We start from the raw sequence: 105,628 nt of genomic DNA on the forward strand, positions 1-105,628 counted from the left end.
CCACCGCGAACAGCACGTCCGCGACGGCGTTTGCCAGGACCACGAAGAAACCGGTGACCAGGACCATGCCGACGACCACCGGCAGGTCGACGACGTTCACCGCGTGGACGAGTTCGCGCCCGATGCCGGGCAGTCCGAACATCGTCTCGGTGAGCACGGCGCCGCCGATCGCCGACCCGAAGTCGTTGGCGGTCAGCGCGATGACCGGCGCGACGGCGCCTCTCAGGGCGTGCCGCCCGATGATCGAGCGCTCCCGCACGCCGTACGCGCGGAAGGTGCGCACATGGTCCTCGGCGAGCGTCTCGAGCATCGACGCCCGGGTCAGGCGGGCGTACTTGGCGGCCTCGATCAGTGCGAGGGCCAGCCAGGGCAGCAGCAGGTTCCACGCCCACTGCTCGGGGTCCTCGGTGAAGGGCACGTACTGCGGGAAGGGCAGCCACTGCAACTGCCCGCAGACCACGATCATCAGCACCAGCCCGATGACGAAGACGGGCGTGGCGGTGCCGGCGAGCGTGACGCCGGTCAGCACACGCTCGGTGATCCGGCCGCGCCGCCAGGCGGACAGCACGCCGGTGCCGACGCCGAGGATCAGCCACATCGCCGACGCGCCGATCACCAGCGAGAAGGTGACGGGCAGCTTCGCCCAGATCAGCTGGGTGACCTGCTGGTCGCTCTGGTACGAGAGCCCGAGGCAGGGCGCGTCGCAGTGCTCCACCGACGTACCCGTCGAGTAGTCATGGCCGACGACGATGCCCTGAAGGAAGTGCCAGTAGCGCAGGTAGAGGGGGTCGTCGAGCTTCAACTGCTCGGCGACCTGCCGCACCTGGGCGGGCGAACAGCGCGGACCGCAGGTGATCTGCGCGACGTTGCCCGGGGCGGCGTAGAAGACGAGGTAGATGATCACGGAGATCGCGAGCAGGGTGACGACGGCACCGACCAGCCGCCGCAGGGTGAAGCCGGCGAAGCCACTCAGCCCCACCAGACCGCCCAGCCCCTTGAAGCCCCGCAGCCGCGAACCCTCGCCACCACTCAGGCCCTTGAGCCCCCGCGACCGCGAACCCTCGCCACCACTCGGACCCTTGAGCCCTCGCGGCCGCGATTCCTCGCCACCACTCAGCCCAGAGCCGCCCTCGATCAGTCCAGAGCCGGCCTCGAGCTGACTCGATTCGGCCTTGAGCCGACTCGATTCGGACAGGTCGCTCATGCCTTGGCCTCCCGCCTGCGGCCCGTGCCCACCCGCAGCCGTGAGGCCGCGCGCGGGTCGAGGGCGGTGCGCACGCCGTCGCCGAGGACGGTCAGCGCGAGCACGGTGACGAACAGGGAGCCCGCGGGAAGCAGTAGGTACTGCGGCGCCGCCTGGTACCAGACGTCGGCCGCGGTCAGCATCTGTCCCCAGGACGGGGTCGGCGGCTTCACGCCGACGCCGAGGAAGCTGAGCGCCGCCTCGACGGTGATGTTGATGGGGACGAGCAGAGCCGCGTACGTGATGACGGGCGCGGCCAGCGCGGGCAGCAGCTCACGGCGGGCGACGTGCCAGGAGCCCCAGCCGCTGAGCCGGGCGGCCGCCACGTAGTCGAGCTCCTTGAGCGTCAACGTGTGCGCACGCACGATCTTCGCGGTCGAGCCCCAGGCGATCAGGCCGATGACGAGCGCGACCAGCAGGGGCCGCGGGAAGCTGCTGGGCACGATCGCGAGGAGCGCGAGGGACACGATCATCAGCGGCATCGCGATGATGATGTCCGTGACGCGGCTCAACAGTTGATCAACCCATTGACTGCCGAGGCCTGCCGCGACACCGACGACGACACCGATGAAGACCTGCACCACGGTCGCCGCGAACGCGACGCCGAGGGAGACGCGGGCGCCGTAGACAAGCCGTGCGAAGAGGTCGCGGCCGGTCTGCGGTTCGACGCCGAGCCAGTGGTCCGCGCTGATGCCACCGAGCGATCCGACGGGCACGCCGCCGCGGGCGGAGTCCACCAGACCCGGGTGATAGGTGGTCGGGTCCTGGCCCTCGATCGCCGTGAGCAGCGGTGCGGCGAGCGCGATCAGGACGAGCAGCGCGACGACGCCCGCCGCGACAAGGGCGGCCCGCTGCGTACGCAGCCGCCGCCAGAACTGACGAGCCCCCGAAACCCCCGGGACGGATGTGTCCGTCCCGGGGACCTTGGAGGCGACAAGTACGCCACTCACGGCGCTACTTCACCGCGACCTGGGAGATGTCCAGCACACCGGTCCAGTCGCTGATCACGACGTTCTTGATGTCCTTGCCGTACAGCCGCTTGTAGACGGGGTGGAACAGCGGCACGGTGAGCGCCTGTTCGCCGATCTTCTTGTCGAGTGCACCCCAGCGCTTGGCGGCCTCGTCAAGATCGGTCAACTTGTTGATCGCGTCAATCTCGGCATTGACCGACTTGTCGTTGAGGAAGCCGGTGTTGAAGTTGGCGCCGTCCTCGACGATCTGCCGACCGTCGAAGATCGGAGCGAGGAAGGGGCCGCCGGAGGGCCAGTCGGCACCCCAGTGGGCGAGGAAGAAGCCGGGCTCGGTCTTGGCGCCGTGGATCTTGTCGCTGTAGTCGTTGTCCTCGAGACCCTCGAGCTTGACGGTGATCCCGGCCTTCTTCAGGGCGTCCTGGATGGCGGTCGCGATCTCCGGGCTGGTCTCGAAGTCCTGGGCGTTGGAGTGCGTGAGCGTCACCGTGAGCCCGTTCGCGTAACCGGCCTCCTTCAACAGCTCCTTGGCCTTCTCCGGGTTGCCCGAGGCACCCGCCGGGAAGTGGTCGTACGCCGTGTAGCCGAAGGACTCCTGGTCCGGCAGGTACGTGGTCGCGGCCTCCGCCAGCGAGGAACCGCCCGCCGCGTTGATCACCGACGTACGGTCGACGGCGTACGAGATCGCCTCCCGCACCTTCGGATCGTCGAACGGCTTCACCTTCGGGTTGAAGGCGATGTAGTTGGTGTAACCGAAGTGTCCGGTGCCGACGCGTGCGGCGAGTTCCTTGTCGCCGGTGACCTTGGCGAGTTCGGCCGGGCCGAGGTTGGTGTCCGTGGTGACGGCGGCGGCGTCCGCACCCTGGGACGAGGACAGCCGCTGGTTGATGACCGAGGAGTCGGTCCCCGACTTCACGTCGATCCTGTCCGGGTAGGCCTTGCGCTCGGCGTCGGTCGAGGCGGACCAGTACGTGTTCCGCTCCAGGACCAGCCGCTCGCCGTCGTTCTCGTTCGAGACGACCTTGTACGGGCCCGAGGAGACCGGGTGCTCCTCGTACTTCGTGCCCTTGTCCTTGGCCGCCGGGACGGGCGAGAACTGGGTCTGCGTGGCGAGGTAGGGGAACTCGCCCTCGGGCTTGTTGAGGCGGAAGACGATGGTCAGGTCGTCCGGCGTCTCGATCGAGTCGAGGCCCTTCTTGTCCTTGTACGGGCCCTCGTAGTCGGCGCCGCCGATCAGCCAGTCCCTCAAGTAGGGCGCGCCGCCGGACAGTTCGGCGGCGAAGGAGCGCTCGATGCCGTACTTGATGTCGGCGGACGTGATCGGGGTCCCGTCCTCGTACTTGAGGCCCTTCTTCAGGGTGTACGTCCACACGGTCGCGTTCTCGCTCGGGCGGCCCGTGTCCGTGGCGAGGTCGGGGACGACCTCGGCGCCGGCGGCGCCGTCCTCGCGGTTGCGCGTGGTGAGCGTACGGAAGACGAGGGAGGGGACGTTGCCGCCGCCGGAGGTGTAGAGCCGCGCGGGGTCGAAGTCGCTCTGCGGGTTCGAGTTCAGGACGGTCAGCGTGCCGCCCTTCTGCGGCTTGGCGTCGCCGCCGCCCGCGTTGGCATCGTTGTCCTCAGGCCCGCAGGCGGCGGCACCCGCTGCCACGGCGAGGCTGACGGATACGGCGGCCACTCGGCGCGCTATGACGGACGGTTGACGCATGGGAAGAGACCCCTCAGGTAATTCGGAGAATGCCGCGCGACGACGTCGCGGCGGGCAGGAACAGCCGCGGAAATCGCCCCTGCGGCACGCCGAATTCCGGAAACGCCTGTTCACCGGTGTTTCATCGATGATTCACCGGACCGAATCCGGGGAGAACCCGGACAGGACCTCCGGGAGCCCGGAGGGGGAAAAAGCACCGACGCGCGCGACAGAGGCGGGCGTCAGCGACAGAGAATGTCGGCCACGCAGAGCGCGGTCACGCCGATCAGCGCCAGCTCAATGGCGGCGCGAGCGGAGACGTGACGAGGCGACATGCGGAAAAATATGAACGAACTTTCGCCGCATGTCAATGTGACCCCTGAGACGTCGATCAACTCCCGGGATACGCCCATGGGTTGGCCTTGCAGTGGATCCCGTCATGGTCGAGGAATTTGGTCTGCTGCTGCATCACGGGGGCGAGTTCGCCGTCCTTGTCGCAGGTGACGTGGCCGTATCCGAGCCGGTGACCCACCTCATGATTGATCAGCATCTGCCGGTATGCCAGCATTTTGTCACCATAGGTCTCGGACCCCTGCGCCCAGCGGTACGCGTTGATCATGACGCGTTCCGTCGACGCCGAGTCGCACGACACATTGTCCTCGGTCGTGTCGAGTCCGGACCTGGCACACCATTCCGCGGTCGTTCCCGGGCTCGCCAGCGTAATCACGAAGTCGGGCTTCCCGGAGGAAATCCGCTCAAAGGTACGGCCTCCGTCGTGGGCCCAGCTCCGGTCGTCGTTCAGGGTTTTCTGCACGGCCTGTGCGAAGAGCGGGGCATCGAGACCGAGCCCCTGTTCCACGTCGACGCGATAGGTGTACTTCTGCCCCTTGCCCGGCGCCTTGGCGAGCCCGCGGACCGCGTCGAACTCCCCCGATCCACTGAGCTTCGCACCGAGCGGGTACTTCTTGTCCATCTTCTCGGCGTACGTCAGCGCCGCCGCACTCGGTGTCGTCGACGGGGCCGGTGCCCCCGAGGCGTCCAGGGCGGCGCGCTCTCCTCCGCCGTTGGCCTGCGCGCGTACGCCGGTGTCCTCGCGCCCGCTGTCCTCCCGCCCGCTCGCCACCTGTCCGGCCACCACGACGGCGAGCACGGTGGTGACGGCTGCCGCCGCGATCCCGGTGAACGTCCGTCCCTTGCCGCCCTTGCCCTTGTCCGGCTCCTCGACCTCGGGCAGCGGCTTCTCGTCGGCCTCCGTGTCCCAGTCGGTCACGGAGGCGTAGGGGTCCTCTCGGTGCGGGGCGCCGGTGCGGGGCGCGAAGAGGTCGTCGTCCTCGTCGGGTTCACCCCCGAAGGCGTCGAGGTAGGCCTGCCGGGCCCCCGGCGCGGACATGTAACGCTGTGGCGGTATCCGGGGCCCGTGATACCCGGGCTGACCGCCCTGCGGAGCACCTGCCGCCACGCCCGAGGAAGCGCCGGACATCAACTGCCCCCAGGCACCGCCCGGTTCGCGCGTCTCGGGATGACCGCCACGCACCTGGGGGACGCCATGCGCGGGCGTCCCGTCGGGGAGGCGGGGCACACCACGGGTCGGGGTCCCGTCCGGAAGGCGGGGCACACCGTGCGCCGGAGTCCCGTCCGGGAGCCGCGGGTTCCCGCGGGCCGGCGTCCTGCCGGTCGGCGGCGTCGGACCGAGGGCGCCAGGACCGGCCACCGGCGCCGCGGCATCCCTGCCTGAGGTGCCCGAAGCTCCCGAAGCTCCCGAAGTGCCGGGGGCACCGGAAACGGCGGAAGCCCTGCCGACACCGTCGACCTGCCCGGGCTTCCCAGACTTCCCGGGCTTGTCGACCCTCTCGTCGGCGTGCCCCCGACGACTATGACGTCCCACGCCGCGCCTCAGCTTCCCGCACTGCCGGTGGTCGCCGACGAAGGCGCCAACTCGCCGGAGTCCACGAGGAGTTCACGGAAAGCCGTGGCCACGGTCTCCGGGTACTCCATCATCGCGACATGCCCCGCGTCCGGCAATGTCAGGAGCCGGGAGTCCCGGAAGGCGCGGGCCGCGCGCTGGGCCATGCGGAAGCTGACGAGCTGGTCACGGCCGCCGTAGATGAGAAGTGCCGGGGCGAGAACCCGCTCGGCCTGGCGCCAGAGCCCGTGCTGGCCGCCCAGCGTGTACGCGTTCACGATGCCGCGCGCCGACCGTGCCATGGCGTCCCAGAAGTACGGGAGGGCGAGCCGCCGCTCCATCTCCTCGACCGCCTCGTTGAAACCGTCGGGCGTGACCATGCCAGGGTCCCCGTAACAGAGCGCGAGGACCCCGCGTACGCGCTGCTCGGCGCTCCAGTCCTTGGTGAGTTTGGTGAACAGCCCCGCCACCCCGGGCAGCGCGATCAGCACGGTCGGCCACGCGGTGCGCTGCGCGCGGAGCTCCGGCAGCGCGGGCGCGACCAGGGTGAGCGTGCGGACGAGATCGGGCCGTACGGCCGCCACGCGCGTGGTGACGGCGCCGCCGAGCGAGTTGCCGAAGAGGTGCACGGGGCCGCGCCCGGACGCGTCCAGGTAACGGATGACCGCGCGCGCGTGCCCGGTGACCGAGTAGTCCCCGTCGTCCGGTGGCGGCGAGTCCCCGAAGCCCGGCAAGTCGATGGCCTCGCTGTCCACGAGCTCGTCGAGGAGCGGCATCAGCGCCGACCAGTTCTGCGAGGAACCGCCCAGGCCGTGCACGTACAACGCGGGCGGCAGTCCGTCGCGCGCCGGCGGCCTCGACCGCACCGTCAGCGTGATCCCGGGCAGGCCGACCGATCTCAGGCGCTCCCCCTCCGCGACCCTGACAGCGCCGACCTTCGGTGTGACAGTGGTGGCCAGCACGGAGGGCAGCTCGGTCGAAGACATGCGGCAATGTTACGAGACGATCACGCAGTGGTTCGTGTGTTCGCCGTCACAGATCCGTTCGATGTCACGGATTGCGAGCAATTGACGCCATGGATCGCGAGCCATTCGGCACCCTCGTGTCTTCGGTGTCACAGATCGCTCGCGCACGGCGAACGGCGAACGGATCGCATCGCGCCCCGATCGGGTGTCTCCTAGGCTCAGACGAGGGCACTCGTATCCCGTACAGGAGCGAATCTCGTAACAGAGCGCACGCGCACCACTCGGGAAGAGGAATCATGACAGTCGACCCCACGGACCCCGAGACCTTCGCGAACGAGGACGAGCCCGAGGAACTCGCGCCGGAGGCCCCCGAGGCCGACGCGGCCGAACAGCGCACGGGCCTGGAAACAGGGAAGGACGACCCCACGACGGTCGGCGACCCCGCCAACGCGGACGAGGGAGACCTGGCCGAGCAGGCGAGAGTCGTGGAACTCGACGAGGACGACTACCGGTGACGGCCTTCGGGTGACGCGCCCACCTCACCCCCGTACGGCACTGTCTGTGCCGTTATCGCTCCGCGTCCGGTACGTGAAATTGTGCGCTCGCACCGCGCACACCACGGTTACCGAAAAGTACGATGGCGGGGCGGCGCTCACCGCATGTGGACAATTTTGGGAGGCGGCGTGACAGCCATCGAGCAGACAGAGGCAGCACGCCCGCGGGGCACTCGCCTGCCGCGCCGTGCCCGACGCAACCAGCTCCTCGGCGCCGCCCAGGAAGTGTTCGTTGCGCAGGGGTACCACTCGGCCGCCATGGACGACATCGCCGAGCGCGCGGGCGTCAGCAAGCCGGTTCTCTACCAGCACTTCCCGGGCAAGCTCGACCTGTACCTCGCACTGCTGGACCAGCACTGCGAGTCGCTGCTCCAGTCCGTACGGACGGCACTCGCGTCCACCACGGACAACAAGCTGCGGGTACGCGCGACGATGGACGCCTACTTCGCGTACGTCGAGGACGACGGCGGCGCCTTCCGGCTGGTCTTCGAGTCCGACCTGACGAACGAGCCCGCGGTCCGCGAGCGCGTCGACAAGGTGACGCACGAGTGCGCCGAGGCGATCTGCGACGTCATCGCGGAGGACACCGGCCTTTCGCGGGCCGAGTCGATGCTCCTCGCCTCCGGCCTCGGCGGCCTGGCCCAGGTGGTGGCCAGGTCCTGGCTGCACAGCGACCGCAGCGTCCCGCGCGACCAGGCGGTCCAGTTGCTGACCTCGCTGGCCTGGCGGGGCATCGCGGGATTCCCGCTGCACGGCACCGATCACCACTGACAGGGCGCCGCTCACCACTTGAGACGGCGGCGATCACCACTGACACGGAGCAGGCGGCCGGGGGGCGTACCCCTCGGCCGCTTCTTTGTTCCCGTCGGCTGTTCGCTCCTGGCGTTCTCGGGCGGAGCGTGCGCGTCCCCTCACCGGGCTAATGTGTCCTGCGTACAGCGCGGACACACGCGCACATCACTGACCGTCGGAGGGACAAAGCCGTGGAGGTCAAGATCGGCGTGCAGCACGCGCCCCGCGAGATCGTTCTGGAGAGCGGTCAGACCCCGGAAGAGGTCGAGCGCGCGGTGTCCGAGGCGCTTGCGGGCAAGTCGCAGCTGCTGAGCCTCGTGGACGACCACGGCCGCAAGGTCCTGGTTCCGGCCGACCGCCTCGCGTACGTGGAGCTCGGCGAGCCCACGCAGCGCAAGGTGGGATTCAGCGCGCTGTAGTTCGGGCGAGCAGACGGGAAGGGGCCCGGTGGCAGTTGCCACCGGGCCCCTTCCCGTTGGCCGGCCGATGGCCGAATACCACTGTTCAGCTCAGGTGTTGAGCACAGATGGAGCACAGATCCACCACAGAGGAGGATTGTATTCCGCACGTCAGGGGTAGGACGGGCTACGACCGAATTGCACCGGCCGTGCGGGAGGGACCCCCACCATGCTCTTGGAAACGCTCGGCTCCGCGATGCTCGGTCTGGCACTGGCGTGGGCGGCCCTGTACCGCCTGCCGCACCGCCTCCCGAGCCGCCGGATGGTTCTGCCGACAGGCGTCGCCGGAGCCCTGTTCGGCGCCTTCCTGACGCACACCGCGCTGGGCGCCGCCAACCTGCTGGTGATCCTGGTCGGCGCCGTCGCGGTCTGCACCGCGTCGCTCTCCCTGCTGCTGCGCCCGGCGGAGGGATTTCGCCGCCGCTCGGCGACGGCGTGACCCGCCGCGCGACCCACTTGGCAGGGCGCCGCGCGACCCACCGCACAGGGCGGGCCGGGCCGAACGGCGCCGCGCGAGGCGGCGTTAGGCCGCCAGCCCCAGCGCCGCCATCCGCTTGGTGTGCGCCTCGGTGATCCGGGAGAACATCCGGCCGACCTCCGCGAGGTCGAACCCGTCCGCGACGCCGCCCACGAGCATGGTCGACAGAGCGTCGCGCTCGGCGACCACCCGCTGCGACTGGGACAGGGCCTCGCCCATCAGCCGTCGCGCCCACAGCGCGAGCCGGCCGCCGACCCGCGGCTCCGCGTCGATCGCGGCGCGCACCTTCTCGATGGCGAAGCTCGCGTGCCCGGTGTCGTCGAGGACGCCGAGCACGAGGCCGCGGGTGTCCGAGTCGAGACGGGCCGCGACCTCGCGGTAGAAGTCACTGGCGATCGAGTCGCCGACGTAGGCCTTGACGAGTCCCTCCAGCCAGTCCGAGGGCGCGGTCTGCCGGTGGAAGCCGTCGAGCGCGGCGACGAACGGCTCCATCGCCTGCGTCGCGTCCACGCCGACCGCGGAGAGCCGGTCCCGCAACCGCTCGAAGTGGTGGAACTCGGCCGACGCCATCTTCGCCAGCTCGGCCTTGTCGCCCAGCGTGGGCGCCAGCTTGGCGTCCTCCGCGAGCCGCTCGAACGCCGCCAGCTCGCCGTACGCGAGAGCTCCGAGCAGGTCCACGACCGCGGCCCGGTACTGCGGGTCCACGGAGGCGGTCTCCCAGGTCTGGGCGGCGATTCCGGTCGCCGCGGGAGTGGTGTCGTCCGTGACTGCGGAAGCGGTGTCCGCCACGGCCTCGGCGGGGGTGTCAGCGGAGTTGTCGGGCGTCGTCATGAAGCGCACAATAGCCCGCTCGCCGCAACACGGAAGTCCCTGGTCAATCAGTGTGACGACCACTACGTGACCAAATCGGCCAACGCATATGCGCGATTCCGAGGTATGGTGGTAATGCGCCCGGCGACTATTCGACGGGCCGCATGAATGAGGATGCCCGGTCGGAGGCCCGATCGGCTCCGACCCGACAGCCCTCCACGTCGGTACGGCGCATTGCGTACGACACCCGGAGGGAACCCTCAGTGGTACGAGAGCTCGAGCGTCGGCAGTAGTCCCATGCCACTCGGCCCGCCCGTAAGAGCGGCCGACGTCCCCGGCACGGTCCCGACTCGGCCCCCCGCGCTCGCCTCGTACTGCGTACACAGAACAGGCAGCACCCTGACTACCACTTTTCGAGACCTCGGAATCCTTGCCGAGACAGCTGAGGCCCTTGAGGCCGTCGGCATCATCACCCCCTTCCCCATCCAGGAGATGACGCTCCCCGTCGCCCTTTCCGGCAGCGACGTCATCGGCCAGGCCAAGACCGGCACCGGCAAGACGCTGGGCTTCGGCCTCCCGCTGCTCGAGCGCGTCACCGTCCCCGCGGACGTCGAGGCGGGCCGGGCACAGCCGGAGCAGCTCACCGACGCCCCGCAGGCCCTCGTCGTCGTCCCGACGCGCGAGCTGTGCCAGCAGGTGACGAACGACCTGCTGACCGCGGGCAAGGTCCGCAACGTACGCGTTCTCGCGATCTACGGCGGCCGGGCGTACGAGCCGCAGGTCGAGGCCCTCAAGAAGGGCGTCGACGTGATCGTCGGCACCCCCGGACGCCTCCTGGACCTCGCGGGCCAGAAGAAGCTCAACCTCAAGCACATCAGGGCGCTCGTCCTGGACGAGGCCGACGAGATGCTCGACCTGGGCTTCCTGCCCGACGTCGAGAAGATCATGAACATGCTGCCGGCCCGCCGTCAGACGATGCTGTTCTCGGCGACGATGCCGGGCGCGGTCATCGGCCTCGCGCGTCGCTACATGTCGCAGCCCACGCACATCCGCGCCACCTCGCCCGACGGCGAGGGCGCGACGGTCGCGAACACCGCGCAGTACATCTACCGCGCGCACAACATGGACAAGCCGGAGCTCGTCGCCCGCATACTGCAGGCCGACGGCCGCGGCCTCGCGATGGTCTTCTGCCGCACCAAGCGGACGGCGGCGGACCTCGCCGACCAGCTCCAGCAGCGCGGCTTCGCCTCCGGCGCGGTCCACGGCGACCTCGGCCAGGGCGCCCGTGAGCAGGCGCTGCGCGCCTTCCGCAACGGCAAGGTCGACGTCCTCGTCTGCACCGACGTCGCCGCCCGCGGCATCGACGTCGAGGGTGTCACCCACGTCATCAACTACCAGTCCCCCGAGGACGAGAAGACGTACCTGCACCGCATCGGCCGCACCGGCCGCGCGGGTGCCAAGGGCATCGCCGTCACGCTCGTCGACTGGGACGACATCCCGCGCTGGCAGCTCATCAACAAGGCGCTGGAACTCGGCTTCCCGGACCCGCCGGAGACGTATTCCACGTCCCCGCACCTCTTCGAGGAGCTGAAGATCCCGGCCGGTACCAAGGGTGTCCTGCCACGCGCCGAGCGCACCCGCGCCGGCCTCTCGGCCGAGCAGGTCGAGGACCTCGGCGAGACCGGCGGCCGTGGCGGTCCGCGCGGCCGAGGCGGCCGTTCCGCCGCCCCGGCTCCGGCCGCCGAGCGTGACCGGGAGCGCCCGGCCCGTACGCCGCGCAACCGCCGTCGTACGCGCAACGGCGCCCCGATGGACGAGACGTCCACCTCTCCCGAGGTGACGACCGAGTCCGCCGAGGCACCCACGACGAGCGAGCCGCGCACCCCGCGCCGCCGTCGCCGTACACGCGGCGCGTCGGACCCGGTCGCCGTGACCGAGACCGTCACCGAGCTGTCGCCCGAGCCCGCGGAGACCGCCGTGGCCACGGCCGAGGGCGTCACGGACGAGCCGGCCAAGCCGCGCCGCCGCCGCACCCGCAAGCACGCGGACACGGTGGAGGCCACGGCCGAGTCCGTAGTGGCCGAGGCGGTCGCCATCACGGAGACCGCCGCCGAGACCCCCGCCCCGCGCCGCCGCACCCGCAAGACCACCGCGGCGACCGTCGAGGCCGACATCCCGGCAGAGGCCACCACCGAGGCCCCGACCAAGCCGCGTCGCACCCGCAAGGCCGCGGCCCCCAAGGCCGAGGCCACCCCGGACGCGACCGCCGAGGCCGCCCTGGACACCGCCGAAGCCACAGAGGCCAAGCCGCGCCGCCGCACCCGCAAGGCCGCAGCCACCGCACCCGTCGAAGCCGACATCCCGGCCCAGACGGCGGAGGAGCCCGCGGCCCCGCGCCGCCGCACCCGCAAGACCACCGCGGCGACCGTCGAGGCCGACATCCCGGCAGAGGCCACCACCGAGGCCCCGACCAAGCCGCGTCGCACCCGCACCCCCAAGGCGAAGGCCACCCCGGCCACCGAAGCCGACATCCCGGCCCAGTCGGCCGAGACCCCCGAGCCGAAGCCCCGCCGCCGCACCCGCAAGGCCGCCACCACGGCCACCGCGGAGCCCACCGAGGGCTGATCACCAGCCAGATCCGATGGCCCGACCCCTCCACAGGGGCCGGGCCATCGGCATTCGCGGCAGAGCTGGGCCATGGACACGCGCGACGAGTGGTGCCCACGACACCCGCAGCCGAAAGACGACGGAAGGGGCCGGGGGCCGGTACATCAAATGCCCGTCGCGTACGTGGTCACACCGCCCCCCGCCATACGACACACCAAAGTGCCCATCAGGCGACGGGCGGATGTACCGGCCCCCGGCCCCGACCCACCGACGGCCACCGACGACCAGCGACGGCCCCCGACGACCAACGCGCGGCGACCACCGACACACAGCGCCCCACCGGGGCCACCCCACCCACCCCAACCCCCGCCGGATAACCTCACCCCATGAGCAGGCCCGCCACCTTCACCCCACCCCCCGGCGTAAAGGCCCACCGCCTCCACACCGCCCGCGGCGACTTCGCCGCGCTGGAAGCCACCCCGCGGGGCACGCGAAAGGGAACCGTCCTCCTGCTCCCGGGTTTCACCGGCAGCAAGGAGGATTTCATCTCCCTGCACGAGCCCCTCGCAGCGGACGGCTACCGCACGGTGGCGGTGGACGGCCGAGGCCAGCACGAGTCCCCCGGCCCACGGGACAACGAATCGGCTTACGCACAGGGCGAGTTGGCGAGAGACGTACTCGCACAGGCGGACGCCATCGGCACCCCCGTACACCTCGTCGGCCACTCCCTCGGCGGCCAGATCGCCCGCGCGGCCGTCCTCCTGAACCCGACGCCGTTCGTCTCTCTCACGCTCATCTCCTCGGGCCCGGCCGAGATCTCCCCCTCCCAGCAGCAGCGCGCCAAACTGCTCCGCGACGCCCTCGCGGTCATGGACCTGGCCCAGGTCTGGGAAGCCATCCAGGCGATGGAACCCCCCGAGGACACCGACACCGGCGACCTGGACACGGGGCTCGACGACCGCGCCGACCTACGGCGCCGCTGGCTCGGCAACAGCCCGGCCCAGCTCATCGCGACCGGCCGCCAGTTGTGCACCGAACCCGACCGGGTCGCCGAACTCGCCGCGCTCCCCCTGCCGAAGCACGTCCTGTCCGGCGACGAGGACAACACCTGGCCGCTCCCGCTCCTCGACGACATGGCCGTACGCCTGGACGCGCGCCGCACGGTCGTACACGGATCGGAGCACTCCCCGAACACGGACCGGCCCCGCGAAACGGCCCGCGCCCTGGCGGACTTCTGGAACACCATCCACCCCTTGGACTAGGCCCCCACCAGCCCAGCCCAGTCCAGCCACGGCCAATACCTGGGCAGCCCGCAGCCCTAGTACTGCGCCCGAAGATGCTCCCAGAACCCGTCCCGCAACGCCCGCCGCAGATCCGCCTGCCCCCGCAGGGAGTACTGCAACAGCCCCTCGGCCTCGACCAGCAGATCCTGGTCGACCGAGCCGGGCAGATACGGATGCCCGGGCAACAGCTCCACCAGCGCCTCCCGCCCCCGCGCCGCCAGCCACTTCGCGGCGACCTGCGCGCCCACGAACCGCACGTCCTCGCGCGTGGGCCGGACCGCCGCCGCCGGGTCGTACGTCGCGGCGGTCCGCCGGGCCACGTACGGCTTGAAGAAGTCGAGGTCGAAGGTGCGCTGGCTGTCGACCTCCCAGAGCAGCGGCTCGGCCTGGTTGCGGCCCTCCGGCGCCTCGATGCCCCACAGGTGGACCCGCGCGCCGTATCCCTGCGCGGCCTCGACCGCCGACACCAGGTCCTCGTCGCCGCCGAGCAGCGCGGCGTCACTGATGGCGCGGTGCCGGGCGAGGGACTCCAGGTCGGACCTGATGAGCGAGTCGACGCCCTTCTGCTGGTTGTTGGCGTTTAGATTGCCCAACCGCACCTTCACGTCCGGCAGTTCGGCGATCGACTGCTGTTCCGCGGTGTGGATGCGGCGCCGGGCGCCGTCGTACCAGTACACGCGCAGCAGCCTGCTGTCGGCGAAGATCGTGCGGGCCCGGTCGATGAGCGCCTCGATGAGACCTTCGGTGTCCAGGTCGAAGGAGCGACGGTCCTCGGTCCCGGCGACCAGCCGTCCGGCGGCCGCGTAGAGATACCCGGCGTCGACGAAGATCGCGTGGGTCGAGGGCGTCTTCGCCACCTCGGCGAGCATGCGCTGAAGCAGCTCGTTCGTGCGGTCGATGCGGGCGCCGAGCGCCTCGAGGTCTTCGTTCATCGCCTCCATTGTCCCGGCGGTCACGCTTCGAACACAACCGGTCCCGATCAGTCCACTACCCGCAAGTAGTTAGCTTCTCGAAGAATTTCCTTAGCGTAGGGAATGTTTGTAACACGCACCCCGTTGAATCCGTAGAGAGCGAGGGACGCAGACGCCCCTCGTGCCACTCACAAGTAGTTCTCCTCAGGAGGATGACCAGACGAAGGGAGAAGCCCTTGCGCTTCGAAATCATGCGACTCGACGACGTCGACGGAACAGCCGTGGACAGCACCGTTGTAGACGCCGCCTCCGTCAACCGGATCGTTCAGCAGGCCGCAGCCACAGGACAGCGCCTCTGGATCCGCCCGGCCGACTCGTCCGCTTCATAACGCGCGGACACCAACTCACACTTCAGAGCCCCGTACGGCACACATGCCGTACGGGGCTCTGTGTATACCAACGGCTCCCCCAGGGGCCCGTCAGCTCCCGCTCCCCTGGATCACCTGCGTGACCCCGTTGATGATCTGCTGCACCGCGATCGCCGACAGCATCATGCCCGCGAGCCGCGTCACCAGCACCACGCCGCCGTCCTTAATGACACGGATGATCACCAGCGAGTAGCGCATCACGATCCACAGCACGACGTGGATGGCGAGGATGGCGGCCCACACGGACACCTGCGTGGCGACGCTGTCGGCCTTCTGTACGGCGAGGATCACCGACACGATCGCGCCGGGACCCGCGAGCAGCGGCATGCCCAGCGGTACGAGGGCGACGTTGACGTCCTTGGTCTGCTTGGGCTCGTCGGTCTTGCCGGTCAGCAGGTCGAGGGCGATCAGCAGGAGCAGCAGGCCGCCCGCGATCATCAGCGCGGGCACGGACACGTGCAGGTAGTCCAGGATCTGGTGCCCGAGCAGCCCGAAGACGGTGATCACTCCGCCGGCCACGCAGACGGCCTGAAAGGCCATGCGTTTCTGCACCTTGGCGGGGCGGCCCGCGGTGAGCGCGAGGAAGATCGGGGTGATCCCGGGGGGATCCATGATCACGAAGAGGGTGAGGAAAAGGGAGCCGAAGACGGCGACGTCGAACATGGGTGAGGCCTTGCGGTATCGGAGAGGCAGGGGAGAAAGCACGCCTTGGAGGCGCGACTCGGAGGAGAGGACGACGCGCTCGGAGGCACGACCGGGCAGGAGAGGCGCGCGCCCACGGGGCACGACCAGGAAGTTCAGGTACCGCGCCCACGGAGGCGCGACCAGGCAGAAGAGGCGACGTACCCACGGGGGCACGACCAGGAAGTTCAGGTACCGCGCCCACGGAGGCGCGGCCGGGAAGTTCAGGCGACGCGGCGCGGAGGCGCGACCGCGCAGAGGCGGTTACGCGCCCCGCGTTCCGCCCACTCCGCCCATTCCGCTTGCTCCGCCCGCGCCAGGCACCGGGAACGCCCCGGTGGCCCGCCGGACGATCTCCCCGTACACCTCGGGATCGGTGGTGAAGTCCCCGAGCCCGCACGTCTTGCGGCTGCCGTGGTAGTCGCTGGACCCGGTGGTCAGCAGCCCCAACTCGGCGGCCAGTCCGCGCAACCGCGCCCGGGTGGCCGGTTCGTGGTCCATGTGGTCGACCTCGATGCCGTCGAGCCCCACGGCGGCGAGCTCCGCGATGGCGGAGTCCGGCACGGTCCGGCCCCGCTTGGCGGCGGCCGGATGCGCGAAGACGGTGACGCCGCCCGCGCCCTTGACCAGCCGGATCGCCTCGAAGGGGTCGGTCTCGTGCTTCTCGACGAAGGCCCGGCCGCCGTCGGAGAGCCACTGCTCGGTGAAGGCGTCGTTCACGGTCGCCACGACTCCGGTCTCGACCAGGGCGGAGGCGATGTGCGGCCGTCCCACCGAGCCGGCGCCGGCGATGCGCGCCACCTGCGTCCAGGTGATCGGCACGCCGAGCTCCTGGAGCCGGGCGACCATGCTCCGGGCACGCGGCACCCGGTCGTCCCGTACGAGCTCGCGCTCGGCGAGCAGGGCGGGCTCCTCGGGGTCGAAGAGGTAGGCCAGCATGTGCATGCTGATGCCGTCCAGGCGGCAGGAGAGCTCGGCCCCGGTGACCAGCGTCAGCCCGGCGGGCAGCGCGTCGATCGCCTCGGCGTACCCGCGGGTCGTGTCGTGGTCGGTCAGCGCGACGACGTCCAGACCTGCGGCGCCCGCGTTGCGGACCAGCTCGGCCGGGGTGTCCGTACCGTCGGACGCGGTGGAGTGGGCGTGCAGGTCGATGCGCACTACGCGGACTCCAGACAGCGAGAGAACGGAACAGGACACCCAAGGGTAACGGGAATCCGACCCTCCCCTGTCACACCCGCACCTGCGCGGCACCCCCTACGAAGCGGCTGTGAGGCACAGGGCCTGCCCGGCGGTTCCCGTCCACCCCGTGGGCGATGACGGGTGCCGGACAGCCCTACGGCTCCAGGATCCGCGGCGACAGCGCCCCGCACGGCAGCAGGTCCACCTCGGCGCCCGCGTCCCGCAGGTCCGTCAGGACCAGTTCGTCGTACATCAGCAGTCCCGACTGTTCGGGCCACACGACCGCCCACAGCCACAGCCCGCGCGCCTCACCGGCGAAGACGGCGCGGTCGCCGGGGGCGCCCGCCACATGCCAGAGGGGGGTGGGGCGGCCGGCCGCGAGGACCTTCGTCTGGGGCGGCTTCTCGACGCTCAGGTAGGGGCCGGGGTCGGGCCCGTCCACTCCCCCGTACCGCGCGCCGAGGCCGACGCCGAGCTCCTCGGCGATCAGGATCAGCTCCCCCGTGCCGCCGAGCGGTCCGGGGCCCGAGCAGGCGACGGCGGTCGCGCGCCCGCCGCTGCGGTCGTCACCGGCGAAGGCTGCGCCGGTGAACAGCCAGCCGACGGGCAGCGGCCAGGGCATCCACACCGGCACCCGGGCGCGGTGCACCACCACGCCGAGGGCCTCGACGCTGGGCGGGATCACGGGCTGAAGCGGATGCACCGTGCCGTGCGCGTCGCACTGCCAGGAGTCGGCAAAGAGGCCGGGAGCCCTGACCCGGCCACCACACTTCGGGCAACTGGGTTCGCCCCTCATAGAGACCAACGGTCCTCCCCGTCCTTCGCCGCGTCAAGGACGATCACCCGTCCGGCACGCACGTCTCACGCGGGGTCATCGCGAGGTCATCCCGGAGCCGTCCGGGAAAAGTAGATGTAGCTTGCATTATTTAGCTGACCTAACTTATTATGTGTATACGTCAACGATCTGGTCGAGGACTGCGAGGACCACGTATGCGCACCACCACAGGAGAACCCACCGGAGAACTCCCGGGAGAAGCCGCCGGAGCGGACCCGGCCGGCGACCCCTTCGACACCGGAGCCGGCGGCATCCTGCGTCAGCCGAAGGCCGTCTGGGCGACCGCCGGGGCGTCCGTCGTCGCCTTCATGGGCATCGGGCTCGTCGACCCGATCCTGCCGTCCATCGCCAAGGGCCTGGACGCCACCACCAGCCAGGTCTCGCTTCTCTTCACCTCGTACTTCCTGATCACCGCGGTCGCGATGCTGGTGACCGGGTTCGTCTCCAGCCGCATCGGCGGCAAGAAGACCCTGCTGCTGGGCCTCGCGCTCGTGGTCGTCTTCGCGGGCCTCGCCGGCACGTCGGGGTCGGTCGGCGAACTCGTCGGATTCCGGGCCGGCTGGGGCCTCGGCAACGCGCTGTTCGTGTCCACGGCCCTGGCCGTCATCGTCGGCGCGGCGGCCGGCGGCAGTTCCGCGGCGATCCTGCTGTACGAGTCGGCCCTGGGCCTCGGCATGGCCTGCGGACCCCTGCTGGGCGCGCTGCTCGGCAACGCCAGCTGGCGCTACCCGTTCTTCGGCACCGCGTTCCTGATGGCGATCGGCTTCCTGTGCGTCACGGTGTTCCTCAAGGAGCAGCCGAAGCCCGCGCGCAAGACCTCACTGCTCGACCCGATCCGGGCGCTCGGCCACGGCGGCCTCGCCTCGGCGGCGGCGTCGGCGTTCTTCTACAACTACACGTTCTTCACCGTGCTGGCCTTCACGCCGTTCGTGCTCGACATGACCCCGTACAAGTCGGGCGCCGTGTTCTTCTGCTGGGGCCTGCTGCTCGCCCTCTTCTCGGTGATCGTGGCCCCGCGCGCGCAGGCCCGCTTCGGCTCGCTGAAGGTGCTCGGCGGCTCGCTGGTCCTGCTCGCCGCCGACGTGCTCGTGCTCGGGTACGGCAGCCACACCACCGCCGTCGTCTGCACGATCCTGTCCGGCGCGTTCATCGGCGTGAACAACACCGTCTACACGGAACTGGCGCTGGGCGTCTCGGACGCGCCACGCCCGGTGGCGAGCGCCGGGTACAACTTCGTGCGGTGGTTCGCGGCCGCGGCGGCGCCGTACTTCGCGCCGAAGATCGAGGAGTGGAGCGACATCCACATCCCGTTCGTGGTCGCGGCCCTCACCGCGGTGATCGGCGCCGTGGTGGTCTTCGTACGACGGGACGCGCTCATGCACGAGGCCGAGGAGCTGGAGCCGCGGCACGCGACGGAGGACAGTGTCGGCGTGTTCGCCAACTGACTGATTCCGGCCAGGGTCTGATCTCGTATCAGCCAGAACGGATGGAACCCGTCAGTCCAGCGGGACGGACCTGCGCAGCGGATCGCGCAGGTCCGTCCCGCGGTTCAGCCAGCGTTCCTGGAGGGCGCCCGCGCCGTGCACGCGTTTCCACGCGGCCTCGTTCGGCGTCATGGGGAGGAGCGGCAGGAAACGGACCGGGTCGGCGGGCTCGTCCAGGTCGAGGTCCTCCACCAGGCCGCCCGGCTCGGCGACCAGCACGGAGGTGAAGGACGCGCCGGGCCAGAGGGGTTCCCCCACGTCCAGCGAGGCGCCGGGAGCCACGATCAGGCCCTCGACCTGCGGAGACGCGGCCAGTACGGCGAGCGGGCGGAGCACCTTGTCGGTGTCGGCGGCGCCGGCCCGCACGGAGAGGACCAGCTCGGCGCGCGGGCCTTTCACGGGGTCGGCGATCACCGACGTGGGGTCCCCCATCGGCTGGGCGGACATGCCCAGCGTCGCGTAGCGGACGATGTCGCCCTCTGTGAAGCGCAGCACTTCGACGCGGTCGGTACCGAGGAAGGTGACCGCGGCCCGGGCGTCGGGTTCGCCCAGCGCGGAACGCAACCGGGCCTCGACCAGAGGAAGAACATCAGCCATGAGCCGAGCATAGATCTCGTTAGGGGCGGGCAAAGCGGCACCTTGACGCTTCGGTGCGCTGCTAGTCTTGGCCGCTGGCCGGGGCAGCACGCAGAAGCGTCGCTCTCAAGTCCCGGCCCACTGAGGCTGACTCCCCCTCACGGGGGAACTGTCCGACTCCCCATGTGGAGGGAGCCGGGTCCCCTACGGGGGGTGGATCGTCCCTCACGGGGGACCGACCGGAGGAGGTGGGGCTGCAATGGACCGAAGTCATCCGTGCAGTACTACCCGCTCTTCCCGTCGCTGAGTTCGTTAGCTGGCTCTCCGGTCCTGCTGGCTGTCGCCTCCTGCGAACGTGTGCATATGTGTCAGCGTTGCCCGGTGCACCACGGAAGAGCGCTTCGTTCCCTCCTGATCCGTCTGATCCGCACGTGATCCGTCCGGTTGATCCGAACATGATCTGTCCGGTCGAGACGTGCTCTGCCTGATCCGAATCAGTAGCGAAGCTGCCACCGCGACGGTGCGGTGCTCCCCGCTTTGTGGACGTGCCAAACATCCGCAGTCAGGACGTCCCCATTCCGGGTAGTTCCAACCGTCGCCGGCCGCCTCCGTTGCGAAGGAGCCTGCCATGTCGATGATTCGTGACCTCCGTGCCGCGGTCCGCCCCCGTCCCTCGCTGCGCAAGGACAGCGGCTCGTACGACACCACCCGCGACCCCGGTACGCCCTCGGCCGTGGTCGACTGCGCCGTCTACCGCGACGGCGCCCGCGTGGTGACCCCAGAGCCCCTCACGCCGCATCAGGCGATGCGTCAGGTGCACCGCGACGGCGGCTTCGTGTGGATCGGCCTGCACGAGCCGACCGAGGCCGAATTCTCGGGTATCGCCGGAGAGTTCGGGCTGCACCCGCTCGCCGTCGAGGACGCGGTGCAGGCCCACCAGCGGCCCAAGCTGGAGCGGTACGACGACTCCCTCTTCACCGTCTTCAAGACCATCCACTACGTCGAGCACGACCAGCTCACCGCCACCAGCGAGATCGTGGAGACCGGCGAGGTCATGTGCTTCACCGGGCGGGACTTCTTCATCACGGTCCGGCACGGCGGGCAGGGGTCGCTGCGGGCGCTGCGGCACCGGCTCCAGGACGACCCCGAGCTGCTCGCCAAGGGCCCCTCGGCCGTCCTGCACGCCATCGCCGACCATGTCGTCGACGGGTACATCGCGGTCGCGGACGCCGTGCAGGACGACATCGACGAGGTCGAGACCCAGGTCTTCTCGCCCGGCCGCAAGGGCAGCCCGCGCGGCACGGACGCCGGGCAGATCTACCAGCTCAAGCGTGAGGTGCTGGAGTTCAAGCGGGCGGTGTCGCCGCTGCTGCGCCCCATGCAGCTGCTGAGCGAGCGGCCGATGCGGCTGGTCGACCCCGACATCCAGAAGTACTTCCGCGATGTCGCCGACCACCTCGCCCGGGTCCAGGAGCAGGTCATCGGCTTCGACGAGCTGCTCAACTCCATCCTTCAGGCCAACCTCGCGCAGGCGTCCGTCGCGCAGAACGAGGACATGCGCAAGATCACGTCCTGGGCGGCGATCATCGCCGTACCGACGATGGTGTGCGGTGTGTACGGCATGAACTTCGAGCACATGCCGGAACTGCACTGGCGGTACGGCTATCCGGTGATCCTGGGCGTCACGGTCGTCATCTGCCTGGGGATCCACCGCACGTTGAAGCGCAACGGCTGGCTCTGACGGCGCGCTGGATAGTCTTGGCACCATGACGGATGAGCTGCTCGACAAGGCCCTCGTCGAGGAGGCCACCAAGAAGTCCGGGCTGATCTGGGTCCGGAGCGACGCTGTACCGGTGCTCCAGGCCCAGGGCCCGGCCGCCTCCTCCCGCGCCCTGTGGCACGTGTGGCACGACGGCGCGGCCTGTCTGCTCGGCGACGGGCCCGGCGAGCAGCCGCTGCCGGGTCTGGTGGACGGGGGCGGCGCGGTCGTCACCGTACGCAGCAAGGACAAGGGCGGGCGTCTGGTGGCCTGGTCCGCGAAGGTCGTGGAACTGACGCCGTCGTCCCCGGAGTGGGAGGCGGCGGTCGCCGAGCTCAAGGGCAAGCGTCTGAACGCTCCCGACGGCGAGGCCATGACCGGGCGCTGGGCCCAGGAGTGCCGGGTGCTCCGGCTGGAGCCGACGGGCACGACCGGTGAGCTGCCCGCGGGCTCGCTCTCGGCTCCGCCCCTCCCGACCCCGGCGACCACCCGGCAGCCGGCCCCGGCTGGTCTTCCCCGCCTTCTCTTCAAGAAGCGCAGGCGGCCCTGACTCGGCCTACGAGGACGGCAGTTCCTGCCCGTAGTCGACCGTCTCCTTCTTGGTGGGCTCCTCCAGGGCGAAGTCCTTGCCCCAGTCCGTGAGGCGGAGGGTGCCGGCGTTGCCCGCGCGGACCAGGAGGAGGGGGTACGCCGTTCCCTCCAGGGAGACGTCAAGGGAGCCGCCCGAGCCGTCGCCGCCGGTGATGCGGAAGGTGCGGACGCCGGACTGCTCGTGGTACCCGTCGGTGGCCAGGTCGCCCTGGAGGGTCAGCAGCCCGTCGAGGAGGACGTCCTTGTCGGTGAAGCCGCTGAAGCGCTTGTAGGCGGGGTCGTCGGTCGGGACCTTCACGTACATGTTGCTGAGCTTGTCGGCGACGTCGGTGTCCGTCGAGGTGCCGCCCGAGCCGGCCGGGTCGCTCCAGAAGTCCGCGTCGGCCTTCAGATAGAGGTGCTCGCCGACCCGCAGCAGCCGGAAGGTCGACTTCTTCGAGGTGACCGACCCGGTGCCACCGTCTCCCTTGAGGCGCATGTCGAGGGTGTAGGTGGTCCCGTTGGTCACCACGGTGCCGGCGAGCCGTACCGCCTTCGCGGCCCCGGCCGCCTGCTTCGTCTTCGTCTGGATCTGGGCGGCGGTCAGCTTGCCCACTCCGTTGGTGCCCGCGTCCGGGTCCTCGCCGCCGCACCCCGTCAGCCCTGTCCCCGTCACGACCAGTGCGCACATCGCGCTCACCAGCGTGGCCCTGCGAATACGGCCCTGGGGAATTGCAGTCACAGGTGGGGCGCCTTTCGTGCGCGGGTCCGGGCGGCGGCGTACGGCAGCGTACCGGTGCTTCCCAGGCCCGGCGGAAGGGGTCCGTCCGGACCCCCCACCAGGGCGTATCCGATCGGGACGGGCTAGCCTGAAGCCCACCCGAGCGGACATAACGGCAGGAACAGGAGGCGTACGCATGGCCGCAGGCGCCCCCCGGATCTTCGTCTCGCACCTCGCCGGCGTCGCCGTCTTCGACCCGAACGGCGATCAGGTGGGCCGTGTACGGGACCTGGTCGCCATGCTGCGCGTGGGACGGCGGCCGCCCCGGATCCTCGGTCTGGTCGTCGAGCTGTCCACGCGCCGCCGGATCTTCCTGCCGATGACCCGGGTGACCGGCATCGAGAGCGGCCAGGTCATCACCACCGGGGTCCTCAACGTGCGCCGCTTCGAGCAACGGCCCACCGAGCGGCTCGTGTTCGGCGAGATCCTCGACCGGCGCCTGACCCTCGTCGAGAGCGACGAGGAGGTGACGGTGCTCGACGTGTCCGTCCAGCGGCTCCCCGCGCGGCGCGAGTGGGAGATCGACCGCGTCTTCGTCCGCAAGGGCCGCAGCGGGGCGTTCAGGCGCACCAAGGGCGAAGCCCTGACCGTCGAGTGGTCCGCCGTCACCGGATTCTCGCTGGACGAGCAGGGCCAGGGCGCGGAGAGCCTCCTCGCCACCTTCGAGCAGTTGCGCCCGGCCGACCTCGCCAACGTCCTGCACCACCTGTCGCCGAAGCGGCGCGGCGAGGTGGCCGTCGCGCTGGACGACGACCGCCTCGCCGACGTACTCGAACAGCTCCCCGAGGACGACCAGATCGAGATCCTCAGCAAGCTCAAGGAGGAGCGCGCGGCCGACGTCCTGGAGGCGATGGCCCCGGACGACGCGGCCGACCTGCTCGCCGAACTGCCCGAGGACGACGTGGAACGGCTGCTGATGCTGATGCGCCCCGGCGACGCCGCCGACGTACGGCGGCTGATGGCGTACGAGGAGCGGACCGCAGGCGGGCTCATGACGACCGAGCCCATCGTGCTGCGGCCCGACGCGACGATCGCCGACGCGCTCGCCCGGGTCCGCAACCCCGACCTCTCCCCCTCACTCGCCGCCCAGGTCTACGTGTGCCGCGCGCCGGACGAGACGCCGACCGGCAAGTACCTGGGCACCGTGCACTTCCAGCGGCTGCTTCGCGACCCCCCGTACACCCTGGTCAGCTCGATCGTCGACGACGACCTGCCGCCGCTGGCCCCGGACGCCGCGCTGCCCGTCGTCGCCGGGTTCTTCGCGACGTACGACATGGTCGCGGCCCCCGTCGTCGACGAGAGCGGCTCGCTGCTCGGCGCGGTGACCGTGGACGACGTACTGGACCACATGCTGCCGGAGGACTGGCGCGAGACGGAGTTCCACCTCTCCGAGGAGGCGGCCGATGGCGGCTGAGCGCGAGACGCGCGAGCGCGCCGCCGCCGGTGCGACGGCGACCAACCGGGGGCGTACCCGGCTCGACCAGCCGAAGGCGCCGCGCCGCAGACTGCTGCCGGAGTGGGACCCGGAGGCCTTCGGACGGCTCTCGGAGCGGATCGCGCGATTCCTGGGCACCGGACGGTTCATCGTCTGGATGACGGTCGTCATCATCGCGTGGGTGCTGTGGAACATCTTCGCGCCCGGCGACCTGCGCTTCGACAACTACCCGTTCATCTTCCTGACCCTGATGCTGTCGCTCCAGGCCTCCTACGCCGCGCCGCTGATCCTGCTCGCGCAGAACCGCCAGGACGACCGCGACAAGGTCAACCTCGAACAGGACCGCAAGCAGAACGAGCGGTCGATCGCGGACACCGAATACCTCACCCGGGAGATCGCCGCGCTGCGCATGGGCCTCGGCGAGGTGGCCACCCGCGACTGGATCCGCTCCGAGCTCCAGGACCTGATCAGGGAAATGGAGGAGCGGCGTCCGGACGGCCGCGTCGCATTCCCGTCGGAGCGGCCCCGGGGACGTGACACGGACGACCGGTGACGGGGCTTTCCGGAGCCCGTGGTGAGCCCCGTACCATCGACCTCATGGTGGCTACGGAAGACGCGGTGCGCGAAGCACTGGCGACGGTGAACGACCCCGAGATCCAGCGACCCATCACCGAACTGGGGATGGTCAAATCGGTGGAGATCGGCGCGGACGGTGCCGTCGCGGTCACCGTCTATCTGACCGTCTCCGGCTGCCCGATGCGCCAGACCATCACGGACACCGTGACAGCGGCGGTCGAGGCGGTCGAGGGCGTCACGCGCGTCGAGGTGACCCTCGACGTGATGGGCGACGAACAGCGACGCGAGCTCGCGTCCGCGCTGCGCGGCGGGACGGCCGAGCGCGAGGTGCCCTTCGCCCAGCCGGGGTCCCTCACGCGGGTGTACGCGGTCGCCTCCGGCAAGGGCGGCGTCGGCAAGTCCTCGGTGACGGTGAACCTGGCGGCCGCGATGGCGGCCGACGGCCTCAAGGTGGGCGTCGTCGACGCGGACATCTACGGCCACTCGGTGCCGCGCATGCTCGGCGCCGACGGCAAGCCGACCCAGGTCGAGAACATGATCATGCCGCCGTCGGCGCACGGCGTGAAGGTGATCTCGATCGGGATGTTCACGCCGGGCAACACGCCCGTCGTGTGGCGCGGCCCGATGCTGCACCGCGCCCTCCAGCAGTTCCTGGCGGACGTCTTCTGGGGCGACCTGGACGTGCTGCTCCTGGACCTTCCGCCGGGCACGGGTGACATCGCGATCTCGGTCGCCCAGCTCGTCCCGAACGCCGAGATCCTCGTCGTGACGACACCCCAGCAGGCCGCCGCCGAGGTCGCCGAGCGCGCGGGCTCCATCGCCGTGCAGACCCACCAGAAGATCGTCGGCGTCGTCGAGAACATGTCCGGCCTGCCCTGTCCGCACTGCGGCGAGATGGTCGACATCTTCGGCACGGGCGGCGGCCAGTCCGTCGCCGAGGGACTGACCCGCACCACGGGCGCCAACGTCCCGGTCCTGGGCAGCATCCCCATCGACGTCCGCCTCCGCGAGGGCGGCGACGAGGGCAAGCCGGTCGTCCTGACCGACCCCGACTCCCCGGCGGGCGCCGCCCTGCGAGCGATCGCGGGCAAGCTGGGCGGCCGGGCGAGGGGCCTCTCGGGCATGTCGCTGGGCATCACCCCGAGAAACAAGTTCTAGGAACGCCGGGGAGAGCGCCCCGTCGGGGCGCGGGGCTGTGACATTGTGCGGCTCCGCCGCGTGGGCGCGAGCGACCACGACGAACCCGCGGGTTCGAACGCTCCGGTGCACCGCGAAGCTCGTACGGGAATGGGGGCGCCGTCACTCAGGACGGCGCCCCCATTCCCCCTACGCCCGCCGCCTAGGCGTACGCGCCGATGTCCTTGATCATCGAGAAGCCCAGCCCGTACGCGCTCATGCCGCGCCCGTACGCGCCCACGTGGACGCCCTCCTGGGTGGATCCCGCGAGGACCCAGCCGAACTCGGACTCGCGGTAGTGGAAGGGCGTGGGGACACCGTCCACGGGGAGCGACAGGGTGGACCACTCGTCGCCCGTCAGGTCGTCGGCCAGGACCCAGGCCGTCTCCGTCTGCTGTTCGAGCCAGTCGTCCCGGAGGGTGTGGTCCATCTGGCCGGGCCAGGTGAAGGACAGCAGCCCCACCCCGGCGAGCCAGGCCGCGGAGGAGACCGAGGTGGCCTCCAGCAGGCCCGTACCGTCCGCGCTGCGGCGTGAGGGGCTGGCCGCGACGGTCACCACGACCGCGAATCGTTCCTTGTCCTCGGTCGTCTCGGCACGCACGGTGGGTTCTTCGCCGTGCCCGATCGAACCGTGCTCGACGGCACCGTCCGCCGAGGTACCGACCTGCATCAGCCAGCGCGGCCCCGTGAAGGCCTCGTCGAGGCCGTACCACGGGAAGGGCGCCAGCAGGTAGCCGTCGACCGTGCGCCGGGCGGAGGGGACCTGTTGTCCGCCCTCCGCGGCCGGCGCCTGCGCGCCTACCCGACTTGTCGTCTCCATCTGCCGGACGCCTCCTAGCTCTCGTCGGACCGCCGGGCCCACCCCCCTCGGGCGTCCTTCTCGGTCCGCACAACAACTGGGCAGCATAGCCACACGACTGGTAACAGCCGGGAAAGCGCCCGGCGCGTGGGTGGGTTTTCGGGCCGCGTGAGACTCATATCACCTGCGGCGGAGCCGTTCGGGGCTCCGACCATGCCTGCGGCTCAGGCGGTGCCTGGGGCCTGGTACCCACGGCCTGGTACCTACAGCTTGGTGTCTACGGCTCAGGTGGCGTCCGCGTCGAAGGGCGGGCGCTCGTCCTTGGCGAGGTCGAGCTTCTCGCGCTTCTTCGTCATGTCGACGGAACCGCCGGACCCGGAGCCGGACGCCGCTTCGGAGTCACGGCCGTGCACCGCGTCCGTGACGTCGGCCATCTCCTTCTTCAGGTCGAAGCCGTTGCGGATTTCCTTGAGCCCCAGCTCGTCGTTGTCCAACTGCTTGCGGATGAACGTCTTGGGGTTGAGGTCCTCGAACTCGAAGTCCTTGAACTCCGGGCCGAGTTCCTCGCGGATGTCCGCCTTGGCGCTCTCCGAGAACTCGCGGATCTTGCGGATGGTGCGCGTGACGTCCTGGATCATCTTCGGGAGCTTGTCCGGACCGAAGACGAGCACGGCGAGGACGACGAGCGCCACCAGCTCTAGCGGTCCTATGTCATTGAACACCTGAAGCTCCTTGCGATGTCCTCGGGCCCTCGGCGGTTCTTCCGTGGTCCAGGCCGGGTCCACGGTACCCGGCCATCCCGTCCGTCCGGAACTGTCCCGGGGCTTCCGAGTTCATGTACACGGCGGGTTTTCCGTGATGTTTGCCCTCCGGAGCAGGCCTCGGACGTCTTTCTGTGAGGTTCCTGTCAATTACTGTCGGCCGAGCCGAGGACCAGGGTGATCAGCTTTTCCGAGCCGCCGCGCAGGAGGGTCAGCCGCAGCGTGTCGCCCGGACGGTGGGCGCGGGTCTTCACGATGAGCTCCTCGCCGGAGTGCACGGGCCGGCCGTCGACCTCGGTGATGATGTCGCCCGGCTCGATGCCCGCCCTGGCACCGGGGCCGCCCGCGGTGACCGCGGGACCGCCGTCGCCGCTCTGGGTCCCGACCTTGGCACCGTCGCCCGTGTAGTCCATGTCGAGCGTGACACCGATCACGGGGTGGGTCGCCCTGCCGGTGTTGATCAGCTCCTCCGCGACGCGCTTGCCCTGGTTGATGGGGATGGCGAAACCGAGTCCGATCGAACCGGACTGACCGCCATCGAGGCCGGAGCCGCTGTCCGCGGAGCGGATGGCGCTGTTGATGCCGATGGCACGGGCCCGGGAGTCGAGGAGGGGGCCGCCGGAGTTGCCGGGGTTGATCGGCGCGTCGGTCTGCAACGCGTCCACGTACGAGACGTCGCTGCCGTCGCCGCTCTCCCCGCCGGCCGTGATGGGCCGCTCCTTGGCGCTGATGATGCCGGAGGTGACGGTGTTCGCGAGGTCGAAGGGCGCGCCGATGGCGACGACCGGGTCGCCCACCTGGACGCTGTCGGAGTTGCCGAGCGGCATGGGTTCCAGGCCGCGGACGCCGGACACCTGGACGACGGCGAGGTCGTATCCGCTGTCGCGGCCGACGACCTCGGCCTTGGCGGTGTCGCCGCCGCTGAACGTCACCGTTATCTCGCCGCTGCCGACGGCAGGTTCGACCACGTGGTTGTTGGTGAGGATGTGTCCCTGGCCGTCCAGCACGAACCCGGTGCCGGTGGCTTCCTCCTCGGAGCCGCTCACATGCAGGGTGACGACGCTGGGCAGCGCCTGCGCGGCGATCCCGGCCACGCTGTCCGGAGCCCGCCCCGGCGCCTCTTTCCCGGCCTGCGGCAGCTCGACGTCACTCTCCCCGGCGTTCCGCTCCAGATGTACCCCTACGGCGCCTCCGACGCCTCCGGACACGAGAGCGATCAGTACGGCCCCGAGGACCAGGGCCTTGTTCGTCCGCCTGTGCCGCTGGGCCGTGGTCGCCACGGCCGCACCATTCTGCTGGAGGGGGCCCGGGGCGGCCCAGGGGTCGTAGTTCTGCCACGGGGTGGACACGGGGCCCTCGGCGGGCGCCGCGTAGGTGTCGTGAGCCGCCGCCTCCGGGTGCGCGGCCGGAACATGGGTCCCCCGCGCGGGCGTGGCCGCGGGGTACTGCACGGGCGGTGCCGACGCCCAGGGCCCCGGCTCACCGTAGGGCGGGGTGCCGTAGGGGTCGGGGGCGTGGAGGGGCTGGGGGTGGTCTGTGAGGGCCTGGGCGGCGGTGAACTCGGAGGGGTGGGCGGCGGAGGGGACCGGGGCCCGGTGGTCGGGGAACTCCGGCGGACCGCCGACGGAGGGCGCGGAGTCACGGTGCGTGGAGAACTCCGGCGGACGGTCGGCCGCGGGATCGGAGGCGGGGGCGGCGGAGACAGGGGTGCCGGAGGACTCCGACGGAAGGTCAGCCCCAGGATCGGAGACAGGACCCGTGGAGAACTCCGGCGGACGGTCGGCCGAGATGCCGTCCGGCTCGCCGCCGGGGTGGGCCGGAGCAGGACCGGCCAACTCGAAATCACCATCGGCACCGGCATCGGGGCCCGGCCCCGCCGAGCCCCCGTCGCTACCGGCGCCGGCCCCACCGTGTACCGCGCTCTCCTGGCCCCGCGGCGCGGGCGCGTCCAACTCGAAGTCGCCGGCGGCGTCGCCCACGGCGTCCGACCCTGGCGGCGCCGGCAGGTCACCGCCCTCGAGAGGACGCGCGAGCTCGAAGTCGCCGCCGTCGGATATCCGTTCGCCCTCGGGCGAACCCCCCTCATCCCCGGGAGCGACCGGCGGCCGGGGTCGGCTCCACCACTTCGCCTTCGTGGGCTTCCCCTCGCTCATGCTCTCCCCACACCTGGCCCCCGTGCTCAACTCGCCGACGGTTGCCGCAGATTGCCGACTCCGCGTCCGGGACACCTCCGCGGACGCGGCCCACCCCGGATTCAACCAGGTTCACGGGCCGCCGCGCAGAGGGCGAGGTCAGCGGAGGTAGCTGGAGGTGACGGACGGGGAGGGAGAGGAGGAAGAGAGCGAACCGGGGGCCGCGAGCAGGCCCGGGGTCGTGACGTCCGGGGCGGTGGACCAGGAGGTCAGCGCGACCGGATCGACGTCGGTGAACGGACGTATGAGCGGGGACATCACAGCGGCGCCGGCGACCACGGGTGCCGTCAGCGTGTGCATGACTTCCTGCGCATGGGCAGGCGGAGCGGGGACTCCGGGCAGCAGCGGCGCGGACACCTCGGTGGGCGCCACCGTGCTCTCGCCCAGCGTCCGCTCGCCCAGCGCGAGCAGCGGCCCGACGGACCGGCGTCGCTGCGCGTCAGGAGCCGTCGAGGCCCCCACGCCCTGCGAACGCGCCGGAGTCACATTGCTGCCGGACCCTGATCCGCCCCGCGCGTCCGCGGTGTCGGAGCCGGTGCCGGTCGACACCCCGCCGAGCGCGACCGCGGCCAGCGACACCGCTCCCGCCGCGACGAAGGCGAACCGCAGCCCGCGCGAAGCCGACCGCTCGGCCTCGTGACGGCTGACGTCATGGATACGGAAGCCGCGTCCCGAGGAAGGGGGCAGCACGTCGGCGTGCGGTTCGGAGGGGACGTAGCCGAAGGACTCACCCCGCACTCCGAAGATGCCGGTGCCGGCGGAGCCGCCGGGAATTCTTCCACCGAAGGCACCCCCGCCCAGCGGCGAGCCCATGCCCGCGTCGGAGTCGCCTCCGCCAGGAAGCCCTTGGAGACGGGCCAGGAAGCTCTCGGAGGGGGGCGGCGGGGCCATCTCCGCGAACACGTTCTTCAGTCGGCGCTGCGCTGCCGCCTCGGCCTTGCACTTCGCACAGGTGGCGAGGTGGGCCAGGACGCGCTCGCGCGACTCATGACCGAGCTCTCCGTCCACGAGGGCGGACAGGCGGTCTCCCAGATGCTGCTCAGCAGGTGTAGGAAGGGTTCCACTCACGCGGACGCACCCCCTCCTCCCAGCGCGGGCACACCGGTCACCGCGAAGCCGCGGCGCTCGGCACGGGCCTCGGGAGACCGGTGCGCGAGGGCCTTGCGCAGCTGCGAACGGCCACGGTGGATCCGGCTGCGGACCGTGCCGAGCTTGACGCCCAGGGTCGCGGCGATCTCCTCGTACGACAGTCCCTCGATGTCACAGAGGACGACCGCGGCGCGGAACTCGGGCGCGAGGGTGTCCAGCGCCTGCTGGACGTCGGCGTCGAAGTGCGCGTCGTTGAAGACCTGCTGCGGTGACGGCTCACGGCTGGGCAGCCGCTCGGCCGCGTCGTCGCCGAGGGCGTCGAAACGGATTCGCTGCTTGCGGCGCACCATGTCCAGGAAAAGATTCGTGGTGATGCGGTGCAGCCAGCCCTCGAAGGTGCCGGGCGTGTAGGTGGACAGGGAGCGGAAGACACGGACGAAGACCTCTTGGGTCAGGTCCTCGGCGTCGTGCTGGTTGCCCGTCAGGCGGTAGGCGAGCCGGTAGACCCGGGCGCTGTGCGTGCTGACGATCTCCTCCCAGGTGGGCGGAGTCCACGCTTGCGACTCCGCGTCGCTGGTGAACGTCGCAGTCTGCGCGGAGTCGGCGCTGTGGAAACGGTCAGCGGTGTTGGTCACGGATTTCGGCTCACCCGCCGACCTGAGAAAGCGCCGCAGCACTCCTCCCCGATCCACAGGCTCAGCCGCACCTCCCCTGTCGGCTCTGGTGGTGTCCAGCGGAGCCCCTACCATAGCCACCTCGCCCGTTAGCTCCGGATAAGCGGTTTTACGAGAAATTGATACACGCTGATTTCGCTGCGTGAGCACTTCCCCGGTGTCCTGATCCATGCGCTTCCCCCAGTGCGTTTTCCCCACCCCTCTAAACGCCTGGTCCCATCTGCGGGTTCCCGGCGCCAACGGATACAGTCACGGCCAGGCAACTACGGGGACAGGAGAGGGTCATCACCGGCAACCGGCAGCCAAGCTGGGCGGCGTTCGCCGACGCCTTTGTCGCCGAGGACGAAGCACTGCTCTGGGCCCGGGACCGGGCCCAGGACGCAGGGCTGCGCTCGGTGTCGCCCGGTACAGGCGCCGCGCTGCGGTTGCTCGCCGCCACCGTGGACGCGAAATCGGTGGCGGAGATCGGGACCGGGACCGGAGTCTCCGGGATTCATCTGCTCAACGGCATGCGGCCGGACGGGGTACTGACCACGGTGGATCAGGAGCCGGAGCGTCAGCAGTTCGCCCGTCAGGCCTTCCGCGCCGCCGGCTTCGCGAGCAATCGCGCCCGTTTCATCCCCGGCCGCGCCCTCGACGTCCTGCCCCGGCTCGCGGACTCCGGGTACGACCTCGTCTTCTGCGACGGCGACCGTCTGGAATGCCTGGACTACTTCGCTGAATCGTTGCGCCTGCTGCGTCCGGGCGGGCTCGTCGTCTTCGAGGGCGTCTTCGCGGACGGCCGCACGGTGGACTCCGGACCGCAGCCCGCGGAGGTCGGGCGGCTGCGGGAACTGCTGCGCGCGGTGCGCGAGAGCCAGGATCTGGTGCCCTCGCTGCTGCCGGTGGGCGACGGCCTGCTGTGCGCGGTCAAGCGCTGACCGGCAGCCCCAAACATCCCCTGACCAGCGGTTACGCTGATTTCTTACCCTCCAGATGCTGCTGCCCCGGCACCGCGTACGATGCCAGGGCAGCTGAAAAGGGTATGGTCGCGTCCCGCGTCAGCCGACGACCTTCTTGAGGGCGTCGCCGAGCGCGTCAGCCTCGTCGGGGGTCAGCTCGACGACGAGCCGACCGCCGCCTTCGAGCGGAACGCGCATGACGATGCCCCGCCCCTCCTTGGTCACCTCGAGCGGGCCATCGCCCGTTCGCGGCTTCATGGCCGCCATGCTCGTTCCCCTTCCTGAAACCAGCTCATCGTCGCCGACGGCCCCCTGAAGGGCACGCCCGTCCCCTCATAGGACAGACGTCACCGGCATCGAACACATTGCTTCCAGGCCATTATCCCGCATCTCAGGACCCGATGACCAACATCAGTCGGCATCGCTTGCGCAACGCGCTTGAGCAAAACCACTCAATTCGGCGATGTGACTGCGATACTGCGCCGCCGCATGACCTTCCAAGGTCACGAATTCTTTGACGCAGGTCACATGTCCGGGCGGCTCCGCTGTCAGTGATCTCCGTCATGCTGTCCTCGGAAGCGTACGTACCGGCGGGTAGGCCGGTGCGACGGAGCCGCGACATCGGAGGGGACCCACCATGGCCGACACCGTGCTCTACGAGGTGAACGACGGACTCGCGACGATCACGCTGAACCGCCCCGAGGCGATGAACGCGATGAACACGGAGGCCAAGGTCGCCCTCCGGGACGCGGCCCAGGCCGCCGCGTCCGACGACTCCGTACGGACCGTGCTGCTGACCGCTGCCGGTGACCGGGCGTTCTGCGTGGGCCAGGACCTCAAGGAGCACGTCGGCGGCCTGCACGCGGCGCGTGAGTCGGGCGCGGGCGAGGGCGTCATGAGCACCGTGCGGGAGCACTACAACCCGATCGTGCGCGCCCTGACCGGGGCGGCGAAGCCGGTGGTGGCCGCGGTGAACGGCGTGGCGGCGGGGGCCGGTTTCGGCTTCGCGCTCGCCGCGGACTACCGCGTCGTGGCCGATACGGCCGCCTTCAACACCTCCTTCGCCGGAGTCGCCCTGACCGCCGACTCCGGCATCTCCTGGACGCTGCCCCGGGTCATCGGCCCCGGCCGCGCCGCCGACCTCCTGCTCTTCCCGCGCAGCATCACCGCTCAGGAAGCCTTCGAGCTGGGGATCGCGAACCGGCTGGTGCCGTCGGGAGAACTGCGCGCCGAGGCCGAGAAGGTGGCCCGCACGCTGGCCGAGGGGCCGACGCTGGCGTACGCGGCGCTGAAGGAGTCCCTGGCGTTCGGGCTCTCCCACTCGCTCGACGAGACTCTGGAGAAAGAGGACGAACTCCAGTCCCGGGCGGGCGCGTCGGAGGACCACCTGATCGCGGTGCAGGCGTTCGTGAACAAGGAGAAGCCGAAGTACCTGGGGCGCTAGCTCCGCGGGCCTGGAGGCCTGGGGCGCCGGCCCCCGCGGGACGAGAGGGCAGGGGGGGTCAGCGGCCCCGGGCCACGCAGTCCGCCAGGTGGTCGTCGACCAGGCCGCAGGCCTGCATGAGGGCGTACGCCGTCGTCGGCCCGACGAAGCGGATGCCGCGCTTCTTGAGGGTCTTGGAGAGGGCGGTCGACTCGTCGGTGACGGCCTGGACGTCGGCCAGCCCCTTCGGGGCCGGGCGGGCGGCCGGGTCGGGGGCGAAGGACCAGATCAGCTCGTCCAGCTCGCCCGGTGCCCAGCCGGTCAGCACGCGCGCGTTGGCGACCGTCGCCTCGATCTTGGCGCGGTTGCGGATGATGCCGGGATCGAGGAGCAGCCGCTCCTTGTCCGCGTCGGTGAAGGTCGCCACCTTGGCGATCTCGAAGCCGGCGAAGGCGGTACGGAACCCCTCGCGGCGCCGCAGGATCGTGATCCAGGACAGCCCCGACTGGAACGCCTCCAGGCACAGCCGCTCGTACAGCGCGTCGTCGCCGTGGACCGGGCGGCCCCACTCCTCGTCGTGGTACGCGACGTAGTCCTCGGTCGACAGCGCCCAGGGGCAGCGCAGTGCGCCGTCCGCGCCGGCGAGGGCGTCGGTCACTGGTGATCCTCTTCAACGGGCTTGCGCAGCGAGGTGGAGGCGACCGAGGCCGACCTGGCGCCGTGGAGCGCCGCCTCCAGGTCGGCGATCCGGGCGTCCCGCTCACCGATCTCGGCGCCGAGGCGGCCGAGGGCGTCGTCGACGTCCGCCATGCGGTAGCCGCGGACGGCCAGGGGGAAGCGCAGCGTCTCGACGTCTCCCCTGTTCACCGGGCGGTCCAGGGGAAGCGGATCCGCCAGCCGGTCCGGCGCGGCCTCGGGGAGGGGCGCGCTCTCGCCGCCGCCCACCACGGCCACGGTCACCGCGGCGACCACCACGACGAGCGCGGCGACCAGGAACAAGAACATGAACATCGCTGAGGTCCCCACGCTCTGGTGCCGACGCAAGGGCGCGTCGGCGTGGATGGCGCTCCGGCGGCCTGCGCTGAAGCGGTTGGTGCTGATGCTGACAGTGTCGGGTCCGATCGTGCCATGCGAGTCTGACAGTTAAGGTCGCAGGCGGCTTATCAGCGGGACTTACTGGGAGAGGTCACAGGGGATGCTCAGGCTGGGCAAGCACGAATTCGACCCGCACGAGCCGGTGATCATGGCCATCGTGAACCGGACCCCCGACTCCTTCTACGACCAGGGATCCACGTTCCGCGACGAGCCCGCGCTCGCCCGGGTGGAACAGGCGGTGTCCGAGGGTGCCGCCATCATCGACATCGGCGGGGTCAAGGCGGGACCGGGGGACGAGGTGACCGCCGACGAGGAGGCTCGCCGCACGGTCGGTTTCGTCGCCGAGGTCCGCCGGCGTTTCCCCGACGTCATCATCAGCGTCGACACGTGGCGGCACGAGGTCGGCGAGGCGGTCTGCGAGGTGGGGGCGGATCTGCTCAACGACGCGTGGGGCGGCGTCGATCCGCGGCTGGCCGAGGTGGCCGCGCGGTTCGGGGCGGGCCTTGTGTGCACCCACGCCGGGGGCTCCGAGCCGCGTACGCGTCCGCATCGGATCACGTACGACGATGTCATGGCCGACATCCTCGGGGTGACCCTCGGGCTGGCCGAGCGGGCGGTGTCGCTGGGCGTGCCCCGGGAGTCCGTGATGATCGACCCCGGGCACGACTTCGGGAAGAACACGCGGCACAGTCTGGAGGCGACGCGGCGGCTGGGCGAGATGGTGTCGACCGGGTGGCCCGTGCTGGTCTCGCTCTCCAACAAGGACTTCGTGGGCGAGACGCTGGACAAGCCGGTGAAGGAGCGGGTGGTGGGGACGCTGGCGACGACTGCCGTGTCGGCGTGGCTGGGGGCGCAGGTGTACCGCGTCCACGAGGTCGCGGAGACCCGGCAGGTGCTGGACATGGTGGCCGCCATCGCCGGGCACCGCCCGCCCGCCGTGGCCCGGAGGGGGCTGGCGTAGGTTTTTTCGCCCCCTCCGCCCCTTCCCGTCCCGTATCCGGGGGCTGCGCCCCCAGACCCCCCTTTCGCGCTTCGCGCTCGTCCTCAAACGCCGGACGGGCTGAGAAGCAGCCCCTCCGGCGTTCTGCGTGCTACCGCCCGGCCTCCTTGGACACCAAGGACACCGCCTCGTCCACGTCGTCCGTCAGGTGGAAGAGCAGCAGGTCCTTCTCCGAGGCCTTGCCCTGGGCGATGAGGGTGTTCTTGAGCCAGTCGACCAGGCCGCCCCAGTACTCCGTGCCGAAGAGCACGATGGGGAAGCGGGTGACCTTCTGGGTCTGCACCAGGGTCAGCGCCTCGAAGAGCTCGTCCAGCGTGCCGAGCCCGCCGGGGAGGACCACGAAGCCCTGCGCGTACTTGACGAACATCATCTTGCGGACGAAGAAGTACCGGAAGTTGAGGCCGATGTCGACGTACTGGTTGAGGCCCTGCTCGAAGGGCAGCTCGATACCGAGGCCGACGGAGATGCCCTTGGCCTCGCAGGCGCCCTTGTTGGCGGCTTCCATGGCGCCGGGGCCACCGCCGGTGATCACGGCGAACCCGGCCTCGACGAGACCGCGGCCGAGCGCCACGCCCGCCTCGTACTCGGGCGAGTCCGCCTTCGTCCGGGCGGACCCGAACACGCTGATCGCGGGCGGGAGTTCGGCCAGCGTGCCGAAGCCCTCGATGAACTCGGACTGGATGCGGAGCACCCGCCAGGGGTCGGTGTGCACCCAGTCGGAGGGCCCTCCCGCGTCCAGGAGGCGCTGGTCGGTGGTGCTCGCCTGCACCTGACCGCGCCTGCGCAGCACCGGTCCCAGCCGCTGCTCCTCCGGTGGCCGCTTCTTGCCCTCGGGGTTGCCAGTAGCCATGTGTGCTCCCTCCGCTTGCGGGTCGTTCCACCCCAGCGTAGATCTCCGCCGGTTACGGAGGGGGGAAGCCGGCATGTCCGCCGGGCACCAGCACGGCGCAGCCGTGGTTCGGGCCCCTCTCAGGACGTCAGCCAGGCCCGCAGCCGCTCCTCGGCCTCCGGGATCGCGGAGGCCCTGACCCGCTCGTCGACCTTGTGGGCCAGGAGCTGGGCGCCGGGGCCGTAGTTCACCGCGGGCACTCCGAGCGCGCTGAAGCGGGCGACGTCGGTCCAGCCGAACTTGGGGCGGGCCTCGCCGCCGACGGCCGCCATGAAGGCCGCCGCGGCGGGGTGGGTCAGGCCGGGACGGGCTCCGCCGGTGTGGTCGTCGACGACGAACTCGTCCACGCCGCAGTCCGCGAAGTAGTCGCGCACGAAGGCCTCCGCCTCGGCCTCACTGCGGTCGGGCGCGTAGCGGAAGTTGACGACCAGGGTGCAGGCGTCGGGGATGACGTTGGTGGCCACGCCGCCTTCGATACGGACGGCGTTGAGGCCCTCGTGGAACCGGAGGCCGTCCACGACCGGCGTGCGCGGCTCGTACGCGGCGAGCCTGGCCAGGGCCGGGGCCGCGGCGTGGATCGCGTTGGAGCCCATCCACGCGCGCGCCGAGTGCGCCCGCTCCCCGGTGAACTTCAGGAACACCCTCAGTGTGCCCTGGCAGCCGCCCTCGACCTGACCGTCCGTCGGTTCGAGGAGGATCGCGAAGTCGCCGGCCAGCCAGTCGGGGTGGGCCTCGGACACGTGCTTCAGGCCGTTCAGGTGGGCGGCGACCTCTTCGTTGTCGTAGAAGACGAAGGTGAGGTCGCGGTTGGGGGCGGGCACGGTGGCAGCGATGCGGAGCTGGACCGCCACTCCCGACTTCATGTCGCAGGTGCCGCAGCCCCACAGCACGCCGTCCTCGTCGAGGCGGGAGGGCACGTTGTCGGCGATGGGGACCGTGTCGATGTGGCCGGCGAGGACGACGCGCTCGGCGCGGCCCAGGTTCGTCCGCGCGACGACGTTGTTGCCGTACCGGTCGACCGTGAGGTGCGGCAGGGCGCGCAGCGCGGTCTCGACGGCGTCCGCGAGCGGCTTCTCGCTGCCGCTCTCCGAAGGGAAGTCGACGAGCCGCGCGGTCAGCTCGGCGGCGTCCAGCGTGAGGTCAAGGGAGGTGTCGGCCATGCGGTCGACCCTAACGTTCACGGCTCCGCCCGCTCGACTCCGTTATCCACAGCCCACACGTACGTGACAGTAACCTCCAGTACCTTGTACGACGTGTCAGAGCCGTCCCCCACTCCTGCCAGGCGCGGCCGCTTCCTCCGCTTCGGAGGGGCCGTCGTGGTCCTGCTCGCGCTCGCGGGCTACCTCACGGTGCAGTACCTCACCGGAGGGCCGGGCATCCCCCGGTGCACGGTCGTCTCGGGCAAGAGCGACGACAGATCATACGATTTCACGCCGGAGCAGGCGGTGAACGCGGCGACGATCTCGGCGGTCGGCACCGACCGCGGCATGCCCGAGCGTGCCGTGGCCATCGCGCTCGCCACCGCGCTCCAGGAGTCCGGGCTGCGCAACATCAAGCACGGCGACCGGGATTCGCTCGGCCTCTTCCAGCAGCGGCCCTCGCAGGGCTGGGGGACGACGGCGGAGATCATGGACCCGACGTACGCGGCGGACATCTTCTACGAGCACCTGGCCAAGGTCGACGACTACGAGCGACTGCCGCTCACCGTCGCCGCCCAGCGGGTGCAGCGCAGCGCCTTTCCGGATGCGTACGCGAAGCACGAGCCGGACGCCACGATGCTGGCCGCGGCCCTGACCGGCCGCTCGGCGGCCGCACTGACCTGCCAGGGCCCCGCCGAGACGACCCCGGCCGGCGGCACGGACTCGGTGCGGGCCGCGCTCGTACGGGACTTCGGGCGTGGCGTCCTCACGGAGGCGGGAGCGGACGTGGGCGACGCGGGCGCCTCGGCCACACCGACGGCCGGTGCCTCCGACTCCCCCACCGCTTCCGCTTCCGCCTCGCCGACGACCGCGAGCCGGACGATGGTTCTTCCCGTGTCCGCGGACTCCGCCGCCGAGGGCACCGGCGGGACCACCGCCGTCGAGCGCGGCTGGGAGCTGGCGCACTGGGCCGTGGCCAACTCCGCGTCGCTGCACATCGAGCGGGTCTCGTACGCGGGGCTCGAGTGGACGGCCGAAAGCGCCGACAGCAAGTGGAGTTCGTCCGGCGCGAGCGCGGGTTCTGACGCGAAGGCGTCCACCGACGAGGTCCGAATCTTCACCGGGCAGTAGTACGGGTCCTCACTCGTTGGGGGGACGCGGTGCGAGTGGCGGCGGCGATGCGGGCGGGTTTCCGCACGGTCACTCTCGTTTCCGCCGAATCCCTTGAGAGCAAAGAGCCGTAAGGATTCGTCAGACTTTCCTCCCGGGTGTTCTTTGCCCGATTTTATCCGTAGCTGATAATGCGACGCATTGCCAACTCTTTACGTCCGGCCACCGCAACTTTCGACGGCTTCGAGCGGTAGTCACAGCGTCCGAGCCCGGAACGATCACCTTCGGTCGACAGCCAGTCGACAGTCCGCTCGTTCAACCGGTCGTTCGACCGGTCATTAGACCGATCCTTCAACCGGTCGTTCAACTTACGGGCCTGGATGGACACTTCACCGTTCTCTTCCGTCTAAGGAGCATCATGTCCCTCCCCCTGACCCGCCGGATCGCCCGTGCCGCGCTGCTCGTCGCAGCGGGAGCGGCAGCCGGGGTCGGTGCGGCCGGCTCCGCCAGCGCGGCCCCCGAACTGCCGGCCACCCCCAACCTCGGCGGCCTGACCGCCCTGGACGGCGCGAGCGTCGGCAACACGGTCGACGGTGCGGCTCAGAACGTGACCGGGGTCGCGGGCAAGTCCGGCGGCGAAGCGGTCAAGAAGTCGGTGCCGGCCGCGGGCAAGACCGGCGGAAAGGTCGCCAAGACGGCGACGCCGGCCGCGCAGCAGGTGGCCGGGGACACCGCGGGGCAGGCCGGGAGTCTGCTCGGTGAGACCGCCAAGACGGCGGGTGGTGGCCTTCCCACCGACGCGGTCACCAAGGGCGGACTGCCGACCGACGCCGCCAAGGGCGGACTGCCCACGGAGCAGCTCCCGCTGAAGGGTCTGCCGCTCGGCTGACACCCGCTCCGAACGGTTACGGGGGTCCGGGGAAGCGCTCTTCCCCGGACCCCCGTTTCGCTTGCCCTCAGGAGCGGCCGACTACCGAGCCAGTCGTGCCACCGCTGCCGCCACCCGCTCGTCCGTCGCCGTCAGTGCCACGCGTACGAAGTTCTCGCCCGCCGGGCCGTAGAAGTCGCCCGGGGCGACGAGGATGCCCAGGTCGGCGAGGTGCGCGACGGTGGCCCAGCAGGACTCGTCGCGGGTCGCCCAGAGGTAGAGGCTGGCCTCACTGTGTTCGATGCGGAAGCCGTGCGCCCGCAGCGCCTCCCGCAGGGCCGTGCGGCGGGCGGTGTAGCGCTCGCGCTGTTCGCGGACGTGGTTGTCGTCGGCCAGGGCGGCGACCACGGCTGCCTGGGTCGGCGCGGAGGTCATCATGCCGCCGTGCTTGCGGATCTGGAGCAGGTCGCCGAGCACCGCCGGGTCGCCCGCGAGGAACGCGGCGCGGTATCCCGCCAGGTTCGACCGCTTCGAGAGCGAGTGGACCGAGACGATCCCCTCGTACGAGCCACCGCACACCTCGGGGTGGAGCACCGAGACCGGGTCGGCCTCCCAGCCCAGTTCGAGGTAGCACTCGTCGGAGAAGACGAGGATGCCGTGCTCCCGGGCCCAGGCGACGATCCGGGCGAGTTCGGCCACCGAGAGGACTCGACCCGTCGGGTTCGAAGGGGAGTTCAGCCAGAGCAGCTTCAGATCCGTCGGGTCCAGGTCCGTCGGGTCGTCGTACGCGACGTGGTCCGCCCGGGCGAGGCGGGCGCCGACCTCGTACGTCGGGTAGGCCAGCCGGGGGTACGCGACCTTGTCTCCGGGGCCCAGGCCCAGCTGGGTCGGGAGCCAGGCGACCAGTTCCTTGGAGCCGACGATCGGGAGCACATGGCGGTGGGTGATCTCCCGTGCGCCGAGCCGTCGTTCCACCCAGCCGGTGAGCGCGTCGCGCAGTTCGGGCGTGCCCCACACCGTGGGATAGCCCGGCGAGTCCGCGGCCGCCACCAGAGCCTTCTGGATCAGCTCGGGCACCGGGTCGACCGGGGTGCCGACGGACAGGTCGACGATGCCGTCCGGGTGGGCGGCGGCCGTCGCCTTGTAGGGCTCCAGCTTGTCCCAGGGGAAGGCGGGAAGCCGGTCGGTGACTGCGGACACGGGTGGGCTCTCTTTCTGAGGCGCACGGCGGTCTGGGAGCCGTACACACCGCTGGTACTCGATGGCACTCGCTGTGCTCACAGCCCCGGCAAACGCCTCGGTCCCGTACAGCGACCAGGGCAAGCAGGCCGTACGGGACCGAGGCGGCGCGTGTTCGGGCCGCTTACTGGTTCTGCGGCGGAAGCCCTGCGACGAAGGGGTGGTCGCGCTCGATCAGGCCGAGCTTGCTGGCGCCGCCGGGCGAGCCGAGCTCGTCGAAGAACTCGACGTTCGCCTTGTAGTAGTCCTTCCACTCCTCGGGAGTGTCGTCCTCGTAGAAGATCGCCTCGACCGGGCAGACCGGCTCGCAGGCTCCGCAGTCGACGCATTCGTCCGGGTGGATGTACAAGGACCGGGAGCCCTCGTAGATGCAGTCGACCGGGCACTCCTCGATGCACGCCTTGTCCTTGACGTCGACACAAGGCTGCGCGATGACGTAGGTCACGCTGTCGTTCCTCCTCGATAGGGCGCTGGCGGGCCTCCGTAGGCTCCGCCGCCTGGCGCGCGGGAGCGCGGCGTCGTCGATGCCCGCACCTAGTATCTCCGTTCTTGGTCCTGATCCGAACAGGAGGGGTGAACAGACCTGTGGAAATCTCCGCGACCGGCCGCCTCGTGGTCCGCATCACCGCTGCTGACGTGGGCAAACGTGTCTCTGTTCGGCGGCGGTACGAGGATGCCGCCACGGGGGAGAAATTCACTGACACGGTGGGTGTTCTCACATCATGGGACGACGGTGTGTTGACGATCACACGCCGCACCGGCGAGCACGTCAGTCTCCCGGAAGCCGCGCTGGTCGCGGGCAAGGTCGTACCGTCCGCTCCGGCGCGGCGGCGCGGGCCGGCCGCCTCGTACGAGGAGTTGGCTCGGGTCGCCGCGCGGGCCTGGCGGCCGGTGGAGAGCGAGCGGCTCGGCGAGTGGGAGCTGCGGGCGGCCTCCGGGTTCACCCGGCGCGCCAACTCCGTGCTGCCGCTCGGCGATCCCGGCCTGCCGCTGGACGAGGCGCTGACGTGCGTACGGGACTGGTACGCCGCCCGTGGGCTGCCCGCGTACGTGCAGACCGCCACCGGGGCCGAGGGCACGCAGGAGCTGCTCTGCGCCGAGCTGGAGGCGCGCGGGTGGGCCCGTGAGGTGACCGCCGAGCTGTGGACCGGGGCGCTCGCGCCGGTCGGCGACCGGGAGGCTCCCGGCGTCACGCTCTCCCGGGAGGCGGACGCGGCCTGGCTGGACCGCTACCAGCGCAAGGGGCTGAGCGAGGTGGCCCTGAAGGTGCTTGGGAGCGGGCCCTCGGTGTGGTTCGCGACGGTGCCGGGCGCGGCCGGGGCGGCTCCGGCCGCGGCCGGGGCGGCTCCGGCCGCGATCGGGCGGTGTGTGGTGGACGGGCGGTGGGCCGGGTTCGCCGCCGTCGAGGTCGACCCGGCGCACCGGCGCCAGGGCCTGGCCGGCGCGGTGATGGCCGCGCTGGCCCGGCGCGCCCTGGACGAGGGCGCCTCGGCGGCCTGGCTCCAAGTGGAGGCGGACAACACGGCGGCACGGGCGCTGTACGCGGGGATGGGATTCGGCGCGCATCACGCGTACCACCACTACCGGGCGCCGCAGGGGCAGCGGACACCCGAGGGCGGTGCCTCCGGGCAGGGGCCGGTTCCCGGTGACGAGCGGAGCGAGGGCTCCGGGCAGCGAACGACCCCCGGCGACGAACGGCGCGCGGACTCCGGGCAGGGGCCGGGTCCAGGCGACGAGCCGCGCAGGGACTCCCGGCAGCGGCCAGCCCCCGGCGGCGAACAGCGCACGGACTCCGGACAGCGGCCAGCCCCCGGCGGCGAACAGCGCAGGGACTCCTCGCAGGGGTCGCTCTCCGGTGGGAGTGGTGGGCGAACGGAACGAATGTCCGGCGGCGACCGGTATCGATCGGCGTGAACGGGCACGAAGCTGCTATGCGTCCCCCTCATCCCCCGGAGCCGGAGCGGGCCGCCGAGGTGCGGCGGCGGTTCCGTGTGGAGGCACGGGCCGAGCGGCCCGATCTGGCGGTGCTGTGTCTGCTGGTGGGGGCCGCGGCGGACGGCGGCCTCGACGAGGCGGGGATGGACAAGGCGCAGATCGAGCTGGACCGGCTGGCGGGGCTGCTGCCGTTCCGGCCCGGCGGGCCCCGGTCCTGGGCGGCCGCGCTCGGTGAAATCCTCGGCGGGCGCTGCGAGTTCCGCGGCTCGCCCGGGGACTACCAGCGGCTCGGTTCCTCCCTGCTGCACGAGGTGCTGCGGCGACGGCGCGGGCTGCCGATCCTGCTCTCCGTAGTGTGGATGGAGGTCGCTCGGCGGGCCGGGGCGCCCGTGTACGGAGTCGCCCTGCCGGGGCACTTCGTGGTCGGTTTCGGGCCGCCGGAGCAGCAGGTTCTCGCCGATCCCTTCGACGGCGGCCGGGTACTCACGGGCTCCGACGCGGAGTTGCTCGTCGCGGGGGCGACGGGGGCGCCGCTCGACCCGGCGATGCTCTCCCCGGCCGATCCGCTCGATGTCGTGCTGCGCGTCCTGAACAACATCCGTGCGTGGGGGGCCGCTCGGCCCGAGCGGTCCGATGTCTCCCTGCTGGCCGTGGAGTTGTCGCTCCTGTTGCCCTCGCATCCCGCCCGGCTGCGATACGACCGGGCGCAACTGCTGGTCCAGCGGGGCGATTTCCTCGGCGGGGCGGGGGAGCTCGACGCCTATGCGGATGTCGTGGCCGCCGTTGATGAAGCGGCGGCGGACCGCGTGCGAAGTCAGGCGCTTGCCGCGCGGGCGCGGCTCAACTGAGTCGCCCGTGCGCCGTACGGGGTTGTGCCGTCGCGCGACCGCGGGTCCCGTCGTGGCCGGCCGCGCAGTTCCCCGCGCCCCTTCAGGGCGCCTCCTTGCCCGGGGTTCTACAGCCAGCCCTTCTCCCTCGCGATCCGTACCGCCTCGGCCCTGTTCCTCGCTGTCAGTTTCTGGATCGACGTGGAGAGGTAGTTGCGGACGGTGCCCTGGGAGAGGTGGAGGGCGAGGGCCAGTTCGGCGTTGGTGGAGCCGTCGGAGGCCGCGCGGAGGACCTGGCGCTCGCGGTCGGTCAGCGGGTTGGCGCCCTCGGCCAGGGCGGCGGCGGCAAGGGTGGGGTCGATGACGCGCTCGCCGGCGAGTACCTTCCGTACCGCTGCGGCGAGTTGGGCGGCGGGGGCGTCCTTGACCAGGAAGGCGTCGGCGCCGGCCTCCATCGCGCTGCGGAGGTAGCCGGGGCGGCCGAAGGTCGTGAGGACGACCAGTTTGACGCCGGGGAGAGCCCGGTGGACCTCGGCCGCCGCCTCGATGCCCGTGCTGCCCGGCATCTCGATGTCCAGCAGCGCCACGTCCACGTCGTGCTCGCGCGCCGCCGCCAACACCTCGTCCCCGCGGGCCACCTGGGCGACGACGTCGATGTCCGGCTCGAGCCCGAGCAGGGCGGCGAGTGCCTCGCGGACCATCGACTGGTCCTCGGCGAGCAGGACCTTGATCGTGCGGCTCATGCCCCGGATCCTACGGGTCCCGCCGACCCCGGGGACCCGTCGGCCGCGTCACCCGTGGGCGCCCGCGCGACCAACCGGAACCCGCTGGTCGCCCGGCCCGCCTCCAGCGACCCGCCCGCCTTCGCCAGGCGCTCGGCCAGCCCGGTCAGGCCGTTGCCGGGCCCGTCGCCCGAGCCTCCCGAGCCGTTGTCCTCGACCGACAGTTCCAGTACGGGCCCGTCCAGCGTCTGACGGTGTACGAGGCCCACCACGCAGCGCCGGGCCCCGCTGTGCCGTACGACGTTGGTGACCGCCTCGCGCAGCGCCCAGGCCAGCGCGGACTCGCTCTCCTCGGGAACCCCGGCGAGGTCCGGCTCGGCCGGCAGGTCCGCCAGGACACCCGCCGCCGCCAACGCGGCCTTCGCGCCCGCGAGTTCACCGGCCAGCCGGGGCCGCCGGTAGCCGGTGACCGCCTCGCGTACGTCGACGAGTGCCTGGCGGCTGACGTTCTCGATGTCGGTGACCTCCTTGGCCGCCCTGTCCGGATGGTCGGGCAGCAGGCGCCCGGCCAGCTCGCTCTTCAGCGTGATCAGGGACAGCGAGTGCCCCAGCAGGTCGTGCAGGTCACGGGCCAGCCGCAGCCGCTCCTCGTTCGCGGCGAGCTGCGCGACGGTGGCGCGGGCCTCGCGCAGCGCGATGGTGGTCCGCACCAGTTCACGTACGCCGGTCATGGCGAACCCGCCGAGGAGCGTCGGGATGAGGAGTCCGGCCAGATACGCCGTGCCGTCCGGGACTGCCAGGGCGATCGTCGTCAGCACGACGGCGGTGGCCGGGATGGTCCAGCGTGCCCAGCGCAGCGGGAGTGCCCCGCCGGACGCGATCGAGACGTACACGAAGAGGACGAGCCACTCCCGGCCCAGAGTGAGGGACAGGACGGTGGACTGGGCGGCGAGGACCGCGAGGGAGCCCAGTACCAGGGCGTTGGTCTCGCCGCGGCCGGTGCGGAAGACCAGGATCATGTACCAGCCGACGAAGGCGACCAGTCCGAGCCAGCCGAGGATCCGCACTCCGGTGCTGTGCCCGCCGTGCAGCAGGTCGGTGACCGGCGCGCTCAGGTAGACGAGCCAGATGCCGGTCCACAGGGACTTGACCATCTTCTGCCTGCGGTTCTGCGGGCGCTGCCCGATGCCGACGCCGCTCACGCCTTCAGCGTGTCCTTCCGGTACAGCCAGGCCGCGCCTCCCGCGAACAGGACGAAGGAGACGGCGAGGATGGCGAGGTCCTTCGCGTGCGGGGCGTTGCCCAGCTCGATGGACTGCCCCAGGGCAGCGTACGCGTGGGTGGGCAGCCACTTCGCGATGTCCTGGAGCCAGCCGGGGAAGGTCGTGGTCGGCAGCCACAGGCCGCCGAGCATGGACAGGCCGAAGTAGACGATCATCGTGATCGGGCGGACCGCGTCCCCGGTGGCGAGGTAGCCGATGGCGACGCCGAGCGCGGCGAAGACCAGGCTGCCCGCCCAGATGGCGAGGGTGAGAACCACCCACTGCCAGGTGTCCAGGCGTACGTCCTTCACGGTCGCCGCGACCACGAAGACGACCACGATCGACGGCAGGCTGATGACGGCCGCGCTCGCCGTCTTCGCGAGCACATAGCCGCGGCCCGGCAGCGTGGTGAGCCGTAGCTGCCGTACCCAGCCGCTCTCCCGTTCCTTCGCGATGCGCTCGCTGTTGCCCATCAGTACGGCGGTCAGGGCGCCGAAGGAGGCCATCGAGACCATGTAGAAGGTCGGCAGGGTGAGTCCGGTGCCTTCCACCTCGGTGGTGCTGTCGGCGCTGCCCGCGATGAGCAGGAACAGTGCGGAGGGGTAGATCACCGAGAAGAACAGGAACTTGCGGTTGCGCAGGGCGCGGGTGATCTCCAGCTTGATGAGGCTGTTCACTTCTGCTTCGCCTCCTCGGCGGCCGTGATGGCGACGAAGGCCTGCTCGAGACCGAGCCCGGCGACTTCGAGGTTGCGGGGGTAGACGCCGAGGCCGTACAGGGCGTGGACGGTCGCGTCGGCGTCGGTGGACTGGATGCGGACCGTGTGGCCGGAGATGTCGATGGCGGTGAGGAAGGGCAGCGCGCGCAGCGGGGCCTCGTCGACCTCGCCTGCCGGGTTCTCCAGGTCGAAGGCGATCCGGCGCGCCCCCGCCTTCGCCTTGATCTCGGCGGCGGTGCCGTCGGCCAGCAGGCGTCCCCGGTGCAGGACCAGCACCCGGTCGGCGATCGCGTCGGCCTCCTCCAGGTAGTGCGTGGCGAAGAGGACCGTACGGCCCCGGTCGGCCTGCTCGCGCATGGTGGCCCAGAAGGCCTGGCGGGCGGAGACGTCCATGCCGGTGGTGGGTTCGTCGAGCACGATCAGGTCGCTGTCCCCCGCGGTGGCGAGGGCGAAGCGCACGCGCTGTTGCTGGCCGCCGGAGAGCTTGTCGACCTTGCGGTCGGCGAACTGGGAGATGCCCGCGCGGGCGAGCACGTCGCTCACGGCGTACGGCTTCGGGTGCAGGTCGCAGGCGAGCCTGACCAGTTCTCCGACGGTGACCTCGTCCATCAGCCCGCCGCTCTGCAGCATGGCCCCGACCCGGCCGGCGACGATGGCCTCGCGCGGGCCCGTCCCGAACACCTGGACCATGCCGCTGTCGGGGCGCTTGAGGCCGAGGAGCAGGTCGAGCGTGGTCGATTTGCCGGCGCCGTTGGGGCCCAGCAGGGCGACGGTCTCGCCGGGGTGCAGTTCCAGCGTCAGCCCGTCCACGGCCCGGACGCCGCCGTAGGCCTTGGTCACCGATTGGAACCCGACCACCGTGCCGGTGGTCGTCGCAGTGGTTGTCATGTGGTCCATCGTGGCCGCGCGGGGGGTGCCCTCGGCAGTGTCGTCAGTCGCGCGTCCGGCATGACAGATGTCATGCCGGCCGGCAGGCAGCCGGTGTTACGGCGCCCGACTCCGTTGCCGGGAGGCGTGGGGGCAACTCGACGCCTGGGTCGACGAGTTGACGCGCGGCCCCGCGAGACGCACGCGCTCGGCCCCGGCGGCTGACGACAAGAGGGCGCCCGGCCGTGGCAGTCACGGCCGGGCGCCCTCCCGCCGGCGGTCGCGCTAGCTGGGATCCGTCTCGATCACACCGACGCGTTCGGCCGCCGTCTTGCCGAGGAGCGCGGGTCGCAGCGCACCGACCACGTCCTGCGGCGTCACGGCGGTCTTGGAGCCGTTGGCCCGCGCGATGGTCACGCCGTCGAAGGCGCCGCCGTAGAGCTCCTTGAGCGCGTCGAGGTCGTAGGTGTCGGTGAGCTTGCCGTCGACGGCCTTCACCCCGATGAACTTCCAGAGGGAGTTCTGCGGGCTGAACGACACCGTGTGCGCGGCGTCCGTCTGGACGGTCACCAGATCCGACATCGCCGGTTCCGCGAACGCCTTCATCATCCGGTCGACCTCGGCGTCACTGACCGTCGGCTGCTGCGTGGAGGTGGCGACCTTCACCGGTGTGGTGGTACCGGTCTCGACCTGGGTGCGGTACGCGTCCTCGACGGCCTGGGCGGAGGCCGCGGCGTCGACGCCCTTGCCCGCCTTGCCGTACACCGCGACGGCCTTGCCGGACTCGAACGTGATCGTGCCGTCGCTCGCCGACCCCGAGCCGCCCGCGGCGCCCTGGAGGGCCGCCTTGAGCTTCTCCTCGTCGACGGGCATCGCGGGCTCGACCACCCGCTCCTGGCCGAACAGCGAGCCGATCACCGAGACGGGGTTGTAGTCACTGCCCGCGGCGGCGCGGACCGTGGCCTGGGCGTCGAGCTGGAGCCCGGCCTGGTCCGGCTTGAGCGAGACGGTGTCGCCGTCGACCGACAGCTGGAGCGCCTTGCCCGTACGGTCGCCGAAGGCGGCGTCGAGCTTCTGGACGGCCTCGTCCCGGGTGCCGCCGCCGATGTCGACGCCGAGCACGGTGCTGCCCTTGGGCACGTCCGAGTGGTTCACCAGCAGCCCGGCGCCGTAGGCACCGCCGCCGATGACGAACACGCCGACGCCGAGCAGCACCAGCTTGCTGCGGCCCTTCTTCTTGGTCCGCTTGGCCGCGGGCGCCGGTTCCTGGACAGGCTCGGGAAGCTTCGGCGGGGTGTGCGGCAACGGTCCGTCGGGGTGCGCTCCCGGCCCGAAGGGGGAGTTCTGGGTGGCCGGTACGACGGGGATGCCGCTGGTCAGGGTGTGCCCCGAGACGTTCTCCCCGGCGCCGCCACCGCCGTAGCCGCCGGCGCCTGGATCGGGGGCCGGCTGCTGCGGCGTGAGGATCGCGGTGTCGTCGCTGAGACCGCCCGCGAAGTTGCCGCCCCCGTTGCCGGGGTATCCCGAGGCCCCCGGGCCGCCGCCCGGACCTGCCTGGCCTCCGGGGCCTCCCTGGCCGCCACCGGGGTATCCCTGGCCCATGCCGGGCCCGCCAGGAGCCGCGCCATGCCCGCCAGGAGCCCCGCCATGCCCACCGGGACCCGTTCCCGGGCCGCCCTGGCCCATCCCAGGCCCGCCGGGACCCGCGGCCAGACTGCCGGGAGCCGCGCCAGGACCCATCGACGGGACCAGCGGACCGGCGCCGGTGACCGGACCACCGGTCGGCCCCGAGGGACCGGGCCCGGAGCCGGGACCGCGCTGCCCGCCGTCCGGGTAGTCCGCGAAGTACGGCAGCTCATTGCGCCGGGGTTCGACGGGGCCGGGTGCGACGGGCGGGATGGAGCCGGTGTTGCCGAGGGCTCCGGAGACATCGAAGGAACCGGTGCCGCCGCCATGGCCGGGTGCCACGGGTCCCGCGCCGGTGGCGCCGCCCGCACCGTTCGTACCGCCGTGCCGGGCGCCTCCGGGGGCGCCCGGCGGACCGGCACCCATCGGACCGGCGCCGTTCGCACCACCGGGACGCGGGCCGCCCGGCTGGGGAGCACTGTGACGGCCGCCACCGGCGGCCGGACCCTGTGCACCCGCGGGACCAGGAGCGCCGCCGGGAGCCGAACCGACAGGCAGGGCCGCGGCGTTGGTGGACCCACCCCCCGGCCCGCCCTTGGGCGCACCGGACTTGCGCGGCGCGAACCAGTCGCTCGTCTTGTCCTCGGGGGCGGCCGGGGCCGGAGCGGCGCCCGCCGGAGCGTCCATCACCGCGGACGCGCCGTTGGGCAAAGTCGGCGCACGCGGGGGCTCCACGCCGCCGCCCGCCCCGCCACCCGGTCTGTCGGCACCTTGAGGGGACACATCCGCGTCCGCGACCGTGGTACGCACCACGACGGGCGGGATGGGCCGCGATCCGGGGATGTTGATCCGGATCCGGGTCGTCAGCGTGGTCTCTGTCTTGCGCTCCTCAGGAGGGGCGCCGGCGGCCGAACGGCCCGCGTCGGCGCCGCTGTCGGAGACCTGGGGGGTCCCGTACGGCGGCGTCCCCGACGGGTACGCGGCTCCACCGCGCCCGTTGGGCCCGGAGGACGAACTGTCAGTTTCACGACTCAAGGCAAGTTCTCCCGGTTGGCTCCGCCGCCCGTTTCCTCGACCTCATCTCGGGCAGCTCGGCGGCGCGCACCACCATACTGGCCATGTCCGGCCCGCAAACCTCGCCCGCGAAGGAAACTCGCACGGGACCCGCACCTGCCGGATACGCCGAAGTGGTACGTCACTTGCCAAGTCGGACGGCGGGGTCGTCAGGTTGCCGCTCCTGCCAAAGCGTGGCGCACATCACAGCCAGGGCCATACCGCCGAGCAGGAAGAGGTAGGAGCCGAATCCGGTGCCGAAGAGGAAGTCGCCTTCGGGGCGGGAGACGGTGAGCAGGACGACGGCGACCATCCAGCCGGCCGCGGGCGCGGCGGCCCCGCCTCTGGTGCCGACGCCGCGCGCCCCACCCAGGAAGAGCCCGCCCGCGCCGGCCAGCGCGAGCAGCAACCCGCCCGGGAACCAGCCGGGTTGCACGAGCGCCCCCGCGGCCCCGACGACGGCGCCGAGCACGAACAGTCCCAGATAGACCGCGATCCGTACGGCCGAGGGCGCGGACACCGGCTGGGCGATCGCACTCCCCCGCTGTCCCGTCGTACTCATCACACGCCCGCCTCTCGTTCTTGCCTGTCGGTCCCCGCGAACAGGTCCGTCTCACGCGCCGTCGGCCGCTCGCCGCGCGCCAACTCGTAGTACTCCGTGGTGAACAGCGGCTGAGCGAGTTCGTTGGACAGCACGAACCAGGGCTCGGCCACCTCGATCTGGGTGGCGTGCGCGCGCATCGCGGCGGCCTTGGCGGCGGCGTACGCCGTGCCGTCGATCTCGGTGGTGACCGCCGAGTCGTCGACCACACCCGGTACGTCGTCGATGACGGCCGACTTCGCGTACGGCAGCCGCGGGAGCGCCTCACGAAGACGCCCGAAGGCCTCCTCGGCGACGGAGCGCGGGACCCGGTTCCAGTAGATCTTGGCGATCCGCCAGGGCTCCCCGAGGTCCGGGCGGACGTCGGCCCGCGCGGCCAGTTCGGCGGCGCGCATGGCCACACGGTGGGCCTGGATGTGGTCCGGGTGTCCGTAGCCGCCGTCGGGGTCGTAGGTGACGAGCACCTGGGGGCGCGTCTCGCGGATCACCTCGACGAGGTGTCCGGCGGCTTCGTCGACATCGGCGGACCAGAAGGCCTCCGGGCGCCGGTTCTGCTCGGTGCCCATCATCCCGGAGTCGCGGTAGCGCCCGGGGCCGCCGAGGAAGCGGTGGTCGGTGACGCCCAGTTCCTCCATGGCGGCGGTCAGCTCGCCGACGCGGTACGCGCCGAGCCCGCCCTCGCGGTCGGGCGCGAGATGGGCGAGCCCGGGCGGGATGACCTCGCCCTCCTCGCCGAGGGTGCAGGTCACCAGCGTCACGTGGGCGCCCTCGGCCGCGTACCTGGCCATGGTCGCGCCATTGTTGATCGACTCGTCGTCCGGGTGCGCGTGCACCAGGAGCAGACGCCGGTCGGGCAGTTCCGTCATGGAACCCACCCTACGAGGCGCCCGGCCCGCCGCTGAGGCGGGCGCGGGCCCGAGCCGGGGACCGGTCAGAAGTTGATGCTGCCGATCATGCCCGCGATGTTGGTGGTCACCTCGTTGATCGTGGGCGCGACCGTCGAGGAGGCGAGATAGAACCCGAGCAGGACACACACGATGGCGTGCGGCGCCTTCAGTCCTGACTTCTTCACCAGGATGAAGACGATGATCGCCAGCAGCACCACCGCCGAAATCGAGAGTGCCACGGCGGTTCACCTCCAAAGATCCCAGGGACAGGGGGGTCCGGTACGGGGGTCGGACATGGGGGGTCGGTAAATCCATACAGCAGCCAGCGGGTTCATACCCACACAGCGCTAGTGATCATAACTATCCGTACGCGCGCATCGATCGGCGCACGGCCGCACAAGGGGGCGCATGGCCAATATGGTCAGAGCATGACGACCGAGCCCCTCTCCTTCCCCAGACGGCACGCGCGCACCCAGCGGTTCACGCTCGGAGCGCCCCGCGCCTTCGCCGTGGCACCCGACGGTTCCCGGGTCGTGTTCCTGCGTTCCCGTTCCGGTACGGACCGGGCGAATCTGCTGTGGGTGTTCGACGTGGCGGACGGCGAGGAGCGAGTCGCGGCCGACCCGGGGACCCTGCTCGGGGGTGTGACGGAACACCTGTCGGCGGCGGAACGGGCACGCCGCGAACGCAGCCGTGAGGGTGGCGCGGGAATCGTCGGCTACGCCACCGACACGGCGGCCGAGTTGGCCTCTTTCGCCTTGTCAGGGCGGCTTTTCACGGCCGAGCTGCGGGCCGGCACGGCACGTGAACTGCGCGTCCCGGGACCGGTGATCGACCCGCGCCCCTCCCCCGACGGACGGCTCGTCGCGTACGTCAGCGGGGGCGCCCTGCGGGTCGTCGGCGCCGAGGGCGAGGACGACCGGGCGCTCGCCGAGCCGGAGGCGGAGACGGTGACCTACGGCCTGGCCGAGTTCATCGCCGCCGAGGAGATGGGGCGTTCGCGCGGCTTCTGGTGGTCGCCCGAGGGGGACCGGCTGCTGGTCGCACGGGCCGACGACGCGCCCGTGAGCCGCTGGTGGATCGCCGATCCCGCACAGCCGGAGCGCGATCCGCAACAGGTCGCGTATCCGGTGGCCGGAAGCGCCAACGCGGACGTACGCCTCTTCGCCGTCGATCTCGACGGGGCGCGCACGGAGGTCGTGTGGGACCGGGTCCGGTATCCGTATCTGGCACATGTGCACTGGTCAGAGGCCGGTGCGCCGCTCATTCTCGTGCAGGCTCGGGACCAGCGGAGTCAGCTCTTCCTGGCCGTGGATCCGGACACCGGGGCGACCCGGATGGTGCACGCGGACGAAGATCCACAATGGCTTGATCTTTTCCCTGGCGTGCCGTGCTGGAGCCCGGCGGGGCAGCTCGTGCGGATCGCCGACGAGGGGGGCGCTCGGGTGCTCGCGTTCGGTGAACGCCTGCTCACAGGCCCGCAGTTGCATGTGCGGGCGGTGCTCGACGTGTCGGACGACGAGGTGCTGGTCTCGGCCTCGGCGGGCGAGGCGGCGACCGCGCCCGAGACCGGCGAAGTGCATGTGTACCGGGTCAACGAGCTCGGGCTGGAGCGCCTCTCGCAGGAGCCCGGCGTGCACTCGGCGGTACGCGCCGGGGGCGTGACCGTGCTCGTCTCGGCGGTACCGGACAAGCCGGGCACCCAGGTACAGGTGCTGCGCGACGGAAAGCGCGCGGCGACGATCACCTCACACGCCGAACACCCCGGTTTGTCCCCGCGCGTGACCCTTACACAGGGGGGCGCACAGAAAATCCCATGCGCCGTGCTTATGCCTGCGGACTACCGCGGTGACACTCCCCTCCCGGTTCTGATGGATCCCTACGGCGGCCCGCACGGCCCCCGGGTGCTGGCCGCGCACAACGCGCACCTCACCTCGCAGTGGTTCGCGGACCAGGGTTTCGCGGTGATCGTCGCGGACGGGCGGGGCACTCCCGGCCGCTCCCCCGGCTGGGAGAAGGCGGTCCACGACGACTTCACGCTCTCGCTCGACGACCAGATCGACGCGCTGCACGGCCTGGCGGAGACGTTCCCGCTGGACCTTTCACGGGTCGCGATCCGCGGCTGGTCCTACGGCGGCTGGCTCGCGGGCCTCGCGGTGCTGCGCCGCCCCGACGTGTTCCACGCGGGCATCGCGGGCGCCCCGGTCACGGACTGGCGGCTGTACGACACCCACTACACGGAGCGGTACCTGGGCGATCCGGCGGCGAACCCGCAGACGTACGCGAAGAGCTCCCTGATCACCGACGAGGGGCTCTCCTCGCCCGCCGAGCCGCACCGGCCGCTGATGATCGTGCACGGCCTCGCCGACGACAACGTGGTGGTGGCGCACGCCCTGCGCCTGTCCTCGGCCCTGCTGGCCGCCGGCCGCCCGCACGAGGTGCTCCCCCTGTCGGGCGTCACACACATGACCCCCCAGGAACAGGTCGCGGAGAACCTGCTGCTGCTCCAGGTGGACTTCCTACGGCGCGCCCTGAAGCTGGGCTGAGCGGAAACACCCCACCGAACACCGCAACCATCAATTGAGGAACCACGACGGCGAGGACCCGGTCGGCGAGAGCGGCGCCGGTTTAGGCGCAAAAACGGGCAACGGGCCGGGAGACATGGCGCTCCCGGCCCGTTTACGGCACCCGCACGGCCGTACGTCAGTCAGACTGACGCGTCCGTATATCGGTACCGCTTCCGCTGAGTTGCCTGCGTGTAAACGCGATTGATGCATATTTGTACGGCTATGACGCCCCCTCCGGATGCTCCTCGGGCGGTACCACCTGCTTCTCCTCCGCGAAGTGACAGGCCGAGTCGTGCGCGGCCGGACCCTCGACGAGCCGGAACTCCGCGGGCACCGCGAGCAGCGGCACCTCCATCGCGCAACGCTCCCGCGCCTTCCAGCAGCGGGTGCGGAAGCGGCACCCGGAGGGGATGTTCGCCGGCGACGGCACATCCCCGGTGAGGATGATCCGCTCGCGGTGTTCGCGGGCCTCGGGGTCGGGGACGGGCACCGCGGAGAGCAGGGCCTGTGTGTAGGGATGCGTCGGGTGGTCGTAGATCTCGGCGTCCCTGCCGGTCTCCACGATCCGCCCGAGGTACATCACGCCGACCCGGTCGGAGATGTGCCGCACGATGGAGAGGTCGTGCGCGATGAAGACGTAACTCAGCTCGAACTCGTCCTGGAGTCTGTCGAGCAGGTTGATCACCTGCGCCTGGACCGAGACGTCGAGCGCGGACACCGGCTCGTCCGCGACGATGATCTCGGGGCGCAGCGCCAACCCCCGCGCGATACCGATGCGTTGACGCTGTCCGCCGGAGAACTGGTGCGGATAGCGGTTGATGTACTCGGGGTTGAGCCCGACCACGTCCAGCAGGTCCTGGACCTTCTTGCGCCGGTCGCCCTTCGGCGCCACCTCGGGATGGATCTCGTACGGCTCCCCGATGATGTCGCCGACGGTCATACGCGGGTTGAGCGAGGTGTACGGGTCCTGGAAGACCATCTGGATGTTGCGGCGTACGGCTCTGAGGGCCTTGCCGGACATCCGGGTGATGTCCTCGCCCTTGTACTTGATCACCCCGGCGGTCGGCTTCTCCAGGTTGACCAGCATCTTGGCGACCGTGGACTTGCCGCAGCCGGACTCGCCGACGATGCCGAGGGTCTCGCCCCTGCCGAGGTGGAAGTCGACGCCGTCGACGGCTCTGACGGCCCCCACCTGTTTCCTGAAGAGGATGCCCTGGGTCAACGGGTAGTGCTTGACCAGCCCTTCGACCTCCAGGATCGGTTCAGGCGCTGTCGCCGCCTTCGCCGCCTCAGTGGCTGCCTGTGTCATCGAGGCACTCCCTCCAGAAGAAGCAGGCGCTCCTGCGGGCGCCGTCAGGACCGTCCACCTCCGCGAGCGGGGGCACCTCGGTCCGGCAGATGTCCTGGGCCATCGGGCAGCGGGGGTTGAACGCGCAGCCCGGGGGGATGTGCATCAGGTTCGGCGGCAGGCCCTTGATGGCGTAGAGCTCCTGGCCCTTCTGGTCCAGGCGCGGGATCGACTCCAACAGACCCTTGGTGTACGGGTGCGCGGGGGCCTTGTAGATGTCGTGCACCGGCGCGGACTCGACGATCCGGCCCGCGTACATCACGGCGATCTTGTCGGCGACGTCCGCGACCACGCCGAGGTCGTGGGTGATGAGGATGAGCCCCATGTGGAGTTCGCGCTGCAACTCCGCGAGCAGGTCCATGACCTGGGCCTGGACGGTGACGTCGAGGGCGGTGGTCGGTTCGTCGGCGATGATCAGGGCGGGTTCCAGGGCCAGCGCCATGGCGATCATGATGCGCTGGCGCATACCGCCGGAGAACTGGTGGGGATAGTCGCGCACGCGCTCGGCGGCGGCCGGGATCCGCACCCGTTCCATCAGCTCGACGGCTTTGGCGCGGGCGTCCTTCCTGGACATCCCGCGGTGCACGGTGAACATCTCGCCGAGCTGGTCGCCCACCGAGAGCACCGGGTTGAGGGACGACAGCGCGTCCTGGAAGATCATCGCCATCTCGGCGCCGCGGACCTTGCGCCGCTCCTCCTCCTTGAGCTTCAGCAGGTCCCTTCCCTGGAAGAGGACCTCACCGCCGGTGATCTTCCCGGGCGGGATGTCGAGGATGCCCATGACGGCCTGCGCGGTCACCGACTTGCCGGAGCCGGACTCACCGAGGACGGCGAGGGTCTCGCCCTTGTCCACGCTGTAGTCGACCCCGTTGACGGCCTTGGCGACCCCGTCCCTGGTCCTGAATTCCACGTGCAGGTCGCGCACTTCGAGCAGCACGGCGGTCACCTCAGCTTCGGGTCGAGGGCGTCGCGCACCGCGTCGCCGAGCATGATGAACGCCAGGACGGTGATCGCGAGGGCGCCGGCGGGCCACAGGAGCATGTGCGGGGCCTGCCGGATGTAGGCGGACGCCGAGGAGATGTCGATGCCCCAGGAGACCGTGGGGGGCTTCAGGCCGACTCCGAGGTAGGAGAGCGTCGCCTCCAGCGCGATGTACGTGCCGAGCGCGATGGTCGCCACGACGATCACCGGAGCGACCGCGTTCGGTGTGATGTGCCGCAGCAGGAGCCGTGAGTTGGTGGCGCCGAGGGCTCGGGCGGCCTGCACGTAGTCGTTCTGCTTGGTGGTGATGACGGAGCCGCGCGCGATACGGGAGAGCTGCGGCCAGCCGAGCAGCACCATGAATCCGATGACGGGCCAGACGGTGTTGCTGGTCACCACGGAGAGGAGGACCAGCCCGCCGAGCACCACGGGGATCGCGAAGAAGATGTCCGTGATCCGGGACAGGACCGAGTCCCACATCCCGCCGAAGAACCCGGCGAGGCCGCCTAGCACCGATCCGAGGATCGCGACGCCGAGCGTGGCGCAGACGCCGACGGCGATCGAGACGCGGGTGCCGTACACCGTCCGTGTGTAGACGTCGCAGCCCTGGCCGTCGAACCCGAAGGGGTGGCCGGGCTGCGAGCCCTCCTGGGCCTTGGCGAGGTCGCAGGTGAGCGGGTTCCCGGAGGCGATCAGTGAGGGCCAGAGCGAGATGACCACCAGGAAGAGGATGACGAGTCCGGAGATGATGAAGACGGGGTTGCGCCGCAGGTCGCGCCAGGCGTCGGACCACAGGCTCCGGGGCTTCTCCTGCGGTCCCGTGCCCTCGGGTCCGCCCGGCGTCTTCTCCAGCGTCTCGCCCTCGCTGGTGGCGAGGTCCATCGCGCCGCCCATGCCCGTCGCGGCGATCGCTCCGTCCTCCGGGACGCGGTCACCGCCCGGCATCCACGGCTTCGGCGGTTCGGGCTCAGGCATAACGGATCCTCGGGTCGAGTACGGCGTACAGCAGGTCCACGAGCAGGTTGGCGACCAGGAAGACGAGCACCAGGACGGTCACGAAGCCGACGACGGTCTGGGTGTTCTGGCGGAGAATCCCCTGGTAGAGCTGGAAGCCGACGCCGTGGATGTTGAAGATCCGCTCGGTGACGATCGCGCCGCCCATCAGGGCGCCGATGTCCGTGCCGATGAAGGTGACCACGGGGATGAGCGAGTTCCGCAGCAGGTGCTTGGTGATCACCCTGCGCCGCGGCAGGCCCTTGGCGATGGCCGTACGGACGTAGTCGGAGCGTTTGTTCTCCGCGATGGAGGTCCTGGTCAGCCGGGTCACGTACGCGAGGGAGACGGAGGCAAGGACCAGGCCCGGCACGATCAGTTCGCCGAAGGTGGCGTCCGAGGAGACCGACGGTTTGATCCAGCCCCACTCGACGCCGAGCAGCAGTTGGAGCAGGAGGCCGGTGACGAAGGTGGGCACCGAGATGACGACGAGGGTGAACAGCAGGACGCCGGTGTCGACGGGACGGCCGCGGCGCAGGCCGGTGATGACGCCCAGCGCGATGCCGATGACGATCTCGAAGAGGATCGCGACGATCGTCAGCCGGATGGTGACGGGGAAGGCGGTCGACATCAGCTCGGTGACCGGCTGGCCGTTGAAGGCGGTGCCGAAGTCGCCGGTGAAGACGTTGCCCATGTAGGTCAGGTACTGCTGCCAGACGGGCTTGTCGAGGCCGAACTCCTTCTTGAGCTGGGCGGCCGTGGCGGGGTCGCACGCCCGGTCCCCGCACAGGCCCGCGACGGGGTCGCCCATCACGTTGACCATCAGGAAGATCAACAGGGTGGCGCCGATGAAGACCGGGATCATCTGCAGCAGGCGCCGGATCACATACCGTCCCATGAGGGCTCCGGAGGTAGTGGAACAGCCGTCGCGGGTACGGCGGCTGTTCCCGCGGCTCGGCTCAGTTGACCTTGATCTCGTTGTAGACGGGGACGCTGAACTGGTTGAGCGCCACGTTGGAGACCTTGTCCGAGTAGCCGGCGCTGCCGTTCTGGTACCAGAGCGGGATGGCGCCCATGTCGTCCCGCAGGACCTCCTCGGCCTGCTGGAACAGCTTCACGGCCTTGGCCCGGTCGCTCTCGGCGTTCGCCTGGTCCACGAGCTTGTCGAAGTCCGGGTTGGTCCACTTGCCGTCGTTGGAGGAGGCGTTGGTGTAGTACAGCGGCTGGAGGAAGTTCTGGATCAGCGGGTAGTCCATCTGCCAGCCGGCCCGGAAGGGACCCGACATCTTGTCCGAGGTGATCTGGTCGCGGAAGTCGGCGAAGGTGCCCACGGGGTTGCCGGCGCAGGCCTTGTCGTTGCCGATCGCGTTGTTGATCGAGTTGCAGACGGCGTCGACCCACTCCTTGTGCGAGCCGGTGTCCGCGTTGTACGAGATCTTGACCTGCCCGCCGGGAAGGCCGCCGCCCTCCTCGATCAGCTTCTTGGCCTCGCTCGCGTTGTACTCGCAGGCGTCACCGCACAGCCCCTCCTTGAAACCGCCGTCCTCGCCGAGGACCGGTGAGGTCCAGTCGGAGGCCGGGGTGCGGGTCTTCTGGAAGATCGTGTCGGTGATCTGCTCGCGGTTGATCGCCATGGACAGGCCCTTGCGGACCTTCTCCATCCCAGCCTTGTCCCAATTCTTGTCATAGAACGGGAAAGCCAGCGTCTGGATGATGCCGGCGGGCGTATTGATGTACCGGTCACCGAGATCGCTCTTCGCGTTCTTGAGCTGGGAGGCGGGTACGTCATCGACGAGATCGAGGTTGCCGGCCACCAGGTCGGTGTAGGCGGTGTTGTTGTCGGTGTAGACCTTGAGGTCCACGCCGCCGTTCTCCGCCTTGTCCTCGCCGGAGTAGCCGTCCCACTTGCGCAGGGACATCTGCGAGCCCTTGGTGTACGAGTCGATGGTGTAGGGCCCGTTGCCGACCGGCTTCTTCACCCAGGCGGCGTGGTCGTCGAAGAACGCCTTGGGCAGCGGCGAGAAGGCCGCGTAGCCGAGGGTGTCGGGGAACGTCGAGAACTTCTGGTTGAGCTTGACGGTGAAGGTGTCGGTGCCGGTGACCTTCAGCCCGGACAGGGTGTCGGCGCTCTGGTCGCCGCCGTCCTCGGGGTGGGTCTTGTCGTACCCGTCGATGTACCCGAAGAAGTACGCGTTCTTCTGGTTGTTCTTGAGGCTGGCCCCGTAGTTCCACGCGTCGACGAAGGACTGCGCGGTGACCGCCTCGCCGTTGCTGAACTTCCAGCCGTTCTTGATCGTGATCGTGAAGTTCTGCGAGTCCGTGGTCTCGATCTTGTCGGCGAGCATGTCCTCGGCGGCGCCGGTCTTGGCGTTGTACCGCTTGAGCCCCCGGAAAACCATGTCGAGGACCTTGCCGCCCTGCACCTCGTTGGTGTTGGCCGGTTCCAGCGGGTTCTGCGGGTCGCCCCAGGAGGAACTCACGACCCCGGTGCCGTCGCCGCCGCCGCTGTCGCTCCCCCCGCCCCCGCAGGCGGTCGCCGCGAGGGTTACCGCCGCCGCGCATGCGGCCCATTTGGCGTGCGTGGCTCCACGCATGGAGTGCCTCCTCAAGAGTGCGCTGTGCCGCCGGCGCCGGGGCGTTCGCTCTGGGCTCCGGTGCACTGTGCCTTTAGCGCTCAATATCTGCCGATAAGGGGCATGTCGCACATTCAGTCCACCCTTCCGAGTGGCGGCGCCACCCGTATGCGGGCATCGCGGAATCAGATGCTCCGCTTCATCGCGCGCCGGACTCGGAGCTTCCGGACGGACGGCGCAATGGATCTTCGGCGTTCGATACGGAACCGTTGGATCAGGTCCACCAGATGTACGCATTCCGAGACTTCGACGTCCGCATATCGAACCCCTTGCCCGATTAGGGTAGTTGGTCCGTTTCTGGACACGGATCGGCCACAGAGCTCTACACGCGTAGTTACGCAGGAGTCAAGTGGAGGTAAAAAAGGTAAAGAGAAACCCAAGGCAGGCCAGATTTTATTGACCTTGGATGAATTACGTTGAAAAAGTCCGGCGTAGCCCGTAGGGAGCGCCCTGCGGAGCCCTGACCCCTTCGGGCACGGAGCACCATGACCCCCCCTACTCCTTCCGCGGCCGCCCCGCTTGAGGTGACCGACGAGAGCGTCGAGCCATCGACGGCGTCTTCCACCCCAAAGGGCTCCGAGAGTCGCTCCCCTGGACGACTCGCCTGGAAGCGGTTCAAACGTGACCGCACGGGCGTCATATCGGCCTACATCGTGATCTTCTTCTTCGTGATCGCGATCTGCGCCCCGCTGATAGCGAAGCTGTACGGCAAGGACCCGTACACCACGTACGCCAGCCAGCGCCCGGAGCTTCTGGACGCGTTCTCCTACCCGGCGGGCCCGAACGGTGGGATGAGCTCGGAGTTCTGGTTCGGCATCGAGCCGCAGCTGGGCCGGGACGTCTTCACGTTCCTCCTGTACGGCATCCGCACCTCACTGCTGATCGCCACCGCCGCCACGATCCTCACCACGCTGGTCGGCGTCTGCATCGGCGTCACCGTGGGCTATCTGGGCGGCAAGACGGACTACCTGGTCAGCCGGGTCATCGACATCCTGCTGTCGTTCCCCTCGACGCTGTTCTTCATCGCCTTCATGCCGGTCGTGTACGGGGTCTTCGTCGCGTCCAACGACGACGTCCCGACCTGGCTGCGGGCCACCTGCCTGATCATCGTCCTCACCACGTTCGGCTGGGCCTCCATCGCCCGTCTGCTGCGCGGCCAGGTACTCGGGCTGCGTGAGCGGGAGTTCGTGGAGGCGGCCCGGGTGACCGGAGCGTCGCCGAGACGCATCATCTTCCAGGAGCTGCTGCCCAACCTGTGGACGCCGATCATCATCCAGTCCACGTTGATGCTCCCGGCCTTCGTGACCGCGGAAGCGGGCCTCGCCTTCCTCGGCGTCGGCATCATCGACCCGACCCCCGACTGGGGCGTGATGATCCAGCGAGGCGCCCAGTTCTACTCCCAGGACATCACCTTCATGCTGTTTCCCGGCCTGTCGATGGTGATCTTCGTCCTCGCCTTCAACCTGCTCGGCGACTCAGTGCGTGACGCACTCGACCCGAAGTCCAAGCGCTAAGCAGCCTCTCTTCCGGTCCGGTTCAGCGTCGCCCGGCTGGTACTCATCCGCCCGCTCGAATCCTCTAGGCAGGTTCACCATGTCTTTCTCGCGTAGAAACTTCATCATCGCCACGGGTGTGGTCGCGGCCTCCAGCACGGTGCTGACCGCATGCGGCGGCAGCGACAACAGCTCCGCGAAGAACAACGCCCCCAAGGTCAGCGGCTCCAAGACCACCGTGATCAACGTCGGCACCAAGGCCGACTCGACCGGTCCGGCCCCGGAGGTCTCGGGCGCGGTCAAGGGCGGCACGATCTACTCGCTCGACCAGTTCGACATGGACCACCTGGACCCGGCGCAGATCTACGTCTCGACCGAGGGCGCCATCACCGTCCCGATCCTGCGCGGCCTGACCGGCTACAAGCTCGACGGCAAGGGCGGCTGCATCCTGGTGGGCGACGCCGCCACGGACGCCGGCACGATGAAGGACGGCGGCAAGACCTGGTCCTTCACCCTCAAGGACGGCCTGAAGTGGGAGGACGGCTCGGACGTCTCCATGGACGACGTCCGCCACAGCTTCGAGCGCCTCTTCGCCTCCTTCGTCACCGAGGGCCCCCGCTACGTCCAGCAGTGGCTCGAGGGCGGCGAGAAGTACAAGGGCCCGTACGACGGCAAGGAGCTCGACTCGGTCGAGGTCGACGGCAAGACCGTCACCTTCCGTCTCAACGAGGCCCGCGGTGACTTCAACTTCACGCTCGCCATGCGTGGTTACTCCCTGGTGAGCAAGAAGAAGGACACCAAGGAGGACTACGACAAGAAGCCGTTCTCCTGTGGCCCGTACAAGATCGAGAGCCGCAGCGTCGGCAAGTCGATGACGTACACGCGCAACGAGCACTGGGACCCGAAGACGGACTCGATCCGCAACAACTACCCGGACAAGTACGTCTTCCAGTTCGGCTTCGAGCCGGTCGCCTCGACCGACCGCTACATAGCCGACTCCGGCAACGACAAGTTCGCCATGTCGATCTTCAACGAGGTCGCCCCGGAGCGGATCGCCCAGGTCCTCACGAACGCCACGCTCAAGAAGCGGGTGCTCACCGAGGTCGACACGGTCACCTACTACTGGCCGATCAACACGACCCGGATCACGGACGTCAAGGTCCGCCAGGCCATCAACTGGGCCTGGCCGCACCAGCAGCTCCAGACCATCCGCGGTGGCGCCTCCACGAGCGAGCTCGCGAGCACGATCCTGAGCCCGGTCACCCCCGGCTACACGAAGTTCGACCTGTACGGCACGACCACGAAGCCCGGCGGCGACCCGGCCAAGGCCAAGGCCCTCCTCAAGGAGGCCGGCAAGACCGGTCAGAAGCTGGTCATCGCCTACCAGCAGTCCGACAACGCCGTGAAGCAGGCCATCGCGATCAAGAACGCGCTGACCGAGGCCGGCTTCACCGTCGTCAACAAGCAGATCGACAAGTCGACCTTCTACACCCAGATCGGCAAGATCGACAACGAGTACGACGTCTTCGCCGCGGGCTGGAGCCCGGACTGGCCGGCCGGTTACTCGGTCTTCTACCCGTGCTTCTCCGGCGAGAACATCGGCGACGGCGCGAGCAACTACTCGCAGCTGAACGACACGAGCGTCAACAAGGCGATCACGGCGGCCTCCAAGATCACCGACCCCGCCGCGGCCAACAAGGCCTGGGGCGCGATCGACCGCCAGATCATGGAGCTCGGCGCCTGCGTCCCGGACTACCACTCGATCCGCAACTGGATGCACGGATCCAAGGTCGGCAACGTCACGTACGACGGCGGCAACACCTGCATCGCGCTCTGCAAGCTGTATGTCCAGGCCTGAGTCCGACGCCTGACCCCAGGGGTGGCGGCCGTCCACACGGCCGCCGCCCCAGCCCGCTCGACCCCCCTCACGCCCCGGCGACGGCGCCCCGTCCGGAAAGTCCCCACCCATGCTCCGATTCCTAGTCCGCCGCGTGTCCGGCGCACTGGTCACCCTGCTGATCATCAGCGCCGTCACCTTCTGGCTCTTCTACGCCATCCCGCGTGACCCGGCCATGCTGTCCTGCGGCAAGAACTGCACGCCGGACGCGCTCGTGCAGATCCGTCACAACATGGGCATCGACAAGCCGATCACCACCCAGTACTGGGACTGGCTCGTGGGCATCTTCACCGGGCGCCAGTACGGCAACTACGGCTTCTGCGACGCCCCGTGCCTCGGCTACTCCTTCGCGAACCGCGAGCCCGTCTGGGGAACGATCCTGGACCGCCTGCCGACGACCCTCTCGCTCGCCTTCGGTGCGTCGATCATCTTCCTGATCCTCGGCGTCGGCGCCGGCATGATCGCGGCGCTCAAGCAGGGCAAGTTCCTGGACAAGTTCGCGAGCTCGTTCTCGCTGCTCGGCTCCTCGGTGCAGATCTACTTCGTCGGCTACATCGCGATGTACTTCTTCGTCCAGAAGCTCGGCATCATGGACCAGCCCTCGTACACGCCCATCACCCAGGACCCCGTCGCCTGGTTCAACGGGCTGCTGCTGCCGTGTCTGGTCCTGTCGATCATCTTCACCGCCAACTACACGCGTATGACCCGCTCCCAACTGGTCGAGCAGCTCAGTGAGGACTACGTCCGCACGGCCCGGGCCAAGGGGCTGTCCCGCGCGAACGTCTTCTTCCGGTTCGCCTGGCGCGGCGCGATGGGCCCGATCGTCACGGTCTTCGGCATCGACCTCGGCACCCTGATCGGCGGCGCGATCATCACGGAGTCGACCTTCAGCATGCAGGGCATCGGCCGGCTCGCGGTGCAGTCCGTGAACGACAGCGATCTGCCGATGCTGCTCGGCGTGACTCTGGTCGCGGCCACGGCGATCGTCTTCGCGAACATCATCGTGGATGCCGTCTACGCCACCATCGACCCGCGGATCCGGCTCGCCTGACCCCGGGCGACCCGCCCCCGACAGCTACCCCGGCACCACCCCCCTCAGGAGCGTCCCCGTGACGAGCACCGATCAGCAGCCCTTCCTGTCCGTCAGGGATCTGAAGGTCCACTTCTCCACCGAAGACGGCATGGTCAAGGCCGTCGACGGTCTCTCCTTCGACCTGGTCAAGGGCAAGACGCTCGGCATCGTGGGCGAGTCGGGCTCGGGCAAGTCCGTCACGAACCTGACGATCCTGGGCCTCCACGACCGCGACCGCACCGCCATCGAGGGCGAGATCGTGCTCGACGGCAAGGAGCTGCTGACCGCCTCGGAGCGGCAGATGGAGCGGCTGCGCGGCAACAAGATGTCCATGATCTTCCAGGACGCGCTGGCCTCGCTTTCGCCGTACCACACCATCGGCAAACAGATCGGCGAGACGTACCGCAAGCACACCGGCGCCTCCAAGAAGGAGGCCCGGGCTCGTGCGATCGAGATGCTGAAGCGGGTCGGGATCCCGCAGCCGGACATGCGGGTCGACGACTACCCGCACCAGTTCTCCGGCGGTATGCGCCAGCGCGCGATGATCGCGATGGCGCTGGTCTGCGACCCGGAGCTGCTGATCGCGGACGAGCCGACCACGGCCCTGGACGTCACGGTCCAGGCGCAGATCATGGACCTGCTCAAGGACCTCCAGCAGGAGTTCGGTACGGCGATCATCTTCATCACGCACGACCTCGGGGTCATCGCCGACATCGCGGACGACGTGCTGGTGATGTACGGCGGCCGGTGCGTGGAGCGCGGCACCAAGAAGGAGGTGCTGCGACAGCCGCTGCACCCCTACACCTGGGGCCTGCTGGGTTCGATGCCGAGCCTCGACGGGCCGGTCGACGTTCCGCTGTCGCCGATCCCCGGCTCGCCGCCGTCCCTGCTCAACCCGCCCACCGGCTGCCGCTTCCACCCCCGGTGCACCTTCCCGGAGAAGGTCGGTGGCGGTCTCTGCTCCACCGTGCGGCCTCCGCTGGAGATCACGGACGGGCGCGGCGCCGCCTGCCACCTCACGACCGACCAGCGCCGCGACTTCTTCACCGACTACGCCGCGACCCGGTCGCGCTGACGTACACGAGACGGGACTTCACCTCATGAGCGACACGAACCCCCTCCTGGACGTCACCGGTCTGACCAAGCACTTTCCGGTGATGGGAGGCTTCCCCATCAAGCGAAAAATCGGCGCGGTGCAGGCCGTGGACGGCCTGGACTTCCAGGTCGCCGAGGGCGAGAGCCTGGGCCTGGTCGGCGAGTCCGGCTGCGGCAAGTCGACGACCGGCCGCCTGATCACGCGCCTCCTGGAGCCGACGGCGGGCTCGATCCGCTACCGCGGCCAGGACATCACGCACGCCAACCGCCGGCAGCTCGCCCCGGTCCGCTCCGAGATCCAGATGATCTTCCAGGACCCGTACGCCTCCCTGAACCCGAGGCACACGGTCGGCAAGATCATCTCGGGTCCGATGGAGGTCAACGACATCAACCCGGCGGGCGGCCGCGAGAAGCGGGTGCGCGAGCTGCTCGAGACCGTGGGCCTCAACCCCGAGCACTTCAACCGCTTCCCGCACGAGTTCTCCGGCGGCCAGCGGCAACGTATCGGCGTGGCGCGGGCGTTGGCTCTGGAGCCCAAGCTGATCGTGGCGGACGAGCCGGTCTCGGCCCTCGACGTCTCGATCCAGGCGCAGGTCGTGAACCTGCTCCAGGACCTCCAGCGGGACCTGGGCATCGCGTTCGTCTTCATCGCCCACGACCTCGCCATCGTGCGGCACTTCTCGCAGCGCGTGGCGGTCATGTACCTCGGCAAGATCGTCGAGATCGCCGACCGCGAGGACCTGTACGACAACCCGCGCCACCCCTACACCCACGCCCTGCTGTCCGCCGTCCCGGAGGCCACCGCGGACGACACCCCGGCCCGCGACCGCATCCGCCTCACCGGCGACGTGCCCTCCCCCATCAACCCGCCGTCGGGCTGCCGCTTCCGCACCCGCTGCTGGAAGGCGACGGAGAAGTGCGCGACGCAGACCCCGACGCTGGCGCGGGCCGACGGCAGCCGTGACGGTCACCTGACGGCGTGCCACTACCCCGAGGTCAGGGAGACCGTCCCGGCTCCCCGCCTCGCCAAGGACCCCGAGGTCACGGCCTGACACACCCCATTCCGTCAGCCCGCGACCCACGGACCCGACCTTCGCCGGCCCATTGACCCGAGCAGACGAACGTCCGGTTCACGGGGAACGAAGGCCCGCACTCTCCGGAGTGCGGGCCTTCTTCTTGTGCCGGGGCGGGCGCTGCGGCCTCACCGCCGTGCCTCAGCCCAACTCCCCGCGCTCCACGCAGAACTCGTTGCCCTCGGGGTCCGCGAGGAGGACCCAGCCGCCGCCGTCCGGACGGGTGTGGTCCGCGATCCGGCGGGCGCCGAGTTCCAGGGCCCTCGCCACCTCGTCCGCCCGGGTTCGCCCCTGCGGCTGGAGGTCGAGATGGACGCGGTTCTTGGCCGTCTTCTTCTCCGGGACGCGCACGAAGAGCATCGCCGGGCCGCCGGACGGGTCCCGGATCACCGCCTCCGGGTCGCCGGGCTTGTCGTCGTCGGCCAGCGGACGGCCGAGCAACTCGCTCCAGAAGAGGCCGAGTTCGTACGGGTCACCCGTGCAGTCGAAGGTGAGGGTGCGGATGGTGGGGTTCACGCGGTCTGTCGCTCCCATGGGTCTAGTCGCCGGTCCGGCCGTCGGCCAGCTCGCGCAGGATGTCGAGGTGCCCGTTGTGGCGGGCCGTCTCCTCGATCAGGTGGAGGAGGATCCAGCGGAGGTTCACGTGGAGGCCGTCGCGGACGGGGCGCTCGGCGGGGCTGTCGAGGTCGCGCTCGGCCACCAGCCGTCGGTAGCGGGCGCACTGTTCCTCGTACCGGGCCAGCAGGTCCGGCAGCGGGATGTCGACGGCGATGCGCATCTCGCGGTCGGGGTCCTCGTCCGTCCAGGGGCCTTCGTCCTCCTCGCCGAGGAACACCACCTGGAACCAGTAGTACTCCACCCAGTGCAGGTGGCTGATCAGTCCGCACAGGGTCATAAGCGGGGAGCCCGGCAGCAGCGACTTGCGGGCGTTCTCCGGGGAGACGTCCTCGCACTTGGCACGGGCCGTGGCCCGGGCGTAGTCGAGGAAGGTGGCCAGTTGAGTGCGCTCGTCCCAGGCGGGAGGCGTGTCTGTTCGCGTCGTCGTCATCGGGGTGAAGCATCCCGGCACGCCCGTTCGATGTCGAGCGATTAACCGCCGTCGCCCGGCGGGCGCCCCTCTTCCGGGTGTACGGCGGCCAGCGCCCGGCCCGCCTCCCGCAGCGAGGGGAAGCAGGCGTCGGCGCGGGTGAGTTCGGCCGGGCGGTGGGTGGAGGCCACGGCGTACACCGTGCAGCCCGCGGCGAGGCCCGCCTCGACACCCGCGGGCGAGTCCTCGACGACCACACAGCGGGCCGGGTCGACGCCGAGGCGGGCGGCGGCGGTGAGATACCCCTCCGGCGACGGCTTGCCCACGCGGACGTCCTCGGCACACACCCGTACGCCGGGAACGGGCAGCCCGGTCCGGGCGAGCCGGGCCGCGGTGGGGTGCGCGCGGCTGGAGGTGACGACCGCCCACCGGTGCGGCGGCAGGGACCGCAGCAGCGCGAGGGCGCCGTCGAAGGCGCGGAAACCGGGTTCCTCCACGGCCATCAGCCGGTCCAGGACCAGGTGTTCCCCGGCGGGATCCAGCCCGGGGACCAGCAGCCGGAGGATGTCCGTGCGGCGCCGGCCCTGCGTGGCCCGCCGGACCGCCTCGGGGTCCAGGCCGTGCAGCCTCGCCCAGGCGCGCCAGACACGTCCGTGCGCGTCGGCGGTGTCGATCAGCACACCGTCGACGTCGAAGAGAACGGCCTCCACCGTGTGCTGCCCCAACTCCTTTGCCTTCCAACGCAGTCGGTGGCGGCCCGGTAGCCGCCGTCGGTGTCCCGATCAGGGTTCGAGCGGGCCCACGGGCTGAGAGACTGCTGCGATGGCTGACCGTTCGTTCAGTGACCTCTCACTGGCCGCCCTGTACGACACCCTCAATCCGTGGGGGCCGGGTGACGACTTCTACCTGGACCTCGTACTGTCCGCGCGGTCCGTGCTCGACGTCGGTTGCGGGACGGGCCAGTTGCTCGGGCGGGCCCGCGAGTCCGGCCACGCGGGACGGCTCTGCGGGCTCGACCCCGCCGCGGCGATGCTGGTGCAGGCGCGGCGGCGGGCGTCCGTCGAGTGGGTGCTCGGGGATCTCACCACGACCCGGTGGGAGCGGGAGTTCGACCTCGTCGTGATGACCGGCCATGTGTTCCAACTGCTGCTGACGGACGGGCAGTTGCGCGACGCCCTGGCCGCGGTCCGCCGGGCCCTCGACGACGGGGGCCGGTTCGTCTTCGAGACCCGCAACCCCGCCGCCCGCGCCTGGCGGAGCTGGACTCCGGAACGGGTGCGCGAGGCGACGGACCCCCACGGCGAGGTCGTACGCGTCCGGCACGACGTCGAGACACCCGTCGCCGGAAACCGGGTCACGTTCACCGAGACCTTCGACCACCCGGATTGGGAGCGGCCCCGGGTGAGCCGCAGCACGCTGCGGTTCACCGGCCCCGAGATCCTCGACGGGTTCCTCACCGAGGCGGGGTTCGCCGTGCACGAGCGGTTCGGGGACTGGGGGCGGGGGCCGCTCACCCCCACCGCCCCGGAGATCATCACCGTGGCCCGCCCCCAGCGGCCGTGACCCTCAGTTCTTCGCGATCTCGTCCTCCAGCGCCGCCAGCGCCGGATCCAGGATGATGTCCTCCGCACGGGCCCCGATCGTCGGGTCCTCCGGGAAGTGGCACGCCGTCAGATGACCCTCGGCGTTCCCCGAGAGCCGGACCAGCGGCGGCTCCTCCTGCGCGCACTTGTCCTGCGCCTTCCAGCATCGGGTGCGGAAGCGGCAGCCCGACGGCGGCGAGATGGGAGAGGGTACGTCACCCTCCAGACGGATGCGTTCCTTCTTGTCGGCGTCGATGTCGGCGTCGGGGACGGCCGACATCAGCGCGTGCGTGTAGGGGTGGCGCGGGCCGGTGTAGAGCGACGTACGGTCGGCGATCTCGACGATCTTGCCGAGGTACATGACGGCGACACGGTGCGAGAAGTGCCGCACGATCGCCAGGTCGTGGGCGATGAAGACGAACGCGATGCCCATCTCCCGCTGGACCTCCTGGAGCAGGTTCACGACCTGCGCCTGGATCGACACGTCCAGCGCGGACACCGGCTCGTCCGCCACGATCAGCTTGGGCGACAGGGCCAACGCCCGTGCCACGCCGATGCGTTGCCGCTGGCCGCCGGAGAACTCGTGCGGGAAGCGGTTGTAGTGCTCGGGGTTGAGCCCGACGGTCTCGAGCAGCTCCCGCACCCGGGCCTCGCGGCCGCCCGGCGGATGGACGCCGTTGATCTCCATCGGGGCGGAGATGATCGTGCCGACCGTCTGGCGGGGGTTCAGGGAGGCGTACGGATCCTGGAAGATCATCTGGATCTCGGAGCGGATCGGGCGCAGCTGGCGCCGGGAGGAGTTGCTGATGTCCTTCCCGCGGTAGGAGATCGTGCCCGCCGTCGGCTCCAGGAGCCGGGTCAGCAGTCGTCCCGTCGTGGACTTGCCACAGCCCGACTCGCCCACCAGGCCCAGGCTTTCGCCGGGGAACACGTCGAAGGAGACCCCGTCCACGGCCTGGACGGCGCCGACCGTTCGCTTGATCGGGAAGCCTCCCTTGACCGGGAAGTGCTTCTTCAGGTCGGTGACACTCAGCAGCGGTTCAGGCGTCTGCGCCCGCTGCCCGGGGATCGCGTCGGTCACGACCGCGGTTTTCTCGTCGCTCACAGTCAGTCCCCTCAGCCCAGCCTGGGCCGAATCAAGTCGGTGAAGATGTGGCTCTTTTGATCCGGTGTCAGATGGCAGGCCGAGCCACGCCCCACCGGTAGTTCGGGTCGTACGTCCACGCACCGGTCGGACCCCTCGACCTCGCCCGTGAAGGTGCACCGCGGGTGGAACGGGCATCCCGAGGGCGGGTTCAGCAGCGACGGGGGCGCGCCCGGAATGGGCGTCAGCGGTTCGTCGACGTCAGCCGTGAGGCGCGGCATGGAACCCAACAGGCCCCAGGTGTAAGGGTGTTGCGGAGACTTGAGCACCTCGCGGACCGTGCCGCGCTCCACCGCCCGGCCCGCGTACATCACGAGCAGGTTGTCCGCCATGTTGGCGACCACCCCGAGGTCATGGGTGATCATGATGATGGCGGAGCCGAACTCCTGCTGGAGGTCCTTGAGCAGGTCCAGGATCTGTGCCTGCACGGTCACGTCGAGGGCCGTCGTCGGCTCGTCGGCGATCAGCAGATCCGGGTTGCAGACCAGCGACATAGCGATCATGACGCGCTGGCGCATACCGCCGGAGAACTGGTGCGGATAGTCGTCCACCCGTTCCTTGGCGTGCGGGATGCCGACCTTCGTCAGCATCTCGATCGCCCGCGCCCTCGCCTCCTTCTTGGAGGCCCCGGTGTGCTTGCGGAACGGCTCGCCGATCTGCCGCCCGACCGTGTGGTACGGCGACAGCGCGGTCAGCGCGTCCTGGAAGATCATCGCCATCTTGTTGCCGCGGAGCTTCTCCAGCTCGCTCTCGGTGGCGGTGGTCAGCTCCTTGCCATCGAGGACGATCTCGCCCTCGACGGTGGTGTTCAGCTTGCTGTGCAGGCCCAGGACGGTCAGGTTGGTGACGGACTTCCCGGACCCGGACTCGCCGACGATACCTAGGGTCGTACCGCGCTCCAGGTCGAAGGAGAGACCATCGACCGCCTTGACGTCGCCGTCCTCCGTGGAGAACCGGACATGCAGGTCGCGGACCGAGAGAAACGCGTCGGTTCCGGTGGGAGCCGGCGCGTCCTCCGGCTTGGTGAGAGTGGTCACTGCGGTTTCTCCCGGTACTACGAGCAGGACGACGAGCAGGTGTGCGGCACAGCTACCGCGGGACTGCGGATTACGGACTACGCCAGTCGTACGCGCGGATCGACCACCGCGTACAGGGCGTCGACGATGACGTTCAGTACAAGGATGAACGCGGCGCTGATCAGCATCACGCCCATCAGCTTCGGCAGGTCCTTGCCGACCACCGAGTCCACCGCGAGTCTGCCGAGACCCGCGAGGCCGAAGGTGAACTCGGTGACGACGGCGCCGCCGAGCAGGGCCGAGAGGTCCATGCCGAGGATGGTGAGGATGGGGATGAGCGAGCCGCGCCAGGCGTACCGGAAGAAGACGTATCTCCCGGACATGCCCTTCGCGCGGGCCGCGCGCACATGCTCCTCCTGGAGCTGCTCGATCATCGTCGAGCGTGCCATACGCGTGTAGTTGGCGGTGAAGATCACGGACATGACGAGCCAGGGGATGAGCAGGCCCATGAACCAGCCCCCTGGATCCTCGGTCAGCGGCACGTACTTGGGCTTGTCCAGCCAGCCGGTGCTGTAGACGAAGATGCCGAGGACGATCGGGCCGAGGAAGTAGATCTGGAAGGAGCTGAGCACCAGCGAGATGCTGCTGGCGCCCTTGTCCAGCCAGGTTCCGCGGTAGCGGGCGGCGACCATGCCGGTGCCGAGACCGACGATGAGAAAGACGATCAGGCCGCCGATCGTGAGCGAGAGCGTCAGCGGGAAGCGGTCCATGATCGTGTCCCAGACCATCTGCTGATCACGGAAGGAGACGCCGAAGCAGGGGGCCGGGCAGTGGCCGACGGCGAAGTCCCGGCCGACGAAGACGCCGGAGAGGAACTTCCAGTACTGCACGGGCAGTGGGTCGTCCATGCCCAGGTTCTTGTGGATGATCGCGAGCGCGTCCGGGGTGCAGTTCTTGCCGCACGAGAGCGTCGCCGGGTCCTGGGGGATGGCGTAGTACATGAGGAACGTGACGACGCTGATCAGCAGAAGGATGAGCATCGCGCCGAACGTCCGGCGAAGGATGAATCGAAGCATGGCGGAACGCTGCTCTCGGGACGGCTGCGGCCAGGGACAGGAGCACCGGGGGCGCACTCGGCTGAGTGCGCCCCCGGGACCGTGGTCAGCTCTTGAGGAAGACCCGGGTCGGGTCGATGTAGCTGGTCACCGTGGAGTAGCGCAGGCCGCCGATGTTGGAGCCAGCGATCTGGAACACCTTGGTGTAGTAGATCGGCGCGGCCGGGTTGACCTTCTCGCTGATGTACTTGTTGAGGGCGTTCCAGGCCTTGGAGGCCTCCGCGGAGTCCGTGATCTGCTGGATGCGGACGATCTCGGAGTTCACGTGGTCGTCGTTGATGTGCGCGTAGTTCGACGAACCGTCCTGGATCTGCGTGCCGTCGTACAGCGGCGGGAACACCGTGCTGGCGGACGGCCAGTCCTGGCCCCAGCCGGTCATGTAGAGGTCGAGACCGTTGTCGACCTTGCCGACCTGCTCGTACCAGGTGGCGGAGTCGATCTCCTTCTTCTGGACGTCCAGGCCGATCTTGGTGAGGGCGTCCTCGATGAGGATGGCCTGCTGCTGGCGGACCGGGGTGTTGGAGTAGGCGTAGACGACCTTCTTGCCCTCGGCGCCGGCTTCCTCGACCAGCTTCTTGGCCGCCGCTATGTCACCGTTGGGCTTCTTGGCCCGGTTGAAGGGGTCGTACGACTCGTCGTAGCCCGGAGTGGTCGGCGACATCAGGTTGTTGGCGACCTCACCGCCGTAGTTACCGCCGTCGGCGCGGAAGATCGAGGTGGCCGGCAGGGCCAGGGTGATCGCGTCGCGGAGCTTCTTGTCCTTCATCCGGTCCAGGTTGAAGTTCAGCTGCCAGACGTAGGGCGCGTAGCCCTGGACCGTGCGCTTCATCGCCGCGGCGTCGGACACGACCTTCTGCACCTGCGTGGTGGCGACCTGACCGGTCATCATGATCGCGTTCTTGGCGTCACCGCGGTCGGCGAGGATCGTCTTGGTCTGGTCCTCGTCGTCGTGGTTGACCTCGAGGTTGAAGCCGTCCACGTACTGGTGGCGCATCGGGTCCGTCTTCGCGTCCCAGTTGGTGTTCTTGACCAGCTTGACGCTCTTGCCGGGCTTGAACTCGGAGATCTTGTACGGGCCGACGGCGACCGGGTCGGTGTCGTACTTCTCCTTCGTGTCCGTCCCCTCCGGAACGATGGAGTAACCGGCCATGGCCAGCGCCTGCGCCAGGTCGGGCTGCGCGGTCTTGAACTTGAAGACGACGGTCTTGGCGTCGGGCGTCGCCAGCACGGTGTCCGGCAGGTGCTTGCCCTTGAACGGGCCCGCGTACGCGTCGCGGTAGGCGGTGCCGGATCCCGACAGCCACTGCTGGATGAAGGACGGACCGTCGGTGATGAACGGGTCGTAGAGCCGCTCGAAGGTGTGCCGGACGTCGGCCGAGTCGATCACGTGACCGGTCTCGTCCTTGACGCCGTCCTTCAGCGTGAACGTCCAGGTCTTACCGCCGTCGGAAACCTTCCCGGGGTCGGTGGCGAGGTCGCCGACGACGGTGAGACCGCCCTTGCCGTCCTCCTTGTACGTGGTCAGACCGCGGTAGATCAGCTTGGACAGCAGGCCGCCGTCGCTGACGTAGATCTGCGCGGGGTCCAGGTGCGAGAAGTCCGTCTCCTGGTAGACCTGCACGGTGCCGCCGGGCTTGGCACCCGTGACCTCCTCGGCGGGACCCGTGGAGTCGGCGGCGGTGCCGAACTTCACCGCCTGGGACTGCGCGGCGGCGTCCTTCTTCTGCTTGCTGTCGTCCTTCTTGCTGCCGCTGTCACTGCTGCTGCAGCCGGCCAGCGCCAGGGCGCCGACCGCGACCGCGGCGACTGCGGTCCGCCCTCTGAGGGAACTGAGGATGCTCATGGAGTTGAAGTCCACCTGCCTGTGAGTAGTGATCACTGGTGCTGCCTTGAAGTGCGCGGCCGGTTGTCGCCGGCTCCCGGGTGGCAGCGGCCCTCGCTGGTATCAGCGGCCCGTCTTGGGATCGAACGCATCCCGGACGGAGTCCCCGAGGAGGTTGAACGCCACGACGAAGACGACCATGGCGACACCCGGGAAGAACATGTAGACGGGGTCCTGCTCGTAGATGTCCGACCCGATGGCGAACATCCGGCCCCAGTCAGGGGTCGGTTCGGTGTAGCCGACTCCGACGAAAGAGAGGAACGCGACCGAGAGAATGGTGCTGGGCAGCATGTACGTGCCCTGCACCAGGATCGGGGTCACGAGGTTGGGCAGCAGTTCCTTGCGGATGATGCGCCAGGGCGAGGCGCCGGCGACCTTCGCGGCCTCCACGAACTCCCGCTCACGCAGCGAGAGGGTGACCGCCCGGATCAGCCGGGAGAGTCCCATCCACCCCAGGAACCACAGAACGCCGACGATGGCGAGTGTGCGGATGTAGGTGGGGGTCTCCTCGTCGGGGGCGACGAACATCACGGTGATCACGGGCATGGACGCGATCATGAACAACTGGCTGGGGAAGGCCAGCAGGAAGTCCGTGAACCGGCCGAGCCAGTAGTCCACCTTGCCGCCGAAGTACCCCCCGACCAGGCCGATCACGATACCCATGACCACCATGGCGACAGTCGCCGCGAGCGCCGTGTAGAGCGAGGTGCGCATGCCGTACAGGAGTTGCATGAACACATCGCGCCCCAGGGTTGGTTCGATGCCGAACCAGTGCTCGGGGGTGATGCCGCCGTTGGGACCCGCAGGCATGTTGAAGTCGTTCAGGAGCGTCGGGTCTTCCTGCCCGTAGAGCGTGTACGGGTTCTTGCCGTACAGCTTCGAGACCAGCGGAGCGAGGGCGGCGATCAGGAAGAAGAAGAACACGATGTACGCGGAGAGCACACCGGTGCGGTCGCGCTTGAACCGGCGCCACATCAACTGGCCGGGCGATCGCCCTTCCAGCTTCTCCGGCTGCTCGGAACGTTTCGGCTCGGCCTTCTCGTCGACCTCGGTGGAGGCTTCCGCGCCCTGGATCTCGATCGGACTGGTCATGGTTCGTCCATTTCATGGGTACGCCGAGGCCATGGCCGCCACGAGCTTGTGGGCGTCCACGGTTCGGACCATGTGAATCAGGAGAGACGTATGCCTAGAGGTCGCGGAGCGCCAGGGCGCGGCGGGCGACAACTCGCAGGTGAACACGCGTAGTTGGCATCTTGTGCCTCCTCATGACTCAACCGGTGCACGGACAAGGGGCTCTGTCTGACCTCCGACACCCCTGACGGAGGGTCAAACACCCCACGGTGCTCGTGAGTCGACACTGCCCCCGCAGCGCATGACCCATTGACCCGAGCGTTACGCGGCTAACTATCTGACATGAGCCAGATACCGACCACTGCCTTTAGGTCTCGGTTCCATCACAGCTGATGCGTACATCTTCCAAAATCTGGACAAAATGATCTGAGAGAGAAGCCCGCGAAACGGACTTGTTACATGCGTATCGGGCGGGAGGAACCGCATTTCGGACACGGCGCGACGGGAAAACCAGTTGCGAGGGGTGTCCGGGGCGGCTAGATCTTGCGCAGCAGAAAGCCCGGGCCCACCCCATGACGGGGGAACCCGGGCTCGGTTGCCGGTGTACCGGCCCTGCCGAGGGGCCGGATCAGCCGTGCCGGACAGCCGGATCAGCGGCTGTCCGGGGCGACCGGATCAGCTGTTCTTGGCGCGGCTCGCGGCGCGGGCGCGCTCGCGGCCGTCCAGCTTGACCTTGCGAATGCGAACGGCCTCCGGCGTCACCTCGACGCACTCGTCGTCGCGGCAGAACTCCAGCGACTGCTCCAGCGAGAGCTTGCGCGGCGGGACGATCGCCTCGAAGGAGTCGGCCGCCGCCGACCGCATGTTGGTGAGCTTCTTCTCCTTGGTGATGTTCACGTCCATGTCGTCGGCGCGCGAGTTCTCGCCGACGATCATGCCCTCGTACACCTCGGTGCCGGGGTCGGTGAAGAGCACACCGCGCTCCTGGAGATTCGTCATCGCGAACGCGGTGACGGCGCCGGAGCGGTCGGCGACCAGGGAGCCGTTGTTGCGGGTCGTCAGCACGCCGAACCAGGGCTCGTGACCCTCGTGGATCGAGTGCGCGATGCCGGTGCCACGGGTGCCGGTGAGGAACTCGGTCCGGAACCCGATGAGGCCGCGGGACGGCACGACGAACTCCAGCCGGACCCAGCCCGAACCGTGGTTCGACATGTTGTCCATCCGGCCCTTGCGGACGCCCATGAGCTGCGTGACCGCGCCCATGTGCTCCTCGGGGACGTCGATCGTCATGCGCTCGACAGGCTCGTGGAGCTTGCCGTCGATCTCCTGGGTGACCACCTGCGGCTTGCCGACGGTCAGCTCGAAGCCCTCGCGGCGCATCTGCTCGACCAGGATGGCGAGCGCGAGCTCACCGCGGCCCTGGACCTCCCAGGCGTCCGGGCGCTCGGTCTCGAGCACGCGAAGGGAGACGTTACCGATCAGCTCGCGGTCCAGACGGTCCTTGACCTGGCGGGCGGTGACCTTGCGGTCCTTGACCGCGGCCTTGTTGTCCGCGCCCTTGCCGGTGGCGCCGCGGCCGACCATCGGCGAGGTGTTCGTACCGATGGTCATGGAGATGGCCGGCTCGTCGACCGTGATCAGCGGCAGCGCGATCGGGTTCTCGGGGTCCGCGAGGGTCTCGCCGATCATGATGTCCGGGATACCGGCGACGGCGCAGATGTCACCCGGGCCGGCCTTCTCGGCGGGCTTGCGGGTGAGTGCCTCGGTCATCAGCAGCTCGGTGATGCGGACGCTGGACATCGTGCCGTCGCGCTTGATCCACGTGACGGTCTGGCCCTTGCGCAGCTCGCCCTGCTCGACGCGGAGCAGCGCGATACGGCCGAGGAAGTTGTCGGCGTCCAGGTTGGTGACGTGCGCCTGGAGCGGGGCCGCCTCGTCGTACTCCGGGGCCGGGACGTGCGAGAGGATCGTGGAGAAGAAGGGCTCCAGGCTGTCGCTGTCGGCCGGGACGGTGCCGTTCTCCGGCTTCGTCAGCGAGGCCACACCGTCGCGCGCACACGCGTAGACGATCGGGAACTCGATCTGGTCCTCGTCGGCGTCGAGGTCGAGGAAGAGGTCGTACGCCTCGTTCACGACCTCGTCGATGCGCGAGTCGGGCCGGTCCGTCTTGTTGATGCACAGGATGACGGGCAGCCGGGCGTGCAGCGCCTTGCGCAGCACGAACCGCGTCTGGGGCAGCGGGCCCTCGGAGGCGTCGACCAGGAGCACGACGGCGTCCACCATCGACAGACCGCGCTCGACCTCGCCACCGAAGTCGGCGTGACCGGGGGTGTCGATGATGTTGATCGTGATGACGTCGCCGCCATCCTTCGGGTGGTACTTCACGGCCGTGTTCTTGGCCAGGATCGTGATGCCCTTCTCACGCTCCAGGTCATTCGAGTCCATCATGCGGTCGTCGAGCGACTCGGCGGCGTGCGCGGCGAAGGCACCGGCCTGCTTGAGCATGGCGTCGACCAGAGTGGTCTTGCCGTGGTCGACGTGGGCGACGATGGCAACGTTGCGGATGTCGTGGCGCGTGGCCATATTGAGGCGCTTCTCCCGGAGTGAGTGGACGGCCTCCGCAGCGCGGGGCCTGCCGGGCTGAACACGCCACGGCCTTACCCCATGGTACGTGGCCCGGGCACCGGCGGCCTCCGCGGCCCTGTCGGCCCGGGTCCGGGGCCGCACCCGCGGGCTCGCGGTCAGGCGCCCGCCGCGGCGGGCGTGCCGGCCGGTCGGTTCCACCGGGCGGCGGTGCGCGCGGCGGCGTCCGACGCGGCGATGCCTCCGTATTCGTCGGAATCACCGCAGGTCAGGACCGTCTCGCCGATCTCGTCCCAGGCCCTTGACCGGCTTCGCGTCGCCGACACCCGCGCCGGTGCGGGAAATCCGGCCCCGCCCGGGCCGATGGACGTCCAGGCGCGGGACGACCCCTCGGCGTCCCCAGCGGGCAACTCGAAGTACTCCCCGACTTCGTCCGGAACGTCCGGCTCCGGGGTCGTCCCCGTGGCCGGTGGCGAGCACCCGCCACGGGCGCCCGCTACTCGTCCTTCTTCTTCTCCACCCGCGGCGCGCCCTGCGCCCCCTTCTTCAGGAAGCCCATGTCCTCGTAGACGGGCGTCTGGAAGCCGAAGGCGCCGGTGTTGGCGAGGTTCGTGCGGGCGGCCGTGAGCTGGGGGCGCTGATAGAGGGGAATCGATCCGGCGGCGGCCCAGATACGGGCGTCGGCCTTGCGGACCAGGGAGCGTCCCTCCTCCTCGTCGAGGGTGGCGATGGCCTGGTCGAAGAGCTGGTCGACCTGGTCGGTGCCGACGCGGGTGTAGTTCTGCTCGACGGTGAGCGAGCCGTCGGCCGCCGGTACGGGCTTGGAGTAGATGGGCCGCGCGTCGGTGGCCGGGAAGGCGGAGGCGGGCCAGGAGTACAGCGCCAGGTCGTATTCGCCGGACGCGATGTGGTCCTTGAAGTAGCTGTCGTCCGGGACCCTGTTCATCTCCGTACGGATGCCGACGCGCTCCAGCATCCGCGAGACGCGGTCGGCGACGGCGCGCAGCGACTCCGAGCCGGGGCCGGTGGGCACCACGAAGCGGAGCGTCAGCGGCTTGCCGTCCTTGGCGAGCGCGGCTGCCGCGGCACCCGCCGGGGCCGCCGTGCCCTTGGGCGCGTACGCGCCGGGCGCTCCGCCGTGCTTGGCGCCCTTGGCTTCGTTGTGCCCGTACTGCTTGCCGTCGGGGTGCTTGCGGGCCTGTTCGTCCGCGTACCGTCCCGACTGCTTCCCTGAGTGGTCCTTGGGGTCCTTCTTCTTCTCCCGGTCGGCCTCGGCGGGCTTGTTGTCCTCGCCGACGATGTACGTCCCGTCGTCGGAACCGGCTCCGGAGCCTTCTCCCGAACCTTCGCCGGAGCCTTCTTCGGAGCTCTCTCCGGAGCTCTCCCGGGAGTCCGCCTCCTCGCCCTCGGACCCGGCCGCCTCCTCCGCCTTCTTCTGCTCCTTGACGGGGCCGCCCGGCACCCACCCGGCGTCCGCGAGCAACGCCCGCGCCTCGGCGGTGTCCTGGCCGCCGAGGGCGCCGCTGTTGTCGGCGTACGCCCCCTGGCCGGCGAGCGCGAGGTGGCTGCCGACCGGCACGGCGGGCAGCCCGAGCGGTTCGAGGACCACCTTGGCGAGCTCCTCACGGTCGATCGCGCGGGCCACGGCGCGGCGGACACGCTCGTCGGCGAGGGGACCCTCGGAGCCGTTCAGGGCGAGCTGGGTGTAGGCGGGTTCGAGGGACTTGCGGACCACGAAGCCGCGCAGCGCGGACTGCCGGGCGGTGAACTCCGCCATCGCCTCCTGCCGCTTCTCGCGGGCGCTGAGCTCCTTGCCCGCGGCCTCCTCGTCGGAACCGTGCGCGAGGGCCCAGGAGCGCAGCGCCTTGGCGGGGGTGAGCGCGGCGCCGGGGCCCTGGAGGGGTGTGCTGCCCTTGGTGCGGGCGGCGTGGGTGATCCGGCGGGCCTCGGCGGGGTCGATCTCGGCCAGGTCGAGCCTGCCGTCGGCGAGCGCGGCGGCCCGCTCGTCGCGGGGCACCGCGCGCAGCACGATCTCGGAGAGCTTGGTGGGGCGGCCCCACCAGCGCGGGTTGCGGGCGAGGGTGACCTTGCCGTCCTCGCGGTCGACCTTCTTGAGCGTGAAGGGTCCCGCGGTGACCTTCAGCTTGCGGCGCGCGCCGTCGTTGAAGGTGTCCGGGGTGCCCATGACGTCCTTCGGGTACAGCGGCGAGAACAGCGACTTCCAGTCGGCGTACGGGCGGCTGAAGGTGACCTTGACCTCCAGGTCGCCGGCGCCGCGCTCGATCTTCTCGATGCGGTCGTAGCCGGCGTTGCGGGCCGTCCAGTACGCGGAGTCCTTGCCGGACAGGGCGCGCCACTGGGCGGCGAAGTCGGCGGCGCCGATCTCCCGGCCGTCGCTCCACACGGCCTGCTGGTCGAGCTTGTAGAGCACGACCTGTTTGGGCTCGCGGTCGGTGACCTTCGCGGACTCCAGGTAGTCCGTGTCGATCTGCGGCCGCCCGTTCGGGTCGAGCCGGTACATCGAGGGCAGTACGGCGCCGGCGACCCTCGACGTCGCGGCGTCGGCGTCCGCCTGGAAGGTGTTGAGCGTCTCCGGTACGGCGTCCACGGCCCAGCGCAGGGTGCCGCCGTCGGCGATCCGGTCGCGGGTCGCGGGCGCGATGTCCTGCCCGGCGACCGGCTTGCCTGCCTGGTCCTCAGTGCTGCACGCGGTGAGAAGGGGTACCGCGAGCGCGCCTGCGGTGAGAAACGCGACCGAGCGCATCACCGCGCGCAGACCGACGCCGTCGTGGGACATCACTGCAACCTCCGGGGGACGCTCGGCTCTGATCACGTTTGGCCGTATATGGAGCTGATCAGATCTTTGCGCCCACTGAAGGGGAGGAGCGCGGGGTGACGGCGGCGACACGGCGGGGGCGGGCGGAAAGCCCACCCGTGCGGCGCAACGGACGGTGTTCGCGGCCCCGGACCCGGGCGCGCGCCCAGCGTGCGGCGGGGCGTACGGACGAGTGAGATCCACCAATCCATGCACACGCCTTCACACGGGCTCATGTGACGCGCGACACTCGCAGGCGCATGAACGTTGCCGCCTCGGGCCCGCAAGGCCCGTGAAAGAGAGGGCAAGTCATGTCCGTGCAGGACGACCTGACATCAGTTCAGCGCTGCCTCGACGACCTCGCGAGGTCGGTGGGACGCCTGGAGCAGCAGATCGGCGGGGGCCTGGAGATGCGCCGCGTGCGCACCGACGCCGACCACCTCCGCGAGAGCGTCGCGCTGCTGAAGGAGGCCGCCCCCGGTCTGTCCGCCCCGCGGCGGCCCGACCTCGTATCCATCCCCGACACCCCCTACGACACCTCCCTGTGGACGGACTCGGACGACGAGGGCCTCGGCGCCCGCGACCGCCGCGCCCCCTGAATCCGCCACGCCCCCGATCCCGACCGGAGTCATGAGTTGGCCACTGGTACGGAACCCCATCCGAACAGCGGCGGTGTACGCGCCGGTACGCGCGCCGCGATCAACGCCCCGCATCTGCGGACTGACCGCTGGTGGCTGGCGCCCGCCGCCACCGCGGCAGGCCTGCTGGCCTTCATCGTCTACTCGACGTGGCGGGCGTTCGCCGAGGCGGACTACTACGCGGCGCCGTACGTCTCGCCGTTCTACTCGCCCTGTCTGGCGGACCGTTGCGAGCCGATGCGCTCCGGGCCCAACGCGGACCTGTTCGGGAGCTGGTGGGGCATCTCCCCCGCCATCATCATCCTGATCTTCCCGCTCGGCTTCCGGATGACCTGCTACTACTACCGCAAGGCCTACTACCGCGGCTTCTGGGCGAGCCCGCCTGCCTGCGCGGTCGCCGAGCCGCACAAGAAGTACACCGGCGAGACCCGCTTCCCGCTGGTGTTCCAGAACGTCCACCGGTACTTCTTCTACGCGGCCATCCTCGTCGCCGGGATCCTCACGTACGACACCGTGCTCGCCTTCCGCGACGAGCACTACGAGTGGGGCCACATGGGCCTCGGCACCCTGGTCTTCCTGCTCAACATCGTGCTGATCTGGGCGTACACCCTGTCCTGTCACTCCTGCCGGCACATCGTGGGCGGCAAGCTGAAGCACTTCTCCAGGCATCCCGTGCGATACCGGATGTGGCAGTGGGTGGGCAGACTGAACGACCGTCACATGCTGCTCGCCTGGGCGTCGTTGGTGAGCGTGGCGCTCGCCGACTTCTATGTGTATCTCGTCGCTTCCGGCGCCTTCGACGATCCGCGCTTCTTCTAGTGAGTGGGGCCTTGTGATGTCCGTGGTCGACCGGCAGGAGTGGGACGTCGTCGTGGTCGGTGCCGGGGGCGCCGGACTGCGCGCCGCCATCGAGGCACGCGAACGCGGGGCGCGTACCGCCGTGATCTGCAAGTCCCTGTTCGGCAAGGCCCATACGGTGATGGCCGAGGGCGGTATCGCGGCCGCCATGGGCAACGTCAACTCCGGTGACAACTGGGAGGTCCACTTCCGCGACACCATGCGGGGCGGGAAGTTCCTCAACCAGTGGCGGATGGCCGAGCTGCACGCGAAGGAAGCCCCGGACCGGGTATGGGAGTTGGAGACCTGGGGCGCCCTCTTCGACCGGACGAAGGACGGGCGGATCTCGCAGCGCAACTTCGGCGGGCACGAGTACCCGCGGCTCGCGCACGTCGGCGACCGCACCGGGCTCGAACTGATCCGCACCCTCCAGCAGAAGATCGTGTCCCTCCAGCAGGAGGACATGAAGGAGACGGGCGACTACGAGAGCCGTCTGAAGGTGTACCAGGAGTGCACCGTCACCAGGATCCTGAAGGACGGCGCCCGGGTCTCCGGGACCTTCTGCTACGAGCGCGAGTCCGGCCGCTTCTTCGTCCTCGAGGCGCCCTCGGTCGTGATCGCCACCGGCGGCATCGGCAAGTCCTTCAAGGTGACGTCGAACTCGTGGGAGTACACGGGCGACGGGCACGCGCTGGCCCTGCTGGCCGGGGCGCCGCTGCTGAACATGGAGTTCGTGCAGTTCCACCCGACGGGCATGGTCTGGCCGCCGTCGGTGAAGGGCATCCTCGTCACGGAGTCGGTCCGCGGCGACGGCGGAGTGCTCAGGAACTCCGACGGGAAACGCTTCATGTTCGACTACATCCCGGACGTCTTCAAGGAGAAGTACGCCCAGTCCGAGGAGGAGGGCGACCGGTGGTACGAGGACCCGGACCACAACCGGCGCCCCCCCGAACTGCTCCCCCGTGACGAGGTCGCGCGCGCCATCAACTCCGAGGTGAAGGCGGGCCGCGGAACGCCGCACGGCGGCGTCTTCCTGGACGTCTCCACCCGGCTGCCCGCCGAGGCGATCAGGCGCCGACTGCCTTCCATGTACCACCAGTTCAAGGAGCTGGCGGACGTCGACATCACCGCGGAGGCGATGGAGGTCGGCCCGACCTGCCACTACGTCATGGGCGGCATCGCGGTCGAGTCGGACACCGCGGCGGCACGCGGCGTACCCGGCCTGTTCGCCGCCGGTGAGGTGGCCGGCGGCATGCACGGCTCGAACCGGCTGGGCGGCAACTCGCTCTCGGACCTGCTGGTGTTCGGACGCCGGGCGGGACTGCACGCGGCGCGATACGCGACCGATCTCGGTGAGCGGCCCCCGGTGGACGAGATCCAGGTCGACACGGCGGCGGCGGAGGCACTGCGGCCCTTCTCCGCAGAGGGCCCCGAGCCCGGACAGGAGGACGCCGACCCGGCGGAGGCGGCGCGGACACCCGCCGCCCGCCCGCCCGAGAACCCGTACACCCTCCACCAGGAACTCCAGCAGACGATGAACGACCTGGTCGGCATCATCCGCCGGCAGCAGGAGATGGAGGCGGCCCTGGAGAAGCTCGCGGATCTGCGGGTGCGGGCACGCCGGGCCGGAGTCGAGGGGCATCGCCAGTTCAACCCGGGCTGGCACCTCGCCCTGGACCTGCGCAACATGCTCCTCGTCAGCGAGTGCGTCGCACGGGCCGCCCTGGAGCGTACGGAGTCCCGTGGCGGACACACCCGCGAGGACCACCCGGCGATGGAGCGCGCCTGGCGCCGCGTCAACCTCCTGTGCCAACCGACCGACCCCACCGGCGGGTTGGCGGCCACCGACCCCGTGCACGGCCAGATCGACCTGACCCGCGAGAGCACCGAACCCATCCGCCCCGACCTGCTCGCCCTCTTCGACAAAGAGGAGCTGGTCAAGTACCTCGCCGAAGAGGAGCTCTACGAGTGAGCAGCTACGAGGCCCGTTTCAAGGTGTGGCGCGGGGACGTGAAGGGCGGTGACCTGAAGGACTTCACGGTCGAGGTGAACGACGGCGAGGTGGTGCTGGACATCATCCACCGCCTCCAGGCGACCCAGGCCTCCGACCTGGCCGTGCGCTGGAACTGCAAGGCGGGCAAGTGCGGTTCGTGCTCGGCGGAGATCAACGGGCGGCCGCGCCTGCTGTGCATGACACGGATGTCGGTGTTCACCCGGGAGGAGACGATCACCGTCACGCCGCTGCGCGCCTTCCCCGTCATACGGGATCTGGTCACGGACGTGGGCTTCAACTACACGAAGGCGCGCGAGGTGCCGTCCTTCGTGCCGCCCGACCTGGCGCCGGGCGAGTACCGGATGCAGCAGGAGGACGTGGACCGCCCGCAGGAGTTCCGCAAGTGCATCGAGTGCTTCCTGTGCCAGGACACCTGCCATGTCGTCCGGGACCACGAGGAGAACAAGACGGCGTTCGCGGGTCCGCGGTTCCTGATGCGGGTCGCGGAACTGGACATGCACCCGCTGGACGCCGCCGCCGAGTCCGGCCTGGACCGCAAACGCACGGCCCAGGACGAACACGGCCTTGGTTACTGCAACATCACCAAGTGCTGCACCGAGGTGTGCCCCGAGGGCATCAAGATCACGGACAACGCGCTGATTCCCCTGAAGGAACGGGCTGTCGACCGCAAGTACGACCCGCTCGTGTGGCTGGGGAGCAAGATCCGGCGGCGGACCTGAGGTGCCTCACGCCTCCGCTCGGAGGTAGCCGGAGTGGGCCACCTGGCCCAGGAACGTCAGCCGGGTGTCCTTGGTCATGTGCTTCTCGAAGGCCTCTTTGATACCTGGCCACTTGGGGTGTCCGAAGTCGTCCAGGACGACGATCCCGCCGGGCGCGACGATCTGCTCGGCCCACTCCAGGTCCGCCGCGACTCCGGCGGCGGAGTGGTCGCCGTCGACGATGATCACGCCGTAGGCGCGGTCGGAGACCAGGGCGCGTATCCCGGGGTCCTCGGAGAAGCCCTGCTGGATCCGGGCCGCCGTGCCCGCGGCGCCCGCCAGTGCCAGATTGGTGCGCACGGCGGCTTCGCGCACGGGCGTGCCCGTGACGTCGCCCCCCATGGTGGTACCGGGCTGCAGTTGCAGGCCCGCGAGCGGGTCGACGATCGTCAGGCTCGGGTCGCGTCCCGCGCGCTCCATCATGCGGATCAGGGCCGCGCCGAACATCCCGTAGAGGGTGCCGATCTCGAGGATCTCCTCGTTCGGCGGGTCCAGCAGCGGCACGGCGGACAGCTTGCCGACGATGTTCATCGTGCCGCCGGCGATCCGGCCGACCCCGAGCGCCTCCATCGCGATGAGCAGCCGGAACGCCTGGGCGGCGTTGCGCTCGGCGCCCTCCTTGTTCCCGGTCACCTCCGCCAACTCGCTGATCGTGCGGTTGAGATGGGGTGCGGACGGCAGCCGTGACGCGCCGCGCCCGGTGCCGTCGAAGAACAGTTCCAGAGGACGCTGGCGGGCCCGCAGCTTCTTCAGTTCCAGGAGCAACGCCTCGTCGGCGGTGCCGGCCGAGGCCTTCGCCGGGACGGCCCCCGAGGGGGTCCCGACGATACGACGGACCTGGCGCTCCACGCGCTGGTCGATGAGCTCGGCTACGGGACGCAGGACACGCCGGGCAACCCTGCTGGTGAGTAACGCTCGCATCAGTGTGTGACCCTCACGGGGTGGTAGGGGAAGTGGACGGTAGAGCCCTCACCGCCACTCCACAACCAACAGGAACCCCTGTACAGGGAAAGCACGGATGACTTCTGGGCGACGGACCGCCTACGTCACCGCCCGGTCCCGGTCAGGACACCCAACCCTCCCTGTACGCGGCCCAGTCCGACTCCTCGGCGGCGAAGTCGATGTAGAGCGCGACGCCGAAACGCTCCCGGTCGCGGTCCGTGCGGGAGAGGCCGAGGCGGGTGCCGCGGACGGCCGCCTCGACCGTCTCGGCGGCCTCGTGGTGACTCAGGTCGTCCTCGTGGAAGAACGGCAGGCCCATCAGCAAGTCCGCCGTCTCCGGCGTGACTTCGAGAGCCAGTGAGGTCTGCTGGGCGACGTAACCGCCGTACAGGCTCGCCAGCGGAAGCGCCGTGTCGTACGACATGAGGGCGATCTGGTCGACACGGCGGGCGACTTGGCCGAAGTACTCCTGGGTCCACCACTTGGGGTGCCCGGTGAGGGTGCCCCTGATGGAGTTCGCGGCCGGGAACGGGTCGATCTGGTGGGCGGCGACGGAGAGGGCGACGCCGCGGTCCCGGGTGACCGCGTGCAGGTCGTCGAGGAGGGAGAGGTAGTCCCGGTCGTCCGAGTGCAGCGGCTCCAGGTCGAAGTGGACCCCGTCGAACCCGGCCCCCAGGACCTGCTCGGTGGACCCGACCACGGCGGCCCGCGTCTTTTCCCGCTCCAGCCGCAGCCCCTCCGGGCCCTCACCCGCCAGTACGTCACCGAGCCAGGCCTGCACCCGTACGCCGGGCAACTCGCGGTGCACGGCCCCGATCAGCCGGTCCGCCCGCGGATACGCCGACTCGGGCAACGACCCGTCGTGCTCCAACGGCCCCGCGTGCACATACAGATCCCGTATCCCGGTGTCCCCCAACTGCCGCGCGAGCGCCTCGACATCCGCGTCCGTCTTCCGCCCGTCGATCCACGCGTGCCCCAGCCACAGCGCGTCACGGTTCCTGCTCTGGGTCCCGGGGCCCGGATCCCCGGCGTAGTTCACCCGCAACGCGATCCCGGCGCCGAGGACCGGCAGTACCAGCAGCAGCACCAGCCCAAGGGCAATTCGCCTGGGCCAACGAAGCCGGGGTTGCCGCCAGACCCGAAGGACTCGTCGCCCCCGGGTGACCCGGCCTGCGGGGGCGTCGGGAGCGGGGCTCGGACTCCCTGCGCCGGGGTCCCCCTGAGCGTCCGGATCGGGCTCGGGCCGCGTCGCGTCCGCCGGTGGCCGCGGTTCGTCGCCGGGCCGTGCCGCCCGCTGCCCTCCGGGCAGGGGATCCGTGTCCGCCCCCGGACGCCCCACCGCCTCGGATTCCGTCCGCCCCGTGTCCATCCCCGTGCCCCCTCCAGTGCGCCCCCGCATCCTCCGTACCCTAAGCACCACCGCCTCGGCGCACCCGGGTCGCGGCGGGGCACGGGCGGTCATACGCTCCCAAATGTGACGTCGTCCCGGAGTACAAGCAGGTCGCGCCACGCGGCGTCGCACATAGCCGTGCAGGGCGCGTACGGCCTGGTCGGGGGGCTGGTGGCGGTGGGGTGGCTGGTGCTGCCGCTCATGGGGAGGGGCGTTGATGAGCACGATCGGGTGACCGAGTCGCGGGGTGCGGTGGCGCCCGCGCGCGAGGACGCCCAGGGTGCGGACGGGACGGACAACGGGGATCTCGTACTGCCGGTCGCAGCGGTGGGCGCGGCGGGCGTGCTGACGGCGTACACGTACACGCGGCGCAGGCGGCGGGCGAGGACGCGCACGACACCGGGCGGGGCGGCTCAGCAGGTCGTACCGCTCATCGAACTGGACCGGCAGGCCCGTCGGTTGCTGGTCGACACCGACGACTGCGTCCGCACCTGCGCCGAGGAACTCGGCTCCGTCAAGGCCCAGTTCGACGACGAGGAAGTGAAGCCGTACACGCGGGCCCTGCTGTTCGCGAAGTCCGAGCTGGCGGCGGCCTTCCGGATACGGCAGCGGTTGGACGACACGACCCCGGACGCCGACGAGGGCCGGCGCCTCCTCGAGGAGGTCGTCGCGCGCTGCACGGAGGCCGGGAGGCAGCTGGACGCGGAGGCCGCCGGCTTCGACCAACTTCGCGCCCTGGAGCGGAACACCCCCACCGCGCTGGAGCACGCCGAGACCCGCTTCCGGGAACTCGCCGCCCGCACACCTGCCGCCCAGGCCACACTCGGCGAACTCCGCGAGCGGTACGCGCCTTCCGCGTCCGTCGCCGTGCTGGGCAACGTCGAACAGGCCAAGGACCGCCTCCTGTTCGCGACGACACGTCTCAACCGCTCCCGGCAGTCCCTCGACCGGGGCCACCGGGACGACGGAGGCGCCGCGGGCAACGAGGCCCGGGCCGCCGCGGATCTGCGCGCCGCGGAGGGGGCCATCGCCCAGGCGGCCGTCCTCCTCGACGGCGTCGAACGGCTCGCGGGCGAACTGGCCGCCGCCGCAGAGCGGTTGCCCACCGCGCTCACCGCGCTGGAGACCGCTCTCGCCGAGGCACGCGGCCACCTGGAAGGCACGGCAGCCGCTCCGCCCGAGCTGTCCGGCAGGGTCGTACACGCCGAGTCTGTCCTCGCCGACGTACGGAACGCGCTGTCGGCCCTCGGTCGGTACGACCCCCTCGACGCCCTGCGCCGCGTGGCCGGGGCGGATCTCGCCGACGGGCTCCTTGACCACGCCCTGCTCCCGGCGACCAGTTCGGCCGCCATCGCGGCCGGCTTCGTCGCCACGCACCGGGGAGCGGTGGGCTGGGAGGCGCGGACCCGCCTGGCGGCGGCCGAACGGCACCTGGCCCACGACCGCACCGACGCTCCGGCCGCCGAGGCCCTCGCCCAGCGCGCCCGGGTACTGGCCGAGCGCGATGTACGGGCGTACGGGCACCCGCTGCCCGAAGGCGCCGGAACGGGCGGCGCCGTACTCGGCGGGATCCTGCTGCCGGACGGCGGCCCCGCGAGCTTCGGCGGCCCCCGGACACGGGCCCGGAGGGCGCTGCCGCCCGGCGAACCGGCACCGTAGGCGTGCGCGCCACCCAGCCACCGGCATCAGCACCGGCCACAGGGCCCGCCCCGTCAGAACAAACTCAACAACGCCTCCGCCGGATCCGCCAGCGTCCCCCCGTCCGGCAGCGGAAGCTCGAACCACACCGTCTTGCCACGCGGCGTCCGTCGCGAGCCCCAAGCGGCGGACAGCAGCCCCACGAGCTGCAAGCCGCGCCCACCCTCGTCCGTGTCCCGCGCCCGGCGCCGCCGGGGCTGCACGAGCCCGGCGTCCCAGACCTCGCACACCAGCGTCCGGTCCAGGAGCAGCCGGAGTCTGATCTCGCCCTCGCCGTACCGCAGGGCGTTGGTGACCAGCTCGCTGACGAGCAGCTCGGTGGTGTCGACGAGCGGCTCGAGGTCCCAGGCCACCAGTTGCGTACGCGCGTACTCCCTGGCCCGGCCGACGCTGCGCGGCTCGCGCGGCAGTGTCCAGTCGCCGACGGAGTCGGCCGGCAGCCCCTGCACACGTGCCATGAGCAACGCGATGTCGTCCTCGCCATGGTGGGTGTCGAGGGTGTTCAGGACGTGGTCGCAGACGTCCTCGAGAGGACTGGACGGGTCGGTCAGGGCGCTGACGAAGGCTTGCAGGCCCTCGTCGAGGGGGTGGTGACGGGATTCGACCAGTCCATCCGTGTAGAGCGCCAAAAGAGCACCCTCGGCCAGTTCGACCTCGACCTCCTCGAAGGGCTCTCCGCCGACGCCCAGCGGCATCCCCGGCGGCACGTCGAGCATCAGCGCGGCCTCTCCCGGCTCCACCAGGACAGGCGGCAGATGACCCGCGTTGGCGAAGGTGCACCGGCGGGTGACGGAGTCGTAGACCGCGTACACGCAGGTGGCGAGGTAGACCTCGGACAGGTCGGCGTCACGGGACTGGCGGGCCGAACGGGTGGCCTGCTGGACACCGCCCGGCGTACCGAGGCCGCGGGCGATCTCGTCCAACGCCGAGAGCACCTCGGCCGGTTCGAGGTCCAGGAGGGCCAGGGTTCGTACGGCGGTGCGCAGTTCACCCATCGCCACCGCAGCACGCAGCCCGCGTCCCATCACGTCGCCGACGACCAACGCGGTCCGGTGGCCGGGGAGTTCGATGACGTCGAACCAGTCGCCGCCGACCTCGGTGGCCGCGTTGCCCGGCAGGTATCGGCACGCGATGTCCAGGCCGGAGGCCTCCGGGTCGCCCGGCGGCAGCAGGGACCGCTGAAGGATCAGTGCCCGTTCGTGCTCACGGCGGTACAGGCGCGCGTTGTCGATACAGACCGCGGCACGGGCGGCGAGTTCCACCGCGAGCGCCCGGTCGCGGTCCCCGAAGGGCTCGCTGCCCTTGGTGCGCGAGAACTGCGCCAGGCCCACCACGGTGTCGTGGGCGACCATCGGCACGGCGAGCGTGGACTGGATGAGACCGCCCTCTTCGGCGGGGACGTACTGGGGGCGGCCGGTGCGCAGGGCGTCCGCGCAGCGCGAGCTGAACGGGAAGTGGTGGACGGCGCCGACGGCGACGGGGGCGGGTCCGTCGACGAAGGGCGCGTCGGAGACGGCGCTGGCGAAGGCCACGCGGCGCAGTTCGGCGCTGCCGTCGGCGAGCCCCGGCGGGGTCTCCTCGCCTGCCAGGAGGACCTGGTAGAGGTCGACGGTGGCGAGGTCGCAGAAGCCGGGGACGACGACGTCGAGGAGTTCGCGGGCGGTGGTCTCCAGATCGAGGGAGTTGCCGATGCGGGCGCCGGCCTCGTTCAGAAGGGCGAGATTGCGCCGCGCGGAGGCGGCCTCGCGGGCGGCGGCTCGGCGGGCGGTGACGTCGGTGCCGAGCCAGGCGATGCCGATGGGGCGGCCACTGCCGCTGTGCACGCGGTAGAGGTTGATGGACCAGTGACGGCGCTCCTCGGAGCCCGGCACGAATCCCGTGACGTGCATGTCCGTGACGGAGTCGCCGGTTTCCAGGACGCGGCGCAGGGTCGCCGAGAGCCGCTCGGCCTCGGCGCGCGGCAGATAGTCGTGAACGCTGCGGCCCCGGTGGTCCGCGGGGGTGCCGCCGAAGATCGAGGCGAACCGCTGGTTGGCGCGCCGGACCCGGAGATCGGTGTCGATCAGGAGGAAGCCGAACGGAGATTGACCGAAAATCGCCTGCGAGGCGGCCAGATCGGTCTCGATCCGGCGGAGGGTGCGGACGTCCACGACGATGCATACGGCAGCGCGCTCGCCGTCCTCCGTAGTGGTGGGCATCACATAGACCTCGGCGAGACCTTCGGCGCCCGCCTCACCCGCCTCGGTGGTGGGCATCTGGAAGGGGACCACGCCGGTCCATTCCCGGCCGTCGAGGATCTCCGCCATCTTGCGCTGCCCGAACTCGCGCCGGTCGGGGGCGACGAACGCCGCGATGGGGTCCATGCCGACGGCGTCCTCCGCGGATATCCCGAAGAGCTGCTCCGCGCGCAGGCTCCACTGGTCGACCAGCCCGTCGGCGCCTATGGAGAACGAGGCGACCTTGATGTAGTCGTAGATCGAACCGGGCGGGCTGCTCTGCCACATCCCGTCGCCGACCGTGTCGCCTCTGGAGTCGCCCATCCCCATGTCCAGGGCGGATCGGCGCGCCACGGAGTCACCCACGGCGGGATCGCCCGCGACGTCAGCCCTCGCGCCGCCCGACGGGTCCTCGGACTCCGCGGCCTTCGCTGGTATCTCGCTCACGCGAACCGTCCCCTCCAGCTCACCGCGTCCGGCACCGGTCACCGGGGGCGGCTGACCGCAGTATCCAGTACTACGGCGCCGCACAACACGGTGTTCACGATCACAGCCCGGTCCTGACTCTTTTTGGACCGGCCGCGACATACTCCCAGTCTTCTAACCAGGTGGCACCCCGTCGAATCAAAGACTCCAGCCAACACCAGTGGCCTGAACCAGTAGGTTCCCCACACCCCGGACCGACGGCCCTCATCCGGGCACCGCCAGCTCGAACCAGACCGTCTTGCCGTTGTCCCCCGGGCGAGTGCCCCAGCGCCGCGACGCGCCGGCCACGAGCTGGAGTCCGCGGCCGCTTTCGTCGTCGACGTCGGCGGCCCGTTCACGGGGTGGATCGGGCAGCGGGTCGGAGACCTCCACCAACAGGGAGCCCGGCATGCCGCCCGGCCAGACCAGCCGTACACCGATGGGGCCCGTCGCGTGCCGCAGGGAATTCGTCACCAGCTCGCTGACCAGCAGCGCGGCGATGTCGGCGAGGGAGTCCAGCTGCCAGGTGCGCAACTGGTCCCGGACGACGGCGCGCGCGTCGCGGACGGCACCCGGCTCCGCGGGAAAGGTCCACTCGGCGCAGGCGCCTTCGGTGTCGATCACGCCGATCACTTCCCAGACCAGGAGCGCACCCATGTCCGGTTTCATGGGGTTAATGGGCACATACCCGATATCCGGGACGTCTTACCGCACCGGTTGGCGCACGGTGGCGCGAACGGCGTACGGAGCCCCGGGTCCGGGGCTCCACGCGCGCCCTCCGACCCCCGGATCAGCGCACGACGGACCAGGTCACCTCGGACCGGGTCACGCCGGACCGGGTCACATCGGACCAGGTCCTGTCGGGCCAGGTCACGCCTGCCCCGCCTCGAATGCCTGCCGCCCGGCCCACACCGTCAGCGTCGCCCGCACGGCGGCGACGTCCTGGTCCAGCCAGTCCACGTCCCAGATCTCGTCCGGCGTCAGCCAGCGCAGTTCGTCGTGGTCCTGGAGCGGCTTGGGGTCCTCCGAGCCGGGGAGCAGTCGCGCGGTCCACACCTGGAGGGCGTACGGCGCTCGCAGGGGCCACTCCCCCGGGACGCGGACGACCGGCTCCGCGGTGACACCGAGCTCCTCGTGCAGTTCGCGCACCAGGGCCCCTTCGGGGGTTTCACCCGGTTCGACCTTGCCGCCGGGGAGCTCCCAGCGTCCGGCGAGCTCCGGGGGTGCGCTGCGGCGGGCGGCGAGCAGTCGGCCGCCGTTCAGCAGGGCGGCTCCGACCACCACGATCCGTTCGGTCATGCGCCGGAGCCTACGGGAGCGCCCCCGAGCCCCGACGGGTCGCTCGCGCGAGCGGTCCGTGATCCGGGCCCCGACGGATCACCTGCTTCCGTTCTGCCCGATCCGCTCGACCCAGTAGAGCTGCTTGTGCCCACGTGCGTCGAGGCTGTCCGCGATCTTCTGGGCCTCGGCCCGTGTCGCGTACCTGCCCACGCGGTAGCGGTTGCCGTTGTCGTCCTGCCGGATGACGAGCCAGGGAAGAGTGATCGTGCCGTCGTTCATCGAGCCCCTCCCCTTCCCGCCCAGGGCCCCCGCCGCGCCTCGACCTCTGACGAAACCGCAATCCGCATATGCCCGAGCCTACGCCTAACCTTCACGCAGCGAATACGGCTTTTCACAAAGAGGTACGCAACCGGCCAGGGAGTGGACTTGGGTCCGGGGGCGCACGCCATCGAACGCGCCGCCGACCGCTGCACACGCGCGCCCCAACAGGGCAAAGGCCGTGCAGGGCGGGGATGTCGAGAAAGGCCAGAATCCAACCGGGGTCGCGCGGAGGCCACTTCACCTACGGCAGCCTCCGCACCCCCTCTCGGCTACTTCACCGGCAGGTGATACGCGATCCGGTACCGGTCCGCCGGGACGACGATGTCCGCCGTCTCGACCGGACGCCCCGACGCGAAGAACGTCCGCTGGATGACGACGACCACATGTCCGGGAACGCCGCCCAGCGCGAGGAGCTCCTCGGCGAGACCCGGCCGGGCACCCACCTCCTCCGTGACGTTGTCCACGATCACGTCGATGGCCGCCATCCGCTCGACCACGCCCATGCCGCCGAGCGGGCCCTCCTCGGGGAGCATCACCGGCGTACGCCCGGTGACGGCGAGGGGCTCCCAGGAGGTGGAGAGCATCATCGCCTCGCCGCCGTCGCGATAGACGTAGCTCGTGCACATCACGCGGTCGCCGGGCTGGACGGAGAGCCGCTCGGCGATCGCGACGCTCGCCTCGGCCTGCCTGCTGTGGGACTCCCAGGTGCCCCGCACGGAGACGTCGGCCTGCTCCTGGCGGAACGGGGTCGTGCCACTGTCCGGGCGGTAGCCGGAGCGGGCGACGCTGCGCGGCACCGGACGCTCCCGCACATACGTGCCCGACCCGGAGCGGCCCTCCACCAGACCTTCTGCCATCAGCACCTTGCGCGCCTCCAGCGCGACCGTGTCCGAGACGCCGTACTCCTCGCGGATCCTGGCCTGTGACGGGAGGCGGGTGTGTGGTGGCAGCGAACCGTCGACGATCTTCTGGCGGAGATCACCCGCGACGCGCAGATACGCCGGCTGCTCACCGAAAGTCACTGGCCGCTCCCATCAGGTTGTACAGACAGCTACAGCCTGGCAACCGTGGGTTGTGCCATGCAAGCAAAGGCCAAAGAATCACTCGATGTGATGACTTATGCCCGCCGAGGGCTTTACCCAGGCACTTTCTCCCCGGTATAGCCGCCGTCACACCTCCAGACCGGTGTCGTCTCCGCCGTCGTCCACCGGGCCGCCTTCCCCGCCGTACGCCGGGAGGTCGGTGGCGAGGCCCAGAGCCTCGCGGGCGGTGACCGTCTGCTCGGGGTCGGTGAGGTCCAGCCCCTTCTCGTAGTGCGTGTAGAAGACGTCCACGTCCGCCGCGTCCGCCGCCTTCGCCCACTCCCCCCGCGCCGACTCCAGGTCCTTCACCAGGGCGGCTACGGGCGCGGCGGCGTCCGGGGCGAAGGTGTGCTCGCCGAGCATGCCCGTCTGCTTTGCGAGCGCGTCCGACACCCGGCCCGCCCACTCCTTGTGACCCGGCAGATCGTCCTCGACGAACTCCGTGTCGGGCTCCGTGTCCATCGCGGCGTTGAGGATCTGCGCCGCCCTCAGGTAGGCGAGCTGGTCCGCGTCCAGCGTCGTGGCGTCCCGGCGGAGCGAGCCGGTCAGGCCGGCCGTCTCGTCCGTGTTCCCGAAGACGCAGGTGATCTCACGGTCGCCCAGTCGCCAGCTCTGCCGGGTCGGCGTGAAGTAGTACAGGTCGACGTCGTCCGGCACGGCCCACGCGTCCATGGCGTAGCTGTCCTGGAGCACGTAGCACTTGTCGTCGGCCTCGTCCGCGACCGCGCTGTCTCCGGGGTAACTCCCGCCGCTCATCGTGACGGTGCCGTACACCTCGCCCTGGTGCTCCCCGGCACACGGCACCTTGTCGACGTCGTACGTCACGCCCTCCAGCGAACCTCCCGGCACGTCGAAGCAGTCGCCCTTGACGAGGGAGAAGGTGCTGTTGGCCGAGTCGTTCGCCGCCTCCTTGAAACCGTCCCAGAAGTCGCGCGCGCCGCCCGTGGTGAGCGCGAGGAGCGCCAGCACCAGCCCGAACGAGGACAGCACCATGCCGCCGATCGCCATCTCCTTGCCGCGCTCGCCCCGCTTCCTGATCTGCACCAGCGCGAGGATCCCGAGAAGCAGCCCGACGGCGGGCAGGAAACAGAGGAACCCGAGCACGAGCGCCGAGATCGCGAGCCCGTTGACGGGCACCGGACGGTTGTGCGGGAAGTAGCCGTGGCCCCAGGGCTGGTACGGCTGCTGGAACGGCTGTTGCTGGTACGGGCCTTGGGGGTACGGAGGCGGGTACTGGCCCTCGGGCCGCTGGGGGCCGGGCGGCGGGGGTATGGCCACGAGTACCTTGCTCCTAGTCCGGGCGGGGCGAAAACGGACGTACGAACTCCCGTACGAACGACCCCACGACTGGGCGAATCGTAGACGTGGTGGGGGCGGCGGTGGAACGCGGGTCACGAACGCGACGATTCGGGCGGCCACCGGACCGCCCGGCCCCGCGGCGCGCCGCCCGGCACGCCTCGTCCTCGCGGCGGGCCGGGTCACGGACCCGAAGCCGTACCGCGAGGACGAGTGATCGATTACCGCCGGATCATGGTCCGGGGCTCAGAACTGCAGGGCCCAGGAGTCGATGCGTCCCACGTCCTGCGCCGCGTTGTCGCTGACCCGCAGCTTCCACACGCCGTTGGCGACCTCCGAGGAGGCGTTCACGGAGTACGTGGTGTTGATGTTGTCGGTGCTGCCGCCGGTGCTGTACGCCTTCAGCGTGTACGCCGTGCCGTCGGGCGCGATCAACTGGACCTGGAGATCACCGATGTAGGTGTGGACGATGCTCACCGGCACGCTCAGCGCCGCCGGTGCGTTGCCGGTGACACCGCTCACCGTGATCGGCGACTCCACGGTCGCGTTGTCGGCGATCGCGTAGTCCCCGGTGTTCTCGAAGCGCGGACCGGGCGGAGTCACCGTGCCGCCCGCGACGTTGAGCAGCCGGTTGGGCGAGCCCGTGCCGGGGTTGGTGACCACACCGGTGGACGAGGCGTTGATCAGTCCCGTCGCCACCTGCGCGGGCGTGGCCGCCGGGTTGACGCCCAGGTAGACGGCCGCGGCGCCGGTCACGTGCGGTGTCGCCATCGACGTACCGGAGATGGTGTTGGTGGCCGAGTCGCTGGTGTTCCACGACGAGGTGATCGAGGAGCCGGGCGCGAAGATGTCCAGCACGGAACCGAAGTTGGAGAAACTGGAGCGGGCGTCCGTCGAGGTGGTCGAGCCGACCGTGATGGCCTCGGTGACCCGCGCCGGGGAGTAACTCGACGCGTTCGCACTGTCGTTGCCCGCCGCGACGGCGAAGGTGACCCCGGCCGCGATCGCGCCCCGGACGGCCGTGTCGAGCGCGCTGTCCGCGCCGCCGCCGAGCGACATGTTGGCGACGGCCGGCTTGACCGCGTTCGCGGCGACCCAGTCGATGCCCGCGACGACTCCGGCGGTCGTGCCCGAGCCGGCGTTGTTGAGGACGCGGACGCCGACGATCTTCGCCTTCTTCGCGACGCCGTACGCGGTTCCGGCGACCGTGCCCGCGACGTGCGTGCCGTGGCCGTTGCCGTCCTGCGCGGTGTTGTCGTTGTCGACGGCGTCGTAGCCGTAGGCGGCCCGGCCGCCGAAGTCGCTGTGCGTGATGCGTACGCCGGTGTCGATGATGTACGCGGTCACGCCCGTCCCGGCCGAATCCGGGTAGGTGTAGCTGTTGTTGAGCGGGAGGGTCTTCTGGTCGATGCGGTCCAGGCCCCAGGAGGGCGGGCTGGGCTGGGTCGTGTTGATGCGGAAGGTCCGGTCCTGGACGACCGAGGCGACGGCCGGGTCGGCGGCGAACCGCTTCGCCTCGTCCGCGGTGGCCTCGACCGCGTAGCCGTTCAGGGCCTTCTTGTAGGTCCGCTCGATCGTGGCGCCGTACTCCTTGGCCAGGGCCCTGCCCTCGGCGGAACCGGACTTCGCGGCGTCCGCCCTGAGGGTCACGAGGTAACTGTCGGCGACCGCGTTGGCGGCGCCCGCGTACTGGATCTGTCCTACTCGCTCCGGTGCCGCGTTCGCGGGGAGGGCGGAGACGATTCCGAGGACCAGGGCCGCGCTCGCCATGCCGGCCAGTCTTCGGCGGGTGGTACGCATCACTGCCATCTGAGGGATCCTCCTCAATCGGTGGTGCGCTGGTGGGGGGTGGTGCTACGCACAAAAAAGCAGGTTCATGCCAATTCACCGGCCGATCCGTCACGTGTGCGAATCCTGTCCGTGCCCTGTGCAGAACCTGTGCGTCAGCCGAAAGGTTGGGGCTTCCACAGGAATTGCACAAGAGGCCTGCGTGGACGTAACACAGGTGCCATATGCCAGTCATGACACAACGTCACCAAACGGCGCATCTAACCTGCGCACATGACACCTTTGCCGGATTGTTTCTGCCCGGTGGACGGCACCCGCGTCCCCGCCGGTTCGCTCGCCTGGTGCTGCCCGGCCTGCCGCGGCCCGCTCGATCTGGACTTCGCCCCGACCCCGGCGAGCCTCAAGTCCCTGACGGGACGGGTCAATTCACTCTGGCGCTACACGGAGTGCCTGCCGCTGACCGCCCCCACCATCAGCCTCGGCGAAGGCCGCACCCCACTGGTCCCGCTCCGGGACGGCATCTCCGCCAAGCTCGACTTCCTGATGCCGACGCTGTCGTTCAAGGACCGCGGCGCCGTACTGCTGGCCGAGCTGGCCCTGCGGCTGCGGGCCCGGCAGGTGCTCGCGGACAGCAGCGGCAACGCGGGGACGGCGATCGCCGCGTACTGCGCGCGGGCCGCACTGCCCTGCACCGTGTACGTCCCCGAGGGCACGTCACCGAAGAAGCTGGAGCAGATCGGGGCGCACGGGGCGCGGGTGCGGGTGGTCGACGGCGACCGTGAGGCCACCGCGGCGGCCGCCCGGGAGGCCGCGGACGAGGAGGGCGTGTTCTACGCCTCGCACGTCTTCAACCCGTACTTCCTGGCCGGCACCAAGACCTACGTCCACGAGCTCTGGGAGGACCTCGGCGGGCGCCTCCCCGAGGTCATCGTCGTCCCCGTCGGCAACGGCACACTGCTCCTGGGCGCCGCCCTCGCCGTCGCCGAACTCCACTCGGCGGGCCTGATCGACCGCCGGCCCGCCCTCTACGCGGTCCAGGCCGCCGCGGTCGCCCCGCTCGCCGAGGCCTGGCAGGCGGGCGCCGACGACCTCCTCGGGGTGACCCCGGCGGCCCCCACCTTCGCCGAGGGCATCGCGATCCCGCGCCCGCCCCGGGCCCGCCAGATCCTGCGCGCGGTACGGGACTCCGGCGGCACCTTCCTGACGGTGACGGAGGATCAGATCCGGCACGCGCAGACGGACCTGGCGTCACAGGGGCTGTACGTGGAGTCGACGGGGGTGGCGTGCTGGGCGGCTGTCCGGGAGGGGGTGCTGGGCGAGCGGTCGGCGGTGGTGCCCCTGTGCGGGGCGGGGGTGAAGACGGGGCTGGCGCGTTAGCCGGTGCTCTCCGGCCCCTCCGATATCTCTGACGTGGGAGAACGCCCGGCGCCTGCGACGGCCAGGCGTCGTTGTTCCTCCTCGACGATCCTGCGGGCGAGACCGCTGTCCGAGACGTCGACGGCGTCCGGGGTGTGCTCGGCGGTGTCGCTGCGGCGGGCGTAGGCGTCGAAGAGGCGGGTCTTGTTCTCCAGGATGTCCAGGAGCCGCTGGTCGACGCTGTCGGGGGCGAGGAGGCGGTGGACCTGGACGGGGCGGACCTGGCCCATCCGGTGGGCGCGGGCCACCGCCTGGTGCTCCATGGTCGGCTTGACCTGCGGCTCGCAGAGAATCACCACGGACGCCGCCTGGAGGTTGAGGCCGACGCCGCCTGCCTGGATCTGGCAGAGCAGCACCGCGTGCCCGGGGGCGGCCGTGAAATCGTCCACCACGCGCTGTCTCCGCGCGGCGGGAACGGCCCCGGAGATCGGGCCGAACACCCCCTCGCCCAGGGCCTGTTCGACGGTGGCGAGGACGTCCTTGAAGTAGGAGAACACGACCACCTTCAGACCGTTCTCCGCGGCCTCCGCGACCAGCTCACGCAGCCGTTGCAGCTTCGCCGACTTCTCCGCGTCCGCGTACCCGGCGCGGCGCATCGCCATGAAGTTCCCGTCCTCGACGGCCTTGCGGTACGCCGCCCGGTCCGCGGCGCCGAACTCCTCCCATTCGTCGACCTGGAGGAGGGCGGGGAGTTCGGTGAGGACGTCGCCCTGGTTGCGGCGCAGATAGGCGGGCGCGACCGACCTGCGGAAGGCGTGCGGGCCCGCCGCCGCGGTGCCGTTGTGGATGGCGGAAAGGAGGCCGGGCTGGAGATAGCGGACGAGCGTACGGAACTCCTCGACGCGGTTCTCCATCGGCGTACCCGTGAGGAAGAGGACGCGGTCGCAGTGTCCGGTCCAGGCCGCGACCGCCTTGGAACGACGGGTGTCGGGGTTCTTCACGTAGTGCGCCTCGTCGACGACGAGCATCCCCGGCTTGGCGCCCGTGGTGCCGTTGACTTCGACGGCACCCTTGGCTCCCTTGCGCCCTCTGGTGCCCCTGGTGCCTTTGATGCCCTTGGTGCCTCTGCCGTCCTGGCTGGGCGCGGGTGCGGGCTCGGGCAGGCTGTGCAGCACGTCGTACGTGGTGATCGCGACGCCCCCGCGCTCACGCCACTCCTCGTAGGCGTCGAGCCGCTCGGCACCGTGCACCGGCAGGGCCCGCAGGGTGCTGCGCGCGCCGATCTCGCGCGTCCAGTTGATCAGGACGCTGGCCGGGCAGACGACCAGGAAATGACTGTGCCCGTCCGCCGCGAGATGGGCGAGCACCGCGATGGCCTGCACGGTCTTGCCGAGCCCCATCTCGTCGCCGAGGACGACCCGGCGCTGGGCCAGCGCGAAGCGGGCGCCGAAGTCCTGATAGCCGCGCAGCGAGACCCGCCGGTGCGTGTCGTCGAGCTCCTGGGCGCGCACCCGCTCGGCGACCTCCGACGGCAGGAACCCCTCGGAGGCCTCGACATCCGGGCGCCGCTGCGAGACCTCGGCGAGCTGGCTGTAGTACTCCGCGGACCGCAGCTCGAAGTCGACCCACGCCTCGATGTCGGAGGCCGGTCCGCGCAACAGGTCCGCGGACGCCTGGGCCAGCAGCAGTCGTACGTCCCTGGCGGCGGCGCCGGTGGTCAGCTCCCGCAGCTCCAGGACCGCGTCGAACGCGCGCTCGCGCGTCCGCCGCCCCGTGAGCGCCATCCGCAACCGCCCCGCGGCGGGCCGGGCCGCGGGCACCAGCGTGCGGAGCCGCTCCTCGATCCGGGTGGCCGCGTCCACGGCGCGGCGCAGCTCCGGGCCGGCCTCGACGAGGGTGCGCAACGCGATGACCAGGGCGGTCGTCAGGGGTTCCGGACGGTCGACGTCGATCCGCACGGAGACGGTCTCCTCCACGGCCCGCGCGATCTGCCGCGCGGCGGCGAGCGCCCGGTCGGCGGTCTGCGCCCCCACTCCCGGAAGCTGCCGCAGCTCGTACCGACTCGTCCCGTGCACCGCCCGCACCGACTCGAACCCGGCCGCCTCCAGGGCGCTGAGCCGCAGCCGCCCCTCGGTGACGTCCTTCAGCCGCGAGACGGGGATGGCTTCGAGCTCCGCGCCGACCAGCTCGGCATGGATCGGTACCAGGGCCGACCGCACCGCTTCGAGCGCCCGCGCGTGATCGTCGAGCACGGCCCGCGCGGCCCCGTACAACCGCGCGCCCGCCGTGACCAGTTCCCTGGCCCGCCGCCCGACCGGCGGAGCCTCGCCGACGCCTCCGGGCGCGCCGCCGCTGCCCGGCCCCGCCGGAGTCCCACTCCCCTCGACACCCGCCATGACGCCCCTCATGTGCCGTCCGCCCCGATGCGCGCATCCTGCCACGGAGGTCTGACAGTCACCGCTCCCGGACATCCGGCCGGGCAGGGTGCCGCGTGCCCCGCCGTGGACGTGTCCCGGGAAACCCGCGTGGCTCCGAACGAGTGGACTCGCGCGAACGCGTACCGGACGGGGACTTTCATCCGGGGACCGGATGGTGACGTTGCCGTCCGAGCCCCTGACCTGGAAGAGGCGCCCCGACATGCGACGTACCCCTCCCCGCCGACTGTTCGCCGCGGCCCTGCTCGTGGCATCCGTTCTGGCCCCGATGACAGCGATTCCCGCCGCGGCCGTCCACGCCGCGAGCGTCGACCGGTGCGACAAGGACGCGTGCCGGCCTGACGGTCTCGGTCCCGCGCTGACCGCCCGGCTGGACAAGGCCATCGAGAACGTCCGCCAGGAGGCCGGCATCCCCGGCGTCGTCGTCGGACTGTGGATGCCCGGCAAGGGAAACTACGTCCGCGCGAGCGGGGTCGCCGACACGGCCACCCGCGAGCCGATGACCACCGGCCCCTTCATGCGGATCGGCAGCGAGACCAAGACCTTCACGGTCACCGCGCTGCTCAAGCTCGTCGACGACAAGCGGATCCGGCTGGACGACCCGATCTCCGCCTACATCCACGGCGTACCGAACGGGCACCGCATCACGCTGCGTCATCTCGCCGAGATGCGCAGCGGCCTGTTTCCGTACAGCTCCGACCCGGACTTCGTGCACGACCTGTTGAGCGACCCGTACCGCTCGTTCACCCCGCAGGAGGTGCTGGCCTACGGCTACAAGCACCGGAACACCTTCGCGCCGGGGAAGCAGTTCGAGTACAACAACAGCAACCTCGTCCTCCTCGGCCTGGTGATCGAGAAGGTCACCGGGCACCGCCTCGCCGACGTCATCGACAAGCGGGTGCTCCGCCCGGCCCGTCTGCACCACACGCTGTTCCCGGAGGGCGCGGAGTTCCCCGAACCGCACCCGCGCGGCTACACCAACCAGACGCTGAGCGGCGAGGTCACGGACTCCACGGACTGGAACCCCAGTTGGGGCTGGGCGGCCGGGGCGATGATCTCGAACCTGCACGACCTGCACCGCTGGGCGAAGATCGTCGCCACCGGGACGCTGCTCAGCCCCGAGACCCAGCGGGAACGGCTCAAGATGCTGCCGACCGGCCACCCCGGCACGGGCTACGGCCTCGGCATCTTCGAATCCGACGGCTGGATCGGACACAACGGCTCCATCCCCGGCTACGAGACCGTGACCGTGTACCTGCCCTCCAAGAAGGCCACCCTGGTGCTCATGCTGAACACCGACATCACCTACGAGGGCCAGGAGCCGTCCTCAGTCCTCGCCCGCGCGATCACCGAAATCGTGACCCCGGACAACATCTACGACCGCCCGGTACCCACGCGCTGAACGGGGCCAACCGCCCGGCACCCACCACGCCGATGGGACCGACCGGAGACCGCGAAGGGCCGAGGTCGGCGACGTCGCCCGCTCACGGCTGGCGAAGGTGATCTGGACGGCCGTGCTTCGGTCTTCAGGTCATCGGGAGCTCGTGCTCTCGGCAGTGTGGTGGTGTTGGGTGTTGATGCGTTGGGCTTCTTGGAGTTGGTCTTCGAGGATGACGATGCGGCAGGCGGCGTCGACGGGGGTGCCCTGGTCGACGAGTTCCCGGGCGCGGGCGGCGATGCGCAGCTGGTAGCGGGAGTAGCGGCGGTGGCCGCCGGCGGAGCGTAGTGGGGTGATGAGGCGGGCTTCGCCGATGGCGCGGAGGAAGCCCTGGGTGGTGCCGAGTATTTCGGCGGCGCGGCCCATGGTGTAGGCGGGGTAGTCGTCGTCGTCGAGCCGGCCGAACGAGTCGTCTGCTGTCATCGCACCTCTCTGTGGAACGCGTGGAGGGGCCCTGGCGCTCGTCGCGCCAGGGCCCCGAAGGAACTGCTACACCATCTGCCGGCCCTGATGCTGCGCCGGCCTACTTGTTTCCGCGGACCCGACCAGCATGCCGTCGGGGGCGCGGGGATCGCGGTTGCTCGACCGGAGACCACCTCACTATCGATGTCCTGCGGTACCCGGGCTCAGCGATTCCGCCCGGGCGATCCTGATGGCGCGAAGCCCTCCGTTCTTCCCTCATGAACAACACTTACCAATGGAACTACGTACTGCGCACTGCTCGTACTGCGTACTGCTGGTACTGCCCTGTCCTGCCGGTGATGCGTACTGCTGGTGGCCTGAGTGAGCGCCACCCTTCGGCAGCCAGCCCCGTCGCCCGTCCTGCGTCCGCTCTGGCTTGGAACCCCACTGCCGAACCTCCCGGTACGCGCGCCCGCAGCCGACGCCTTTACCGGGGAACCTCTGACACCACACTGCTGGTCCTGCTGGTACCGCGAACTGCAACTTCACCTACCGGTACTGCCACCGCGTGAACCGCGGTCCTGCTCACGGCGGCCCCTGATCACCGCGGGCCACCCGGTCCGGTCGTCAGCCCCGTCGCCGTCCTGCAACAACCCTGGCTCCGCAACTCCACCACCGCACCGCACTGCACACTGCAACTGCGTACTGCTGCCCGCCAGTTCGTTTCTGCCGGGCCCTGCTCGATCTCTGGCTACGAGAGAAACCATAACCACACCACCGCCCAATGTCTACTCCCGCCAACACAGATTTCCGCGTGTTCGACAGTGAGGTAACCGGCCTCGAACGGTGACTGAAGACAGACACAAAGCCCGCCACCGCCGGATTAGCGGGCCACGGGCCGGGGCACAAGCACCGCACAGCCGGGGCACAAGCACCAGGCAGACAGGACCCGCCATGGACGATCCAGAGACCAGGTGACCTGATGGACACGATGAGCGTCAACGTCGCAACCGTCCGCTCCGCGACCTCCCTCGCCGGCGCACGCGAGAGCGCCCGCGACTTCCTCGAAGGTCTCGTACAACCAGCCGGAGCCGAGGCCGCCGACACCGTGGTCCTGGTCGTATCGGAACTCGTCACCAACGCCCTCCGGCACGGCGGCGGCACCTGCACCCTCGACCTCACCGCACACCCGGACAGCATCGAGGTAGCCGTCCACGACCCCAGCCCGCAGACACCCCGCATGCGCACTCCCGACCTGAACAACGGCACCGGAGGCTTCGGCTGGCCCATGGTCAACCGCCTCGCCCGCGCCACCGCGGTCACCCGACGAGCACCCACCGGCAAGACCGTAAGCGCCCTCCTCGCCCGGTAACACCAGGCCCCCCGAAGGTCTCCGTCGAGGACGGAGTCGGTGCAATGCCACCTCCTCAGCCCCGGCCGTGCGCGACTCGTACAAACAGCCGCTGTCGGTGTACGAGTCTCGTTGTCCCCCGTGCGAGCTACACGCGATTGTCCCCCTCCGGGGGACGTTTCGGGGTGCCTGCCGCTCATAGCGTTCCCCCCTGATGCAGGGGCGGCTCGGCCGCCGGTCAAGGGATGGGAAACGTCATGTCGTCGTGGTACGGGCCGTCGGTGCAGTGGGTGAAGCGCCAGTTCTCGCAGTCACCGTTCGAGCCAACGCGCCGGGTGTGGCCGGCCGGGGTGCGGTTGGCGCTGATGGTGGTGCTGTTCGTCCTGGTGACGGGGCTCGCCGCGGGGATGAGGAGCGTGGCGGGGGACAATCCGGTGCTGTCCCTGCTGTTCGGTGCGGCGGCCGCGGCGATCGCCCTGACGGTCTACGCGGCGGCGGTGCGGTTCCTCGAACAGCGTCCCGTGTCCGAACTGGACACCGCCGATGCCAGGCCCTGTTTGGGCCGCGGCACCCTCGCCGGTCTGGGACTCTTCGTCGCGACGCTCGCGCTGATCGCTCTGTTCGGCGGATACGGCACGAAGGGCGGGGTCTCCGTCACCGGCGTGTTCACCATTCTGGG

The 105,628-nt window shown here is 70.2% G+C and carries 94 protein-coding genes and 2 pseudogenes (1 of these 96 running past the window's edge); 36 read left to right on the forward strand and 60 right to left on the reverse strand.

The annotated features are described in order from the left end of the window. The 6 genes from ACIBLC_RS18830 to ACIBLC_RS18855 form a co-directional block, all read right to left on the reverse strand. Nucleotides 1–973, reverse strand: partial view of an ABC transporter permease gene (locus tag ACIBLC_RS18830; RefSeq protein ID WP_399212202.1) — the 5' portion only. It extends 26 nt beyond the left edge of the window; 973 of the gene's 999 nt are visible here — the first part of the coding sequence; it begins with the start codon at nucleotides 971–973; its stop codon lies beyond the left edge, outside the window. A 227-nt stretch (nucleotides 974–1,200) separates the two neighbouring features. Further along, nucleotides 1,201–2,193: an ABC transporter permease gene (locus ACIBLC_RS18835; protein WP_399212099.1), complete on the reverse strand. Its 993-nt coding sequence runs from the start codon at nucleotides 2,191–2,193 to the stop codon at nucleotides 1,201–1,203. Between the two features lie 4 nt (nucleotides 2,194–2,197). Beyond that, nucleotides 2,198–3,916, reverse strand: coding sequence for an ABC transporter substrate-binding protein (locus tag ACIBLC_RS18840; RefSeq protein ID WP_399212100.1), 1,719 nt, complete (start codon nucleotides 3,914–3,916; stop codon nucleotides 2,198–2,200). A gap of 221 nt (nucleotides 3,917–4,137) precedes the next feature. Continuing rightward, the gene (locus ACIBLC_RS18845) at nucleotides 4,138–4,230 is read right to left on the reverse strand and encodes an Ms4533A family Cys-rich leader peptide (RefSeq protein ID WP_365443299.1); all 93 of its coding nucleotides are present in this window, start codon (nucleotides 4,228–4,230) and stop codon (nucleotides 4,138–4,140) included. Between the two features lie 56 nt (nucleotides 4,231–4,286). After that, entirely contained in the window at nucleotides 4,287–5,780 is a 1,494-nt protein-coding gene (locus tag ACIBLC_RS18850) for a DUF3152 domain-containing protein (RefSeq protein WP_399212101.1), read from the reverse strand. A gap of 8 nt (nucleotides 5,781–5,788) precedes the next feature. Next, nucleotides 5,789–6,784 carry an alpha/beta fold hydrolase gene (locus ACIBLC_RS18855; RefSeq protein WP_399212102.1) on the reverse strand — a complete coding sequence of 332 codons (996 nt, stop codon included), beginning with the start codon at nucleotides 6,782–6,784 and terminating at the stop codon, nucleotides 5,789–5,791. A gap of 275 nt (nucleotides 6,785–7,059) precedes the next feature. Here ACIBLC_RS18855 and ACIBLC_RS18860 point away from each other — a divergent pair, with 275 nt between their 5' ends. The 4 genes from ACIBLC_RS18860 to ACIBLC_RS18875 all read left to right on the forward strand — a co-directional run bounded on the left by ACIBLC_RS18860 (nucleotide 7,060) and on the right by ACIBLC_RS18875 (nucleotide 9,006). Next, nucleotides 7,060–7,278 (forward strand): hypothetical protein, encoded by a 219-nt coding sequence (locus ACIBLC_RS18860; protein ID WP_399212103.1) that lies wholly within the window; start codon nucleotides 7,060–7,062, stop codon nucleotides 7,276–7,278. A 168-nt stretch (nucleotides 7,279–7,446) separates the two neighbouring features. Further along, entirely contained in the window at nucleotides 7,447–8,088 is a 642-nt protein-coding gene (locus tag ACIBLC_RS18865; RefSeq protein WP_383685544.1) for a TetR/AcrR family transcriptional regulator, read from the forward strand. 212 nt (nucleotides 8,089–8,300) lie between these two features. Then, nucleotides 8,301–8,528 carry a DUF3107 domain-containing protein gene (locus tag ACIBLC_RS18870; RefSeq protein ID WP_028801993.1) on the forward strand — a complete coding sequence of 76 codons (228 nt, stop codon included), beginning with the start codon at nucleotides 8,301–8,303 and terminating at the stop codon, nucleotides 8,526–8,528. Nucleotides 8,529–8,736: 208 nt separating this feature from the next. Beyond that, nucleotides 8,737–9,006: a hypothetical protein gene (locus tag ACIBLC_RS18875; protein WP_399212104.1), complete on the forward strand. Its 270-nt coding sequence runs from the start codon at nucleotides 8,737–8,739 to the stop codon at nucleotides 9,004–9,006. A gap of 84 nt (nucleotides 9,007–9,090) precedes the next feature. Here ACIBLC_RS18875 and ACIBLC_RS18880 read toward each other — a convergent pair whose 3' ends face one another. Further along, nucleotides 9,091–9,876 (reverse strand): ferritin-like fold-containing protein, encoded by a 786-nt coding sequence (locus tag ACIBLC_RS18880; protein ID WP_399212105.1) that lies wholly within the window; start codon nucleotides 9,874–9,876, stop codon nucleotides 9,091–9,093. A 471-nt stretch (nucleotides 9,877–10,347) separates the two neighbouring features. Here ACIBLC_RS18880 and ACIBLC_RS18885 point away from each other — a divergent pair, with 471 nt between their 5' ends. Further along, nucleotides 10,348–12,480 carry a DEAD/DEAH box helicase gene (locus ACIBLC_RS18885; RefSeq protein ID WP_399212106.1) on the forward strand — a complete coding sequence of 711 codons (2,133 nt, stop codon included), beginning with the start codon at nucleotides 10,348–10,350 and terminating at the stop codon, nucleotides 12,478–12,480. Nucleotides 12,481–12,848: 368 nt separating this feature from the next. Then, nucleotides 12,849–13,724: an alpha/beta fold hydrolase gene (locus ACIBLC_RS18890; protein ID WP_399212107.1), complete on the forward strand. Its 876-nt coding sequence runs from the start codon at nucleotides 12,849–12,851 to the stop codon at nucleotides 13,722–13,724. 56 nt (nucleotides 13,725–13,780) lie between these two features. On the opposite strand, the gene ACIBLC_RS18895 is transcribed toward ACIBLC_RS18890, so the two are convergent. Further along, nucleotides 13,781–14,677, reverse strand: a complete 897-nt coding sequence (locus ACIBLC_RS18895; RefSeq protein WP_399212108.1) for an NYN domain-containing protein — start codon at nucleotides 14,675–14,677, stop codon at nucleotides 13,781–13,783. Nucleotides 14,678–14,892: 215 nt separating this feature from the next. Here ACIBLC_RS18895 and ACIBLC_RS18900 point away from each other — a divergent pair, with 215 nt between their 5' ends. Then, a complete protein-coding gene (locus tag ACIBLC_RS18900; protein WP_388669279.1) occupies nucleotides 14,893–15,045 on the forward strand; it encodes a hypothetical protein in 153 nt (50 codons plus the stop codon). A gap of 90 nt (nucleotides 15,046–15,135) precedes the next feature. Here ACIBLC_RS18900 and ACIBLC_RS18905 read toward each other — a convergent pair whose 3' ends face one another. The 3 genes from ACIBLC_RS18905 to ACIBLC_RS18915 form a co-directional block, all read right to left on the reverse strand. Then, on the reverse strand, nucleotides 15,136–15,747 hold the full coding sequence (locus ACIBLC_RS18905) for a MarC family protein (protein ID WP_399212109.1): 612 nt from the start codon (nucleotides 15,745–15,747) through the stop codon (nucleotides 15,136–15,138). A gap of 282 nt (nucleotides 15,748–16,029) precedes the next feature. Continuing rightward, nucleotides 16,030–16,923 carry a PHP domain-containing protein gene (locus ACIBLC_RS18910; RefSeq protein ID WP_399212110.1) on the reverse strand — a complete coding sequence of 298 codons (894 nt, stop codon included), beginning with the start codon at nucleotides 16,921–16,923 and terminating at the stop codon, nucleotides 16,030–16,032. A 175-nt stretch (nucleotides 16,924–17,098) separates the two neighbouring features. Continuing rightward, a complete protein-coding gene (locus tag ACIBLC_RS18915; RefSeq protein WP_399212112.1) occupies nucleotides 17,099–17,740 on the reverse strand; it encodes a DUF6758 family protein in 642 nt (213 codons plus the stop codon). Nucleotides 17,741–17,934: 194 nt separating this feature from the next. On the opposite strand from ACIBLC_RS18915, the gene ACIBLC_RS18920 reads away from it, so the two are divergent. Next, nucleotides 17,935–19,224, forward strand: coding sequence for an MFS transporter (locus ACIBLC_RS18920; protein ID WP_399212113.1), 1,290 nt, complete (start codon nucleotides 17,935–17,937; stop codon nucleotides 19,222–19,224). 51 nt (nucleotides 19,225–19,275) lie between these two features. On the opposite strand, the gene ACIBLC_RS18925 is transcribed toward ACIBLC_RS18920, so the two are convergent. Then, nucleotides 19,276–19,860, reverse strand: a complete 585-nt coding sequence (locus ACIBLC_RS18925; protein ID WP_399212114.1) for a suppressor of fused domain protein — start codon at nucleotides 19,858–19,860, stop codon at nucleotides 19,276–19,278. A 607-nt stretch (nucleotides 19,861–20,467) separates the two neighbouring features. Between ACIBLC_RS18925 and ACIBLC_RS18930 the strand changes: the two genes are divergently transcribed. Next, a complete protein-coding gene (locus ACIBLC_RS18930) occupies nucleotides 20,468–21,580 on the forward strand; it encodes a magnesium and cobalt transport protein CorA (protein WP_399212115.1) in 1,113 nt (370 codons plus the stop codon). Between the two features lie 25 nt (nucleotides 21,581–21,605). Beyond that, the gene (locus ACIBLC_RS18935; protein WP_399212116.1) at nucleotides 21,606–22,148 is read left to right on the forward strand and encodes a hypothetical protein; all 543 of its coding nucleotides are present in this window, start codon (nucleotides 21,606–21,608) and stop codon (nucleotides 22,146–22,148) included. 6 nt (nucleotides 22,149–22,154) lie between these two features. On the opposite strand, the gene ACIBLC_RS18940 is transcribed toward ACIBLC_RS18935, so the two are convergent. Then, nucleotides 22,155–22,910 carry a hypothetical protein gene (locus ACIBLC_RS18940; RefSeq protein ID WP_399212117.1) on the reverse strand — a complete coding sequence of 252 codons (756 nt, stop codon included), beginning with the start codon at nucleotides 22,908–22,910 and terminating at the stop codon, nucleotides 22,155–22,157. 175 nt (nucleotides 22,911–23,085) lie between these two features. Between ACIBLC_RS18940 and ACIBLC_RS18945 the strand changes: the two genes are divergently transcribed. The 3 genes from ACIBLC_RS18945 to ACIBLC_RS18955 are packed head-to-tail and all read left to right on the forward strand — an operon-like array spanning nucleotide 23,086 to nucleotide 26,118. Further along, complete coding sequence (locus tag ACIBLC_RS18945; RefSeq protein WP_399212118.1) at nucleotides 23,086–24,363, forward strand: magnesium transporter MgtE N-terminal domain-containing protein; 1,278 nt, start codon at nucleotides 23,086–23,088, stop codon at nucleotides 24,361–24,363. Beyond that, nucleotides 24,353–24,937, forward strand: coding sequence for a DUF1003 domain-containing protein (locus ACIBLC_RS18950; protein WP_399212119.1), 585 nt, complete (start codon nucleotides 24,353–24,355; stop codon nucleotides 24,935–24,937). Before ACIBLC_RS18945 ends, ACIBLC_RS18950 begins: the two co-directional genes overlap by 11 nt. A 47-nt stretch (nucleotides 24,938–24,984) precedes the next feature. Continuing rightward, a complete protein-coding gene (locus ACIBLC_RS18955; RefSeq protein ID WP_399212203.1) occupies nucleotides 24,985–26,118 on the forward strand; it encodes an Mrp/NBP35 family ATP-binding protein in 1,134 nt (377 codons plus the stop codon). A gap of 181 nt (nucleotides 26,119–26,299) precedes the next feature. Here the strand turns inward: ACIBLC_RS18955 and ACIBLC_RS18960 are convergent, their stop codons facing one another. The 5 genes from ACIBLC_RS18960 to sigE all read right to left on the reverse strand — a co-directional run bounded on the left by ACIBLC_RS18960 (nucleotide 26,300) and on the right by sigE (nucleotide 31,654). Beyond that, a complete protein-coding gene (locus tag ACIBLC_RS18960; protein ID WP_399212120.1) occupies nucleotides 26,300–26,956 on the reverse strand; it encodes a hypothetical protein in 657 nt (218 codons plus the stop codon). A 263-nt stretch (nucleotides 26,957–27,219) separates the two neighbouring features. Next, nucleotides 27,220–27,657 carry a sec-independent translocase gene (locus ACIBLC_RS18965; RefSeq protein ID WP_399212121.1) on the reverse strand — a complete coding sequence of 146 codons (438 nt, stop codon included), beginning with the start codon at nucleotides 27,655–27,657 and terminating at the stop codon, nucleotides 27,220–27,222. A gap of 185 nt (nucleotides 27,658–27,842) precedes the next feature. After that, nucleotides 27,843–29,849: a trypsin-like peptidase domain-containing protein gene (locus tag ACIBLC_RS18970; RefSeq protein WP_399212123.1), complete on the reverse strand. Its 2,007-nt coding sequence runs from the start codon at nucleotides 29,847–29,849 to the stop codon at nucleotides 27,843–27,845. 138 nt (nucleotides 29,850–29,987) lie between these two features. Further along, nucleotides 29,988–30,956 carry a zf-HC2 domain-containing protein gene (locus ACIBLC_RS18975; protein WP_399212124.1) on the reverse strand — a complete coding sequence of 323 codons (969 nt, stop codon included), beginning with the start codon at nucleotides 30,954–30,956 and terminating at the stop codon, nucleotides 29,988–29,990. Next, entirely contained in the window at nucleotides 30,953–31,654 is a 702-nt protein-coding gene (sigE, locus tag ACIBLC_RS18980) for an RNA polymerase sigma factor SigE (RefSeq protein ID WP_399212204.1), read from the reverse strand. Before sigE ends, ACIBLC_RS18975 begins: the two co-directional genes overlap by 4 nt. 215 nt (nucleotides 31,655–31,869) lie before the next feature. Here sigE and ACIBLC_RS18985 point away from each other — a divergent pair, with 215 nt between their 5' ends. Beyond that, on the forward strand, nucleotides 31,870–32,571 hold the full coding sequence (locus ACIBLC_RS18985; protein WP_399212205.1) for an O-methyltransferase: 702 nt from the start codon (nucleotides 31,870–31,872) through the stop codon (nucleotides 32,569–32,571). 120 nt (nucleotides 32,572–32,691) lie between these two features. Here the strand turns inward: ACIBLC_RS18985 and ACIBLC_RS18990 are convergent, their stop codons facing one another. Then, a complete protein-coding gene (locus ACIBLC_RS18990; protein WP_003966491.1) occupies nucleotides 32,692–32,859 on the reverse strand; it encodes a DUF3117 domain-containing protein in 168 nt (55 codons plus the stop codon). Nucleotides 32,860–33,229: 370 nt separating this feature from the next. Here ACIBLC_RS18990 and ACIBLC_RS18995 point away from each other — a divergent pair, with 370 nt between their 5' ends. Continuing rightward, a complete protein-coding gene (locus ACIBLC_RS18995; protein ID WP_399212125.1) occupies nucleotides 33,230–34,036 on the forward strand; it encodes an enoyl-CoA hydratase/isomerase family protein in 807 nt (268 codons plus the stop codon). 58 nt (nucleotides 34,037–34,094) lie between these two features. Here ACIBLC_RS18995 and ACIBLC_RS19000 read toward each other — a convergent pair whose 3' ends face one another. Both ACIBLC_RS19000 and ACIBLC_RS19005 read right to left on the reverse strand, forming a co-directional pair. Beyond that, nucleotides 34,095–34,673 (reverse strand): DNA-3-methyladenine glycosylase I, encoded by a 579-nt coding sequence (locus ACIBLC_RS19000; protein WP_399212126.1) that lies wholly within the window; start codon nucleotides 34,671–34,673, stop codon nucleotides 34,095–34,097. Continuing rightward, nucleotides 34,670–35,026, reverse strand: coding sequence for a DivIVA domain-containing protein (locus tag ACIBLC_RS19005; protein ID WP_399212127.1), 357 nt, complete (start codon nucleotides 35,024–35,026; stop codon nucleotides 34,670–34,672). The genes ACIBLC_RS19000 and ACIBLC_RS19005 overlap by 4 nt, the downstream gene beginning before the upstream one ends. A 184-nt stretch (nucleotides 35,027–35,210) precedes the next feature. Between ACIBLC_RS19005 and folP the strand changes: the two genes are divergently transcribed. Next, the gene (gene folP, locus ACIBLC_RS19010; protein WP_399212128.1) at nucleotides 35,211–36,071 is read left to right on the forward strand and encodes a dihydropteroate synthase; all 861 of its coding nucleotides are present in this window, start codon (nucleotides 35,211–35,213) and stop codon (nucleotides 36,069–36,071) included. A 130-nt stretch (nucleotides 36,072–36,201) separates the two neighbouring features. Here folP and ACIBLC_RS19015 read toward each other — a convergent pair whose 3' ends face one another. Together ACIBLC_RS19015 and dapE are read right to left on the reverse strand one after the other, a co-directional pair. Then, complete coding sequence (locus ACIBLC_RS19015; protein WP_399212130.1) at nucleotides 36,202–36,960, reverse strand: TIGR00730 family Rossman fold protein; 759 nt, start codon at nucleotides 36,958–36,960, stop codon at nucleotides 36,202–36,204. Between the two features lie 119 nt (nucleotides 36,961–37,079). Beyond that, the gene (gene dapE, locus ACIBLC_RS19020; RefSeq protein ID WP_399212131.1) at nucleotides 37,080–38,159 is read right to left on the reverse strand and encodes a succinyl-diaminopimelate desuccinylase; all 1,080 of its coding nucleotides are present in this window, start codon (nucleotides 38,157–38,159) and stop codon (nucleotides 37,080–37,082) included. A 93-nt stretch (nucleotides 38,160–38,252) separates the two neighbouring features. Here dapE and ACIBLC_RS19025 point away from each other — a divergent pair, with 93 nt between their 5' ends. Then, entirely contained in the window at nucleotides 38,253–39,269 is a 1,017-nt protein-coding gene (locus ACIBLC_RS19025; RefSeq protein WP_399212132.1) for a heavy metal transporter, read from the forward strand. Nucleotides 39,270–39,666: 397 nt separating this feature from the next. Next, nucleotides 39,667–40,137, forward strand: a complete 471-nt coding sequence (locus ACIBLC_RS19030; RefSeq protein WP_399212133.1) for an ATP-binding protein — start codon at nucleotides 39,667–39,669, stop codon at nucleotides 40,135–40,137. An 81-nt stretch (nucleotides 40,138–40,218) separates the two neighbouring features. Here ACIBLC_RS19030 and ACIBLC_RS19035 read toward each other — a convergent pair whose 3' ends face one another. Together ACIBLC_RS19035 and fdxA are read right to left on the reverse strand one after the other, a co-directional pair. After that, nucleotides 40,219–41,316: a bifunctional succinyldiaminopimelate transaminase/glutamate-prephenate aminotransferase gene (locus ACIBLC_RS19035; protein ID WP_399212134.1), complete on the reverse strand. Its 1,098-nt coding sequence runs from the start codon at nucleotides 41,314–41,316 to the stop codon at nucleotides 40,219–40,221. Between the two features lie 163 nt (nucleotides 41,317–41,479). Next, the gene (gene fdxA, locus ACIBLC_RS19040) at nucleotides 41,480–41,800 is read right to left on the reverse strand and encodes a ferredoxin (protein WP_006346810.1); all 321 of its coding nucleotides are present in this window, start codon (nucleotides 41,798–41,800) and stop codon (nucleotides 41,480–41,482) included. Between the two features lie 140 nt (nucleotides 41,801–41,940). Between fdxA and ACIBLC_RS19045 the strand changes: the two are divergent. Next, nucleotides 41,941–42,963: pseudogene (locus ACIBLC_RS19045) on the forward strand (GNAT family N-acetyltransferase); the annotation flags it as partial. A gap of 323 nt (nucleotides 42,964–43,286) precedes the next feature. Beyond that, nucleotides 43,287–44,138 (forward strand): transglutaminase-like domain-containing protein, encoded by an 852-nt coding sequence (locus ACIBLC_RS19050; RefSeq protein ID WP_399212135.1) that lies wholly within the window; start codon nucleotides 43,287–43,289, stop codon nucleotides 44,136–44,138. A gap of 107 nt (nucleotides 44,139–44,245) precedes the next feature. On the opposite strand, the gene ACIBLC_RS19055 is transcribed toward ACIBLC_RS19050, so the two are convergent. The 8 genes from ACIBLC_RS19055 to ACIBLC_RS19090 form a co-directional block, all read right to left on the reverse strand. Beyond that, complete coding sequence (locus ACIBLC_RS19055) at nucleotides 44,246–44,860, reverse strand: DNA-binding response regulator (RefSeq protein WP_399212136.1); 615 nt, start codon at nucleotides 44,858–44,860, stop codon at nucleotides 44,246–44,248. Next, on the reverse strand, nucleotides 44,857–46,041 hold the full coding sequence (locus ACIBLC_RS19060) for a sensor histidine kinase (protein WP_399212137.1): 1,185 nt from the start codon (nucleotides 46,039–46,041) through the stop codon (nucleotides 44,857–44,859). The genes ACIBLC_RS19055 and ACIBLC_RS19060 overlap by 4 nt, the downstream gene beginning before the upstream one ends. Next, a complete protein-coding gene (locus ACIBLC_RS19065) occupies nucleotides 46,038–46,778 on the reverse strand; it encodes an ABC transporter permease (protein WP_399212138.1) in 741 nt (246 codons plus the stop codon). The genes ACIBLC_RS19060 and ACIBLC_RS19065 overlap by 4 nt, the downstream gene beginning before the upstream one ends. Next, nucleotides 46,775–47,707 carry an ABC transporter ATP-binding protein gene (locus tag ACIBLC_RS19070; protein ID WP_399212139.1) on the reverse strand — a complete coding sequence of 311 codons (933 nt, stop codon included), beginning with the start codon at nucleotides 47,705–47,707 and terminating at the stop codon, nucleotides 46,775–46,777. The genes ACIBLC_RS19065 and ACIBLC_RS19070 overlap by 4 nt, the downstream gene beginning before the upstream one ends. Before the next feature lie 264 nt (nucleotides 47,708–47,971). Continuing rightward, nucleotides 47,972–50,347, reverse strand: a complete 2,376-nt coding sequence (locus tag ACIBLC_RS19075; protein ID WP_399212140.1) for a hypothetical protein — start codon at nucleotides 50,345–50,347, stop codon at nucleotides 47,972–47,974. Between the two features lie 160 nt (nucleotides 50,348–50,507). Beyond that, nucleotides 50,508–50,927, reverse strand: a complete 420-nt coding sequence (locus ACIBLC_RS19080) for a DUF6113 family protein (RefSeq protein ID WP_399212141.1) — start codon at nucleotides 50,925–50,927, stop codon at nucleotides 50,508–50,510. After that, nucleotides 50,927–51,832 carry an N-acetyl-1-D-myo-inositol-2-amino-2-deoxy-alpha-D-glucopyranoside deacetylase gene (mshB, locus tag ACIBLC_RS19085; protein WP_399212142.1) on the reverse strand — a complete coding sequence of 302 codons (906 nt, stop codon included), beginning with the start codon at nucleotides 51,830–51,832 and terminating at the stop codon, nucleotides 50,927–50,929. Before mshB ends, ACIBLC_RS19080 begins: the two co-directional genes overlap by 1 nt. A 65-nt stretch (nucleotides 51,833–51,897) precedes the next feature. Then, a complete protein-coding gene (locus tag ACIBLC_RS19090; protein WP_365435437.1) occupies nucleotides 51,898–52,092 on the reverse strand; it encodes a hypothetical protein in 195 nt (64 codons plus the stop codon). Nucleotides 52,093–52,281: 189 nt separating this feature from the next. Between ACIBLC_RS19090 and ACIBLC_RS19095 the strand changes: the two genes are divergently transcribed. Beyond that, nucleotides 52,282–54,399 (forward strand): prolyl oligopeptidase family serine peptidase, encoded by a 2,118-nt coding sequence (locus ACIBLC_RS19095; protein WP_399212143.1) that lies wholly within the window; start codon nucleotides 52,282–52,284, stop codon nucleotides 54,397–54,399. Between the two features lie 241 nt (nucleotides 54,400–54,640). Here ACIBLC_RS19095 and ACIBLC_RS19100 read toward each other — a convergent pair whose 3' ends face one another. The 5 genes from ACIBLC_RS19100 to ACIBLC_RS19120 all read right to left on the reverse strand — a co-directional run bounded on the left by ACIBLC_RS19100 (nucleotide 54,641) and on the right by ACIBLC_RS19120 (nucleotide 60,336). Next, entirely contained in the window at nucleotides 54,641–55,729 is a 1,089-nt protein-coding gene (locus ACIBLC_RS19100) for an ABC transporter ATP-binding protein (protein WP_399212144.1), read from the reverse strand. Next, entirely contained in the window at nucleotides 55,710–56,705 is a 996-nt protein-coding gene (locus ACIBLC_RS19105) for an ABC transporter ATP-binding protein (RefSeq protein WP_399212145.1), read from the reverse strand. Before ACIBLC_RS19105 ends, ACIBLC_RS19100 begins: the two co-directional genes overlap by 20 nt. A gap of 5 nt (nucleotides 56,706–56,710) precedes the next feature. Then, nucleotides 56,711–57,724, reverse strand: a complete 1,014-nt coding sequence (locus tag ACIBLC_RS19110) for an ABC transporter permease (protein WP_399212146.1) — start codon at nucleotides 57,722–57,724, stop codon at nucleotides 56,711–56,713. Further along, nucleotides 57,717–58,640 carry an ABC transporter permease gene (locus ACIBLC_RS19115; RefSeq protein WP_399212147.1) on the reverse strand — a complete coding sequence of 308 codons (924 nt, stop codon included), beginning with the start codon at nucleotides 58,638–58,640 and terminating at the stop codon, nucleotides 57,717–57,719. Before ACIBLC_RS19115 ends, ACIBLC_RS19110 begins: the two co-directional genes overlap by 8 nt. Nucleotides 58,641–58,701: 61 nt before the next feature. After that, nucleotides 58,702–60,336, reverse strand: a complete 1,635-nt coding sequence (locus ACIBLC_RS19120; RefSeq protein ID WP_399212148.1) for an ABC transporter substrate-binding protein — start codon at nucleotides 60,334–60,336, stop codon at nucleotides 58,702–58,704. Nucleotides 60,337–60,860: 524 nt separating this feature from the next. Here ACIBLC_RS19120 and ACIBLC_RS19125 point away from each other — a divergent pair. The 5 genes from ACIBLC_RS19125 to ACIBLC_RS19145 all read left to right on the forward strand — a co-directional run bounded on the left by ACIBLC_RS19125 (nucleotide 60,861) and on the right by ACIBLC_RS19145 (nucleotide 66,984). After that, the gene (locus tag ACIBLC_RS19125) at nucleotides 60,861–61,889 is read left to right on the forward strand and encodes an ABC transporter permease (RefSeq protein WP_399212149.1); all 1,029 of its coding nucleotides are present in this window, start codon (nucleotides 60,861–60,863) and stop codon (nucleotides 61,887–61,889) included. A 79-nt stretch (nucleotides 61,890–61,968) separates the two neighbouring features. Next, nucleotides 61,969–63,726 carry an ABC transporter substrate-binding protein gene (locus ACIBLC_RS19130; protein ID WP_399212150.1) on the forward strand — a complete coding sequence of 586 codons (1,758 nt, stop codon included), beginning with the start codon at nucleotides 61,969–61,971 and terminating at the stop codon, nucleotides 63,724–63,726. Between the two features lie 109 nt (nucleotides 63,727–63,835). Then, complete coding sequence (locus ACIBLC_RS19135; protein ID WP_399212152.1) at nucleotides 63,836–64,816, forward strand: ABC transporter permease; 981 nt, start codon at nucleotides 63,836–63,838, stop codon at nucleotides 64,814–64,816. Between the two features lie 58 nt (nucleotides 64,817–64,874). Continuing rightward, on the forward strand, nucleotides 64,875–65,912 hold the full coding sequence (locus tag ACIBLC_RS19140; RefSeq protein ID WP_399212153.1) for an ABC transporter ATP-binding protein: 1,038 nt from the start codon (nucleotides 64,875–64,877) through the stop codon (nucleotides 65,910–65,912). Nucleotides 65,913–65,937: 25 nt separating this feature from the next. Further along, nucleotides 65,938–66,984 carry an ABC transporter ATP-binding protein gene (locus ACIBLC_RS19145; RefSeq protein ID WP_399212154.1) on the forward strand — a complete coding sequence of 349 codons (1,047 nt, stop codon included), beginning with the start codon at nucleotides 65,938–65,940 and terminating at the stop codon, nucleotides 66,982–66,984. Nucleotides 66,985–67,146: 162 nt separating this feature from the next. Here ACIBLC_RS19145 and ACIBLC_RS19150 read toward each other — a convergent pair whose 3' ends face one another. From ACIBLC_RS19150 to ACIBLC_RS19160, 3 genes are read right to left on the reverse strand one after another with little or no spacing between them, the layout of a single operon-like run. Then, entirely contained in the window at nucleotides 67,147–67,539 is a 393-nt protein-coding gene (locus ACIBLC_RS19150; protein ID WP_399212155.1) for a VOC family protein, read from the reverse strand. A 4-nt stretch (nucleotides 67,540–67,543) separates the two neighbouring features. Continuing rightward, nucleotides 67,544–68,053, reverse strand: coding sequence for a DinB family protein (locus ACIBLC_RS19155; RefSeq protein WP_399212156.1), 510 nt, complete (start codon nucleotides 68,051–68,053; stop codon nucleotides 67,544–67,546). Nucleotides 68,054–68,094: 41 nt separating this feature from the next. Next, nucleotides 68,095–68,757, reverse strand: a complete 663-nt coding sequence (locus ACIBLC_RS19160; protein ID WP_399212157.1) for an HAD family hydrolase — start codon at nucleotides 68,755–68,757, stop codon at nucleotides 68,095–68,097. 97 nt (nucleotides 68,758–68,854) lie between these two features. Here ACIBLC_RS19160 and ACIBLC_RS19165 point away from each other — a divergent pair, with 97 nt between their 5' ends. Beyond that, nucleotides 68,855–69,595 (forward strand): class I SAM-dependent methyltransferase, encoded by a 741-nt coding sequence (locus tag ACIBLC_RS19165; protein WP_399212159.1) that lies wholly within the window; start codon nucleotides 68,855–68,857, stop codon nucleotides 69,593–69,595. A 3-nt stretch (nucleotides 69,596–69,598) separates the two neighbouring features. Here the strand turns inward: ACIBLC_RS19165 and ACIBLC_RS19170 are convergent, their stop codons facing one another. From ACIBLC_RS19170 to ACIBLC_RS19205, 8 genes are all read right to left on the reverse strand, one after another. Next, complete coding sequence (locus ACIBLC_RS19170) at nucleotides 69,599–70,696, reverse strand: ABC transporter ATP-binding protein (protein WP_399212206.1); 1,098 nt, start codon at nucleotides 70,694–70,696, stop codon at nucleotides 69,599–69,601. Between the two features lie 35 nt (nucleotides 70,697–70,731). Further along, nucleotides 70,732–71,796, reverse strand: a complete 1,065-nt coding sequence (locus ACIBLC_RS19175) for an ABC transporter ATP-binding protein (RefSeq protein WP_399212160.1) — start codon at nucleotides 71,794–71,796, stop codon at nucleotides 70,732–70,734. A 77-nt stretch (nucleotides 71,797–71,873) separates the two neighbouring features. Next, entirely contained in the window at nucleotides 71,874–72,851 is a 978-nt protein-coding gene (locus tag ACIBLC_RS19180) for an ABC transporter permease (protein ID WP_399212161.1), read from the reverse strand. A gap of 85 nt (nucleotides 72,852–72,936) precedes the next feature. After that, on the reverse strand, nucleotides 72,937–74,733 hold the full coding sequence (locus ACIBLC_RS19185) for an ABC transporter substrate-binding protein (protein WP_399212162.1): 1,797 nt from the start codon (nucleotides 74,731–74,733) through the stop codon (nucleotides 72,937–72,939). A 102-nt stretch (nucleotides 74,734–74,835) separates the two neighbouring features. After that, complete coding sequence (locus ACIBLC_RS19190) at nucleotides 74,836–75,864, reverse strand: ABC transporter permease (protein WP_399212163.1); 1,029 nt, start codon at nucleotides 75,862–75,864, stop codon at nucleotides 74,836–74,838. A gap of 654 nt (nucleotides 75,865–76,518) precedes the next feature. Continuing rightward, on the reverse strand, nucleotides 76,519–78,426 hold the full coding sequence (gene typA / locus ACIBLC_RS19195; RefSeq protein ID WP_399212164.1) for a translational GTPase TypA: 1,908 nt from the start codon (nucleotides 78,424–78,426) through the stop codon (nucleotides 76,519–76,521). Nucleotides 78,427–78,584: 158 nt separating this feature from the next. Beyond that, the gene (locus ACIBLC_RS19200; RefSeq protein ID WP_399212165.1) at nucleotides 78,585–78,836 is read right to left on the reverse strand and encodes a hypothetical protein; all 252 of its coding nucleotides are present in this window, start codon (nucleotides 78,834–78,836) and stop codon (nucleotides 78,585–78,587) included. An 86-nt stretch (nucleotides 78,837–78,922) separates the two neighbouring features. After that, a complete protein-coding gene (locus ACIBLC_RS19205) occupies nucleotides 78,923–81,223 on the reverse strand; it encodes an ABC transporter family substrate-binding protein (RefSeq protein WP_399212166.1) in 2,301 nt (766 codons plus the stop codon). Nucleotides 81,224–81,552: 329 nt separating this feature from the next. On the opposite strand from ACIBLC_RS19205, the gene ACIBLC_RS19210 reads away from it, so the two are divergent. Genes ACIBLC_RS19210 through ACIBLC_RS19225 form a run of 4 tightly spaced genes read left to right on the forward strand, consistent with a single transcriptional unit; the run spans nucleotide 81,553 to nucleotide 85,449 of the window. Continuing rightward, on the forward strand, nucleotides 81,553–81,840 hold the full coding sequence (locus ACIBLC_RS19210) for a hypothetical protein (RefSeq protein ID WP_399212167.1): 288 nt from the start codon (nucleotides 81,553–81,555) through the stop codon (nucleotides 81,838–81,840). Between the two features lie 36 nt (nucleotides 81,841–81,876). Continuing rightward, nucleotides 81,877–82,698 carry a hypothetical protein gene (locus ACIBLC_RS19215; RefSeq protein WP_399212168.1) on the forward strand — a complete coding sequence of 274 codons (822 nt, stop codon included), beginning with the start codon at nucleotides 81,877–81,879 and terminating at the stop codon, nucleotides 82,696–82,698. Nucleotides 82,699–82,714: 16 nt separating this feature from the next. Beyond that, nucleotides 82,715–84,688, forward strand: a complete 1,974-nt coding sequence (locus tag ACIBLC_RS19220; RefSeq protein WP_399212170.1) for a fumarate reductase/succinate dehydrogenase flavoprotein subunit — start codon at nucleotides 82,715–82,717, stop codon at nucleotides 84,686–84,688. Beyond that, nucleotides 84,685–85,449: a succinate dehydrogenase/fumarate reductase iron-sulfur subunit gene (locus ACIBLC_RS19225; protein WP_399212171.1), complete on the forward strand. Its 765-nt coding sequence runs from the start codon at nucleotides 84,685–84,687 to the stop codon at nucleotides 85,447–85,449. Before ACIBLC_RS19220 ends, ACIBLC_RS19225 begins: the two co-directional genes overlap by 4 nt. Nucleotides 85,450–85,455: 6 nt before the next feature. On the opposite strand, the gene ACIBLC_RS19230 is transcribed toward ACIBLC_RS19225, so the two are convergent. Further along, entirely contained in the window at nucleotides 85,456–86,409 is a 954-nt protein-coding gene (locus ACIBLC_RS19230) for a class I SAM-dependent methyltransferase (RefSeq protein WP_399212172.1), read from the reverse strand. A gap of 142 nt (nucleotides 86,410–86,551) precedes the next feature. Next, nucleotides 86,552–87,799 (reverse strand): hypothetical protein, encoded by a 1,248-nt coding sequence (locus ACIBLC_RS19235; protein ID WP_399212173.1) that lies wholly within the window; start codon nucleotides 87,797–87,799, stop codon nucleotides 86,552–86,554. A 105-nt stretch (nucleotides 87,800–87,904) separates the two neighbouring features. Between ACIBLC_RS19235 and ACIBLC_RS19240 the strand changes: the two genes are divergently transcribed. After that, nucleotides 87,905–89,479, forward strand: a complete 1,575-nt coding sequence (locus ACIBLC_RS19240; RefSeq protein WP_399212175.1) for a hypothetical protein — start codon at nucleotides 87,905–87,907, stop codon at nucleotides 89,477–89,479. Nucleotides 89,480–89,532: 53 nt separating this feature from the next. On the opposite strand, the gene ACIBLC_RS19245 is transcribed toward ACIBLC_RS19240, so the two are convergent. From ACIBLC_RS19245 to ACIBLC_RS19275, 7 genes are all read right to left on the reverse strand, one after another. Further along, nucleotides 89,533–92,181 carry a SpoIIE family protein phosphatase gene (locus tag ACIBLC_RS19245; protein WP_399212176.1) on the reverse strand — a complete coding sequence of 883 codons (2,649 nt, stop codon included), beginning with the start codon at nucleotides 92,179–92,181 and terminating at the stop codon, nucleotides 89,533–89,535. A gap of 243 nt (nucleotides 92,182–92,424) precedes the next feature. Beyond that, entirely contained in the window at nucleotides 92,425–92,856 is a 432-nt protein-coding gene (locus tag ACIBLC_RS19250) for an ATP-binding protein (protein ID WP_399212207.1), read from the reverse strand. Nucleotides 92,857–93,069: 213 nt separating this feature from the next. Next, a complete protein-coding gene (locus tag ACIBLC_RS19255; RefSeq protein ID WP_399212177.1) occupies nucleotides 93,070–93,498 on the reverse strand; it encodes a (deoxy)nucleoside triphosphate pyrophosphohydrolase in 429 nt (142 codons plus the stop codon). A gap of 78 nt (nucleotides 93,499–93,576) precedes the next feature. Further along, nucleotides 93,577–93,759, reverse strand: a complete 183-nt coding sequence (locus ACIBLC_RS19260; RefSeq protein ID WP_366696693.1) for an SPOR domain-containing protein — start codon at nucleotides 93,757–93,759, stop codon at nucleotides 93,577–93,579. Between the two features lie 311 nt (nucleotides 93,760–94,070). Then, nucleotides 94,071–94,823 carry a GntR family transcriptional regulator gene (locus tag ACIBLC_RS19265; protein WP_399212178.1) on the reverse strand — a complete coding sequence of 251 codons (753 nt, stop codon included), beginning with the start codon at nucleotides 94,821–94,823 and terminating at the stop codon, nucleotides 94,071–94,073. Between the two features lie 147 nt (nucleotides 94,824–94,970). Continuing rightward, nucleotides 94,971–96,161 carry a DUF4190 domain-containing protein gene (locus tag ACIBLC_RS19270; protein ID WP_399212179.1) on the reverse strand — a complete coding sequence of 397 codons (1,191 nt, stop codon included), beginning with the start codon at nucleotides 96,159–96,161 and terminating at the stop codon, nucleotides 94,971–94,973. A gap of 264 nt (nucleotides 96,162–96,425) precedes the next feature. Beyond that, a complete protein-coding gene (locus ACIBLC_RS19275) occupies nucleotides 96,426–97,988 on the reverse strand; it encodes a S8 family peptidase (protein WP_399212180.1) in 1,563 nt (520 codons plus the stop codon). A gap of 252 nt (nucleotides 97,989–98,240) precedes the next feature. On the opposite strand from ACIBLC_RS19275, the gene ACIBLC_RS19280 reads away from it, so the two are divergent. Continuing rightward, nucleotides 98,241–99,344: a pyridoxal-phosphate dependent enzyme gene (locus ACIBLC_RS19280; RefSeq protein ID WP_399212181.1), complete on the forward strand. Its 1,104-nt coding sequence runs from the start codon at nucleotides 98,241–98,243 to the stop codon at nucleotides 99,342–99,344. Here ACIBLC_RS19280 and ACIBLC_RS19285 read toward each other — a convergent pair. Continuing rightward, complete coding sequence (locus ACIBLC_RS19285) at nucleotides 99,341–101,719, reverse strand: DEAD/DEAH box helicase (RefSeq protein WP_399212182.1); 2,379 nt, start codon at nucleotides 101,717–101,719, stop codon at nucleotides 99,341–99,343. The two genes, ACIBLC_RS19280 and ACIBLC_RS19285, sit on opposite strands and share 4 nt — an antisense overlap. 241 nt (nucleotides 101,720–101,960) lie before the next feature. Between ACIBLC_RS19285 and ACIBLC_RS19290 the strand changes: the two genes are divergently transcribed. Next, nucleotides 101,961–103,160 (forward strand): serine hydrolase domain-containing protein, encoded by a 1,200-nt coding sequence (locus tag ACIBLC_RS19290; protein WP_399212183.1) that lies wholly within the window; start codon nucleotides 101,961–101,963, stop codon nucleotides 103,158–103,160. A 129-nt stretch (nucleotides 103,161–103,289) separates the two neighbouring features. Here ACIBLC_RS19290 and ACIBLC_RS19295 read toward each other — a convergent pair whose 3' ends face one another. After that, nucleotides 103,290–103,619 carry a MerR family transcriptional regulator gene (locus ACIBLC_RS19295; protein ID WP_399212184.1) on the reverse strand — a complete coding sequence of 110 codons (330 nt, stop codon included), beginning with the start codon at nucleotides 103,617–103,619 and terminating at the stop codon, nucleotides 103,290–103,292. A gap of 961 nt (nucleotides 103,620–104,580) precedes the next feature. Between ACIBLC_RS19295 and ACIBLC_RS19300 the strand changes: the two genes are divergently transcribed. Both ACIBLC_RS19300 and ACIBLC_RS19305 read left to right on the forward strand, forming a co-directional pair. Continuing rightward, the gene (locus ACIBLC_RS19300; protein ID WP_399212185.1) at nucleotides 104,581–104,970 is read left to right on the forward strand and encodes an ATP-binding protein; all 390 of its coding nucleotides are present in this window, start codon (nucleotides 104,581–104,583) and stop codon (nucleotides 104,968–104,970) included. Between the two features lie 236 nt (nucleotides 104,971–105,206). Further along, a pseudogene (locus tag ACIBLC_RS19305) lies at nucleotides 105,207–105,628 on the forward strand (hypothetical protein); the annotation flags it as partial.

Source organism: Streptomyces sp. NPDC050535, from assembly GCF_044457665.1.
Taxonomy (GTDB): domain Bacteria; phylum Actinomycetota; class Actinomycetes; order Streptomycetales; family Streptomycetaceae; genus Streptomyces.

Bases quoted from the DNA above. Each gene is read 5' to 3' on its own strand.
- ACIBLC_RS18840 (WP_399212100.1), bottom strand. From the start codon at position 3,916: ATGCGTCAACCGTCCGTCATAGCGCGCCGAGTGGCCGCCGTATCCGTC.
- ACIBLC_RS18845 (WP_365443299.1), bottom strand. From the start codon at position 4,230: ATGTCGCCTCGTCACGTCTCCGCTCGCGCCGCCATTGAGCTGGCGCTG.
- ACIBLC_RS18855 (WP_399212102.1), bottom strand. From the start codon at position 6,784: ATGTCTTCGACCGAGCTGCCCTCCGTGCTGGCCACCACTGTCACACCG.
- ACIBLC_RS18860 (WP_399212103.1), top strand. From the start codon at position 7,060: ATGACAGTCGACCCCACGGACCCCGAGACCTTCGCGAACGAGGACGAG.
- ACIBLC_RS18875 (WP_399212104.1), top strand. From the start codon at position 8,737: ATGCTCTTGGAAACGCTCGGCTCCGCGATGCTCGGTCTGGCACTGGCG.
- ACIBLC_RS18880 (WP_399212105.1), bottom strand. From the start codon at position 9,876: ATGACGACGCCCGACAACTCCGCTGACACCCCCGCCGAGGCCGTGGCG.
- ACIBLC_RS18885 (WP_399212106.1), top strand. From the start codon at position 10,348: ATGACGCTCCCCGTCGCCCTTTCCGGCAGCGACGTCATCGGCCAGGCC.
- ACIBLC_RS18890 (WP_399212107.1), top strand. From the start codon at position 12,849: ATGAGCAGGCCCGCCACCTTCACCCCACCCCCCGGCGTAAAGGCCCAC.
- ACIBLC_RS18895 (WP_399212108.1), bottom strand. From the start codon at position 14,677: ATGAACGAAGACCTCGAGGCGCTCGGCGCCCGCATCGACCGCACGAAC.
- ACIBLC_RS18905 (WP_399212109.1), bottom strand. From the start codon at position 15,747: ATGTTCGACGTCGCCGTCTTCGGCTCCCTTTTCCTCACCCTCTTCGTG.
- ACIBLC_RS18915 (WP_399212112.1), bottom strand. From the start codon at position 17,740: ATGAGGGGCGAACCCAGTTGCCCGAAGTGTGGTGGCCGGGTCAGGGCT.
- ACIBLC_RS18920 (WP_399212113.1), top strand. From the start codon at position 17,935: ATGCGCACCACCACAGGAGAACCCACCGGAGAACTCCCGGGAGAAGCC.
- ACIBLC_RS18925 (WP_399212114.1), bottom strand. From the start codon at position 19,860: ATGGCTGATGTTCTTCCTCTGGTCGAGGCCCGGTTGCGTTCCGCGCTG.
- ACIBLC_RS18930 (WP_399212115.1), top strand. From the start codon at position 20,468: ATGTCGATGATTCGTGACCTCCGTGCCGCGGTCCGCCCCCGTCCCTCG.
- ACIBLC_RS18935 (WP_399212116.1), top strand. From the start codon at position 21,606: ATGACGGATGAGCTGCTCGACAAGGCCCTCGTCGAGGAGGCCACCAAG.
- ACIBLC_RS18945 (WP_399212118.1), top strand. From the start codon at position 23,086: ATGGCCGCAGGCGCCCCCCGGATCTTCGTCTCGCACCTCGCCGGCGTC.
- ACIBLC_RS18950 (WP_399212119.1), top strand. From the start codon at position 24,353: ATGGCGGCTGAGCGCGAGACGCGCGAGCGCGCCGCCGCCGGTGCGACG.
- ACIBLC_RS18960 (WP_399212120.1), bottom strand. From the start codon at position 26,956: ATGGAGACGACAAGTCGGGTAGGCGCGCAGGCGCCGGCCGCGGAGGGC.
- ACIBLC_RS18970 (WP_399212123.1), bottom strand. From the start codon at position 29,849: ATGAGCGAGGGGAAGCCCACGAAGGCGAAGTGGTGGAGCCGACCCCGG.
- ACIBLC_RS18990 (WP_003966491.1), bottom strand. From the start codon at position 32,859: ATGGCGGCCATGAAGCCGCGAACGGGCGATGGCCCGCTCGAGGTGACC.
- ACIBLC_RS18995 (WP_399212125.1), top strand. From the start codon at position 33,230: ATGGCCGACACCGTGCTCTACGAGGTGAACGACGGACTCGCGACGATC.
- ACIBLC_RS19005 (WP_399212127.1), bottom strand. From the start codon at position 35,026: ATGTTCATGTTCTTGTTCCTGGTCGCCGCGCTCGTCGTGGTGGTCGCC.
- folP (WP_399212128.1), top strand. From the start codon at position 35,211: ATGCTCAGGCTGGGCAAGCACGAATTCGACCCGCACGAGCCGGTGATC.
- ACIBLC_RS19015 (WP_399212130.1), bottom strand. From the start codon at position 36,960: ATGGCTACTGGCAACCCCGAGGGCAAGAAGCGGCCACCGGAGGAGCAG.
- dapE (WP_399212131.1), bottom strand. From the start codon at position 38,159: ATGGCCGACACCTCCCTTGACCTCACGCTGGACGCCGCCGAGCTGACC.
- ACIBLC_RS19030 (WP_399212133.1), top strand. From the start codon at position 39,667: ATGTCCCTCCCCCTGACCCGCCGGATCGCCCGTGCCGCGCTGCTCGTC.
- ACIBLC_RS19050 (WP_399212135.1), top strand. From the start codon at position 43,287: ATGCGTCCCCCTCATCCCCCGGAGCCGGAGCGGGCCGCCGAGGTGCGG.
- ACIBLC_RS19055 (WP_399212136.1), bottom strand. From the start codon at position 44,860: ATGAGCCGCACGATCAAGGTCCTGCTCGCCGAGGACCAGTCGATGGTC.
- ACIBLC_RS19070 (WP_399212139.1), bottom strand. From the start codon at position 47,707: ATGACAACCACTGCGACGACCACCGGCACGGTGGTCGGGTTCCAATCG.
- ACIBLC_RS19080 (WP_399212141.1), bottom strand. From the start codon at position 50,927: ATGAGTACGACGGGACAGCGGGGGAGTGCGATCGCCCAGCCGGTGTCC.
- mshB (WP_399212142.1), bottom strand. From the start codon at position 51,832: ATGACGGAACTGCCCGACCGGCGTCTGCTCCTGGTGCACGCGCACCCG.
- ACIBLC_RS19095 (WP_399212143.1), top strand. From the start codon at position 52,282: ATGACGACCGAGCCCCTCTCCTTCCCCAGACGGCACGCGCGCACCCAG.
- ACIBLC_RS19100 (WP_399212144.1), bottom strand. From the start codon at position 55,729: ATGACACAGGCAGCCACTGAGGCGGCGAAGGCGGCGACAGCGCCTGAA.
- ACIBLC_RS19110 (WP_399212146.1), bottom strand. From the start codon at position 57,724: ATGCCTGAGCCCGAACCGCCGAAGCCGTGGATGCCGGGCGGTGACCGC.
- ACIBLC_RS19115 (WP_399212147.1), bottom strand. From the start codon at position 58,640: ATGGGACGGTATGTGATCCGGCGCCTGCTGCAGATGATCCCGGTCTTC.
- ACIBLC_RS19120 (WP_399212148.1), bottom strand. From the start codon at position 60,336: ATGCGTGGAGCCACGCACGCCAAATGGGCCGCATGCGCGGCGGCGGTA.
- ACIBLC_RS19125 (WP_399212149.1), top strand. From the start codon at position 60,861: ATGACCCCCCCTACTCCTTCCGCGGCCGCCCCGCTTGAGGTGACCGAC.
- ACIBLC_RS19130 (WP_399212150.1), top strand. From the start codon at position 61,969: ATGTCTTTCTCGCGTAGAAACTTCATCATCGCCACGGGTGTGGTCGCG.
- ACIBLC_RS19135 (WP_399212152.1), top strand. From the start codon at position 63,836: ATGCTCCGATTCCTAGTCCGCCGCGTGTCCGGCGCACTGGTCACCCTG.
- ACIBLC_RS19145 (WP_399212154.1), top strand. From the start codon at position 65,938: ATGAGCGACACGAACCCCCTCCTGGACGTCACCGGTCTGACCAAGCAC.
- ACIBLC_RS19150 (WP_399212155.1), bottom strand. From the start codon at position 67,539: ATGGGAGCGACAGACCGCGTGAACCCCACCATCCGCACCCTCACCTTC.
- ACIBLC_RS19155 (WP_399212156.1), bottom strand. From the start codon at position 68,053: ATGACGACGACGCGAACAGACACGCCTCCCGCCTGGGACGAGCGCACT.
- ACIBLC_RS19165 (WP_399212159.1), top strand. From the start codon at position 68,855: ATGGCTGACCGTTCGTTCAGTGACCTCTCACTGGCCGCCCTGTACGAC.
- ACIBLC_RS19180 (WP_399212161.1), bottom strand. From the start codon at position 72,851: ATGCTTCGATTCATCCTTCGCCGGACGTTCGGCGCGATGCTCATCCTT.
- ACIBLC_RS19185 (WP_399212162.1), bottom strand. From the start codon at position 74,733: ATGAGCATCCTCAGTTCCCTCAGAGGGCGGACCGCAGTCGCCGCGGTC.
- ACIBLC_RS19190 (WP_399212163.1), bottom strand. From the start codon at position 75,864: ATGACCAGTCCGATCGAGATCCAGGGCGCGGAAGCCTCCACCGAGGTC.
- typA (WP_399212164.1), bottom strand. From the start codon at position 78,426: ATGGCCACGCGCCACGACATCCGCAACGTTGCCATCGTCGCCCACGTC.
- ACIBLC_RS19205 (WP_399212166.1), bottom strand. From the start codon at position 81,223: ATGTCCCACGACGGCGTCGGTCTGCGCGCGGTGATGCGCTCGGTCGCG.
- ACIBLC_RS19210 (WP_399212167.1), top strand. From the start codon at position 81,553: ATGTCCGTGCAGGACGACCTGACATCAGTTCAGCGCTGCCTCGACGAC.
- ACIBLC_RS19220 (WP_399212170.1), top strand. From the start codon at position 82,715: ATGTCCGTGGTCGACCGGCAGGAGTGGGACGTCGTCGTGGTCGGTGCC.
- ACIBLC_RS19230 (WP_399212172.1), bottom strand. From the start codon at position 86,409: ATGCGAGCGTTACTCACCAGCAGGGTTGCCCGGCGTGTCCTGCGTCCC.
- ACIBLC_RS19235 (WP_399212173.1), bottom strand. From the start codon at position 87,799: ATGGACACGGGGCGGACGGAATCCGAGGCGGTGGGGCGTCCGGGGGCG.
- ACIBLC_RS19250 (WP_399212207.1), bottom strand. From the start codon at position 92,856: ATGGGTGCGCTCCTGGTCTGGGAAGTGATCGGCGTGATCGACACCGAA.
- ACIBLC_RS19255 (WP_399212177.1), bottom strand. From the start codon at position 93,498: ATGACCGAACGGATCGTGGTGGTCGGAGCCGCCCTGCTGAACGGCGGC.
- ACIBLC_RS19260 (WP_366696693.1), bottom strand. From the start codon at position 93,759: ATGAACGACGGCACGATCACTCTTCCCTGGCTCGTCATCCGGCAGGAC.
- ACIBLC_RS19275 (WP_399212180.1), bottom strand. From the start codon at position 97,988: ATGGCAGTGATGCGTACCACCCGCCGAAGACTGGCCGGCATGGCGAGC.
- ACIBLC_RS19280 (WP_399212181.1), top strand. From the start codon at position 98,241: ATGACACCTTTGCCGGATTGTTTCTGCCCGGTGGACGGCACCCGCGTC.
- ACIBLC_RS19285 (WP_399212182.1), bottom strand. From the start codon at position 101,719: ATGGCGGGTGTCGAGGGGAGTGGGACTCCGGCGGGGCCGGGCAGCGGC.
- ACIBLC_RS19290 (WP_399212183.1), top strand. From the start codon at position 101,961: ATGCGACGTACCCCTCCCCGCCGACTGTTCGCCGCGGCCCTGCTCGTG.
- ACIBLC_RS19295 (WP_399212184.1), bottom strand. From the start codon at position 103,619: ATGACAGCAGACGACTCGTTCGGCCGGCTCGACGACGACGACTACCCC.
- ACIBLC_RS19300 (WP_399212185.1), top strand. From the start codon at position 104,581: ATGGACACGATGAGCGTCAACGTCGCAACCGTCCGCTCCGCGACCTCC.